This window comes from Actinoplanes sp. NPDC000266, from assembly GCF_042899005.1.
In the GTDB taxonomy this organism is placed as follows: Bacteria; Actinomycetota; Actinomycetes; order Mycobacteriales; family Micromonosporaceae; genus Actinoplanes.
Map to the genome: position 1 here is coordinate 618,181 of NZ_JBIAZI010000004.1, position 113,748 is coordinate 731,928.

Sequence of the window (113,748 nt, forward strand, 5' to 3'; positions counted from 1 at the left end):
GACCGTATTGGGTGACTTGCCATCGCGGTGGACGCTGATCTCGTTGAGCCGGCCGGTGGTCTGGTCGGTCTCCATCGAGAGGTACGCCTTGTCACCCACCCCGCTGTAGAGCCCGGTATAGAGCTTGTATTGCAGGGCGTGGGCAAGCGCGTCGTACTGGGTGTCGGCGACGAGGCTGGACTGGGCTTCGGTGCCGTAGTTGTTCGTCAGACTGTACGGCTGGTCGTTGTTGGTGTAGTCGTAGCGCACCGTCTCGCGGAACAGGTCGGCGGTGGCCGGGTACGTCATCGCCTGGACACTGCCGTCGATGTTGTAGGCGGTGTCGTAGTCGTAGGTGCCGCCGATGCCGGTCTCGCTGGTCGAGATCGTGATCCGGTTCTTGGTCGGCTTGTAGTTCTGGTCGAACACCCGGGTGGCGCTGATGTACTGCTTCGTGCCATCGATCCGGCTGGACTGGAACAGCTGGCCCTTGACCTTCGTCGTGCCGTCGGCGAAGGTCGCGCCGTCATAGTCCCACTGGGCCAGTTGCCCGGAGGAGGTCGGCGTCTTGCCCTTCCATAGCGCGGTTTTGCGGCCCAGGTCGTCGTAGGTGTAGTTCAGCCACTGATCGTTGCCGTCCTTGGTGGCGGTGACTTTGCCGGCGTCGTCGTATTCGGTGGCCGTGATGCCGGCGTCCGGGTCGACCGCACCGGTCTGGCGGCCGAGCAGGTCGTACGTATAGGTCCATTTGCTGCTGTCGGGCCCGGTGACCGACGTCAGCTGGCCCTTCATGTTGTACGCGTAGTCGGTGTGGTCGTAGCTCGTGCCGGTCGGCGATCGGGTCGGGTACTGGCGCAGCTGGGTGGTGCGGCCGCGGGCGTCGATCCAGGTGGAGGTACCGGTGGCGCCCTGCGGCGGTGTGACGTCGGTGTGGTCGCCGCCGTAATACGTGGTGGTGCGCCACTTCTCGACGCTCTTGGGCTGGAAGATGGACGCCGTGACCCGGCCCGCGCCGTCGTACACGAATGCGGTCTGGTTGGACACGTCCTGCTGGATCAGCGGCTTGACCAGGTTGGTGCCGGGCGTGCCGGTCTTGTCCCAGTAGGCGCCGTAGCTGAGCGCCTGCCGGCCGGCCGAGTCGTAGAACGTGTCGCTGAGGATGCGGCCGCCGGACGGGGACGCCGTCTGGGTCTGGCGGGTACGCAGCAGGCCGTCGTAGAGGGTGTACGACTTGGTGACGCCGCCCTTCGGGTTGAGGTGACTGGTCGTCACCGCGTTCACCCCGTCGGTGCGGATCAGGTAGTCGTACGAGACGTCGGGGGTGTCGGTGCGCTTGCGGCCGGGCTGCCAGACGCCGGTGAGGCGGCCCAGGCCGTCGTATCCGAGCTCGGTGCGCAGGTTGTTGACATCGACGGTGGCGGTGGCCAGACCCCACGCCGGCTCGAGGATGCTGGTGTTGGTCCAGCCCAGCGGGTTGGTGTCGACCGTCTGGGTCACCGGGCCGGTGGTGGCCGGGGTGTAGGCGGTCGCCGACCGCTTGCCCAGCACATCCCACGACTCGGTAGCGCGGCCGAGGGCGTCGTAGGCCGTGCGGCTGATCTGCTTGTAGGTGGGGCTTCCGCTGTTATAGGCGGTCATCTGCTCGACGCTGGTGATGTCGCCCTTGCCGGGCGCGACACCGTAGGTGTGGGCGTCGTAGTAGGTGCGGGCGTCACCGATGACCTGAGCCTCGGTGAGGCCGCCCTTGTCCACTGCGGCGCAGCCGACCGCGAACGTCTGCGCGCGGTGGGGCAGCGTCATGATCCAGTCGGTGGTGTTGCGGGGCTCGTAGGTGGTGCTGGTGCACTGCTCGTCGCCGGTGACGGCCTCGTCGCCGAAGTCGTCCTCCCTGGTGACCATGCCGTATTTGTCGAACGTGCTCTTGGTGTAGGTGGTCTGCACGTTCGGCGCGTGGTCGAGCGTGATCCGCGAGTGGGTGCCCTCGGTACGCACGTACCGCGAGTACACCGTGGTCCCGGCCACCGTGCGGCTGCCGGTCGCGTTCGACTTCCACATGTCGTTGATCGCGCCGGAGACCTCAGCTCCGGAAGGGCCGCCGAGCATGGTGCGCGTTTCGCGCACCATGCCGGAGTAGGCGTCCTCGTCGGGAACCGATCCGTTCTGGGAGTCCGGCACCGTGTCCGGACGGGTACCCGAGGGCAGACGGTCGCCGTACATGCCGCGGAAGTAGGTGGTCTCGGTGTAGGTCTGCTCGCCGGGGTCGCCGGTGGTGACGCCGATCTTCTGGTAGCCGCGCCAGGAGTTCCATGTCTTGGCGTCGTCGGAGATCAGGCCGTCGTCGTCGGCGTAGTGCCAGGCCGGTTTGCCGAGGTAGGTGTAGTGGTGCAGCACCCGCGGGGAGCCGCCGGTGCGGTCGGTCTCGGTGACCTCGTTGACGACGTACTTGTTGAAGTAGTCGGTCTTCTCCGGGTAGCCGGCGGGGGTCCAGCGCACGGGGTAGCAGCGCATGGTGTTCGCCTGCGGGCTGGCCGGCATGCTCTTGCCGGCGACGCAGTCGGTGTCGAGGTAGTCGATGTGGATGATCGAGCCGGTCTCGGTGTTGATGTCGCTGAGCCGCCGCCACTTCATGGCCGGCGCGTTGTCGACCGTGTCGACCCGGTTGTCCATGTCCTTGCCGCCGAACGTGACGTCCGGCAGCGCGGTGGTGCCGCCGACCAGGCCGGCGTGGCCGACCTTGGTCAGCCACAGTCCGGCCCGGGTCCCGTCACCGGGGTCGGGGAAGGAGTGGTTCAGCGTCCATTGCTCGACGTCGCGAAACTTGCCGCCCAGCGCGTCGTACGTGCTGGTTTTGATGGTGGTCAGTCGTTTGGTGGTCCAGAACGACGGCATCCGTGCGTCACACGACGTGGTCGACGTGCACGAGAGGTCCCACGGGGTGTCCGGCCAGTGCGCGGCGTCGTGGGTGCCGCAGTCGGACAGGCACCGGTCGGCGTAGGTGTAGTCAATGCGCGCGGCGCCATGGCCGGTGAAGACGGTGTCCTTGCCAGTGGTCAGGTTCGGCTCGACCCGGGTGCCGTAGACGACGTGATCCACCTGGCCGTCACGGACGTACGTCTCGACCTTGCCCGTGCCGATCGACTTGTAGTTGTTCGTGTAGGTGTCGTACCAGTACGACATGGTGTTGCCGTGCGGGTCGACGACGTAGTCGAGGTTCCACCGCCAGGCCCGCTTGCACATCGACGCGGCGAACGTGGTCGCACGGCAGGGCTCGTTGGCCTGGTTGCCGAAGACCGGCACGGTCCAGGCCGAGTTGGTCGTGTCGCCCGAGGTCCAGCCCGGAAGCTTGTTACGGCCGAACCAGTACTGCGTGCCGTTGGGAGTGGTGACCACCCACCACTCGCCGTCCTTGGCGCCGTTGTCGGCGCCGGTCTTGTGCTCGATCCGGGAACCATCGTCGGCGCGCAGGTGCCACAGGCTGTCGTTGCTGGAGTCCTTGACGAGCTCGCCGCCGCTGCCACCGAGGCTCATCGTGGCGTTGTCGGTGACCCAGCACTGGTCGTCGGCGTCCTTGTAGGCGGTGCCACTGTTGTTGCCGTTGGTGGTGTCGTCGCTGCACGGCTTGAACCGGCGCTCGATGTAACCCCCGCCGCCCATGTCGAAGCCCTCACCGATCTCCGAGGGCTGGTTATTCGACGAGACCATCCGACCGTCGACCGACTGCGACGAATACGCCAGCTCCACGGTCGGCTCCGGGCCGCCCATCGCGGGCGGCACCCGCATCGGGAACGACCAGGAGAAGTTGCCCGACGAACTGCCCGACGACCACGTGCCCGAGGGCTGCAGCGTGGTCGCGCCGAAGCTGCCGGTCGAGCCCGAGGGGGCGGCGGTCAGCGCCATGACTTGATCCGACGCGGCGACCTGCACGTCAGCGGAAGCGGTCTTAGTCTTGGTGTCGTTTCGGGTGGGCAGCTCGGTCGGCGCGCAGCCCGCCTTGTCCGGGGTGCTCAGCGCACAGTCGGGCAGGGTCACCAGCTTCAGCCGGTTCGACCAGTCCGCGCCGTACGCGGTGGCGAACTTGCTGTAGTCGACGGTCACCGCGGTCTTGGCCGCGGTCGTCGCGCCGTCGGCGCGGCGGGCCTTGAACACCACACCCTTGACCCCGGCCCGCGCCGAGGCGGCCTGGTCGAGGACCTGCACATGCAGCTTGCCGGGGGCGGCCACCGCCGCCCGCGCGTTCGCCGCTCCCGGTGCCGCGGCCGCGGCACCGAACGTCACCGGGATGCCGGTGGCTCCGGCGGTGACATCGGCACTGAAAGCCGCGGGCCATACCGGGGCGGGCCGGGCCGAGGCCTGGCGAGCGGTATCAGCCGGCAGCCCCTTGGCCGGCACGCCGGCGACCTTGATCGCGGGTTGCTCGGCCTGCTTGGGCGGGGTGTACGGGTCTGGTTTGGCGGCGATGGCCGGCTGCTGCGACATGGTTACGGCCAGCGCGGCCGTCATCGTCAGGGTCAACGCCGTTTTCCAACGGGATGGACGGTGTCTCACCGATGTCCTCCACGGGCTACGAGGTGAGGGCTGGGTCATGTCAGGCCGCCGTGGGCGGGGTGAAGGTGACGGACCTGCCGGCGCGCAGGCCGTTGCCGTCCTCGAAATAGCCGATCGAGTTGTAGTCGTTGCCCCAGAAGTAGATTTCGAAGTCCTTGCTGGTCAGGGACCGCTCGGGCAGGTTGTGGACGTTCGCGGTGATCGCTCCGCTCTCGTTAATCACCAGCTCGAGGTCGACGCGGGCGTCGGGCACATCGGTCAGGCCGACGTTGCGCCACTCGATGACGAACTGCCGGTTCGGTGCCGTGCCGACGAGCTTGGTGTAGACCTTCGTCTGCTCGTCGGTGTTCGGGTCGACACCCGGCCAGACCTGCACGCCACCACCGAGCGTGGAGTCGGCCGGGTCGGCGAACGCGACGGCGCCCCAGGACTGCACGGTGAGGTCGTTGAACGCGTGGCCGTAGAAGCTGACCGGGAACGGCAGCGCGACGCTGGTCTCGTAGCCGTTCTCGCCGAATGAGACCGCGGTGTCGCCTGGAGTCCAGGCGGCCGAGGTCAGCGAGCACTTGTTGCCGAACGTGTCGCTCGCGGGCCCCAGTTTCAGGTCGGTGTAGGTGCCGACGCCGTCTACCGTGCCCTCGGGCAGCTCAACCTCGTTGCAGCCCTGCGCCGCGTAGAGGTTGTAGGTGCCGTTCTCCATCCCCTCGAAGTGGTACATGCCGAACTCGTCGGTGGTGGTGGTCCAGTCGTCGAGCCACACCTGCACACCCGCCAGGGGCTCGTCGTCGGCGCTCCACACCGTGCCGGTCAAGGCACCGTTCAGGCTGGGGCCCGGCTGCTCCGGCGCGGCGAACGTGACGGCGGTGCCGGAGGCCAGGTCCGGCTGCTGGAAGGCGTACTGCCGTCCGTAGTTGCCGCCCGGGCTGGTGATACCCACCACGGTGTCCGCGCCCTTGGCGACGTCGTCGTTCAGGCCGGAGTAGTTAAACGTGACGTCGCCGCTGGGGGCCAGGACCGCGTCGAAGCTGACCCGGCGGTCGGTGCCGGCCAGTTGGGCGTTGCGCCATTCGACAACGTAGCGCTGGTCGGCACCGGTGCCGGTGGTCGCGGTCCACACGCTGGCGGAATCGTCGATGACCAGGTCGCTCCAGTACGGCGCCAGGGCCGCGGACGGGGCGGAGTGCCGGTCCGGCAGGCTCACCCCGCTGTAGTAGTTGTGCTCGGCGGGGTCAGTGAAGGACACAAAACCGTTGGTCGACACCCACAGCGAGTCATAGCTGTTGCCGTAGTACGGCATGGTGAACGGCAGCGCGGTGACCTGGGTGGCCTCGTCGTCGCCGGACAGGTTCAGCTTGGTGCTGCCTTGCAGGAACGCCGTCGACGACGCGGTCATACAGGTGTAGCCGTAGGTGTCGGAGTCGGGCGCGAGGATGATCTCTTGGGTGGTGGAGCCGTCGACGACGACTTCCCGCTCGTAGGTCGCCGACGCACAGCCGATGCTGCTGTTGTCGGCGGTCATCATGTAGGTGGTGTCATCGACGGCGAACGTGTAGGCGCCGGCGGCGTCGGTGACCTCGGTCAAGTCGCCGGGAGTCAGTTTGACGGCAATGCCGGCCATCGGCTTGTTCTTGATGTCCCTGACATGCCCGATGATCGTCGACGGCTGCACGACGAGGACTTCGTGGGTTTCGATCAGCGATGACAACCCGCTGCTGTCGATGCTGGCGACGTTCAGATCGGTCGGCCCGTCCATCGAGCCCGGCACCGCGATCGACACAGCCTTGCTGCCGCCGGCGGCGCTCAGCGCGACCTTGGTGATGACGCCGCCGGTGCCGAGCTGGTACTGCACGGTGGTGACGCTGGTGTCGCCGCCGGCGTCCAGCAGCACCGCCAGGGTGCGCCCGGGGTACGCCTGGTTGCCCTTGGTCCCGGTGAAGGAGACCACCGGCGGGTTCGCCCGCTGCATGTTGGTGAACTCGACGTCGCTGGTGCCGACGATGCGGTTGTAGATCCGCATGTCGTCGATCGAGCCGGAGAAGAATCCGGCGGCCGCGCCGGCCTGCAGGCTGCGGCCGATGGTCACCGGCTTGGCCGAGTCGAACGTCGTCCCCGTGGCGGTGGCCGTCTGCAGCACGCCGTTTACGTAGAGCCGCATTGCGTGACTGGTGCCGTCGTAGGAGGCATACAGCCGCGTCCAGGCGCCGGCCGTGGCGGTCGCGTTCGACAGGACCGCGGCCGTGGTGGGCGCATCGACGTCGGTGGCCGCGACCGCGAACCGCCACTTCTTGTCGGCGATGCTGTAGCTGAGAAGGAACGGCGAGGTCCGGGCGCCATCCTGGGCGACGATGACCCGCTGCCCGGTGCCGGTGGTGCTGTCCAGCTTGACGGTCGCGGCGACCGAGAAGCTCTGGTTCGGGTGCAGCGTGATGCTCTGGCCGGCGGAATTTCTGGTCGTGATCGGCCCGGCCGTCACCGCGTACGTCGACGTGCCGTTGGCCTTCAACGCCTGACCGTACTTGCCGCGGCCCGGCTCGAACGTGGCGTTGGCGAGCGTGGCGGTGTTGCCGTGCTCGGCGAGATCCTTGCCGTCACCGTCGTCGAAAGTCCACCGGGCGGCCGGCCCGGCACCCGCGGCGACAGTGAAGGAGTACACCTTTGCCGCAGAGAAGTTTCCGGCCTTGTCTCGCGACCACACCCGCAGGTTGTAGGCACGGTCGACAGTCGGGGTCAGGCAGACGGTGACCGATCGGTCTTTGGCCGCGGTCGGAGCTTGCGAGGCGCTGGCGCACGAGGTCACCGCCGCTGCGGTGCTGCTCTTGGGTGCCTCGACCTGTTTCGCGCTGGCTGGTGACACCGCCGGATCCAGCGAGTAGGCGTAGCCCCAGAAATCGCCGGGAATGGTGGTGGGCGGCTTGATTTGGAAGGCGCCGGTGACACCGACGCCGCCGTTGGCCTGCCCGTCATTGGGATAGATGGTCGATACCACGGCACTCGGTGGTAGAGGTGCCGTCACATCGACGGTGAACTCGCATGTGGTGGGCTGGCTGTTATCTACTTTGTCTTGAGCAAACGCCTGCAGCGTGTAAGTGGCGCCGTCCTGAAGCCGACCCGCTGGAATCTTGACGATGGCGTTCTGACCATTGGTGATCGAGGTTTGAGTGACCACGTCAGTGCTGTTGCGAACTCCTCCCGTCTTGAACCAGTAGAAGATGCCCTTCAGCGAGTCGCCGTCGGCGTCGTTCAGGTTGGCCACGATCGTCGGCGTCAGCGTGCGGACGTACGGCCGCGAAGCGCCGCTCTTACAGCCCGGCATCTCGCCGATGCTCTGCACTGTGGGCTGGTTCGGGTACGAGTTGTAGTCGACAGACAGGTAGCCCTTGCTGGCGTCGAACTTCTTCCACTGCACCAGGCTCGACTCGTTCGCCGCGCGCAGACCGATCGTGATCGTGCCCTGGTTCTCGGCGGCCGCCTTCTGCACCGGGCCCAGCACGCTCCACTCGGTGCGCCGGCGCACCCGGTCGTGCGCGTGACTCAGTGCCGAGGCCACACCGGGCCCCCACGTGGCGGCGTTGTTCGACCAGTTGGTGCTCGAGGTGATCGTGCCGGTCGGGTGAATCTGCGTCGGATAGTCGGTGTTGGTGTAGGAGTACACCGTGTCCATCGACAGGATCGCCTTGGTCACGTGCTTCTTGCGCAGCGTGCTGACGTTGAACAGGAACAACGAGCGGTAGATCATCGCCTGCGGCTCGTTGGTGTAGCCGACCTTCGCGCACAGGATCGAGCCGTACGGATCCGGGCAGTCCTGCTTGTCGTAGCTCCAGTACGACTGCGACGGGAACTTGCTGTTGATCATCGTCCAGGCCGTGTACTTGAAGCCGGGATCGATGTAGACCGGGAACTTCGTCGCCGGGTTGCTCAGCAGGGCCGCATCCGGGTGCACGACCAGCTGATTTCCGTCGAGTTCGACCGGCATCGCCTTGGACCGGGCGCCGGCCACGGCCAGCTTCGACGCCGTCTTCGGGGCAGCGCCGGGGGCGCCGGTTTCGCTCGAGTCCCACATCGTCGGCGTGCCGGAGCCGAACAACGTCTTCCCATTGCCGTCGACCGCGCTCACGCCACCGTCAGCGGCCTGCTTCAGCTTCAAGTTCTTGGTCGCCGTAGTGAACTTGACGGCCGACAGCGCCGGGTTGGCGGCGGCCTTGGCGTTCTTGACGACCAGGGTCTCGGAGAAACCCTCGACATGCGCGGTGAAGACCAGGTCGACGCCCGGCAGCACCTCGGGGTAGGTCACGTCGTCGCCGTCGGTCTTCGGAGTCGGCAGCGCCGTCGGCCAGGTCAGGCTCAGCTGCGAGCTGCCCTTGCCCAGGGTCACCGCCGGGCCGGTGCCGCCGCCGGAGAACGACAACGCCATCGACGTGGCCGCCGGAGTGATCCGGCCGCTGCCGTCGGCTTTCAACGTGACATCCGGGGCGACCCAGGCACCGGCCGCGTCGCGTACCCGCTGCACCTCGATGCCCGTCTGCGAAGTGAACGTGCCGGTCGAGTTGGCGAACACCTGGGTCCGCTCATCACGTTCCGAGAGCACCTCGACACGGCCGTGACACGCGAGAGCGGCCTGAACGGCGGCGGCCTCCGTAGCCACGCCAGCCGGGCATTTCTGCGCCGGCTGCGCCCGCGCGGCAACCGGCTGACCAGCCACAACAAGACTGGTTGCCGCTACTGACGTAGCTGCCACTAAAGCAAGAAAAGAACGCGCAGAGCGCAGCCTGAACACAGCTTCGTCTCCCCCGAAATTGATCCAACGAAGATCGACAACGTAGGAACGACCTCAGCGCGCAGTCAAGATCAACTATCCGAAGTGGAAACTCGAACTCGGGAAAAACGGGCGAGATCCTTCGCAAACCTTCAGACAGCTATTGAGCTGCGGAAAGAGAGCTTCGGGGCGGCAAGCGGAAATCGATCGAAGTGATCCCGTCGCCGCGTCGAGCAGCCAACTGCATAAGGCTGTGATCAGCGCGAACGCGATCAGCGCCGCCACCGAAGAGACACTCAGCTTGCACACAGGCTGCGCACAGTGACTACACATCCGGATGCGTAGCACAGATAGCCCATTGGCTCGGCAAGAGCCAAGTCAGTGATCATCAACACATCCGCAGCCTTGGCATAACGGGCCGCAAGAAGCACCCTCAGGTCCTGGCGGTCGCCCAAACGCCGGACGATGAAGGGGCGCGTGAAGCGGCCGTCTCCGCGGCGTTAATCCGCCGCGGCGCGAAGGCCGCGAACGCCAGCAGGCACGTAACGATTTGATGGACTTCGCGTGAGGCGATCCGACAAATCGACGCCTTGCACTACCGCGGAATCACCCTGTAGGAGTCGCTACCTCGGCCACTACCAGCGGGTGAAGCTGGCCGTCGCACCGCTACGCCGCGGCCTGCCGATCAACCAGCCGCGCCAGCGTCCCCCGTCACCCCGCGAGGTCGCTCGCTGGATCACCACCAGCCCGGCCCTCCGGACCCTCGACACCGCCGAACGCCTGCAGCGGCTGCTCACGCACTGCCCCGAACTCGACCGCGCCCACAACCTGGTCCGCGCCTTCGCCGCTATGTTCGACACTGGCGACCCCGGAGGACTCCCGGACTGGCTCAACCAGCTCGAGACCAGCCGCCTACCCGGACTGCCCAGCCTTGCCAAAGTCATCCGCGAGGACCTCCCGGCAGTCATGCAGGCCATCACCTCGCCCTACAGCTCCGGCGTCAACGAGGGGCCGCATCACAGACGTCGAACTCCAGAAACGGCTCATGGCCGACCGTGCGAAAGTGCCACTCCTGCGCCAACGAGTCGTGCTGATCGCCCGCCTACGCCGACACGCCAACCCTCGTCAGCGGACGGATTCGGCTACGTCAAGCCGCGATGACCGGCCCCTCTGCGACCTGACTGCCCTCAACAGTAATCACTGAACGTAGCCGCGAGTCCGCTTGGCGGTCCGCTGCGCAGCGGACCGCGCGTTATCTGCGGCCGATCAGTGCATTTGGGAAGGCCCCGTGCGTAGGTTCTGGCATCGTCGAACGGGTGGATGCTGACCCGCAGCGAGTGACGATTCTCAAGGCGCGTTACAACGGGCTTTATGAGCCTGGCGCGTGGGTCGCGTTCGCCTGCTGGCCGGAAGAGCTGTCACCCGACTGGAACGCCGATGATGCCACCTGCGCCGGCTTCTTCGCGGAGCGAGTCGAGGAAGTCGGCGGCGGAGATAGTCCCCAGCAGGCATATGAAGACCTCCGGCAACGACTTGCCAGGCGACGTAGGCGGCTTCGACCGACCTGACCAGCGAGCGACGTCCCCACGCGCCCGGACTGCGGCAAGAGAGTGCACCCGATCTTGATGGTCAACCCCACTGCAATGTGATCCACGTTCCGGCGACGCATGGCTATTACGGCGACTCGTAGCTTTTGCGACGAGTACCGTCTGGATCGAATTCTTCGAGCTGCGATGCCCTGTCGTTTATGGATGCGTTTGGTCATAGTATGTACGTGGACGTACGACCAACCAGACGCCATGTTAGTGCGACTGGGCGCGCTCGCCTGCCGTACCAGCGTTCGTTGCTTCAAGCTTCCGGCACGCAAGGCGACGGTGCAACCGCGCGGTCGTCAACCCGGCCGGAACGGTGTCCAACCTCCGCTGAAGACCGACCATGACCCGCCGAATCAAACTGCACGTGGCGCCCCGCCGGATTCTGGCGGCCTCTGCACTCGCGTTTATTGCGGGTGCGCTCGCCATCCAGCCCCAGGCCCGACCGGTCAACGGCCCAAGTAATGCCGTATCCACGTCACCGGCGGCGCCCTCCACACCTCCGCAGCCTCGCATTCCCGCTTTCGATGCGGCCGACGGCAAGCTTGGAGTCCTCACTCTCAACGTCGGTGGAATTGAGACCAAGCGGGGCGTCCCGTGGGAAACCCGCGCGCAGCGTATCGCGGCATGGTCCAACCGGAACGGCACTGCCCCTGACATCATCGCCCTTCAGGAAGTCCACGGGTGGCTTTGGCCAGCTGGATTTGCAAATTGTGGCCGTGGTTTTGGAGTCCAGGCGGGAGACTATGACCAGATCGACATCCTGCTCAGGGCGCTCCGGGATGGAACCGGCGTTACCTATCGCGTCGCCTACCTCACCGGCAACGAGACATCCTTTAGCTTCGCCGGCACTTGTATTACATACCGCTCTCAAGCAGTCCTGTACCACCCGGGGCGCCTCGTCAATCTCACCGCCCGGACCGGTGACGGGCGGCCACACAACGACATCGATGGCTTAGACGGCGTACCGCATTTGCGTCGTAGTCTGCCGCTTTGCAACCGACAAACGAACCTGATGCCTCTTAAGACGCTCCTTGATGGACCTAGCCAGACAGACAAATGCGGCCGTCCCACGCCTTCTGGGCCAGCCTGGGCGGTACTTCGCGCTGGCACGGTCAAAGCTACCTTCGTTCGCCTCGCACTGGCCACCAACCCAGCGAGGTCGATCGATGTGTTTAACGCGCATCCCGGTTTGGAACATGAAGACCTTGATGGGCTTGCTATCAACCGCCTGATCGAAAAGGTCGAGCGTCCGTACTCCAACTCGTCACTTTATTATCCTCCATTGCTGGTTGGCGACCTCAATAAACTCAGCATAGAGAAGGACTTCCCCGCTTTTGTCACGGCCCATCCACCACCACGAAATGATGTCGAGGTCATAGGAATCGGAAATGCAGAGAACTTCCCCGCGCAGTACCGAGCACGCGTGGTAAAGCTTGCCGTCCTTCCGGATCTACCGGCGGGCGTCATTTGCCGCCACGAGCCAGCTGACCTACTTGTAAGTGATCATTGCGGCGTATTTGCACGATTCGAGTGGGACGGTCCCGATGCCGGCGCCCTTCGCGGCGTCTTCGTCGATGGACCAACCAGGGTCCCCGCCAACAGCACATACCGTCTTGTCGCCGTTCCCTCCGGCGGCAATCCGCCAATGTCGGTCCAATGGCAACCAGGCGATGCCACATCAATACAGTTCGACGCGCGAGCGGGAGGCCCAAATACCATCCAAACCTGGACCGTGAGCGTTACCGATCCTTTCAACGCCCGAACTGTGTCCAAGTCCATAACCGTAATTGCCGAAAATACCTGCCAGAGTATCTGCAAAGCCGAGCGAGATTCCTGTATTTCCTGCATTGGCTCCGGTTGCCCCCTTGCTCGCAAATGTATAGTCGAGTACGGTAATTGCGTAGCGGGATGCCGGTCGTCCGCCCGTAGCCTAAAGCTCCTAACGCCAAATACCCATTCGATGGGCTCTTTATCCTGCGTAGCCGTTGGCTTCGGCGTGGTGCGGGGCGAGCATGGCCGGAATTGATACCGTCACACTCACATCGGCAAATGAGTGTGTCTCGCTGGCGCGAGCATCGGGACGTCCCGCCAGAAGGCGGGGCGTCCGTGCTTGGATCTCGACGCGTCGGTCCGTGTAGTCGGGGTCGCCACGCGGCGGCGAAATGTGGATCTATGGGAGCTGGTCGGTCCTGGTTGACCCGCTGATTTACGACGGCCCTCGTAGTCGCACGAACGAGTGATCTGACGTGCGCAGACCCGTCACAGTACCGGACATGGAGATCGACAACTGCGGACGCGTGATGAGCGCGCTAATGATCGGGCTGCACACCGCATGGGCGGTCATCTATCAGGGAAGCCCGAAGAATGTCGACGCTTCCGCCGTCGGCGCCCTCAACGCGAAGGCGGCTCGACGCGCTTAACGGAGCCGCCGTTAGCGTTGACATGAGCGTTGATCATCGCCACGGCCTCCTCCGGCTCGACGTACTCACCGCGCTGCAAGCGTTCCAGCAGCCCGGCCGGCAGGGACACCTCGTCCCCCTCCGGGCCGGGCCGCCCGTCGACCGGCGCGTTAACCGCCCTGCTTGCCCTCGGCATCGAGGACGCGATCATCCTGGGCCTGCGCCACCAATCGCCGCACCTCCTCCGCAGACCGCTGCCACGCCAAGGCCCGCCAGACCTTCCACGGAGCAGGGAGATCGAGTACCGCCGAGGCCGCGACCCCCAGTTCGACGAGCATCTGCGCCTTCCGGGTCTTCGGCCGCAGCGACAGCATGATTCCCAACGCGTTGTACCCGACCGCGATCAAGAGATCCCTCAGCGGCTGCCGGAATGTCCCCGCATACCGAGGCACCTCATCGGACAGCTTCAGCACCAGCTCCTCCAGCACGGTGTACTGCCGGTTGCGTTCCGTGGCCCACCTCGTGCGCAGTTGAGGAGCGACGCCGTCCGGCATGTCCTCCGCGTACCTCTGCGCCGCTACCGTCATCCGCAGCACCAGCGCCTGCACCTCACGGCGAGACCGCAGCGCATCCAGGATCGCTTCCTTGCGGGCCTCCAGCCGCGGCTTCGCTACGTACTCGATCGCCAAGGTCACGACCAGGGCCGTCGCGCCAGCAGTCGACACGGTGTCCCAATTGATCGACGGCACGTCAGCGCCACCAGGGCGTCCAGCCCAGGGCGAGAGCGAGAGCTGCGACTCCCACGACTGCGCCGACGATTTGGGCGACCGCGACGACCCATCCCCGCCGGCGAAGCCGAGCCCACCAGCCTAGTCTGGTCGAGGCGTCCGCAGCGGCGCCGTCGCGGCCGGCGAGAGTGTTGTGCCAGCCGCTCGCGGCCTGGCTGCCGAGGACGCTGGAGCCGTCGCCGCTCGCGGTTTGGCTGCCGATCGCGGTCCCCGGGCCGGAGGACATCGTCACCGGGCTGCCCTCGGCCGCAACGATGTTCGTCCCGCCGGGTGCGTGCTGGGAGGTGACATGGATCGTCGGCCGGTGCCCGGTGACCACCAAGTGCACGGCCTGGTCCGCCGCTGCCTTGTCCGGGACGTCCTGCGCTTCCGGCGTCAACGCGATCAGCTCCGCGACGAGCTCGGCCAAGGCAGTACGGACCTTCACTAGCAGCCCGCGAAGCGCCACGTCCGATAGCGGCCAGAAGACAGCCTCCACCCGAGTGGAACCTTGTTCCACGCTGTACCTACTTAAAACGCCCGCGATAGGGTCCGCCCAGGACGGCATGAGCAGATACTCGGATTTGTCCTGGCTGGCCATTGCCTCCAGCTCGCCGATGCCTCCGCCGAGGATCGCGATTTCCGGATCGATCTCCCTCTCCTGGAGGAACTCACGGACTTGCGCGGGGATGGCGGAAGGGCTGATGCGCTGAGTCACCCCGTTGTAGCCAGCGAGGTTGGTGAGTCTCGCGGACAGGCCGGTGTATACGCGTCGGTATGACGGGACGGGCTCCGCCTCGTATCCGTTGAGCTCCTGCCGGGCCCAGTCGCGCATCTTCTCGGAATCTGCCTGTCCACCAAGGATGATGCACTTCTGCAGGAGGGAGGCCAGCGGCACACCATCGTCGAGCACACCAGCCTGGATCTGCGCCAGAAGGCTTTCCCGCGTACGCGACATGGTGGGCATCCTGCCACCACCGCCGCTGCGAGCCCAGCGCCGGGCCTAACGGCGGCTGCGGCGTGGATGCCGGCCACCCGAGGAGTAGATGACGGCCTTCATCCCCGGTCCTCACCTCGGGGGAGTTCCGCCGCCACGCCAACCCGCGCCTGGGATAATCGGATGCGATGATCAGCAACAGCTCCGGCGTACAGGTCGGCGACGGCAATACTCAGCACAACCACTACTACGGGCTCCCGACGCCCGGCGTGCCGTTGACGGAGTGGTGGGACGACACGTGGTTGCCGTTCACCGACCCTCCCCTCAGTGCGGAAATCGTGCTGGCCGGGCGCCAGGAGCAGGCCGCCGCTCTGCGCGCCGCGCTCGATGCCGGCCCGGCCGTCGTCGAGGTCGGGGGCGAGCTGGGGACGCTGGAGCTGAAGGCCTTCATCGCGGCGGCCCTGAACGGCACGCCCCTGGGCGACCGCACGCTGCTGATCGGTGATCAGGCGGCCCTCCGCGCCCACCTGGCGGCGCAGGAGCCGCGGATCCTGGCCGTGCCGACCAGCCTGCCCCTGAACGAGATCCCGCTCCGGCGCCCGCACACCATCCTGGTCTACGGCAAGCTAGTGCCGAACCCGGCCGTGAAGGTGCCCGCGCTCGACGAGCAGGAGGTCGAGAGGCACCTGTCCGCCTCGATCGAGCCGGACCGGGCCCGGTCCCTCGGCGTCCTGGCCCGGCGTGGGCTGGGCCAGCTGTGGCGGGCCCTCGCCAAACACCGCTCCCTCGAGCTTCCGCCCTGGGGCCGGTCGGCCGATGTCCGCCTCCGGCGGCTGGCGCTGCTGGGCGGTTGGCACGGCAATCACGACGGCGATCGGGCGATCGTCAGTGAGTTCACCGGGTTGGATAACGCCGAGATGGCCGAATTCTTTGCTCAGGCGGCCGCGGACCCGGACACGGCGATGCTCGGGCATCTGGGTCAGCGGTGGTACGTGCAGGCGCCCGAGGACACCATCGTCCTGCTTGCGCCCAGCCTCACCGAGAAGGACCGGGCGGCATTCGCCGGTCTCGCGGTCCGCGTCCTCACCACGCACGGTGGATCGGTGGCGATTCGGCGCGGCATCGCGGAGTCGCTGGTCGTCCTCGCAGTCCGCAGTGGTCCGTCCGGCCTCGTGCAGCGGGTGGTGCGCGAAGTTATGAGCCAGGCGAACGTCTCCCTCGCGGACGTGCTGACGTATCTGGCCGAGGCATCCCCCACCGCGTTCCTCGACGCCGTGCGGGCCGGCCGCCCCTCCTCCCGGGCGGCCCTGGAGCTCCTCGCGTGGCCGACCGAGCATTTCGGCGGTGCGGTCGAGGCTCTTGCCCGGATGGCCGCGGCCGATCCGGGCAGCGATCAGCCGGACCGTCCTGGTGCTTCGCTCGCCGAGATCTTCGAGGTCACGTGGCCACAGACCAACGCACCCCGGCCGGTCCGGCTGCGCGCCCTGAAGCGGTTGCTCCGCGACGAGCCCGAGGTCGCCCGGACGCTGCTGCTCGACCTGCTCCGGTCGGCCCGGCACGGAACCGTCGGCACGGTCCACCCGACGCCGCTCCTGCGGGACTGGCCGATACCGGGGGCACCGCCGCCGGCCGAGACGTACGCCGCCTTCCGAGACGTCACCAGCCTGGCCCTGGACGACCTTGACAACGACCCCGAGCGCTTCCTCGCCCTCATCCCACTGTCCGACAACCTGCCCGACGACCACCGCTCCGGCTTCGTGGAACGGCTGACGTCCCTGGACGGGTCGATCGACGACCAGGACATGCGGCGGCGTCTGTCCGAGGCGCTCCGCGAACTGATCGCGCTGCACACCGACGTCGGCGACGCGCCGTGGGCTCTGGCGGCCGACCAGCTCGCGCCGTTCCGGCAGGCCGCCGACGCGCTCGCGCCGTCGGAACCGGCCGACCAGACGTTCTGGCTGTTCGGCGACCGGTGGCCGCAGCCGGAGGGCGTCACGAGGAGAGGGTCCAGCGCGGAGTACTTCACCGAGCTGTCCCGGCTGCGGGCCGAGGCGGTGGCGCGGATCCTGGCCTCCGGCGGTCTCGACGTGCTGGTGGCCCTGGCCGACCGGACCGGGAACGGCGACCTGATCGGGACAGCCCTGGCCCTAACGGCGTCCATCGAGCACGACGACGTGCTGCTGACCTGGCTGTCCGAGGACCGCCCAGCGAGCCGGCCGGACATCGCGTTCGAGTACTTCGCGCTGCGGATCCGTGGCGGCGCGGACTACCTCGACCGCACCTCGGATCCGACTGCGCGGGCGAGGCTGCTGCTGGCGCGGCGCGATCCGGAGAACACCGATCCCGGCCCCGAGGCGGCCGCCGTCTACTGGCGCGAGTTCGGGGTCAACGGCCTCGGCCGGGAGTTCGCCGGTGTCGCGAAGGCGGCGGCCGGCTTGATCAGCGTGGGCCGGTTCTCGGCGGCCCTGGATCTGATCGCGATGTACGCCGAACAGGTTGACACGCCTGAGGTCGCCGTCGAGGCGGCCACCGCCTGCGAGGGATTCGTCCGGTCGGCCGAGGAGGACCGCCGGTTTTCCGGATATACCCTGCAGATCGTTGTCGACCTGCTCGAACGTCACCGGGACGCGCTTGGGGCGCATCGGGTAACCGAGATTGAGCTGAAACTCGTCCCGCTCCTGCGCTACGACGCCCGTACGCCGACGATCCACGCTCGCCTCGCCGAGGACCCGGCCTTCTTCGCCGAACTCGTCGAGACGGCTTTCCGCGCCGAGGGCTCCGACGAGACCGTCGACGACCCGGATCAGGTCGCCCGGATCCGCGCCGTCTCCCAGGTCCTGCGCTCCTGGCGCCGCTGCCCGGGCACTGGCGACGACGGGACCATCAACGCCGAGGCCCTCGCGGTCTGGGTCGAGGAGGCGAGACGACGGTTGTCCGCCTCCGGCCGACTACGCCTCGCCGACGGGAAGATCGGCGCCGTCTTCGCCTTCGCCGAGCCGGACAAGGACGGCTCGGTGCCACCGCTGGCCGTGCGCGAGGTGTTGGAAGACGCGGACAGCGACACGATGGAGAGTGCTCTCTGGGGCAGCCTCTACAACCGGCGCGGGGTGACGATGCGTGGCCTCCGGGACGGCGGCGCTCAGGAACGGACGCTGGTCGAGCGTTATCAGGAGTTCGAGCGTCAGGCCGAGGGGTGGCCTCGATCGCAGCGGATCCTCCGGCAGCTGGCCGACAGATACGAGCGGGAGAGCCGGGAGCAGGACCACGATGCCGAGGTCTGGCGGCGTGGAGTCGAGTGGTGACGATGGAGATGACATGGACCCGATCGACGTTCTGATCGTCGCGGCGATCCCGCTGGAGCACGATGCTGCCAAGGTCGGCATCGAGGACTGGACGCTCTGCGACGAGAACGACCCGCATCCCTATCTCCGGGGCGAGTTCCGATGTTCCAACGGCCGGCGGTTGTCGGTGGCGCTCGCCCGGCCGGTCCGGATGAGCGGTCGCCCGACCGGTGTGGCAGCTACGGCGTTAGTCGACCGGCTGCGTCCGGGCTGCCTGGCCATGCCCGGCGTGTGCGCGGGCAATCCGGGCCAGGTCGCGCTGGGCGATGTGGTGGTGGCTGAAATGACGTACGAGTACGACGAGGGCAAGCAGACCGGGGACGGCTTCGTCGGCGACCACCGGCAGTACCAACTCGACCAGAAATGGATCCGCGCCGCGCAGGAGCTAAATCCTCCGAGCGAGCTGCCCAGCTACGGCCCCGCAACCGAGGAGGAATCCGCCCTCTGGCTGCTGGAGCGGCTGCTGCTCGATCAGGACCCGGTGAAGCACCCGGCGTTCGAACGCTACTTCCCACCGGGCACCTGGCCACAACGGCCAGAGGCGATCGAGGCCCGGGGCCACATCGTCCGGCCCGGGGTGCAGTGGGTGCTGACCGAGGAGGGCCGCACGTTCATCGAGCGAGCCCGCTACGACGATGTGTACGGGCCCTCGAAGCTGCCGTTCGCGGTGGCGGTGGCGCCGATGGCCAGTGGGAGCTACGTAGCTAAGGATGGCGAAGCCTGGGCGCGGCTGTCGGCGATGGGCGTACGCACCGTCACCGGCCTGGACATGGAGGCCGCGACCATTGCCACCGTGGCCGAGACCCAGGGTGTACTGGACTGGCTGGTGGTCAAGGGCGTCATGGACCACGCCGACCCGGCCAAGGATGACCGCTACAAGCGGTTCGCGGCCCGCGCCTCGGCCGAAGTCCTCTACGCCCTGCTGGACCGGCGAGCCGGCCGATCATCGAAGCCGGCCGCACGCGACGTCCGGCCGGAAAATGTCCGGGGCCTGCAGATCGGCAACCACAACATCCAGCACAACACCTTCAACGGCTGAGTGGCGCGGGCGGAGCATTCGAAGACTCTAGTACGGCAGCCGCCATTTGTGATCATGGTTGAATTTCAAGGGGAGGCGGCGGGCGTAGTGGGCTCTTCTGGCTCGTGCCTGGTGGCGTCGTCGCCAACGTGACCAGCGCAAACGATAGGCGATGGTGCGCATCGGGCGGATCAGCAGGACGTCGATCAGCCGGCGGATCTCATTGACGGTCAGATCGATCAGGTCGGGTTGAGCGGGGCGTCTACTGATCGGGCGTCGGCGGCGCAGATCGCGAGGGCGGCCAGGGCGGCCAGGGCGGCCAGGGCGGCCAGGGCGGCCAGGGCGGCCAGGGCGGCCAGGGCGGCCAGGGCGGCCAGGGCGGCCAGGGCGAGGGTGGTGAATCGGTGCCAGGACGTCCAGCGGCGGACTTGGTGCTGGTCAAGCCCGACCTGGCCCTTCCCGGCCTGAAAGCTTTCTTCCACGATCCAACGGACTCCGGCGACGCGGACGAGTTGGGCGAGGGTCGCCAGGCCGAGTGCCCAGCATCGGTAGAAGGCCAGTGCACCGGTGGTGCTGTTGCGGCGGATCAGCAGGCTGTGCCGGCCGTTGTCGTCGGTCGCCGTCCGCGCCGACGTCGGCGAGCTAGGTCGGGGAGTTCTTGATCCATAGCCAGACTCGGCGCCACCGCGTGAGCTCTGGAACCGGCCGAGCTTCGACGCGCGACCAGATGGCTTGACGCACGTCGTGAGCCAGGCGCTCGCCGAATCGCCTGGACAGCCTCTGCGTGAACTCGGCCAACTCACGAGTGGCGGCTGAATACCTGGCTTGAGCTTCACCCAGTTGGGCATCCAGGTCGATCAACTCTGGCGTCTCCTCAACGCGCAGCTTGTAAACCCCGGCCTCGACGGTGCCGGAGTAGCTCAGGTGTACAGCAACGGCGTCCCTGCATTTACGCAACTTGTCCACATCAGAACCCGCCGCTTCGACTGCTTCGGCCAGCGCCCGAAAATCCTCGCCAACCCCGAGCGCCACCGCTATCGCCTCATTGCCGACGAGTTCAGGAACCAAGCCTCAGAACTCCAGTGGCGTCGAGAGCAGTTCAAGACGCAGTCGATACCGCTTCAGCTTTCTGGGCTCCCGAAACGCGTCAGGGGCAATGCTGGTCTCGTCAAGATCCTTCATCAACTCACGCAGGATCTCGAGTTCGAATGCCCGCCGGCGTTCCTCAGTCACGGCGTAGTCCGCGGTCTTCTGCGCTCTCCGCGCAAGCACGATCGCCACGAAGGCGGCGACGGTGCCTCCGGCACCGAATATCGCGTTCCACCAATCGAACCCGTCAGTGACCACATCGACTTCAGGCGCTGCCCAAAACATCCGCCCAGGTTAGCGGCCACCCTTATTAAGTCAGACGGCGCAAGGTGAATACACCCGCGCCAGCCAGCCGGAGGCAACACGATCGAGCGGGCCAGAATCCGTCAGTCGGCGAGACGACATCCGCGGCGGGCTTGTCGAACGTCGCCCGTAGTCTTCGGTCGTCACGATGCCGCTGGAGGACCACATGTCCACTGCCAGTACCGCCGTAGGCACCACGACCGCGACCTGGGCGCCAACGCCACATCGATTACGCACGTCCGACGGCATTGGCAGCGGTCAAGACGCCGACTGGAAAGTGGTAGTCCCGCCAGGCGAATCCGGCACGATCCGGCGCGAGATTTCGATGAACGGTTCGCCGTGGGTACCGAACCAGCGCGACTGGTGCCCGGAACTCACGATCTGGCCAACTTGGTCACCGGAGATGGTGCGAGACGCAGCATCCGATACGCCACTGCAGGGTGTTCACGACTATTGGAGTGCCGCCGACGACCGGCTGCGTGACTCTGCCAAGTGGATGGCCGCTGTCATCGGGGCCGGCCTCGCCGCAGTGGTAGGAGCATCGCCTCTCGCCGGCATGCGCGAGAATCCACCCACGTGGATGGCGGTGATGATGGGCGTCTTCGGCGTCGTCGTGCTGATGGGCACGCTGCTGTTGGTGCTGTTGGTGCTGCGGGTGATGCGGCCGCAGTCTGTCTCCTACAACGACGTGCAAACCTCAGATCAAGCCAGCGGCCGGTGGAACTCGCATCAGTCGCTGCCGCTGCGCCGTTGGAAGGACACTGTCGAGAGCCAACAGGACCTCTACCTGCCATGCGGCGTCAAATGTCTGGTCAGCCTCCGCCAGTCAATGATCATTGAGGAGATCACTCTGATCGCGCTCGCCCACGCCGTCGTCAAGACGACCGAGGAAGCCGAGATCAACAAGATCCGCTCCACACAGGAAGCCCGTGCGGCTCGACTCAAGGAGCTGCGCGACGCGGCGGCCCGCGTCGCCACGATCGGCGAGTTCTACCGCGTTCGTTACAACAGCACCTTCGCCACGTACGCCGGAGTGACTCTCGCCGTTCTCGGCACCCTCGCCATCGTAGGGTTCTTCACCTGGCCGACCGTCTAACCGAACTGCTCACCCAGCGGCCGGCGTGAAGTCATAGGCACGAGGTGTCAGTGATCCCTCGCCGGGACTGAAGTCGAGTACATGGAAGGTCGCGCCGGTCGTGTCGACCTCGCCGTTCGGCAGGAAGGTGACGTCAGAGAGAATCCCGAGCTTGCAGTCACCTGGGTGCGTCCGCGCCCATTCCACTTCGTTGCGGGTGACGATGACGGAGGCGCCGGTGGTCTCAGTGCCCTTGGCCTCCAGCCAGATCGTTCGACCATCCTTGATGGCAACAGCGTCGTAAGGATTGCCGTAGCGGACGTCCTCCACCGTCCAGCCGGCTTTGCGGAAGTGTTCCTCGAGCATCTTCTGTGCGGCGTCTTCGACCTTCTTGCGGCGTACCGGATCCATCTGCCAGCCTTGCCGCGGCGTAGTGCGCGATGGCGGCGCGGTCCGGCCGAGATGCTCGGCCCAAAGGACCTCGAGCTTCGCGGCAACATCTGGCGGCAGGATCCAGCCGCTGGCCTGCGGCCGCCAACGGCCTCCTTCGGGAATGTGTTCGGCCAGCACCTCGTGGGGTAGGCCGTCCTCGGGCAGCAGGAGCGTGTCCCAGTCGATCAGCACATAGTTAGCGTTCTGATCGGCCCGGTCGTCGTCCCAGTGCTCGTCGCTAAAGATTCGGCTCGCCGTGGTGCCGCTGCCGATCACTCCGCGCGGTTCCTTACCCTGTCGTAGGAAGAAGACCCGGTCGCCCGGCTCAATCCCACTCGTCCTGCCGCCAGTGGCCCACTGACCGCGCAACAGGCCACCGGCGGCGACAGCCTGAACGTCCTGCGGGTACGTCTGGTCAGCCCACGTGCCGCCGGGATTCCACTTCTCCGGATTCCAGGTCACCACCATCGTCGCCGGCACCCGCCGCTCGAATCCCGCCCGCTCAGCCGCGGGCATCGCATCAAGATCCGAGGTGTCGAAGTAGCCGACCGGGTTCCGATGCCGCGGAACAGGTCTTCCCTTGAGCGCGTCATACACCGGGTCGCCGGGACGCAGCACGGTTCCCGACAACCTCCACCTGATCTTGTCGCCATCATCGCAGCGATTCCGGCCGCTGATCTCCGCTACGACTTGGACCCGACCGTCGAACGACAGGGTCGCGAACCGCTCCCGGTCGACCCTGTCGGCAAGAGCCCACCGGCCCCGGTTGAGTTCCCACAACTCGTCGTCGGTCGACGTCTCCCGCCAGCCCACCCAGGAACGCCCCAGCGGGTCACCGGCAGGAAGCTCACGGGCACGAGACAGCTGAAAGTTCACGGCCATCCGCGCATCCTGCCGCCCCACACCGACTACCGCTACAACCGATCGGCCAGCCCGTTCTGGAGCCGTAATTTCGCTGGCCGCGAAAGCAAGCACGCCCTGCATCAAGGCCGCGCACACTCACCTGCGACCACCCCCGGTGATGAGGCACGAACTCGTTGACCGGAGGGCGTCATGGCGTGGGTAGAAGATCGCGCAGGCCACTACCGGGTCCGCTACCGCCGGGCCGGTCACATCATCACCGACAGCACCCACATCGGCCCGATGGGGCTCTTGCACGGGCCGCCCAGCTGAACCACACCACCCGGGAAATACGGCAGCTCTACCCAGGTGCGCCGGCGCCCCAGCTCGACGAGTGGGTTTCGGTATGGCTGCCCGCGCACCTGGCCGCCGAGTCGACGATGGCCCGCTACCAGAGCCTGCTGCGCACTCACATCCTGCCCGCCTTCGGCCAGCGGCGCATCGACACCATCACCCGCCAAGACGTCAAAGCCTTCGCCCGCGACCTGTCGACCCATCTGTCCGACAGCAGCGTGCGCCACACCGTCACCTTGCTCGGCCAACTACTCCGCGAAGCCGTTGCCGACCACCTCATCTACTTCGACCCCACCGCCCGGCTGCGCCTCCGCAAACTTCCCCGCGAGCCGCGCCCCTTTCGCCACCGCGACCCAGGTCTGGCAGATCGCCGCCCGCATGCCCAACCCCACCACCCACACGCTGGTGATCACCGCCGCCTACACCGGCATGCGCATCAGCAAGCTCTTCGCCCTCACTCGAGACAACCTGCACCTCGACATCGGGGCCATCCACGTCTCCGCAACCGTGGGCGCGCTGCACGAAGTAGCCGGCCACCAACTACTCGGCCCACCCAAAACCCCCGCCGCGGTCCGCGACATCGCCCGGCCACCGTTCCTCATCGACGGCCTCGAGCAACTCCTGCGCACCCACCCGTACGACACCGCCTTCTGCACAGGCAGTTGCCCTATTTGCGGCGCCAGCAACCTTCACCGATTCCATTTCCTCGATAGTGAGGCCGTAGTCGTCAGGCGCGCGAGGCATACCTTGCCCTCCGACGTAGCCGTCACCATCCCTGCTCATCGACAGATTGTCGCTGAGGACCGCGTGAGGTCAGTAGCCGAACAGATCTTGAAAGGTGTCAGACGTCCAGTGTGCGCTATTCGAACATTGCTGCACCTGCTTGGCACGAAACGCCGTCGGCTCGTCTATCGCTGACCAGCGATGTCATGCGCCATCGCAGCAGCCTTTTCGTCGGCTTCATCTGCGCATGCGCAGCGAAGCAAGACGCCGTCGAATCCTCGGAGCCACCACGTTCCAAAAATATCACGAAACGACACGGCAGACCGGAATTTGCCTGTGTCCAGAATCCTAGTCCATGGAACAGTGGAATTATCGGCGCTTCCAACTGTCCGCACTTTCTCCTCAACCCTGCGCAGATTGCGCTCCTCATGACGGGGTGGCCCGATACTGTAGCGGACCGTAACGGTCTCGAAGGGCGGCATTACAACCCAGAAGGTCAAGTCATAGACAGGTAGTCCACTATGGTTGATCCAACACACTGTTGGCATATTCGAGTCGCGATCGATGGTGGCCCAACAAGCAATCTGGTCAGCTTGTGATCGCTGCTCCCTTTCCTCGGAACGCACGCCTTCATGGCGAATTAACTCGATCTCTGAACTATGTTGACGATTTGTCTTCAGCGCGGCGCGCGCTGCGAAACTGGCGGCGATTACAGCTGCTATCGCACCAACCGCCGATATAATCTCGGCCAGAGATCCCAACGTCATCGCGTGTGAGTCCGTTCGCTAGCACGGTGGTAGACCTAGGCCACGCAGCCTACTGAGATGATCTCAGCAACGCGAATGTGTTGCTTGGTGCGACTCGGGCGAAAGCGGCGAGGTCGAACGGCACTGGGAGCGGGCGCGGAGCCCTCGGAGGCGGGTCTCGCGCCAAGATCAATTGCACTTTGAGCGAACCTTGCCCCTAGGTCTTGGACACTTGAACGCGAGATCATGAAATCCCGGCAGGTCAGGAGTCGTGCAAGATCATGGTGAACGAGCACGTTATCCGGCGGAGTCGCAGATGATCAATGCGGGGAGTTCGCACGACGGTTAAGCACCTTCGGAGCTCTCATGCCTTTCACCAGCGACGACGTCGTGGACCTGGCGACCGCCGCAGAGGTACGCATCAACGCTGACTTCGAGATCGACGCCACACTGACGCGACGCTTGCTCGACCAGATCTCGCCCTTGGCGCCAAGCACCGGTGCGCAAATCACAGCATCGGCAATGGCCGCCGCCCTTCCCGGTCTCCCGGTGCCTCTACCCTTGCCGACGAAGGCGTCAGGACCACGGCCGTTTCCCCGACCGGCTCTGCTTGCAGGGCATCCGGTTCGTATTGCACACCGGGATCGGCTGGGAAGGCCTGCCGCAAGAACTTGGCTTCGGCTCCGAGATGACCTATCGGCGCAGGTCACTGCACTGGACCGAGGCCGGCGTTGTTCGATCAAGCGCACCAGATAGTGCTTCCAGCCTGAACGCGGCGAACCGGATCGACTGGTGATGGACGGTGGACTCATAGACGCGAAAAGGGTTCCAGGGCAGATCCGTCGCCCGGCAACCTTGGCAAACTCGGCTCCAAGCATGACCTGATCTGCGACGGCAACGACACTCCCGATTTACAGCCTTACCAGCAGCAGGAACGCGCCCGACATCAAACGGGTTCTCCACCTGCTCGACTGCTACCCGCCGATCGCTGGTCGACCCGGCCGGCCACGCCGCCAATTCGCCGCGCTGCTGGCCGATCGATCAGCCAACCCGTTATGCGCTTCGCAGTTCGCTGACAGTGAAACTCCACATGGCCGAAGTCAGTGTCGCCCACACTCACCTGCGACCACCCCGGTGACGAGACACTGACCTGAGGGCGTCATGGCATGGGTGGAAGATCGCGGAGGCCGCTACCGGGTCCGGTACCGCCGGTCCGGTCACATCATCACCGACAGCACCCACGCCGGCCGGGACGACGCTGTCACACGGGCCGCCCAACTGGATCACGCCAGCCGAGCGATGCGGCAGCTCTACCCGCCGGCGCCGGCGCCCCGGCTCGACGACTGGGTCACCACGTGACTGCCCGCGCATCTGGCCGCCGAGTCGACCACGGCCCGCTACCAAAGCCTGCTCCGCAACCACATCCTGCCCGCCTTCGGCGACCAGAGAATCGACACCATCACCCGCCAAGACGTCAAAGCCTTCGCCCGCGACCTGTCCACCCATCTGTCCGACAGCAGCGTGCGCCACACCATCACCCTGCTCGGCCAACTACTACGCGAAGCCATCGCCGACCATCTGATCTACTTCGACCCCACCGCCCGGCTCCGCCTGCGCAACCGACCCCGCGAGCCGCGGCCCTTTCGCCACCGCCACCCAGCTCTGGCAGATCGCCGCCCGCATGCCCAACCCGACCACCCGCACCTTGGTGATCACCGCGGCCTGCACCGGCATGCGCATCAGCGAACTGTTCGCCCTCGCCCGACCCAATCTGCACCTCGATAACGCGACAATCCACGTTTCCGCGACTGTCGGAGCGCTGCACGAAGCAGCCGGCCACCAGCTACTCGGCCCACCCAAAACACCCGCTGCAGGTTCGCGACATCGCTCTACCACCGTTCCTGATCGACGGTCTCGAACGACTCCTGCGCACTCATCCGTACGACATCGTCTTCTGCTCGCCCGCAGGCCGGTGGCTGTGGCGCACTGACTTCAACAACCGCCACTGGCGTCCCGCCTGCGACGGCGCACCGCGACGAGGCTGGCCGCCCATCCTTCCCGGGATGCATTTCCACGATCTGCGGCATACCCACCGCACCTGGCTGGACGAAGACAACACTCCCGAAGTAGGCCAGGTCCAACGCCTCGGCCACGCCATCCTCGGCATCCGCGGCGTCTACGCCCACGTCACAGCCACCATGACCACCCGCCTACTCCAAGGCCTGCAAACACGGTGGCTCGACAACGGCGGCTACTGGTGACCTCTCCGGGCCACAAGCGCACGAGGCCACCGCCAGGGTCGCTCCGCCGGCCGACCGGCGAATGGGAGTGGCGACCCTCCCGCCGCAGCTCAGCGACCCTAGGGGCGGCGAGGAAGTACCAAGCAAACACGATCAGGGGACCAGCTCCGGACGCTCGGTGTAACGCAGAGCGGGAGCAATGCTCCTTACCCTAGGAGCAGAAAAGCTCCCGAACTTCGGGAGCCATCTACGTTTTGGCCGACGGGCACCCGCCTGACCTGCGGAAATATGTGGGCGATACTGGGATCGAACCAGTGACCTCTCCGGTGTGAACGGAGCGCTCTCCCGCTGAGCTAATCGCCCTCAACGAGATGTGACTGTACTAGACGGGGTTGGCTTCCCGCGAGCCAGGGTCAGGTCAGCAGGTCCTGGGCTTCCTTGATGAGGTCGATACCCAGGCTCAGGCGGACCGAGATGTAGACGATCGCGCACACGAAGACGCAGCTGATCAGGCCGACCACGATTTTCACGGGCCAGGACTGGCGGGCTATCCAGTGGGTCCAGCTCTGTACGTGTCTCTTGGTGAACTCGAGCAGCTTCTTGGCCCATGCGAACTCGATGGCCCAGATGGCCAGGCCGAGGATCACGATCGCCCAGCCAGGGCCGGGGAACGGGATCAGCACGATGCCCACGGCGACGACGATGGCGCCGAGTGTGGCTACCGAGATCTTGAGGGCCAGTCTGCCCGTCGGGTTCGCGCGGATCTTGTCCAGCACACCGAGTGGGGACTGATCTTCGTCAGGTTTCGCAGTCATTTCATCCCCCAGTGTTCCGGGTCCCCGTCACTACCCGGGAGGAATGGACGTTACCGGAGTAAGTCAACTGCTGGACCACCCGACGCCGGGCGGAACCGAGTACTTGGGCAGAACAGGACAAGATATCGCTTTTCGTCTTGTACCAAAGGGTTTTCGGAACCGTCTTCCCACTACTGGGTGAGATCAGCGTATGGCGGAGCGTAACGACAGGGATCACCTGAGTATGGGAAACGCGGGGTTCACCAGCCTCGCAGCGGTGCCGGGGGGAGTTCGTCCATGAGTACCATTCGTCCAACGACCGTCGAGGTCGAGACCTCGCTGCGGCTCGTAGCGCCTGACGCCACGGCACTGCCCGTGCGCGCCAGTCTGCGTTACGACCCAGCCGACCCGTATGCGGTCCACGTGTTGTTCCACGCAGAATCAGCCGGTGGGGAAGCCGTGAGCTGGTCCTTTGCGCGGGAACTGCTCGTGACCGGGCTCGATGAGCCCGCGGGCATCGGCGACGTCCGGGTGTGGCCGTGGGCCACGCCCCGGGGGGATTTCGTCGCCCTGGCGCTGTCGTCGCCTGACGGCAATGCGCTGTTCGAAGTGCCTCGCAGCGTCCTTGTCCGATTCCTCCGGCGCACCTATGTGGTGGTGCCGCGCGGCCGGGAATCGGAACACCTGGACGTCGACGCGGCGGTCAACCGGCTGCTGGCCGGTCGATAGAAATACAAAGAAGCGACCCGCGCGGACTCTGCCGGTCCGCGCGGGTCGCTCTTTTACGGCGCAAAATCAACAACCGGACAAATAGCGGAATCCGGGTCAAGAAACGGACATTTCCGTGCCTGCGGGCGAATAACTCCCCGACCACGGAAAACACCGGCCGGACCAGGGATGCGTTGCTGGTCATCGCCGGTTACCGTCGGCGCGATGTCCCTTGCAGCCTCGCGCGACGCCGCGACCAGTTTCCGCCCGCCCGGATGGGCGGGCGTCGGCACCTGCGCGCTCGACGCCATCGGCTCGCGGGCGCCCGACCAGCCTGGGTTCCAGGTGCTGCCCTTCCACGTGCTGCTGCTGGCGACCGCCGGCCACGGAGCGGTGGAGGTCGACTTCTTCGCACATTCCTGCCGTCCGGGCACGCTGCTCTGGATCCGGCCGGGCCAGGCCTTGCGGGTGGGACGCAACGGCCTGACCGCCTCGGCCGTCACCTTCGAGCCGCATCTGGCCGGCGAACAGGAGCCGCCGATCGGGCGGTGGCAGCTGCGCGGCGAGGACGAGGACGCCGTGATCAGCGAGTTCGCGCAACTCGCGGTCGACTGCGACCGGCATCGTGAGGGACCGCTGGCCGGCGAGTTGCTGCGCCAGCAGCTCCGGGTGCTGCTGCTGCGGATCGCCCTGCTCGGCGGGGCCGACACGGCCGGGCCGGAGAGCCGCACGTACACGCACTTCCGGTCGATGCTCGAGGCCGGCCACCCGCACAGCCGGCGGGTCGAGGACTACGCCGAGGAACTGAACTGCTCCGTGCGTACGCTGACCCGGGCCTGCCTCTCCATGACGGGCCGGACCGCCAAGCAGGTCGTCGACGACCGGGTGTCCCTGGAGGCCCGCCGGCTGCTCGCGTGCACCTCGCTCTCCGTGGCCGAGGTGGGGCGTCACCTGGGGTTCGCCGAGCCGACGAACTTCGGCCGCTTCTTCCATCGAGAGGTCGGAATGAGCCCGGGACAGTTCCGCGCGGACGCCGCGCACGGACCCCGGCAGGCCATACCCGCACAGCGACGGCCACCTGACCGAGGGTAATCCCCATATATCCGTGGGGTATGTGTGAGTCGCTGGCGCCGACGAGGCATTATGGGTACGTGCAGATCTCCGCGCGCGGCGACTACGCGGTCCGGGCCGCCCTCAGTTTGGCGCGGGCCTACCCGGCGCTGATGTCCGCCCAGGCCATCGCTCAAGACCAGGAAATGCCCCGCAAGTTCCTCGAGGCGGTGCTGGCCGACCTGCGCCGGGCCGGCGTCGTCCGGGCCCAGCGTGGCGCCGAGGGCGGCTACACACTGTCACAGCCCCCACGCGATGTGATGATCGGCCAGATCATCAGGGCGGTCGATGGGCCGCTGGCGGGTGTGCGCGGTCTCCGTCCTGAGGAGACTCAATACACGGGCGCGGCCGAAAACCTGCCCAATCTGTGGATCGCCGTGCGCGCCGCCATCCGTGAGGTGCTCGACGAGGTGAGCCTGGCCGAGGTGCTCAGCGGCCGGATGCCGGCCCACGTCCGCAAGCTCACGACACGCCCGGACGCGTGGCAGCCACGCTGACCTGAGCGACGTTTGCCGATTCCGTGGGGCGGGAATCTTCGGATCATCCCCGAACACCCCACGGAGGGACATAGCGATGGGCATCGTCTTCCGGAGCCGCAAGAAGTTCGGCCCGCTGATCCTGAACTTCACCGAGAACGGCTATTCCTCCTGGAGCTTCAAGATCGGCCGCTGGTCGTGGAACTCGCGCACCCGCGCGCACCGCGTCGACCTGCCCGGCCCGCTCTCCTGGAAGCAGGACAAGAGCCGGTCCCGGTCCTAAAGAGAGATCACGACGTCTCCGCCGAGGCGGCCGTGCGCCGGTGAACGGGTGACCGTTCCCGCGTCCAGCAGCCCATGCAGCACCCGGGTGGCGTCGGCCGCGCGGTAGACCGTCTCGGTGAGGGCGAAAGTCCGCAACTCGGTCACGGTGGCCGGGCCTCTCTCCAAAGCAGCGAGCAGCTCGCGGCGCAGAGGTCCCGGGTGCGGCGAGAGCGAGATGTCGATCAGGTGCCGGTCCGGGTCGCCGGGGTCGCGATAGCGCACCCCGGCGAACTCGTCGACCGCCCACAGCGTCTCCTTGAACCCTTCGAGGCTCTTGCCCAGGGTGGTGCCGTAGATCAGCAGTTCGCCCGGCTCGTCCGAGACCGCGAGTTCCACCCGCGTGAACAGCGGCCATCCGGCCCGATAGGGGTCGGGGTCGGCGCCCGGCGGCAGGACCAGCAGGAACTCGGCCGGCTTGCCGGCCGTCAGCGCCGCGACCGTGGCCGGCGAGGGGCTCACCCCGGCCGAGGCACCGTCGAGAAAACCCAGCAGGGGTACGCGCTGAGCCCCGATCGCCTTCAGGGCCACCGGCAGCATCTTGTCCGTAGGACCAGAGACCGCGTGCACGGGAAAGGCGTCAAGCGCCGGCACCTCGGTGCCCGTGGCCACCATGGACAGCTCGCGACCTCGTACATAGTCCGCCTGATCGGCCAGCACGCGAGCCGCCGCCGAAGCGGCGAGCCCGCCGTCCGCGTCGGCGTAGCCGTGCGCGTAGACCACCCGCCGGGCTCGATGCAGCGCCGCGGGCGCCCACGCCTCCAGATGGCGGACGAGCAGCTCGCGCTTGACGATGGCGATCTCTTCGACGGACATATCAGATTTCTATCCTGCCTGGTCGGCGCAGATCGGACTGGGTGTTCGCGCCTGCTGACTTGTACCTACGGTATTCACGCGAGCACTATGAGACATATGGCCCCTCCTCCGCTAGCCGAGCTCACCCACCGCGCCCAGACTCTGACGTCGGCCGGCGATCTCGTGGGCGCCCAGCGGGTCCTGGCCAATGTGCTCGATCCGGCCGCCGGCTCCGACCCCGGCCAGGCCAGCCCCGACCTGGCCCTCGCGGCCGCGCTGCACGCCCGCATCCTGATCGCGCTCGGCGACGTCCGGAGCGCCCGCGTCTGGGCCGAGTTCGCCCACGTGGCCGAGGAGCGGCTGCACGGGCCGCACCACGAGCGTACGGTCGCCGCCGCGGCCACCCACGCCGCCGTCCTCCAGCGCATCGGCCACTACGGTCACGCGGCCCAGGTCTACCGCCGGCTGGTCGGCGACCTCACCGAGATCGACGGCACCGACACGGCCCGCGTGCTGGCCGCCGAGGCCGACCTGGCCACGGCCGAGCACGCCGCCGGGCACTGCGGCGCCGCCCGGGGCCGGCTCTCCGCGGCCTGGCGCCGGCACACCCGCCTGTTCGGCGACGCCGCCCCGTCCGGCATCAAGATGCTGGCCCGGCTGGGCGCGATGGAGCGCGACTGCGGCCGCGACGCCGAGTCCCGCGACCACCTGGCCAAAGCGCAGGAGCTCTGCGCCCGCTATCTGCCGGCCGACCATCCGCTGGTCCGCCAGGTGGCGGCGCTGGCCGCGGCGCCGGCCTCGCCGAAACACGTGTGCAAGGCCCAGGAGCCGGGCGTCACCACGGTGGACACTCCGGGCGTACGAAATCTGCCGTTCCCCCGGCGTCCCACGGTGCCCGACCCGAGCGACGGTTTCCCGCCCGAGGATCCGCCGGACAACCGGGCCACCGACCCGAACGGAACGGTCTATCAGCAGCCGCTCTACCTGTCCGACGTGCACCAGGCGCCGGGCGACCTGACCGGCCGGCACGCGCGGGCCGACACGCCGCCGCCGATGCCGGGCCGCCGCGCGCCCGACTACGGCCCCGACGGCCGCCCGCAGCCGGTCGGCTCGGCCCCCGCCAGCACCTTCACCCTGCCGCCGAACACCGAGCGCCACCTGCCGGTCCGCACCGAGCAGCCCGCTCCCCCGCGCCGCCGCCAGCCCTTCATCCTGGCCGCGGTGCTGGTCGCGGGCATCGCCGCCGCCGTCGCCGTGGTCGCGCTGACCCTGCCCGACGCCGACGGGGCGACCGGCCCGCCACCGCCGCCGGCCACCACCACCGCGGCGGCGCCGCCGTCCGCGCGGGCCAGCAGCAAGCCGCCGGCCACGTCGAAGCCGCCGGCGGCCGATCCGGGCGCCCCGCAGAACGTGCGCCTGCGCGACAACCGCGACAGCGTGGTGCTCCAGTGGACGTACCCGCAAAATGCCGAAGGCCCGATCCTGGTCTCCGGCGGGCGGGTCGGACAGGACCCGAAGCCGTTCCAGCAGCTGCCGGCCGGCAGTGGCGACTACGTGGTCTACGGCCTGAACGAGAACCTGAACTACTGCTTCACGGTCGCCGTGGCCTATTCGAGCAGCCGCATCGCCAAGTCAGCGCCCGCCTGCACCAAGCGTTAGCGCGGCCAGCCGGTCCAGGGCGTCTGCCGAGCGCGTGCCGGGCTCGGCGTGCAGCAGCAGCGCCTCGAGGCCGTCGCCGCCGAGCACGGCGAACTTGTCGATCAGCAGGGTCAGATCGCCGACCCGCGGATGGCGGATCAGGAACTCGCCGCCGGTCAGGGTGCGCACGTCGTGCCGGGCCCAGAGCTCCCGGAAGCGGTCGCTCCCGGCGGACAGCTCGTCGACCAGGGCGTGCAGGCGCTGATCGGTGGTGTCGGCGCCGATCTGGGCCCGCAGGTGGGCCACCGCGGCCGCCGTGTACCGCTCCCAGTCGGGGTGATAGGCGCGCGCCATCGTGCCGGTGAACAGCGCCCGCAGCCGGTTGACGCCCGGGACCATGTCGGGTGACAGCTCGCGGGCCAGCGGGTTGGCGGCCAGCACGTCGCTGTAGCGGTTGAAGACCAGGGCGGGCACGTTGAGGGTGCCCAGCAGCAGCTGGAGGCTGTGCGGAACGGTCTCGGCGGGCCGGTCCGGGCGGTGCCGCGACTTCGGCCGGGACAGGTCCATGAGATAGGCCCTGCCCTCCGCGCCGAGCTGGAGCACGCGGGCCAGCGCGTCGACGACCTGGGCCGACGGACTGCGGTCACGGCCGCGCTCCAGGCGCAGGTAGTACTCGGCGCTGATACCGGCCAGGGTGGCGACCTCCTCGCGGCGCAGGCCCGGCACCCGGCGCGGGCCGGCGCCGGGCGACAGGCCCGCCTCGGCCGGCGTGACCAGCTCGCGCCGGGCCCGGAGGAAGTCACCGAGGGCATTGTCCATGATCTCCACGGTAGAGGGGGTCCCTGGCGCTACCCCTAACAGCGGGGAACTGCCGGTACGCCGGGTACGGGCCGACGCTGTACGGCATGACAACGTGGCTCATCACCGGCATCAACAGCGGCTTCGGCCGGGAAATGGCGACCCAGCTCCTCGACCGGGGCGACCGGGTGGCCGGGACGATCCGGCGGCTGGGGTCGGCCGAGGATCTCGTCGAGGCGTACCGGGAAAGGCTCCGGATCTTTGATCTTGATGTCACCGACCGGGTGGCGGTCCGCGCGGTCGTGGACGCGGCGTTCGCCGAGCTGGGGCGGATCGACGTCGTGGTCAGCAACGCGGGGTACGGGCTGTTCGGCGCGGCCGAGGAGGTGACCGACGAGCAGGTCGAGCACCAGATCGCCACCAACCTGCTCGGCTCGATCCAGGTCATCCGGGCCGCCCTGCCCCACCTGCGGCGGCAGGGTGGCGGGCGGATCGTGCAGATGTCGTCGGTGGCCGGGCTGGCCGCCCATCCCGGCGCGTCGCTGTACCACGCGAGCAAGTGGGGCGTCGAAGGCTTCGTGGAGGCTCTCGCGGGCGAGGTGGCGCCGTTCGGCATCGGGGTCACGCTGGTCGAGCCCGGTGGCGCCCGGACGGCCTTCGCCGGGAGCAGCCTGCGGCTCGGTGCGGCGATGAGCGCGTACGACGGCACCCCGGCCGCTTTCGTGCGAGCCATCGCGGCCGGGAACGTGGACCTGCCGGGCGACCCGGCGGAGATCGCGGCGCGGGTGCTGGCGAGCGTGGAGCGGAGTCCGGCGCCGTTGCGGCTGGTCCTGGGCCAGGACTCGTACGATGGGGTGACCGCCGCCCTTCGCGGCCGCCTGGCCCAGATCACCGCGGATAATTGATCGAAAACCATGAATCAAGCCATCCCGGTTCGGTAATACGATCGGCGGTATGTGAGCTCATTTCCGCAGGTCGCAGGGGATCTGCCGGGGGTTGGGGAGAAATGACCGCATCTTGAAGGATGCATCGAGGTCTGCCAATACTGACCCCGGTACGCCGCATCAGGCGTAATCCCCATCCCCCGGGAGGAACCGTGCTCAACCGGAAGCTGCGCCGACCGATCGTCGGCCTGGCGGCATCTGTGCTCGTCGGCTCCACGCTCATGGCCTTCTCGCCCGCGTCATCCGCGGCGGCCGCGCCCGGCGCCGACCCCTCGTTCGCGCCGTCGGCGCTCGCCAACACGCTCGACGCGCGGTTCGGCACCACCACGGCCGGGTCGTACATCGACTCCGCCGGCAAGGTGGTCGTGAACGTCACCGACGCGGCCACCGCCCGTTCGGTCACCGCGGCCGGGGCCACGCCCCGCTTCGTCGCCCGCAGCGGCGCCAGCCTGGCCGCCGCCGACGACGCCCTCAAGGCCTCACTGAAGACGCCCGGCACCGCGTTCGCCGTCGACCCGGTCAGCAACCAGGTCGTCGTCTCCGTCGACAGCACGGTCACCGGCGCCGAGCGCGCCGCCGTCGAGGCCACCGTGGCCAAGCTCGGCGACCGCGCCCGCATCGAGAACACCCCCGGCGAGATCTCCATCAAGATCTCCGGTGGCGACGCCATCTACACCGGCGGCAGCCGCTGCTCGCTCGGCTTCAACGTGCGCAACAGCGCCGGCACCAACTACTTCCTGACCGCCGGCCACTGCACCAACGCCGGCACGACCTGGACCAACGGCTCGGCCACCCTGGGCACCCGGTCGGGCACCAGCTTCCCGGGCAACGACTACGGCATCGTCCGCTACACCAACACGACCATCACCAAGACCGGCGGCGTCGGCTCGCAGGACATCACGTCGGCCGGCACGCCGGCCGTCGGCGCGACCGTCACCCGCCGCGGCTCCACCACGGGCATCCGCTCCGGCCGCGTGACCGCGCTGAACAGCACGGTCAACTACGCCGAGGGCTCGGTCTCCGGCCTCATCCGCACCACCGTCTGCGCCCAGCCGGGCGACAGCGGCGGCCCGCTGTACTCGGGCACGACCGCGCTCGGCCTGACCTCGGGCGGCAGCGGCAACTGCACCTCCGGCGGCACCACGTACTTCCAGCCGGTCACGGAGGCCCTGAGCGTCTACGGCGTCTCGGTCTTCTGATTCATCCACGGGAACAGCCTCGCCGCTTGCGGCGGGGCTGTTTCGTGCTTCTTCAAGCGCTACGTTGCCGTGGTGAGCGACTTTCCGCATCTGCACCCGAGCGAACGGGACACGCTCGCCCAGTTCCTCGACCAGCATCGGGAGTGGACACTGGCGGCGCTCGACGGGCTGGACGAGGCCGACGCGGCGGCCCGGCTGCTGCCGGCGACCGACATGACGATCGGCGGGATCGTGAAGCATCTCGCCCATATGGAAGATCTCTGGTTCACCCACAAGCTGCTGGGCTCACCGCTGCCCGCGCCGTGGGCCTCCGCCCCCGCGGGCGAGGAATGGGCCTGGCGGTCGGCCGCGGACGATTCGGTGGCCGAGCTCCGCACGCTCTACACCGAAGCCTGCGCTCGCAGCCGGGCCGCCGTCGCCCGCTTCGACGACCTGGGAGCCCGCGCCGCGCTGCCGTCGTTCGGGAAGGCGCCGGTCAGCCTGCGGTGGCTGTGGAACCAGATGATCCGCGAGACCGCCCAGCACCGGGGTCATCTCGACCTGATGCTGGACGTGGTCCGGGCCCGCTAGGACTTGCGCTCGTCGACACGCTCCTCGCCCCGGCGGCGCAGGAGCTTGAGGCCGGGCAGGCCGGCGATGGCCAGGTGGAGGTCCTCGGTGACCTCGAGGAGCTTGTGAAGGTCGGGCCCGACCTGGTCGAGCTTGTTGAGCAGGGGCATCACGTCGTCGACCAGGTGGGCGCGCAGGGCCGGGAGGGTGTCGATCATGCGGATGGCGGCGGTGACCTCCTCCTGCGACAGCTCGTCGACGAAGCGGCGGGCCAGCGGGGCGCCCTTGCGCAGGGTGCCGGCATAGTCGTCGAGAAGCTCGGTGGCCTCCCTGGCGGCCGACTCGGCCTGGTCGACCACCCCTTCGGCGCGGGAACTGATGGCGGTCGCCTTCTCCACGACGCCGGACGCGGCGCCGGTGAGGGCCGAGGCCTCGGTGACGATGCCGGCGGCGTCGCGGGTGAGGCCCCCGGCCTGCCCGACCACGTCGCCGGCGGCGTCGGCGGTCAGGGCCGCCCGCTTCACCAGCGCGTCCGCGTCGCCGGCGGTGGAGGCGGCGCTCTCGACCAGGGTGCCGGCCGCGGCCGCGATCAGGGCGGCGCCGTCGATCGTGCGGGCGGCCGAGCCGGCGATCGTCCGGGCCTCGGCGACCGTCTCCTCGGCCGCGTCGACGATCGACGTCACGCGCTGGATGAGGCCCTCGGCCTGGTCGGCGATCACCGTCACGCGGCTGACCAGGAGCTCGGCCTGGCCCAGAAGGCCGGCCACCCGCACCGGGACGGTCGCGGCGGCGGCCGCCGTCTCCACCACCTGGCCGACGGCGGCGCGGGTCAGGTCGGCGACGGTGGCGGGCGACAAGAACGGGAAGCGCATTCACCCATCATGCGTCAACGGGACACGTCACGTTTCGTGACCGTCGGCGCGCCATGGGTGGAAACTGCCTGTCAACTTCTTATGTGCCGGGGGTGGGGTCGCCCATGATGCGTTCGGACACGGCACTATGGCAGGCGTGCGACGTACGCGAAACTGGATCTTGGCCGTGGCGGCAGTGGGGGTCCTGGGGGGTGCGGGGTTGGTCGGCGCGGGAATGATGGACGACGGCGGCGACACCAGGGCCGTGGCCGGCACCTTCGAGGGCACCGCGGCGCCCGCGGCCCGGACGGTCGCCCCGGCGCCCACCACCGCCGCGCCCACCACCACGGCGCCTCCGGGGCCGTCCGCGGCCGAGCTGGCCGCCGCCGAGCGGGCCAAGCGGGTCAAGGCGCTCGACGCCGCGCTGAAGAAGTACGCGGCGACGGCGCCCGAGTTCTCCGTGGCCGTGCTCGACCGCAGGACCGGGCAGCGGTACTCGTACCGGGGCACCGAGAAGTACGAGACGGCCAGCGTGGTCAAGGTGCAGGTGCTGGCCTGTCTGCTGCTCACCGCGCAGGACGACGGCCGCGATCTCACCTCGACCGAGCTGGCCCTGGCCAAGCGCATGATCCGGCTGAGCGACAACGACGCCACCACGTCGCTGTTCAGCAAGCTCGGGCGGGCGCCGGCGGTGAGCGCCTGCAACAAGCGGCTCGGCCTCACCCAGACCAAGGTCAGCAGCTCCTGGGGCCTGACCCGGACGACCGTCGATGACCAGGTACGGCTGCTCGGCGAACTGGTCGACACCAAGGGCCCGCTGGACGCCGATTCCCGCAAGCTGGCCTACACGCTGATGAGCACGGTCGACGCCGCCCAGGACTGGGGTGTGCCGGCCGCCGCGAAGACGGGCGAGAAGTTCACCGTCAAGAACGGCTGGCTGGCCCGCTCGACCGAGAACTACCGCTGGATCATCAACACGGTCGGCCGGGTCACCGGCAGCGGCACGGACGTCTCCATCGCCGTCCTGTCACACGACAACGGCACCATGTCGGGCGGCATCACGGTGGTCGAAAAGGTCGCCAAGCTGACCCGCCAGTACCTGAAGTACTAAGCCTCCGAGGGCGTTTCCGAGGCACGGGCCTCGCGCTTCTTGTTCACCCAGGACACGGTCTGGTTGATGACCAGGATGAGGACCACGGCCGCGATCACGCCCTGCCAGGGCTCCGGGAAGATCGATCCGCCGGCCACCCCGATGCCGGCGTAGACCGTCGCCCACAGGGCGCACGCCGGGGCGTTGGCCACCACGAACGTCCGCCACGGCATGCCCAGGAACGCCGCCGCCAGCAGCACCGGCACCCGGCCGCCCGGGATGAGCCGGGACACCAGCAGCACCGGGACCTGGCTGCGGTGCAGGCGCTCCTTCACGCTGACCAGGTGTTCCTCGTCGCGCAGCCACCGCATGCGGCGGGCCAGTTTCTCGCCGCCGACCCGGCAGAACGCGTACATGACCAGGTCGCCGACGTACGCCGCGGCGGCGCCGGCCGCGATCACCAGCACGATGGTGAGCGGCCGGTGCTCGTGGAAGGCCAGGGCGGCCGCCCCGCTCACCGCGGCCCCGGTCGGGACCACCGGAATGATCGCGCCGAACGCCACCACCAGGAAGAGCCAGCCGAGCGCCCCGAGGAGCGCCATCACGCCGTACGGCCGATCGTCAGGGTCTCGCCGTGCGCCAGCACCCGCACCCGCGTGTCGGGGGCGATCAGCTCGGCGTGCCGGACGAACTGGACGCCGGGGTCGTGGAACATGTGCGACCGGACCCGGCTCAGGCCGATCGGCCAGAACGTGCCGTAGTGCACCGGCACGGCCCAGCTCGCCTTGGCCCGGTGCACCGCCTCGGCCGCGGCCGCCGGGTCGAGGTGGTGGGTGGCGCTGAGCGAGGGACCCCAGCCGCCGACCGGGATGAGCGCCAGGTCGAGCGGGGCGAGCTCGCTCATCTCGTCGAACAGGCCGGTGTCGCCGGCGTGCCACGTGCGGGCCTGACCCTCGATGACGAAGCCGATCGCGATCGCCTTGTCGCGCGACCACGGGCCGCGGCCACCGTCGTGGGCGGCCGGGACGGCGCGCACCTTCAGAGCGCCCACCGTGGTCTCGTCGCCCGGGGCGAGCTCGACCGTGCGGTCCGCGTACGCCGAGCCGAGCGTCTTGGCGATGAACGCGCGGGCGCCGCGCGGCACGACGAGCGGCGGCTCCCCGGCCACCGCGCGCAGCGAGGCCAGGTGGAAGTGGTCGACGTGCAGGTGAGAGAGGAGCACGCCGTCGGGGGCGCCGGGCAGCTTCGGCGTCGGGCCGGCCATCCGCTTGAGGTGGGCGAAGCGATCGCTGAGCACCGGGTCGGTCAAAATGGTCGTGCCGGAGTCGGAAAGCCACATGGTGCTGTGGCCCCACCAGGTGACCGAGGTCGTGCTCACGGCTTCACGGTACAGAGCCGTTTCAGCGCGCGGCCGCACACACGGGCGTACACGTGCTGAAAGAAGACCGCGACCGGACCACCCAGCCGCATCAAACGCCTGGCCGGGCGGCTGTAGGCCGTCACCGTGAACCAGACGCGGTCCCGCTCGTCCCGCTCCACCAGGAACGCCTCCTCGCCGGAGGCCTGGTGGCCGGGGAGCGTGCCGTATCCGAACCCGATCCGGTCGCCGTCGAGCGACGACCAGACCACCTCGCACGGCACGCTCACCGGCCCGGCGCCGACGCGGAGCCGGACGCCCGGCTCCGCAGTCGCAGCGGACGCCGACACGCGCGCCCCAGTGGCCCGATGCATACGGAAGGTCACCACGGCCTCGCCGGCGCGCCGCTGCAGATCGGCCCCCGTACCCAGCGGCGTCCGATAGTAGAGATGGCGGAATCCGGGCGTCGGCGCCCCGGTCCGCGTCGCACCGACGGGCGAATACGTCAAGTCACTCACCCCTCAAGTGTTTCCCATCCCGGTGACGAATGATTCTCGAGTGTCTCGGGCAAACTGTTGCCCGTGACCGGACCCCGCAGCGCAGTCGTCTACAACCCCGCCAAGGTGCCCGATATAGATCACCTGCGCCGGATCATCGGCGAAGGACTGTCGAGCGTCGGCTGGCCCGAGCCCTCCTGGTACGAGACCACCCCCTCCGATCCGGGGAAGGGACAGGCCGAGCAGGCCGTGAAGGAGGGGGCCGAACTGGTCTTCGCCTGCGGCGGCGACGGCACGGTGATGGCGGTGGTGACCGCGCTCGCCGGCTCCGATGTGACGATGGCGGTGCTGCCGGCCGGCACCGGAAACCTGCTGGCGGCCAACCTGGGCCTGGGCGCCGACCCGGCGACCGGCGTGGAGGTGGCGATCGAGGGCGGACGGCGCCGCATCGACGTCGGCGTGGTCGAGGGCGGCCGCTGCTTCGCGGTGATGGCCGGCATGGGCTTCGACGCGCAGATGCTCGAGGGCACGTCCGAGACGGCCAAGAAGCACATCGGCTGGCTGGCGTACGTCGGTGGGGCCCTGCGCCATCTGCGGGACCGCCCGATGCGGACGCGGATCGTGCTCGACGGGGGGCCGCCCATGCCCCGGCACGCGCGGACCGTGATCGTCGGCAACGTCGGCCGGCTCCAGGGAGGCGTACGCCTGCTCCAGGAGGCCGACCCGGCTGACGGCAAGCTCGACGTGGCCATCCTGAGCCCGAACAACCTCGGTCACTGGGCGCGGCTGTCGTGGGCCGTCGTGCGCCGCCGCAAGCGGGTGCCGCTGATGGAGACGTACTCGGCCGAGCGGGTCGAGATCCACACGCGGTCGGCCCAGCCGCGGCAGCTCGACGGCGATCTCATCGACCCCGGCCGCCATCTCAAGATCCACGTCAAGCCCTCGGCGCTTCTGCTCTGCGTGCCGCGCCCGGCCGGAGACCCCGATCTGGCGTACGACGTCAGCACCGCGGCCGACGCCGCCGAGGACATCCGCGAGGCCGCGCGTGAGTAGTACCTCGCCGGTCCCCGAGACACGCGACATGAGCGGGGACGAGCTCTCCGCCGACGACGCGTTCCTGGCCCTCAAGAAGTACGGGCGATGGCCGCTGATCCGCGACGCCTTCATCCGCTTCCGCTACGGCGACGGCTTCAGCCACGCCCGCGCCTTCGCGTTCCAGCTCTGCCTGGCCATCGTCCCGTTCCTCATCGCGCTGGCCGGTCTCGCCGCCGACCTGGGCGTCGAGTCCGGCGGCCAGGTGGTGGCCGACACCGTGCTGGCGCTGACCCCGGGCGCGAGCGATCCCCTCGTACGGGACCTGCTGGAAAACGACGAACGGACCCGGGACGCCGGCGAGGTGGCGCTGACCCTCGGTCTGATCACCGGGCTGGTCGCGCTGACCACCGCGATGGCCCAGATCGAGCGCGGCGCCAACCGCATCTACGGCGTGGAGCGGGACCGGCCGGCCCTGTTCAAATATCTCCGGGCGACGCTGCTCATGGCCTTCGCCGGCGTGCCCGCGCTGATCGGCTTCCTGCTGCTGGTCGCCGGCCGCCCGTTCGGCGAGGCGGCGGAGTCGCATTGGGAGTGGGGAGGCACGCTGCGGGTGGCCTGGGACGTGGTCCGCTGGCCGCTGAGCCTGGCCCTGATCGTGGTCGCGGTGGGGCTGCTGTTCAAGTACAGCCCGCGCCGCCACCAGCCCGGACTCACCTGGCTGATCTTCGGCGCGGTGGTGTCGACCGTGCTGTGGTGGATGGCCAGCCTGATGCTCGCCGGATATGTGCGCTTCGGTGGGTCGTTCGGCGCCACGTACGGGCCGCTCGCTGCGATCATGGCGTTGTTGCTGTGGGCCAACCTGACCGGGATCGCGCTCTTCCTCGGCATCGCCTTCGCGGCCCAGTTGGAGGCCGCCCGGGTGGGCGTACCCCAACCGGCCGTTCCTGACAAATGGGATCCGGGGCCGGAAGTGCCACACCAAAGGCATCACGGTGTACGAAAGGAGCCCGCCGGGTAAATCGGGGCCACCCCGATCGATTCCCCTGGAGGAACCCGCCGTGACCGACGAACACCGCGTGGTCGAACGCGCCGGCTGGGCACCCGTGCGGCACTTCGCCGAGCGCAGCGTCGCCGGCCTGGCCGCGGTGGTCCTGGCCGGCCTGGCGTTCGGCACGCTGCTGCTGCTCGTGCGCTTCCACTGGACGCCGCTGCGCGAGCTCGACCAGTCGATCGCCTCCGGTCTGAACGACCTGGTGGCGCCGCACCCGGCCGTGGTCAAGGTGCTCACCACGATCACCCAGCTGGGCGGGCGTACCACCCTGTTCGCCCTGACCATCATGATGATCCTGCTGCTGCTGATCCGCCGCCTCCCCCGGCTGGCGATCTACCTGGCGGTCACCGGGCTCGGGGCGCTGCTGCTCGACCCGTCGCTCAAGGCCCTGGTCGGCCGGGTGCGGCCGGTCGTCGCCGACCCCATCGCCTACGGGCAGGGCAACAGCTTCCCGAGCGGGCACACCCTCGGGGCGACCATCGTGTACGGGATGCTGGCGCTGGTCGTCCTGTCGGCCACCCGCCGCTTCCGGGCGCTGGTGATCACGCTGGCGGCAGTGCTGATCGTGGCCGTCGGCCTGACCCGCATCGCGCTCGGCGTGCACTTCCTCTCCGACGTACTGGCCGGTTGGTTCCTCGGTCTGGCCTGGATCAGCGTCACGGCGTACGCCTTCAAGGTCTGGCGCCGCGAGGCCGGCCACCCCGACCACGCGCTGAGCGAGGGCCTCGAACCGGAGGCGAAGACCGACCTGGCCCCGGCGCCGGCCGAAGGCCGCGTGCTGCCGCACCCGTGGGCCAAGGGCGCCGAGATCCTGGTCGGCTGGGTCTTCACGTTCGGCCTGCTCTACGTGGTCGGCTATGCGCTGACCCGGTGGACGCCGTTCGCGGGCTTCGACGACGGCGTGCCGCGCTGGCTGCAGACGTTCCGCACCGAACGCCTCGACGACCTGAGCTGGGCGGCGAGCAAGGCCGGCGACACACACGCGATCCTGTTCATCTCGCTGATCTTCTGCCCGATCGCGCTGGCCCTGTGGCGGCAGTGGCGCCCGGTGCTCTTCCTGGTCCTCACGATGGCCGGCGAGCTCACGCTGTTCCTCTGCTCGGCGGCGGCGGTCGGCCGCCCGCGTCCCCCGGTCGAGCAGCTCGACGGCCAGATGCCGACCTCGTCGTTCCCGTCCGGGCACATCGCCGCCACCATGTGCGTCTGGGTGGCGATCGCGGTGATCTGCACGGCCCGCGTCCACCAGTGGTGGCGCTGGGTCTTCGTGGGCATGGCCGTGCTGATGCCGGCCATCGTGGCGCTGTCCCGCATGTACCGCGGCATGCACCACCCGTCCGACATGCTCGGCGCGGCCCTGCTGACGGCCTGCTGGATCGGCGTCCTCTACTGGGTGATCCGCCCGAACGCCCACGCCGTCTCGGTCGCCGAGGCAGCATCGGAGGTCTCTCACCCGCGAACGGAGCCGGTGGCCGCATGAGATTCATGACCTGGAACATCAAGACCGGCGGAGGAAAGCGCCTCCCCGCCATCGCCGCGGCGATCAACCGCGTTCAGCCCGACATCCTGGCGTTGCAGGAATTGCGCGGATTCAAGCCGGCCGCGTTCGCCGAGTCGGTCGGCATGGTGGCGCACATGTCGCCGTCCCTGTTCGGCCAGCCGGTCGCCGTGCTGGTCCGGCCGCCGTTGGCCATCGACTCGACGGCGGTCGTCACCTGGCAACTGCACCACGCGGCGGCCGTCGTGCGGGTGCCGACGTCGGCCGGGCTGCTGACCGTGGTGAGCGCCCACCTGAACCCGTTCGCCCCGTACCGCCGCATGCGCGAGGCGATCTGGCTGGCGCACCGCTACCGGGCCCACCCCGGGCCGACCATCGTCGCGGGCGACCTGAACGGCCTCGACCCGGGCACCGACCACACGGCGACGCTGGCCCCGCAGCCCGGCTTCCTGCGCCGCCGCCATCTGGCGGCCGACGGCACGGCCGATACGAGGGCGGTCGGCGCCTTCCTGGAAGCGGGCTTCACCGACCTGTGGGACGTGGCCGGCTCGGGCAACCCGCTGACCGTGCCCACTACGAACGGCGGCGGCCGCGAGTTCTCCCGCATGCGCCTGGACTACGTGCTGGCCAGCCCGTCCCTGGCCGGCTTCGCCCACGACATGACGGTCGTCAGGGGCGACGAGACGGAGTACGCCTCGGACCACTACCCGGTCGCCGTCACCCTCGACCTATGATCACGTCGTCCAGGAGCGTGGTGGGAACCCGCGCCTGGTCGGGCCGGTCGTAGTTGCCGGTGACGATGGCCGCGACGAGTTCGAGGCCGGGCGCGACGACGAGCCGCTGGCCGCCGTTGCCCATGGCCGCCACGAACCGGTCTCCGACGTACCACTGATAGCCGTAATCCAGCCCCCAGCCCGTCGTGAAGCGGGGGCGGAGCATCGTCTCGATCCAGCTTTGGGGAACGATCCCTCGTCCCCCGGTGAGGATCAGCCCGCCGATCCGGGCCAGGTCGCGTGGGGAGAGCCGAAGTCCCGACGCCGCCGACGGCACACCGTCGGCGCCGGTCAGCCACCCGAAGTTCTTGATGCCGAGCGGCGCGAAAAGCTTCTCGGCGCCGTACTCCGGAAGCGTCAGCCCGGTCCCGTCGGCGATCAGCTTGCCGAGCAGGGCCGTGGCCCCGCCGCAGTACGACCACCGCTCCCCTGGTGACGCCACGATGGGCCGTTCGAGGATGAACCGGTAGCGGTCGGCGGCCATCTCCATAGCGATCTCGGCGTTGGCCGGACTGTCGTACGGAGGATCCTCCCGCCACTCGAGCCCCAGCGACATGGTGAGCGCATGCTCGACGGTGAGCTCAGCCCCGGGACAGTACGGGAAATACCGCAGAAGCGGCTCCTCGGGCGCCGGAACCAGCCCCTCGCCGAGCGCGACGCCGTACAGCAGCGAGGTCACGCTCTTCGTCACCGACCGCAGATCGTGCAGCACGTCCGGTCCGAACTGGACGACGCCGAGATCGGTGGCCCAGCTGAAGTCCCGCCCGGCGCCGTAATGCTCCAGCACCGTCCGGCCGCCCTGAATCACCACGACCCCGTGCAACCCGTCCAGCAGGCCGCCGCTCAGCGCCTCGTCCAGCCGTTCACGCATCGCCATGCCCCACCCTCTCAGACGTCGGCCACGACAAAGCCGACGGTCATGAGCGGAACCTGGGCCACCAGCCCGCCGTCGGGATCGAGGACGCTGGTCGGCCCCCAGCCGACCCGGTCGGGTCCACGTTCGCCGGTGACGTCGGCCGAGACGACCCACATGCCGGTCTCCCGGGCACGGTCGGCGCGGATGGCGTTGTGCAGCTCTTTCCAGTGCGCGGCCCGGCGGCGGGGCATCATGTTCTGCGACGCCACAAGAAGCACCCGCGCACCCTGGGCGGCCACCGAGGCGGCGGCGAACGGAAAGCGGGTGTCGTAGCAGATGTTGATCCCGAACCGGACCCCCGCCACCTCGAAGACCGGATAGTCCTCACCGGGAGTGAAGACCGCCTCGCCGGGCACAAGCTGCGTTTTGCGGTACGCCCCTACGAGCCGCCCGCCGCGAATCACCGCCGCGGTGTTGAAGAAGCGCTCCCCTTCGCGTTCGATCACACCGAGAACCAGAACCGGCCGCAGCGGCGCGAGCCGCCGGAGGATCGCCTCGAACCCCGGCGAGTCGAACGCGAGCGCATGAGTGCGGACATGCTCGTCGGTGACCAGATAGCCCTGAACGAACCCTTCCGGAAAGAGCAGCAGGTCAGCGCCATCGGCCTCAGCGGCGAACCGCTCGACACAGGCGAGGGCCGCCTCGACATCACCAAGGATCTCCGGGGTCTGACACGCCGCGATCCGCATCGGACCAGCGTAGGCCGAACCATGTTCCCGGCCGCCGGCCCAGGCGTCGCCGAACACCACCCGTCCCACATCGCAAGCCGTCGGCAGGAGACTCCCCGCCGGAACGTAACTCGGACAGACACTCTCCAGGCAGCATAGTAATGCGTACATCGCCATCCCGGATACGAATTTCCCACTCACTTTGCTTTATTTCCGATTGCCATGATCAATACCTTGCTGTCGATCTCCGGGGCGCGAGATAATGGCTCATGACACAGCTAGGGTTCTTTTCCAGGTCGGCAATTGCGGCGATGCGGGATTGGTCCGGGGTTCCGAGCCATTCGCCGGACATGCTGGATTTCCGGAGTGATCATGCGGCTCGGCGGCGGTGGGGGCTTAAACGGCGTCACGCGCTGAAGTTATGCCAGTTGCATGGTTGTTCGCGGTTGTGCGGCGAGGTGGGCCTGCATGATCCGACCGAGCGAATACCACCGCTGATCTGGGATGACAAGGTCAGCTGGGTGCGGCGCCCGGACCCGAGCGGGGCCGTCGGCCAGGCGCTCCCCGCTCGTCACCCGAACGGCATGTCGGAGGCTGCGGCGGCCACACGAGCGGAAAGGCCAGTCGAACCCGAGCCCGTGCCCGCCGTGCAGGCCGAACTAACCGCGCCGGCCGAGCCCGCCACGCAGGCTGGGCTTGCCGCCCCCGCCGGGATGGCATTTCCACCCGAGCCGATCATTCAAACTGAGGCCGCAATCAAGCCTTCACCCGCCGCTCAAGCTCAGGAAGCAATTCGACCCAATCGACCGATCGAGCCGAGGCAGCAATTGCACCCCAACCGACCACTCAAGCTCAGGTGGCAATTCGACCCCAACCGGCCACTCAAGCCCAGACGGCGATTGATTCCCCGGCCGATCACTCAAACCGAAATGGCAGCGCGGACATCCAGTGGGCTGGCGGCACGGGCGAAAGGCACCACGCGGGCCGACTCCCACTCGGGAGGGCAAGGCTCCCCACCCCTCCCGAATCTCAGCCGCCCGGGCGGTCGCGCTCTTGAAGAATCGAACATCCGCGTCTGGCCGAGCGGAGGGTGCGCTATCGCGACGCCACCCACGCCGGGGGGCGGTCAGGCCGGGACCGGGGACATGCTTCGGGCCAGGACTCGGGCCTGGGCCCGGATCTCCGGCACCGCTGTTGTCTCCCAGCGGGCTCCCCGGCGCAGGGGGCCGATCAGCCACAAGTTGTCCCGGGTCTGGCCGTCGGCGCCGATCAAGTGGCCGGCGTCGTCGATGTCCAGGCCCAGGCCGTGTGGGCCTACGCGGGCCTGGCCGGCGTCTAGCAAGCTGCCCACGAAACCGCCGGCCGCGGCCGGGAGGCGGCCCGGACCCGCGCAGTTGATGACGGCGCCGAACCACTGGACGCCGGCCTCCAGCTCTACCAGCAAGCCGCCGGCCGGTGGGGCCGTCATCGAGCGGATGCCGCCCGCCCGGACCTCCAAGCGGCCCTCGGCCCGCAATCCGGCCACGCGGGCGCCCACGGACGGGGCCATGCGGTGGCGGTGACACTCCCACGGGCGGGCCAGGTGGCGCAGGAACGCCTCCTGCTCGTCGGGGGTCAGGGCGGTCCAGAGCTGGTCGAGGTACGGGCGAAGGCCGTCGACCACGGCACGCCAGTCGCCGGCGCGGGCCGCCTCGGCACGGACCGCGCGGACCACGTCGCGCAGGGTCGTGCAGTCGTCGAGGGCCAGGCCGACCGGTGGGGCCGCGACCGCCGTGTGGGTCAGCGGCAACTGGCCCCGGCGGCTGACCGCCGTGATCGGTGCGTCGCGGTCGCGGTCGGCGGTGAGGGTCAGGGCCACGTCGATGGCCGTGAGGCCGGCGCCGACCAGCATGACCGGCACGTCGGACGGGATGGCGTCGAGCACGCCGGGCGCCCACGGGTCGGCGATGTAGTCGGGGTGGTCGGGGCGGGCCGCCGGCTGGGCCGGGGCCGGGTTGCCGGTGGCCACCACGATGTCGTCGGCGCGCACGGTCGAGCCGTCGTCGAGGGCGAGACCGCCGACGACGAGGCGCTGAGCCCGGGCCCGGCGAACAGAAAGACGATCATCGGAGGTGAGGGAGGAGAAAACCGACCGCAGGTACTGGCCGTACTCCGTGCGCGGGCGGAAGTCGTCCGGAGAACCCCCGGACCAGCGGGTGAAGTGCCCGAGGTCGTCGGGGTCGGCGGACATGGCGCCGGCCCGGGAGTTGAGCAGATGCCACGGCCGGGCCGAGCCGTAGGCCAGGCCGCCGCCCGGCTCGTCCGGCTCGATCAGCACCACCCGGTCGTCGCCGCCGCGCAGCAGCTCCCGGGTGGCCAGCACGCCGGCGCAACCGCCACCGACGACCGCAACGGTCCGCTTGGACATGTGGAACCCCGATCAGGAAGACACGACGACAACGGCGTCGTCGGCAAGACGGTAACCGAGCCCGTAGACCGTGGTGACGACCTCGGGGTCGGACAGCTTGGTGCGCAGACGGCTGACGTGCACGTCGACCGTCCGGTTGGTGGTGTGGGTGTGCCCCCACACCTGGGCCAGCAGCTGGCTGCGGCTGAACACCTGCCGCGGGTGCCGGGCCAGGAACAGCAGCAGGTCGTACTCGAGGCGGCTCAGGTCGAGCGGCTGCCCCTCGCGGGTGGCGGTGCGGGCCTTCGGGTCGAGCCGCAGCGCGGTGCCGCTGGAGGGCTCGACGGCCAGCTCGACCGCCGTGCCGGCCGCGTGGACCAGGTCGCGCAGCGCGGCCAGCACCCGGTCACGGCCGGCGCCCTCGCCCCCGGCGATGCTGATGGTCACCGTGACCGGCGGCTCGGTGATGTCGGGCACCGGTCGCAGGCGGGCGATGCGGGAGCGCGGCACGGGCGGGTGGGCGACGGCGAGCGCGGACATGTGGGTCCTCCTCGGGGGGTGCGGCCGGCAGGCCGCTCGAATAATACATTTCCTATCTGTTCGATAGGCTAAAACACGCGCAGATCACAGCGGCGGATCGTAGGCCCGGACCGGCGGCAACGGCCCGTCGAAACGGGAGATCAGGACCGAGGTCACCTGGCCGGTGCAGGCCTGGGCCAGCCGGGAGGTGCCGGCGTCCTCGGTGAGCGCGTTCGGGTTGCCGTGCACGCAGGTCGCGACCTCGGGCGCGGACGGGTCGAACCACGCGCCGGTCGACAGCTGGGCCACGCCGGGCAGACAGTCGTCACTGAGCGTCACGCCGGCCAGCACACTCCCGCGCTCGTTGTGGATCCGCACGACGTCACCGTCGGCGACGCCCCGGGCTTCGGCGTCGGCCGGGTGCATCCGCACCGGCTCGCGACCGGACCGCTTCGCGGCCTGCGAGAACCCGCCCATGTCCAGCTGGGAGTGCAGGCGCGTGGCGGGCTGATTGCAGATCAAGACCATTTCCCCGTACGCCCGTGAGCGCGGCCCGGGCTCGAAGATGGGATAGCCCGGACATTCCGGATATCCGAACCCGGCCACGGTCGCCGAGTAGAGCTCGATCCGCCCGCTCGGCGTGTCCAGCGGCTCACCCGCGCGGAAGCCGGCGAAGAGAACCGTGTCGTCGCGCCGCCCGGGCAGCTCCATCTCGCCCGCCGCCCAGAATTCGCCGAACGGCTTTTTCGGCTCGGCGCGCCACCGCCCGTACAGGTGAATCAGCCACTCCCGGCTGGAACGCCCCTGGGTGAAGGCCTCGGCGTAGCCGAGCCGCGCGGCCAGATCGGCGAAGATGTCGTATTCGTCGCGGGACTCGGCGAACGGCTCGGCGGCCGCCCGCATGGCGATCAGGTGGGTGTCGCCATGGCTGACGCCGAAGTCGTCGCGCTCGAGCGTGGTGGTCACCGGCAGCACGATGTCGGCGTGCCGCGCGGTCGCCGTCCAGAACGGCTCCTGCACGATCACCGTCTCGGGCCGCTGGAACGCCCGCCGCAGCCGGGTGAGGTCCTGATGGTGGTGGAACGGGTTGCCACCGGCCCAGTAGACGAGCTTGACGTCCGGATAGGTGTGGTGGCCCCCGTCGTACTCGAACTCCTCACCCGGCCGCAGCAACAGGTCGGAGATCTTGGCGACCGGGATGAAGTCGGTGACCGGGTTCACCACCTGCGGGAAGCCGGGCAGGCCGTACGGCAGCTTGCCGCCACCGGTGTTGCCGGTCGAGCCGTACCCGTGACCGAAGCCTCCGCCCGGCAGGCCGATCTGGCCGAGCACCGCGGCCAGCGCGAGACCGGCCCAGATCGGCTGCTCGCCCGACGGCGCCCGCTGCAGCGACCAGCTCACGGTGATGAAGGTGCGCCCGGCCGTCATCCGCCGGGCGAGCCCGGTGATGGCCTCCTCGGGCACGCCGCAGACGGCCGAGGCCCAGGCCGGCGTCCGCTCCCGCACCGACTCGAGGAACCGCCGGCCACCGACCGTGAACCGGTCGAGGAAGGCGAGATCGGCCTTGCCGTCGGCCGCGATCTGGTGGGCCAGGGCGAACATCAGCGCCACGTCGGTGCCGGGCTGGATCGCGAGCCACTCACCCTGGGGAGAGGGCAGGTCGTCGCGCAGCGGCGAGATCGAGACGATCCGCCCGCGCGCCGACGCCACGTGGCTCGCGAAATCATGGGTGGCGCGCCCGCCCGGTGTCACGGCCATGGTGGCCGCCCGCAGCCCGCCGAAGGCGACGATCAGGTCGGCCCGCTCGGCCACGACCGGCCAGTCGGTGCCCTGATGGAGCACGGCGGCCGCGCCGCGCCGGCCGACGAGGTGCGGCAGCACGACCTCGGAGGCGCCGAAGCTGTAGGTGTTGCGCGACCTCGTGTATCCGCCGCCGAGCGCCAGGAACCGGTGGAGCTGGGACTGCGCGTGGTGGAACCGGCCGGCGCTGGCCCAGCCGTAGGACCCCGCGAAGATCGCGTTGTCGCCCCACCGCTCGCGGGTCTCCCGCAGGGCCTCGGCGACCAGGTCGAGGGCCAGGTCCCAGGAGATTTCCTCGTACGAGTCGTAGCCGCGCCCGGCCGAGCGGCGGCGCACCGAGGGGCGCGCCACCCGGGACCGGTGACGCTGGGCACCCTGGATGTTGCCGAGCAGGGGCGACGGATCGGGGTCACCGGGGCGAGGCGTGATCGAGCCGTCCGGCGCGACCCGGAAGGCGCCCCAGTGGGAGCTGCTGGCCGCCATCACGGCACCACGATGCCACTGCCGTACGACAGGAATCGTGGGAGCGGACATGGACCAACTTTGCGGGCCGCAATGCCGCCATGTCAACCATACCCTCTAGGTTTACTAGGATATGGGAAGAGCATTGACATCTACGGGAGCGGGAACGCACGGTGGGGTCATGCGTGTCCCCTATCTCAATCTGTGGACGCGACGTTCTTAGGAGACCCCCGTGACCGTCAGTTCGCTCGTGGACGCCGATCTCTTCCGGGCCCTGCTGCGCCGCCACGCCGCCGCCGTCGTGGTCATCACCGCTCCCGGCGCACCCGGTCAGGCCCCCGCCGGATTCACCGCCACCTCGTTCACCTCCGTCTCCCTCGATCCACCGCTGGTCTCGTTCTGCCTCGCCCACACCGCCTCGGCCTGGCCGGCCGTGGCCGCGTCCGGGGTGATCGCCGTGCACGTGCTGACCCAGGAGCAGGAGCACGTGGCCCGCACCTTCTCGACCAGGAACATCGACCGCTTCGCCACCCACGGCTCCTGGGAGCCCGGACCGGACGGGGTGCCGCTGCTGGACGGCGTGCTGGCCCGCATCGTCTGCCGGGTGGAACAGCGCGTCGAGGCCGGCGACCACACGATCGTGCTGGCCACCCCCGAGCACGGCTGGCATCACGAGGACCACACCGCGGCCCCGCTCGTCTACCACGACGGCCGCTACACCCAGCTCGGCCGCGCCCCTCACCACCTACTCCAAGGAGAATCATGAGCCGCATCGTCGTCGTGTCCGGAAACCCCCGCGCGGGCTCGCGCACGTCAGTCCTCGCGAGCGCCGTCGGCAACGCCCTGGCCGGCGATCAGGAACCAGTTGTCATCGAGGTCGGCGCGCTCGGCGCGGGCCTGCTCACGCCCGGGGACGAGGCGACCGCGGCCGCGCTCGACGCCATCAAGGGCGCCGAGGTGCTGGTCGTCGCCACCCCGACCTACAAGGGCAGCTACACCGGCGTGCTCAAGGTGCTGCTGGACAACCTGCCGGCGCAGGCCCTGGCCGGCAAGCGGGCGGTGCCGGTGGTCACGGCCGGCGTCGCCCCGCAGGCCGCGGCGGCCGAGGCGCTGCTTCGCCAGCTGCTCACCGAGCTGGGCGCGGACGTCGCGGCCGGCCTGCCGGTGGTCGAGTCCGACCTGCCGGAGACGGCCGCGATCGCCGAGAAATACGCGGCCGGATTCGCCGCCTGAGCGAGCCGCGTGAGCAAGCACCGCGTGAACGAGGCCGCGTGGACGAGGGCTGGGTGAGCGGAGGGCGCGTGAAAGATTTTCAGCTTTTACCCAGCGTGGTCCTAGCTCCTTGAGAGGCAGGATACGTAACCTCATTATCGGTTCGGCCGAAGGCATCCGCCCCGCCCACGCCGAGCCGGGCAACACACCGCACCTGGTCCCCCGTCCCGCTCGTCGATGCCGTGCCCCCGGTCGTCGAGCGGGACGGGCCGGCCTGACTCCTTACTCCGCGACCTCGATCGTGTAGGTGCGGATCACCCGGTTGCCCCAGCCGTCGGCGAAAGCAGCCGTGAAGGTCCCGGCGCCCGCGGCCGCCGGCACTCCCTGGATGACACCGTTCGACGACAGCGTCAGGCCCTCGGGCAGCGCGCCCGCGGTCAGCGACCATGAGCCGGCGCGCTTGTCGGCGACGCTCAGCGCGGCCTCGAAGTCGGCGCCCACCACGGCTTGCGGCATCTCGACCGGGCTGATCACCGGCACGGTGTTGCGGATCGTCACGGCCAGGGTGCGCGTGACGGCGTACGGCACGAAGTCGGTGAATTTGACCGTGACCTTGGCCGTGCCCCGGCCCGTCGGCGTGCCGGTGATGACGCCGGACGCGGAAAGCTTGAGGCCGGTCGGCAGGCGGCCCGCGGTGATGCTCCACGAGCCCTTGCGGCTCGCCGACAGCGCGATCTTCGCGGGCCGGTTCGCCGCCACGACGATCGAGGCCGGCTTGATGGCCGGCTTGGCCGGCGGCTTCGGCACGAAGAGCAGGCGGTTGGGCGAGCCGTGGGTGTCCTTGACCTTGTTCTTCGTCGAGTACGTGACCAGGTAGTTGCGGACCTGGGCCGGGCTCATCCCGGGGTTGGCGTCCAGCGCCAGCGCGGCCGCGCCCGCCACGTGCGGCGAGGCCATCGAGGTGCCGTCCATGACCGCCGAGGCGGTGTTGCTCCAGGCGTACGACGAACGGATGCCCACGCCCGGCGCGAACAGGTCGAGCGACGCGCCGAAGTTGGAGAAGGCCGCCCGGCGGTCCTTGCTGTCGGTGGCGCCCACGGTGATCGCGGCCGGCAGCCCGGCCGGGCTGGTGTTGGTGGCGTTGGCGTCCTCGTTGCCGGCCGCGACCACGTACGTCACACCCGCGTCGATGGACTTCTGGATGCTGGCCTCCAGCGCCGGGCTGAAGGCACCGCCCATGCTCATGTTGGCCACGGCCGGCCTGACCGCGTTGGCCGTGACCCAGTTGACGCCGGCGATGACCTGCGACAGCGAGCCCTCGCCCTCGCAGTCGAGCACCCGGACGGCGACCAGGCGCACCTTCTTGGCCACGCCGAAGCGGGTGCCGCCGATGGTGCCGGCCACGTGGGTGCCGTGCCCGTTGCAGTCGGCGGCGAAGGTGTCGCCGTCGACCGCGTCGTAGCCGTAGGTGGCCCGGCCGCCCGCGAACTCGGAGTGGGTGATCCGGATGCCGGTGTCGATGACGTACGCGTGCACGGCGCTGCCGTCGTCGGTCGGCGTGAACGACTTGGAGAGCTTGGCCGGCCGCTGGTCGATGCGGTCGAGCCCCCAGCCGGGATCGCGCTGTGTGCCCTCGAGGTGCAGCAGGCGGTCCTGCTCGATGGTGCGGACCTCGGGGTCGGCGGCGAGGCGGCGGGCCTGCTTCGCGCTCATCTCGGCCACGAAGACGCCGTCGCCGCCGGCCGCCATCGCCGCGACGTCACCCTTGGGGGCGTTCTCGTCGAGCGTGACGATGTAGCGGCCGGGGATGGCGCCGGGCGCGCCGGCGCCGATGACCGGCCCTTCGGGGGCGGCGGCCAGGGCGGGTACGGCCGTGCCGGACACGGCGACGACGGCGGCGGTGACCAGGGTCCCGAAGGTTCGCTTGCGCATGCCGGTGCCATCGGCGCCCGGAACGCGCCACTTGAAGACCGCCGGAGGTTCACTCCGGTACCGCAACCAGAGCGGCGGACCGGTCGGTCCGCAATCGGAAATAGGCGGACCCGCACCGGCGTTACTCTCATCGCGTCAGGTGAACCCCCGGCGCGGAAAGAGGGAGCTCCCATGAAGGTCCGCAACTCGCTGCGTTCGCTCAAGAGCAAGCCGGGCAGCGTCGTCACCCGTCGCCGCGGCCGCCAGGTCGTGATCAACAAGAAGAACCCGCGCTGGAACGGCCGCCAGGGCTGAGCGGCGCGCTGCGCGACAGGGTTGCGATGATCGTATAGCTTGACAGCGGCCGCGAGGCCGAGCAGAGCAGGGCCGGAGAACCGCCGCCACGGATCTCCGGCCTTTCTGTGTCCGCGGGCCTTCAGGCCTGGTGGGCGGTCAGGGCCAGCCGTACGCGGTTGGGGCTGTTCGTCTTCGTCATCAGCGCCGTGATGTGGGTCTTCACGGTGGTCACGCCGATGTGCAGCCGCTCGGCGATCTCCGCGTTGGACAGGCCCTCGCCGACCAGCCGCAGCACGTCGCGCTCGCGCCCGGTCAGGCCCTCGACCGGGCGGCGGCGCTCGGAGCTCGCGCCGACCGCCCGCCGCACCAGCCGTTGCAGCACGTCCTGGCTGAACGGGCTGTCCCCGGCCGCGACCCGCCTGATCCCGTCCAGCAACTCGGCCGGGGGCGCGTCCTTGAGCAGGAAGCCGGCCGCGCCCGCGGTGAGCGCCGGATAGAGGTGGTCGTCGTCGCCGAAGGTGGTTAGCACCAGCACCCGGGTGGCGGGCCGGCCGGCCAGGATGCGGCTCGTGGCACTGATCCCGTCGACCCCGGGCATGCGCAGATCCATCACCACGACGTCGGGCGCGAGCCGCTCGGCCAGGGTGATCGCCTCCCGCCCGTCGCCGGCCTCCCCCACGACATCGAGATCGCCCTCGGCCTCACAGAGCATCCGCAGCCCGGCCCGGATGAGCTGCTGGTCATCCACGAGAAGCACCCGGATCACGCGCTCGCCCCTTCAGCCGCGTTGTCACTTTCCGGCGCGTGGGCCGGCAGGACAGCCGACACCCGCCAACCGGGGCCCGAGCGGCCGGCGGTGAGGCGGCCGCCCAGGACCTCGACGCGCTCGCGCATGCCGGTCAGGCCGTGGCCGCCGCCGGGCGGGACGGGCGTGGGCGGCGCGCCGCCCTCGTCGATGACCTGCCAGGACACGTTCTCCTCCTCGACGCTCACCGTCAGCCGGGCCACGGCGCTCGGTCCGGCGTGCTTGGCCACATTGGTCAGTGCCTCCTGGGTCAGCCGGAGGACGGCCATCGCCCGTACGGCGTCCAGGCCGCTCACCGCCTCGTCGATGTCGGCCTCCACGGTCAGGCCGGTCATGCGGGCCCGCTCCACGGCCGCACCGAGCGCCGCCGGCAGCGAGCCGGGCTCGATGGCCGTGAACGCCGCGTCACCCCGTACGGCCGAAGGGTCCCGAAGGACCGCGACCAGACGACGGAGATCGGCCAGCGCGGTCGTGCCCGTGCCGTGGACGTCGTCGAGGACGGCCGAGATGCGGGGATCGAGGTCGGGCACGACGTGGCGCGCGACGCCGGCCCGCAACACCATCGAGGCGACATGATGCGCCACGACGTCGTGCAGCTCGCGGGCGATGGCGCTGCGCTCGTCGGCCCGGTCGGCCCGCGCCTCCGATTCCCGGAGCCGCACCTTCTCGGCCTCACCGCGGCGGCGCTGCTCGCCCAGCTCGTGGCTGGTGCGCACGACCAGCCCGAGCAGCAACGGCAGGCCGACCGGGAGCAGCAGGTCGACCAGCCGCTCGGCCCGCAGCACGAGGTGGACCGCCAGGAGCAGCACCGTGGCCGCCCAGTAGACGACCGGGCGGCCGGCCCAGGCCACCACCTCGGCCAGCATCCAGCTCGAGCCGACCACGTTGATCGTCGGGTCGTCGACCAGCAGCAGCGCCGCCACGAGCAGCCCGGTCTGCACGAGCAGGCTGGCCAACGGCCACCGGATCAGGGCGAGGATCGTGACGAAGGCGGCGAGCGCGAGGACCAGCTGCGGCGGGGACGGCCTGGTGGGCTCGTTCAGATAGAGGTAGCCGAGCCCGCTCAGGTCGAGCAGCACGAGGCGCAGCCAGGCGTCCCGCCGGTCGAAGAGGCGTTCCACCCAGCCCATGCCGGCCAGCCTAGGCGCTGCGCCGGACGACAGCGGTGACGGCCGCCGCCGTTCCCACCGCCACGATCCCCACGGCGGCGAGCGTCAGGCCGTCCGGCTCCAGCAGCGGCTGGCCGCGGAGCGCCTGCCAGGTCACGATCAGGACCGTCAGGCCGTACGCCGTGGCCGCCACCACCAGCAGCCGGGTGCGCACGGGAGTCGCGAGCCGGGTGCGGCCGAGCAGGAAGGCCAGCAGGGGCAGGGCCTGGAGGCCGTGCATGCCGATGAAGTGGCCGATGCGCAGGTCGCCGCCGGTGGTGCTCCAGCCGGTCAGCGGCAGGCCGGGGCCGCCGTCGGGGACGCCCACCGCGTGGGCGCCGCTGATCCCGGCGATGCCGGTGTCCATGGGCATCACCATCGGGACGGCGGCCAGGAAGCCCAGCAGGGCCAGGGCCAGGCCGAGGCGGATGCCGTAGGCGGCGGCCCGGTCCGGGACGCGCTGCCGCAGGGCCACGGCCGCGACCACGAGGTGGGCCACGAACAGCACCATGATCGAGGCGCCCATGATCGACCAGAGGAGGCTGTCGAAGGAGTTCGTGTCGTTGTAGTGGCTGCGATGGCCGCGGGCGGCCTGGAAGGTGATGATCGCGACCTCGATCACCGAGACGGCGACGATCAGGGTGGACGACCACTCGGCGAGGCGGCTGCGGCGCGGGAGCACCGAGAGGATCCAGGCCAGCGTGAAGCCGTACACCGCGAAGCTGACGGCGAACTTGAACGGCTTGAGCCAGACGTTCGCGCCGAGCAGGGCCCGGTCGTCGACGGCGAGGCCGGCCACGGTGATCAGGGTCAGCACGGCCATCGCGGCGGTGAGCGCCAGCAGCGGCCGGTGCCGGCGCACCGGGCCGGCGCGGAGCGTGGTGGTAGTCATGCTTCGCAGCGTTCCGTCGTTCGACGGGCGTCTCTTCCTGCCGCGGGCCCGGATGGTGGCCCCGGGTCGGAGGCGGCCTCCTACCGGGGTAGGAGAGGATGTCGCCCGTGATCATGTTTCCCGCCGACGCGTCCGGCCGTCCCAGCAGCTCGGCCTTCGGGCGATCGGTGGTCGCGGACGCCTTGCGCTCCGTCTCCCCGGAAGCGGCCGCCGCGGCCGCCGCCGAGTCCGATTGGCGACGCGGCTACCTGCGGCATTTCCGGCAGTTGATCACGACTGGGGTCCGGAGCGACGGATACGCGATCGCCGCGGCCGGGCTGGCCTCGGTGCACGAGCGGATGCCGGTGCCGATCGAGGCGCCGGAACGGCCGGTGGAGACGGTGACGGTCGAGGGCGGCGAGAAGCCGTCGCGCGAGATCAGCCTCCCCTACCGAGGAGAGCTCCTGCGGGGTGACGCCCTGGAGCGCCGGCTCGACAAGTGGGTCGCCGACGGCGTCGTCGAGGAGTCCTGCGCCACCGCGGTGCGGGCCGTGGCCGCCAACCCGGACTGGCTCGACCTGAGCGACCAGCAGCTGGTCGTGCTGGGCGCCGGCGCCGAGATGGGGCCGCTGCCGGCGGTGCTCGAATGGGGCGCCACGGTCATCGGGGTCGACCTGCCCCGCGTCGAGGAGCGGATCTCCGCGCTGGCCGCCCGGTCGGCCGGGCGGCTCATCGTGCCGCGGGGAGTCGACCTGCTCGAGGACGTCGGCGCGCTCGCGCACTGGCTGGCCGAGCGGCCGGAGGGACGGCTGACGCTGGGCAATTACGTCTATGCGCCCGGCGCGGCGTACACGAAATTGTCTGTGGTCGTGGACGCTCTCGCGGCGTACCTCAAGAAGGTCCGCGACGATGTCGCCCTGGCCTTCCTGGCCACGCCGACCGATGTCTTCGCGGTGCCGGCGGCGGCGGTCGAGCAGTCGGCCCGGCGCTTCCGGGAGCGCTCACGGCTGGCCCGGATGACCGGCGCCCTCTCCGGCGGGAAGCTCCTGCAGCCCAACTACGCCGACGGCGCCGACCCGGGCATCAACGACAGCCTCGTCCCGCAGCAAGGCCCCAACTACGCGCTGGCCAAGCGCATCCAGCGCTGGCGGGCCACCCTGGCCCGCCGTGACGGCGCGGTCAGCTTCTCGGTGGCGCCCCCGGCCCGGACCAAATCGGTCGTCTCCAACCGGGTGCTGGCCGCCGCCTACGCCGGCGCGCACCGCTTCGACGTCGAGGTCTTCGAGCCGGAGACCGCGAACCGGCTGATGGCCATGCTGATGGTCCACCAGCTGCGCAACCCCCGCCCGGCCGCCGCCGAGGCCTGGCGCGACGAGGCGGCCGAGGCGGCGCACGGCGGGCTGTGGCGCACCGCCTATCACCCGCGGACGGCGCTGGGGCTGGCCGCGATCAGGGGTTTTCTGGGCTGAGACCGTGGATGCGCCCGGCCGTCATGGTGAGCCGGGCGCCCGAACCGCCCCAGCGCAGGGCCACGATCTCGGCCGCGATGCTCACCGCCGTCTCCTCCGGCGTGCGCGCGCCCAGGTCGAGCCCGACCGGCGACGCCAGGCGGGCCACCTCGTCCGCGGTCAGCTCGGTCTCCTCCAGGCGTTTGAGCCGGTCGTCGTGGGTGCGCCGGGAGCCCATGGCGCCCACGTACGCCACCGGGAGCCGCAGCGCGACCTCCAGCACCGGCACGTCGAACTTGGGGTCGTGGGTCAGGACACAGAGGACGGTGCGCTCGTCGACGCGACCGGCCGAGGCCTCGGCGGCCAGGTAGCGGTGGGGCCAGTCGACGACGACCTCGTCGGCCGACGGAAAGCGCTTCCTGGTGGCGAAGACCGGGCGCGCGTCGCACACCGTCACGTGATAGCCGAGGAACGACCCGATGCGGGCGGTCGCGGCCGCGTGGTCGGTCGCCCCGAAGACCAGCATGCGGGCCGGCGGCGCGAACGAGCCGACCAGCACCGAGAGGCCCTCGCCGCGGCGTTCGCCGCTGGGGCCGTAGTGCAGCATGCCGGTGCGGCCGGCGGCCAGCAGGCCGCGCCCGTCGTCGGTGGCGGCGTCGTCGATCCGGTCGCCGCCGAGCGTCCCGTCGCGGCCGTCCGGGGTGATCAGCAGATGCCGGGCCCGGCCCTCGTCGAGGCGGGTGAGCAGGGCCACCGGCTCGTTCGCGGCGACCTTCCCGGCCAGCGGCGGCAGCCACCCCGAGTCGCGGTCGACCCGCTCGATGAGCAGCTCGATGGTGCCGCCACAGGTCAGGCCGACCTCGAACGCGTCGTCGTCGCTCACCCCGTACCGGACCGTGCGGGCCTCGCCCGTCTCGGCCACCTCACGGCAGATCTCGTAGACCGCGCCCTCGACGCAGCCGCCGGACACGCTGCCGGCGACCGTGCCGTCCGGTCCGACGGCCATGGCCGCGCCCGGCTGGCGGGGCGCGCTCGACCAGGTGGCGGTCACCGTGGCCAGGCCGACCGGCTCGCCCGCCTCCCACCAGCGGAGCAGGGGGTCCAGTACGTCACGCATGGGGATTCAACTCCGGAACGTCGAGGTCGAGATCATCGGCTACGTCTCCCACGGCGACCACCCGGACGAGTTCGGCGTGGGCCCGCAGGTAGTCGCGTGCCCCCGAGTCGCCGGTGGCGGTCGCCGCCACACCGGCCCAGTGCTTCCGGCCGAGCAGCACCGGATGTCCACGCCGTTCTCCATACCCACCCATGACCAGCCCATCCGCGTCGGCGGACGCGCTGACCCGGCGTACCGCTTCCGCCGTGACACCCGGCATATCGACCAGAAGCACGACGGCGCTATCGGCATTTGTCGTTTTCAGGGCGGCTAATCCGGCTTGGAGCGACGAGGCCAGCCCGCTCTCCCATTTCGGGTTGATCACCACGCCGGGCAGGTCGGGCGCGGTCGACCGGACAAGCTCGGCCTGCGCCCCGAGGACGACCACGATGGGTGACAGTGCCGCCTCGCGCAGGGTGTCGACCGCGTGCTCCACGAGGAGCCTCTCGGGATAGGGCACCAGCGCCTTGGGCATGCCGTAGCGCCGTCCCGCACCCGCCGCGAGCACCAACCCGGCCGTCATCCCTGAAGCCTAATAAATCAGTTGGCAGAAGGCTCCTCCCACGGGACAGTTATCGCCATGACGTACTGACAAAGCATCGACGCCTTCCACTTCACCCCTTTCTCTCGAAAGAGCGTCTGTTTTGTCAGCGAGCGTTTCTGTCTTCGCGTCTCCGTCCAGCTGGATCGAGTCCGCCGCCGTCGACCAGTGCCACCAGGTGGCCGCCCTCGACGGCATGCTCCACGTGGCCGGCATGCCCGATCTGCACCCCGGCAAGGGCGCCCCGATCGGCGCCGCCATGCTCTCCACGGTTCTCTACCCGTTCCTGGTCGGCTCCGACATCGGCTGCGGCATCGCCGTCTTCCCGATCCGGCTCAAGCGCCCCGTTCCCGAGCGGCTGGCACGCCGGTTCCCCGACCTCGACCGCTCTCCCGAGATCGATGACCCCGCTTGGTCGTACGTCGCATCGAGCGTCCCGGCCGGCCACACCGGCCATCTCGGCACGGTCGGCCGCGGCAACCACTTCGCCGAGCTGGCCCGCGTCGACACCGTGCACGCGGAACGGCCCGGCCTGGAGCGCGGCGACCTGGTCCTGATCGTCCACAGTGGCTCGCGGGGCCTCGGCGAGCGGATCCTGCGCGCCCACACCGAGGTGCACGGCGCCGGCCCGGCGGCCGACCCGGCGGCCTATCTGGCGGCGCACGACGACGCCGTCCGGTGGGGCTCGCTCAACCGGCGCCTGATGGCCGCCCGCGTCGCCCTGGCTTTGGGCGCCACCCCCGAGGACCCGATCGTCGACGAGTGCCACAACTCGGTCGAGGTCCGCGACGGGGCCTACCTGCACCGCAAGGGCGCGGCCCGGGGCGACGGCCGCGACGTGCTGGTCGCCGGTACCCGGGGCACGCCGTCCTATCTGGTGGCCGGCCACGCCGGTCCCGAGGCCAACTATTCGGTGGCGCACGGCGCGGGCCGCAAGATGTCCCGTTCGGACGCCCTGCGGCGGGGCAAGGCCAAACACACGGTCGAGGAGCTTCGCCGTACGCCGGTGGGCTCGATCGTCGTCTGCGGCGACCGGCAGCTCCTGTTCGAGGAGGCCCCGACGGCGTACAAGCGCATCGAGCAGGTCGTCGGCGACCTGACCGCCCACCACCTGGCCACCCCGGCCGCGGTCACCGTCCCGCTGGTCACCTACAAGACGGCGGCCCGCTCATGACCGCGCGTCCCGGCGCTGGCGGCGGCCGGGCCGCGGCCCTCCATCTGATGCTTTCCGCGGGCCGGGGGCCGGTCGAATGCTCCTGGGCCGTGGCCCGCCTCCTGCCGCGCCTGGAGGCCGACGCCGCGCGCCACCAGGTGCGGGCCGAGCGCCTCTCCACGGTTCCCGGCGACCGGCCGGGCACGCTGCGCTCGGCGGTGGTCGCCCTCTCCGGGGCCGGCGCCCCGGAGTTCGCCGCCTCCTGGACCGGGACGCTGTGCTGGCAGGGGCCCAGTCCGTACCGGTCGACGGGCCGCAAGAACTGGTACGTGATCGCCCAGCCCTGCTCGCCCGGCACCCGGGAGACGCCGTTCTTCCAGGACGACGTCGACATCGTCGCCGTCCGCACCGGCGGACCGGGCGGCCAGCACCGCAACAAGGCGAGCACGGCCGTCCGGGCCACCCACCGCCCCTCGGGCCTGGTGGTCGTCGCCGACACCGAGCGCCGGTTCTCCCTCAACCGGGCCATCGCCCTGCGCCGCCTCCGCGCCCGTCTCCAGGAGGGCGACGAGTCCGCCGCCCGCGCCGCCGGGACGGCCCGCTGGCAGATCCACGACGATCTGGTCCGGGGGAACCCCGTGCGCACCGAACGCTGACCCGGCGCCCGGCATCACTCGGCGAGGCTCGGCGCGCCGCGGGAGAAACGGCGCGCGTCCAGCTCCTCGACGATGAACCTCGCGAGATCGCCTCGGGTGATCTTCCAGCCGCCGGGCGGGGTGATGCCGTCGGTCACGCGGTAGGTGCCGGTGGGCTCGCGGTCCTGGAGATAGGTGGGGCGCACGAACGTCCAGTCCAGGCCGGCGGCGCGGACGATGTCCTCCATGCGCTTCATGTCGGCGTACAGGTCCTGGCCCAGCGGCCGGACCAGGCCCCGGTACCACCACGAGAAGTGGGGGTCGTCGTGCCGTACGCCGACCGAGGTGATGCCCAGGTAGCGGTCGGCGCCCGTGTCCCGCATCGCGGCCACGGTGGCGCGGGCCCCGTCGGAGTAGAGGCCGAGGGCCTTGCGCCCGGCCGGCCCGACGGCGCTGACGACCGCGTCCTGGCCCTCGACGGCCTCGCGCAGGCTGCTCGCGTCGCGGACGTCGGCCCGGACGATCCGGGCGGCGGCCGGGAAGTCGCGCGGGGTCCGGGCGGCCGCCGTGACCTGGTGTCCGGCACGCAGGGCCTCGTCGACAATCAGGCGGCCGGTGCGGCCGGCGGCGCCGAGTACGACAACGTTCATGACAGTTCCTTCTCGGGGAGCAGGAGCACCAGGGCGGCGCAGAGCAGGCAGGACGCGGCGACGGCGAGCGTCGTGGCGGCCAGGCCGGAGGCGAAGTAGACGGTGCCCAGCACGGCCACGCCGAGGGCGGTCGCGATCTGCTGGGCGGCGTTGAGGGCGCCGGAGGCGCTGCCGGCCTCGTCCGGGGCGGCGACGGCGAGGACGCGCTGGATCAGCGGCCCGAACAGCAGCCCGAGCCCGAGGCCGGCTCCGAGCCCGGCCGCGACCAGGGCCGGCAGTGGGGCGCCGGTCGCGACGACCACGGCCACGGCGACGACGCCGAGGAACTCGACGCCGAGTCCCAGGTGCAGCAGCCGCCGATCCAGCCGCTGGGACAACGTGGGCGCGAGCAGTGAGCTGACGGCGATGCCGGCCGCCACGGGCGCCAGCGCGAGCCCGGCCCGCAAGGGCGTGTAGTGCAGGCTCAGCTGGAGATGCAGCGACAGGCCGAGCATCAGGCCGCCGAGGCCGGCGAAGAAGACCACCGCGACGGCCAGCCCGGCCACGAAGGGCCGCTTGCGCAGCAGGCCCGGGGCCAGCAGGGGTGAGGCGCCGGTCCGCTGCCGCAGGCCGGCCGCGGCGAACGCCACCAGCCCGGCCGTGAGCGTGGCGAACGACCACCACGGCCAGCCCGCCTCGCGGCCCTGGATCAGGGGCAGGACGACCCCGGCCGAACCGGCCGCGACCAGCACGGCGCCGATCGGGTCGAGCCGGGCCGCGCGGTCGCCGGTGTCGGCCGGCATCCAGGCCAGCGCCCCGAGGACGGCGAACAGGCCCAGCGGCACGTTGATCAGGAAGATGAGCCGCCAGCCGAGGTCGTGCGCGTCCCAGGCGATCAGCAGGCCGGCCAGGATCGGGCCGCCGATCCCGGCCAGGCCGCCGACCGGGCCGAACAGCGAGAAGGCCCGCCCGCGTTCCCGGGCCTCGCGGAAGACGGCGCTCAGGATGCCGAAGCCCTGCGGGATCATCAGCGCCCCCAGGGCGCCCTGGGCGACCCGCGCCGCCACGAGCATGGCCGGCGACATCGCGGCCGCGCAGGCCACCGAGGCCAGGGTGAAGCCGAGCGCCCCGATCAGGAAGAGGCGCCGCCGGCCCCACCGGTCACCGAGGCGGCCGCCGATGATCAGCAGCACGCCGAACGCGAGGGTGTAGCCCGCGGTCAGCCATTGCAGGGTCGCCTCGCCCCCGCCCAGGCTCGCTCGCACGGCCGGGGCGGCCACGTTCATCACCGTCGAGTCGAGCAGATCCATCACCGTCCCGACCAGGACGACGCTCAACACCAGCCATTGCATGATCCACTCCTCACGAACCGCGTTCGTCGCGAACAACGTTCGTCAGGAATAATGTTCGCCACGAACGCTGTTCGTCAAGTAGGGTGTGGCGGTGAGCACTACCCGGGACAACCCCCGCACCCGTCCCGCCAAGGCGCCCCTGGGCCGGGCCGCCGTCGTGGCGGCCGCCCTGGCGCTCGTCGACGAGATCGGCTTCGCCGCGGTGACCATGCGCCGCGTCGCGCAGGCCCTCGACACCGGGCCGGCCTCGCTCTACGTCTACGTGGCCGACCGCGACGAGCTGATGGCGCTGGCCTACGACCTGGCCCTGGGCGAGGTCGAGCTGCCCGGCCCGGCCGACGGCGACTGGCGGTCCCGGCTCGAGTCGCTCGTCGGCCGGATCGTCGGCGCGCTGGCCGGGCACGACGACCTCGCGCTGGTCGCCCTCACCGGCGTACAGACGGGCCCGAACGCTCTTCGTCTCACCGAGGAGACGCTGCGGCTGCTGCGCGAGGGCGGCGTCGACGACGCGCACTGTGCGTGGGCGGCCGACCTGCTCGACCAGCACGTCATCTCGTCGGCCCTGGAACGGGCGGGCTGGCTGCGCGACCAGCGCCGTCAGGAGGCCACCGAGCGGGTCATGATTCAGGAGGCCGAGCGCGAGCTCGACACGGTCATCGCCGCCCTGCCGCCGGGTGACTTCCCCACCCTGCACGCGCTGCGGGGCTCGCTGACCACCACCGGCGACAGCGCCGCCCGGGCCGAGTGGAAACTGCGGGTCATCATCGACGGGCTGCTAAGCGGCGCGGGCGCGTAGGCGGCGCAGCATGCGGGCGTCGCCGAAACCGACGGCGCGGGCGGCGGCCTCGACCGTCGTGCCGTGCCCGATCAGATATTCGGCCCGCTCGACACGCAGCTGCTGCTGATAGCGCAGCGGCGTCCGGCCGGTCGCGGCCTCGAAGAGGCGGGTCAGCGTGCGCTCGCTCACCCCGGCGCCGGCGGCCAGGGCGGCCAGGGGCAGAGGCGCGGTGAACGACGCGTCGATGCGGTCCTGCACCCGGTGCACGACGTCGCTGAGGTGGCCACGATGACGCAGCATGGCCGACGCCTGCCGCTCGTCGCCGTTGCGCCGGGCGTAGACGACCATCTCGCGGGCGACCCGGGCCGCCACCGCCGGGCCGTGCCGCTGGGCCACCAGGTGCAGGGCCAGGTCGATGCCGCTGGCGATGCCGGCCGAGGTGACCACGCGGCCGTCGCTGACGTACAGCACGTCACGGACCACCGTGGCCCGGGGATGGCGGCGGGCCAGGCTCTCCTGGAGGTCGTGGTGGGTGGTGCAGCGCCGGCCGTCGAGCAGGCCGGCCAGGCCGAGCGCGGAGGCCCCGGAGCAGACGCTGGCGACTGTGCCGCCGGCCTCGTGGTGGGCCGCCACCCGCGCCAGCAGGGCCGGATCGGGCGGGCCGAAGCCGTCCCGCCAGCCCGGCACCAGCACCAGGTCGTCCGCGGACAGCGCCGGCCACTCGACGGCGGCCTCCAGGGAGACGCCCTGCCAGGTCGGGACCGAGGCGGCCGCGGCGACGTAGTGCAGCGAGTAGCCCGGCGCCGTCCGGAAGACCTGCGCCGGGCCCGCGAGATCGAGCAGATGCAACTGCGGCGTCAGGACGAAGACGACGCGCTGCACGATCCGGTCACTCCCCCAGATAGTCGGCGACCGTACGGACGGCGGCGAACCGCCCGGCGAGCGCGTACTCGGTGCGGGCCACGACGTCCGCCGCCGCCAGCGTACGCGGGTCGGCCAGCAGCTCCTCGACGCTCTGATCGGCCGGGGCCGTCCAGTGCGGGATCGGGAAGGTGCCGGTGGCGTCGGTGAGATAGGTGACCTCGTACCCGAAGTCGGAGGCGAGGCGGGCCGTCGTCTCCACGCACTGCTCGGTGCGCAGCCCGGTCACCGCCACCGAGGTCACCCCGGCCGCCGTCAGCAGCTGCTGCAGGTTGGTCGTGGTGAAGGCGTTGTGCGAGGTCTTCGTCACGACGGCCTCGTCCTTGGCCGGCTCGAGCTCCGCCACCACCCGTACGTGGCCGTTCTCCGGGTCGAAGAGCCCGCCGGAGCCCGGCTCGGCGTGCAGCACCCACACGACCTTGTCGCCGGCGGCCCGCGCCGCCTCGACCAGCCGCCGCACGTTGCCGATCAGTTCCGGGTTGTTCAAGGTCGCCCACAGCGGCCGCTGCCGGAACGATTCCTGCACGTCGATAACCAGAAGCGCGTTCGTCATACGTCGATGATTCGTCCCGGCCGGCCCTCGCCGTAAGGCACGTTCACGCCCCACCCCGGACCGATCCGGTCACCGTGGCCGGCCCGCCGCACCCGAACGGGCGCACGACGCGACCATGTACTGGCCGGCGGCGCGATAATGCCCTCGTGGCGCTTGCATACAACGAGGTCGATGTGGTCCGGCCGCCCCGGCTGCGCGCCGGGGACGAGGTGCGCCTGGTCGCGCCCGGCGGGGCGGGCGTCCGCGACGACGCCGAGGCGGTGCGGGCCCGGCTCGAAGGGCTGGGACTGCGGGTCAGCGCCGGCGCGTACACGTTCCAGGAGAACGAGACGAGCCGCGTCGAGGACATCAACCGGGCGCTGCGAGACCCGGGGATCCGGGCGCTCGTGGCCGTGCGCGGCGGGCGGCGGGAGCACCGGATCGTGGCGCGGCTCGACTTCAACACCGCGGCCGCCCATCCGAAGCTGTTCATCGCCGGGGGCGACGCCGCGATCGTGCACCTGGCCCTGTGGGAGCGGGCCGGCCAGGCCGGGCTGCGCGGCGATCCGGCGGGCGCGTTCAGCGTCGAGCCGATCACCCTCGTGGCCGATCCCAAGGCGCCGACCGGCGAGCTGACCACCGGCGGGCGGGCCCGGGGCGTGCTCCTCGGCGGCGACCAGGACCAGGTGGCGGCGGCCGCCGGGTGGATGCTGCCGAGCATGAGCGGGGCCGTCCTGCTGCTCGAAGGGGACGGCCTGCGGGCCGGGCACATCGACCGGCAGCTGACCATGCTGCGTAACGCGGGCCGGCTCGACGGGCTGCGCGGGGTGGCGGTCGGGCGGTACACCGACTGCGGGCCGGGCGTGCTGGACGTCCTTCACGAGCGGTGCGGTGCTCTGGGCGTACCCGTGCTCGGGGGTCTGAATCTCGAAGATCTGCCCCTCGGGACCATGGCCGAGCTGGACGCGGAGGCCGGAACCCTGACCGTGGACGCGGCGGTTTCGTGAGGTTGTCGATTTCGCGGGAACCCCGTTCGTCGGGGCGGTGAGGACAAGCGAAAGGAAGCGACATGGCGAAGTACACGCTGCTCATCTACGGCGACCCGGCTCAGTGGGAGGCGATGACCCCGGAGCAGTGGAAGGAGCACGACCGGGCCCACGAGGAGTTCCGGGCCGCGGCCGGGCGCCGGGTCGTCGGCGGGGAGCAACTGGAGTTCGGGGGCTCGGCGACCACACTGCGGGAGCCGGGCGTGACCACCGACGGACCGTACGCGGAGACCAAGGAGATCCTCGGCGGCTTCTACCTGCTCGAGGCCGGGGACCTCGACGAGGTCCTCAAGCTGGCGGCGATGCTGCCCGAGGTGCGTGACGCGCACAGCGCGGTGGAGATCCGCCCGGTGGTCGAACACGGATGACGGACATCGGTGCCGCCCTCGCCGAGGCGCACCGCCGCGACTGGGCCCAGGTCCTGGCCACCACCGTGCGGGTGACCCGGGACCTGGACCTGGCCGAGGAGTGCACCCAGGAGGCGTACGCCCAGGCCCTGCGGACCTGGCCCTCCTCCGGGATCCCCGATCGGCCCGGCGCGTGGCTCACCCAGGTCGCCCGCCACCGCGCCCTCGACGTGATGCGCCGCGACGCCGCCCTCCGGCGCCGGCTTCCCCTGCTGGTCGTCGACTCCCCCGCCTCCTCCTCGGGCTTTTCGGGCGGCCCACTTCAGCTGATCTTCACGTGCTGCCATCCGGCGCTCTCCCGCGACGCGCAGGTCGCGCTGACCGCCCGCCTGGTCTGCGGCCTGTCCACGGCCGAGATCGCCCGGGCCTTCCTGGTGCCCGAGCCGACCATGGCGGCCCGCCTCACCCGGGCCAAGAAGAAGATCGCCACAGCCCGCATCCCGTACCGGATCCCGGCCGGCGACCAGCTGGCCGGGCGCCTGGGCCCGGTCCTCGACGTCATCCACCTGCTCTTCACGACCGGGCACACCGCGCCCGCCGGCCCGTCGCTGATCCGCCACGACCTGGTGACCGGCGCCATCGACCTGGCGCGCACCCTGCGCCTGCTCATGCCCCGCACGGCCGAGGTCAGCGCCCTGCTGGCCCTGCTGCTGATCACGGACGCCCGGACCCCGGCCCGCGTCGGCGCCGACGGCCAGCTGATGCTGCTGGCCGAGCAGGACCGCACGCTCTGGGACCGGGGCCGGATCGCCGAGGGCACGGCCCTGCTCACCGACGCCCTGCGCCGCCGACCGCCGACCCGGTACGCGGTCGAGGCGGCCATCGCGGCCGTCCACGCCGAGGCGCCGGCCTGGGCCGACACCGACTGGACGGAGATCGTGGGCCTGTACGACGTGCTGCTGCGCCTCTGCCCCGGCTCCCCGGTGATCGCGCTCAACCGGGCCGTGGCGCTCGGCTTCCGCGACGGCCCGGAGGCGGGCCTGGCCGCGACCGAGCCGCTGCTGTCCGTGCCGGCGTTGGCGGCGTATCCGTATCTGAGCGCTACGCGGGCCGACTTCTTCCGCCGTCTGGGCCGCCGGGCCGAGGCCGAGGCGGCGTATCAGGAGGCGCTCGCGCTCACCAGCAATGAGGTCGAGAGGGGCTTTTTGTCTCAACAAGCTGGCACCTGAGCCGATAGTTGGGGTACAAATAGTTGGCGTGGCAACGATCGGAGGGTGTGAGGGGCATGGCGAGCAACGCTGAAGGCCGCGGCCGGGTGAAGCAGTGGTTCCACGAGACGTTCGACGACTGGTGGTTCCGCTCGATGATCGGCCCCGCACAGACCCGCAACGCCGTGCAGGGTTGCGACGAGGGCGCGCGCGAGCAGTGGAAGCGCGACCTGGAGAACCGCAAGCGTTACACGCGCGAGCAGCGCGAACGAAAGCGCCTCGAACGCTCCTGACGCTCAGCGGCAGGCCGCGAACGCATAGTCCTTCAGCGTGATGGCGTCGGCCTTCCCGAACTGTTTGGCCAGCATCTGGCGCATCGGCCAGCGGGACATCGAGCGCATCGAGGCCGCGCGGGCGCGGATCATCAGGCGGCTTCTCGGGGCGAAACCGTGCATGCCGCCGGGCGGCAGTCGCATGCCGTCGGCCACGTACGACGCCATCTCTCTCTGGTACGCGCCGAAAGCGGCGGCCGGATCGCCGTGCGCGGCCAGTTCGCCGGCCAGCACGTAGGCGCCGACGATGCTCATGCTGGTGCCGAGGCCGGCCAGTGGGGAGCCGCAATATCCGGCGTCGCCGAGCAGGACCACCCGGCCCCGGTGCCAGCGGCCGACGTGCACCTGGTCGACCGAGTCGAAGAAGAAGTCGCCGGCCCCGGGCATGGCGGCCAGCAGCGACGGCACCTTCCAGCCGGCGCCGGCCAGGTTCCGGGCGATCAGGTCGCGCTGCTCGTCGCGGCTCAGCCGGCCGTACCGGGTCTTCGACAGGAAGTTCAGGGAGGCCATGGCCGGGCCCTCCCTGGTCGGGCGGACCAGGGCCACCCGGCCCCCGGGCGCGTTGTACATGTGGGCCCAATGGCCGAGGTCGTCCGGCGCGGGGACGGTGAACAGGGCGCCGTAGCCGCCGAGCGGGCGGACGAAATCCGTCTCGGGGCCGAACGCCAGGGCCCGCACCCCCGAGTGGACGCCGTCCGCGCCGACGACCACGTCGTACCGGCCGCTGCCGCCGCTGCGGAACGTCGCCCGGCCGTCGGGGGTGAGCTCGGTGATCCGGTCGCCGAACCGGTAGTCGGCCGTGGCCGCCGTCGCCTCGACCAGGATCCGCGACAGGTCGCCCCGGGAGATCTCGATCTCGGCCACGATGCCCTCGCCGCCGAACATGTCGGCCGGCATCTCGGCGAGCCGGCGCCCGTGGGTGTCGACCAGGGCGATGCCGCGCTCGTCGACCCGGCTCGCGCGGATCGCCGGCATGAGGCCCATGTCCGAGACCACCCCGCGGGCGACGCCCCGGATGTCGACCGCCTGGCCTCCGGGCCTGCGTCCGGGCGCCTTCTCGACGATCGTGACGTCGGCCCCGGCCCGGTGCAGCCAGAACGCCAGGGCCGGCCCGGCGATGCCGGCGCCGGAGATGAGTACGCGCATGTCCCCGCTCCTCTGCGTACGATGTACGTTGTGTACTAGGCAGAGCGTAGGAACCCGCTCGTGGCGATGGCAACGTGTACTAGTACGGCGGCGGGGCGAATCGGGAGGTGTACTAGTGCATCCGTACCGCAGGATCGTCGAGGACGTACGCCGGCGGATCGAGTCGGGCGAGCTGCAGCCGGGCGACCGCGTGCCGTCGGCCCGCGCCATCACCCAGGAGTGGGGCGTCGCGATCGCCACCGCGACCAGGGCCCACGCGGCCCTGCGCGAGGAGGGCCTGACCGTGGCCCGGCCCGGCGTGGGCACGGTGGTCGCGGGCCCGGCGCCGCGCCAGGAGCACGAGCTGACCCGGGAACGGATCGTCGCCACCGCCGTCGACGTCGCCGACCGGCTCGGCCTGGCCGAGCTGACCATGCGCCGGCTCGCGGCCGAGCTCGGCGCGGCCACCATGTCGCTGTATCGCTACGTGCCCAGCCGCGACGAGCTGATCGTCGCGATGATCGACAAGGCGCTGGGCGAGATCCGCCTGCCCCGGCGGCACCCCGGCGGCTGGCGCCCGGCGATCGAACTGGCCGCCCGCCAGGAATGGGCGGTCTTCCAGCGCCACCCCTGGCTCGGCTCATCGATGTCGATCACCCGGCCCCAGCTCGCCCCGAACGGGATCCGGCTCAGCGAATGGGTGCTCGCCTCCTTCGACGACACCCGCCTCACCCTCGAGGAGCGCATGTACGCGCAGATCGTGCTCTTCACCTTCGTCCGCGGCGTGGCCAGCGCGCTGGAGCCGGAGGCCGAGGCGATCCGCGAGACCGGACTGACCAACGAACAGTGGATGCGGACCCAGGAGTCCACCCTGACCGACCTGATGGACACCAACCGGATGAGCCACTTCCAGCAGCTCACCGAGGACGGCTTCGACTTCGGCCTCGACCTGGTCTTCGAGTTCGGCCTGGCCCGCCTGCTCGACGGCCTGACCCTCTTCGTCGAAGCCCGTGGCTAGGGGCTGTCCTGCCGATCGAGCGAGTGCGAGGCGAGGTTCAGGTGGTGGCTGGCGTCGGGCGCGGCGCGCCGGCATCCCGGTGTTGGATGTCGGTGTGTCGCGGCTGCCGTCAGGCGCCGCCTGAACCACGCCGCAGCCCCGCTTGATCGGCAGGACAGCCCCTAGAGGATCAGGACCACCTTTCCGCCGCTGTGCCGGGACTCGACGGCGGCGTGCGCCTCGGCGATGTCGGCCAGCGGGAACGGGCGTACCTCGATGAGAATTTTGCCCTGGGCCGCCAGGCCGATCACCTCGGCCAGGCGCTTCGGGTCGCGGCCGGCCCGGACCACGCGGGCGCCCACCTCGGCCGCGGCCTTGTCGTCGGCGATCGTCCCGATGCGGTCGAGCGGGACGCCCAGCTCGGCCGACTGCGCGAGCGTCTCACCGCCGGCGGTGTCGAGAGCGACGGTCGGTTGCGGGCCGAGGGCGCGGACGGCTTCGACCAGGCCCGGCCCGTACGCCACGGGAAGCGCACCCATCCGCCGCAGCCGGTCGTGGTTGGCCGGGCCGGCGGTGCCGATGACCGTGGCGCCGGCCAGACGGGCGAGCTGGGTGGCCACCGTGCCGACGCTGCCCGAGGCGCCGTGCACGAGCAGCACGTCGTCGGGGCCGACGCCCAGCTCCAGCAGCGCGCCGCTGGCCGTCTGCGAGGCCGCGACCAGGGCGGCCGCGGTGGCGAAGTCGATGTTCGGCGGCTTCGGCACGACATCGGCGGCGGGAACGACCACGTAGTCGGCCGCGCCGTTCATCATCGTGGAACCGAGCACGGCGTCGCCCACCGAGAAGCCCTCTCCCGCTTGGTCGATCTCACCGGCGTACTCCTGCCCGATGGTCTGTGGAAAAGAGACCTTGGCCCAGGGCATCTGCCCCCGGCGGACCGCGACGTCGAACGGCTGCACCCCGGCCGCGCGCACCCGCACCCGGACCTGCCCCGGGCCCGGCACCGGATCGGGCCGCTCGGTGATGCGGAGAACCGACGGCGGACCGAACTGATCAAAGACGGCTGCTCTCATGAGACGACTCTGCAAGCTCAACGCACGTTGAAGTCAAGCGCTCCGCACGTCACATCCATGACGGTGTGACGCATGAACTTCAGCGAGAGATTCCTCAACGCCCTGATCGGCGCGGCCGAGCTGTTCACCGTCGAACTGGGCCGGGAGCTGGGCCTGTACGCGGCGATCCGGGAACGGCCGCTGACGGCCGGCGAACTGGCCAAGTACACCGGCATCGACGAACGGTACGCCCGCGAATGGCTCGAACAGCAGGCCGCGGCCGGTCTGCTGACCGTCGAGGGCGACGCGTTCGCGCTGGCCCCCGGCCTCGACGCGGTGCTGCTCGACGAGGGCGGCCCCGACTATCTGGGCACGGCCGGCGAGTTCGCGCTCGGCCTGGCCCTGCTCACCCCGAGAGTCACCGAGGCGTTCAGGACCGGGCAGGGCATTCCGTACGCCGACTACGGCCGGCACATCCGGCACGGCATCGCCGCCTTCAACCGCCCCATGTTCGACCACCTCCTGACGACGTCGTGGCTGCCGGCGGTCCCGTCGATCGAGCAACGCCTGCGCTCGGCCCCCGGCGCGCACGTGCTGGACCTGGGCTGCGGGGCCGGGCACTCGTCGATAGCGCTGGCCCTCGCCTATCCCACGGTCACGGTGCGGGGTGTCGACCTGGACGAGGCGTCGATCGCCGAGGCCCGCGCCGCGGCGGCCCGGGCCGGGGTGGCCGACCGCGTCAGCTTCACCCTGGGCGACGCGGCCGGGGCGTCCGGCGCGTACGACCTGGTGACCATCTTCGAGGCCCTGCACGACATGGGCGACCCGGTCGGCGTCCTGCGCCGGGCCCGCGAGCTGCTGACCCAGGACGGCAGCGTCCTCATCGGCGACGAAAGGGTGGCCGACGAGTTCACCGCCCCGGCCGGCGAGATAGAGCGGTTGCAGTACGCCTTCAGCGTCCTGCACTGCCTGCCGGCCACCCGGGCCGAACAGCCGGTGCTGGCCAACGGAACGATCCTGCGCGCGCCGACGCTGATCGCGTGGGCGCGCGAGGCCGGCTACGAGAACCCGAGCGTGCTGGACATCGACAACGATTTCTGGCGCTTCTACGAGCTGCGCTGACCAGCGATGTGACGGGATTCCGTCAAGCGGGCCGGACGATCGGGGGAACCGATCAAGATGGCGGCGGTCGTAGGGTCGTCGGGTGTTCGTCCGGATGCTGGGTCCGTTCGAGGTGAGCGGCCCGGACGGCCCGGTCGCCGTGACCGCCGCCAGTCAGCGCACGGTGCTGGCCCTGCTCGCCCTGCACGCGGGGCGGCCGGTCGGGGTGTCCACGTTGATCGACGCGCTCTGGCCGGACGGGCCGCCGCCGTCGGCTCGCAACAGCCTTCAGTCCCATGTGACGCGGTTGCGGTCGGTTCTGGGCGGGGCCGACCTGATCTGCCTGGAGCCCGCCGGATATCGGCTGGCGGCGCCTCGGCAGGCGGTGGACGTGCTGGTCTTCGAAGACCTGCTCCGCGATGACGAGTCACTCGCGGCTGCCCTGGAGCTCTGGCAGGGGGCGCCTCTGCCCGAGTTCGACGGTGAGCCGTTCCGGGGCGCGGCCGAGCGGCTGGTGTCACTGCGACGGGAAGCGCTGGCACGGCTGGTCGCGCGGCAGTCGCACGGGCTGCGGGCCGGCGCCCCGGGCGGCACGGTCCAGCGGCCGCCTCACGATTCGGGGGCAGATGGGCCTGGCGGGGCCGTCGATCGGCTGGCGGAAGAGGCCGCCGCGGAGCCGTGCTGGGAGCGGGGTGCGCTCGTGCTGGCCGAGGCGCTCGCCCGGAGTGGGCGGCGTGGGGAGGCGATCGAGGCGCTGCGGCGGCACGCGGACGCTGTGGTGGATCGGCTCGGGCTCGATCCGTCCGAGGCGGTGCGGCTGGCGCAGGTCGCGATTCTGCGGGGTGAGCTCGACCCCGATGCTGCCCGGCGGCCGCGGCCGGGCGACCGGGCCGCCCGGCCGGCCGGGGGCCGGGCACAGCGCGTACCCCTGCGGTTCTCGTCCTTTCTCGGGCGTGACTCGGAGCAGCGGGAGCTCGCCGAGATGGTGCGGGCGCCGGGTCTCGTGACCGTCGCCGGGCCCGGGGGTGTGGGCAAGACGCGGCTGGTCGCGGAGACCGTACGGGCGGGGGCGCGGGTGGCCTGGATCGACGCCGCCGACGTGTCCGAAGGGGACTTCCTCGAGGCCGTGGCGGTCGGTGTGGGGGCGCGGATCGGGGCGGCGGACGATCCGGTCGCGGTGATCGGGAGGGCGGCCCGGGAACATTCCGTGGTGGTTCTGGACAACTGCGAGCACGTCGTGGACTCGGCGGCGGTGGTGGCCGAGGCCATGCGGGGCACGCGGGTCGTGGTCACCAGTCAGGAACGGCTCCGGGTGGACGGGGAGCGGGTTCTGGAATTGGCGCCGCTGGACGAGACGGCGGCGGCACGGCTCTTCGTCGAACGGTCCGGTGGTGGAGCGGCCGACGGGGACGTGGCGGAGATCGTGCGACGGCTGGATCGGCTGCCGCTGGCGATCGAGCTGGCGGCGGTTCAGGCGGCGGCGCTCGGGGTGCCGGAGCTGCGGGCGCGGCTCGACGACCGGCTCGACCTGCTGGTGCGGGGGCGGCGGACGGCGGACGCGCGGCACCGCACCCTCCGCGCGGTGGTGGAGTGGTCGTTCGGGCTGCTCGACGAGGACGGCCGGGTCGTGATGCGAAGGTTGTCGGTCTTCGCGGGCGCCTTCACCGTGGCGCAGGCCGAGGCGGTCGTCGACGTGCCGCGGGCGGCAGCCGTGATCGCGGCGCTGGTGGACCGGTCGCTTGTGGTGCGGCATGGGGCCGGCCGGTTCCGGCTCCTGGAGACTGTTCGGACATTTGCGACAGAAGGACTGGACGCCGCGGAAAAGCTGGACGCCGAGCGGCGCCACGCGGCCGAGATGGTGGCGGCGGCGCGCAGGCTCGACCGGCGGTTGCGCGGGCCCGATCAAGCGGCGGCCGTACGGGAGATCGACGAACTCCTGCCGGATCTGCGGCTGGCCTGCGCACGTGGCGACGCCGGGGTGAAGACCGCGCTGGCCTCGGCCATGTACCGGTACGGCTACCGCTGTCAGCAGTACGAGGTGCTGGCCTGGGGCCGGGGCACCGCGGGCGATTCCACCGCGCTGGCCGCGGCCGCCACCCACGCCTGGGGCCGGGGCGATCTGCCCGAGGCGCGCCGATTGGCGCTCCAGGTGGAACCGCTCGGAGCACCCGCACACGAGGTTCTCGGCGACGTGGCCCTGGTCCTGTGCGACCCCGGCACGGCCCGGGAGCACTACCAGGCCATGGACGGTGAACCCGTCCACCGGGTGTCCGGCCTGGTCGGCGAGGCCCTCGTGGCCGCCTGGTCCGGGGACACGGCGAAGGCCGCCGGCCTCGCGAGCGAGGCGGTCGCCCTGGCCACCGCCACCGGCAATCCGGGCGCGCGGGCCGAGGCCCTCTACGGTCTCGGCGAGGCGCTGGGTGACACCGACCCCGCCCGCGCCCTGACGCTGCTCGACGAGGCGGCGGCGCTGGCGGCCACCGTGGACGATCGGCTCTTCCGGGGTGCGGCCGAGACCGCCGCCGTGGCCATCCGCAGCCGGCACGGCGACCCGGTGGAGGCCCTCACCGCCTTCCGTGAGGTGATCGCCCTGTGGCGGACCGTCGGCAACGACACCCTCCAGGCGGCCGCCCTGCGCAACCTGGTCGTGCTGCTCGTACGGGTCGGTGAGGACGAGACCGCGCTGCTGGTCGACGCCGCGCTGCCGGCCACCGGCGTCTACCCGGCCGAGGCGGCCCGGCTCGACCGGGCCCGGGCCGCCGCCGTCGAGCGGCTCGGTGCCAGGGCCGGGAAACTCGAAAGGCGGAACACGACCGTGTACGACGAAGCGTCACGGGCCATCGACGCAGCGCTGTCCCGGATGGCCGGATAGGTGGTAATTGGCCGCCGGGCGGTCACGATCCCCGGCCGCGCCGAGCCCGCCGAGCGCGGCGTCGATACCGTTATCGCGTGTCTGAGATCCCGTGGTGGGGGCTACCCCTCATCGCCGCCGTGTTCGCCCTGGCCGGAGCCGCGACCGTCCAGCTCGTGACCGCCCGTAACGACTACCTGCGCAGTCGCCGGCGGCGCACCCGGCGGTGGTACGAGGAACGCAAGGCGGCGTACGTCGCCCTGCTCGCCGTCTTCGAGCGCGACACCTACAGCCTGCGCACCGCCTACGACGCCGGGACCAAGCCCGCCTCCCCGCTGGCCTACGTCGACGAGGTCGGCCCGGCGCTCATGCAGGTGCGGCTGCTCGCCTCCGGGCCGGTGCGCAGCGCCGCCCTGGCCGTCCATGTGCTCCTGCAGCAGCTGCACGGCGAGATGAACCCGGCCGCGGTCCCCGGCGTACAACCGCAGATTCATTTTCGCGAATTGCTGACCCAGGTGCCTCTCGTGATGCAGCAGTTCGAGGCGGCGATCCGCGAGGAGCTGCGGATAGAGGCCACTCCGCCCTCCGGCGCGGCGCCGCTCAACGGGCGCGGGCGATCACTGCTGCGACGGCAACCACAGGCCCGGCCTCTAGAGGGTTCCGCCGATGTCCGGCAGGATCTACAGGCGTGACCGATAGGAGCGAAACCACCGCCGCCGTCATCCGCAGCGGGATCGTCGCGATCCTGCGTGCACCCTCCGCCGACTACTTCTCCGCCATCGCCGAGGTCCTCGTCGATTCCGGCATCACCGCCATGGAGGTCACGCTGACCTCGCGCGGCGCCATCGAGGCCATCGCCGGGCTCCGGCGCCAGTTGCCGTCCTCGGTCGCCATCGGCGCCGGCACGGTCCTGACCGCCGACGACGCCAAGGCCGCCGTCGGCGCCGGCGCCGAGTTCCTGGTCTCGCCGGTGGTCGACGCCGAGCTCGTGGCCGCCTCCGAGGTGCCCTTCTATCCGGGCACAAGCACACCCACCGAGATGTACGCCGCCTGGCGCGCCGGCGCGGAGCTGGTGAAACTCTTCCCGGCGGCCGGTCTCGGCCCCTCCTTCCTGCGGGACGTCCGCGGGCCGCTGCCGCAGATCCCGGTCATGCCCACCGGCGGCATCAAGATCGAGGACATCGCCGACTGGCTGTTCGCCGGGGCCAAGGCCGTCGGCATCGGCTCCCCGCTGATCGGCGACGCCGCGACCGGCGGCAACATGCACGCCCTGGCCGCCCGCGCGCGGCACGCGGTCAGCGCGGTCGCGTTCGCCCGCTCATGACAGGGCCGGGTCTGTTCACCTTTGGTGAGACCATGGGTCTGGTCGCCGCGGACGGCATCGGCCCGTTGACGTACGCCAAAGGCTTCTCCTTCGGCATCGGCGGCGCCGAGAGCAACGTCGCGGTGGGCGTCGCCCGGCTCGGCGGCCGGGCCACCTGGCTGGGACGGGTCGGGCCCGACGCGACGGGCGCGCTGATCGCCGAGCGTCTGACGGCGGCGGGTGTACGCACCCTCGCGATCACCGACGAGTCCTTCACCGGCCTGATGGTGCGCCACAAGCGGTCGGCCCAGTTCGCCCAGGTCGACTACCACCGGGCCGGCAGCGCGGGCTCGCGTCTCTCCCCGGCCGACGTGCCACCGGCCGAGCTGACCGCGGCCGGCGTCGTGCACGTCACCGGCATCACGCCGGCGCTGAGCGAGACAGCCCGGGCCGCCGTCTTCCAGTCGATCGAGACCGCCCGCGCGGCCGGCGTGCCGGTGTCGGTCGACGTCAACTACCGCTCGAAGCTGTGGAACCGCTTCGACGCGGCCCCGGTCCTGCGCGACCTGGTCTCCCGGGCCGACGTGGTCTTCGCCTCGCCCGAGGAGGCCGAGCTGTTCGTCGACACCGACGACCTGCTGGGCTCGCTGGCCAAGCTGGGACCGTCCGAGGTGATCGTCAAGGACGGCGCCCGCGGCTGCCGCGCCCTGATCGACGGCGAACGGCACGAGCTGCCGGTCCTGCCGGTGACGGTCGTCGACCCGGTCGGCGCCGGCGACGCCTTCGTGGCCGGCTATCTGGCCGACCGCCTGACCGGCGCGACTCCGGCGGCCCGCCTGGCCACGGCGATCGCGGCCGGCGCCTTCGCCGTCACGGTCCCGGGTGACTGCGAGGGCGCGCCCACGCGAGCCGAGCTGACCGCGCTGACGGGCGACGACGTGCACCGATGAGAACCGGCCCTCCGGTGAGTCTGACGACCACACCGACCGGGAGGTTTTCGCGATGCGCAAGGTGGTCCTCTACTCGCTGCTGTCCCTCGACGGCGTGGCCGAGCACCCCGACCAGTGGCTGTTCGACTTCGACCAGGTCATGGACGACAATCTGGCCGCCGTCATCGGCACGCAGGACGCCGTCCTGCTGGGCCGGCGGACGTACGACGACTGGGCGCCCTACTGGCCGGTCTCGGACATCCAGCCCTTCGCCGATTTCATCAACAGCGTTCCCAAGTACGTCTTCACGGCCAAGGAACCGGACGTCGAATGGGCCGGGACCACAGTCGTACGGGAAACCGCCGTTGACGTCGTCCGTGATCTGAAATCCCGCGAAGGCGGCGACATCGGCCTGCACGGAAGCATCGAGCTGTCCCGCTCCCTGCTCGCCGCCGGCCTGGTCGACGAGCTCCGCCTGGTCGTCGCGCCCACCGTTCCCGCCGGCGGCCGCCACCTGCTCGACGGCCTGGCGAGCAAATGGGCCCTGCGCGACGTCCGTCCCACGCCCTCCGGAGGCGTTCTGACCCACTACGCGCTGACGGCCTCCTGAGGCTGCGGGCGGATCCAGTGGGTCAGGTTCTCCGGGCGGTCGGCCTTGCCGTAGAACCAGCCCTGGATCAGGTCGCAGCCCTGGCCGTGCAGCCAGTCGCGCTGTGACTGGGTCTCGACGCCCTCGGCGACCACCCGGTGGCCCATGGCGTGGGTCATGGCCAGGACGGCCCGCACGATGGGCTCGTCGCCGCCGGCGTCGCCGATGCGGGAGATGAAGGCACGGTCGATCTTCACGATGCCGACCGGGAGGCGGTGCAGGTAGCTCAGCGACGAGTAGCCCGTACCGAAATCGTCGATGCACAGCACCACGCCCAGCGAGTGCAGGGCGTTCAGCGTGAGCAGCGCGGTCTCGATGTCCTCCATGACGCCGGACTCGGTGATCTCCAGCCAGAGGCTCGAGGGGGCCAGGCCGGTCTCGCGCAGCACCTCGTCGACGATGTTGACGAGGGAGCCGTCGCGCAGCTGGCGGACCGCCACGTTCACCGACACGTGCAGCTGGCGGTCGCCGGGGCGGCGCATGCTCTGCCATTCCTGGAGCTGGCGCACCGACTCGCGGAGCAGCCACTCGCCCATCTCGACGATCATGCCGGTCTCCTCGGCGATCGGGATGAACTCGTCCGGGCGTACGAAACCGTGCTCGGCCGAATTCCAGCGCATCAGCGCCTCGAAGCCGTCCAGGTCACCGGTGCGCACGTCGACGATGGGCTGGAAGTGCACGGCCAGCTCGCCGCGCTCGCCGGCGCCGCGCAGCGACTGCTCGAGCTTGACCCGGTCGCGCACCTGGTCGCGCAGGGACGTGTCGAAGAGCGCGACGGCGTTGCGGCCGGAGCCCTTGGCCTTGTACATGGCGGTGTCGGCGTCCCGGATCAGTTCCAGGGCGTGCGCGCCGCCGTACGACTTGGCCACGCCGATCGAGGCCGAGATGACCACCTCGCCCACCGACAGCTTGAACGGGCGGGCCAGCTCGACCAGCAGGCGCTCGGCCAGCGAGTCGGCCAGCCGCAGGTGGGACGGGCTGGCCAGGGCGACCACGAACTCGTCGCCGCCGATGCGGGCCACGATGTCCTGCGTACGGACCTGGGCGCTGAGCCGGCCCGCGACCTCGCAGAGCAGCTCGTCGCCGACGCCGTGGCCCCAGTGATCGTTGATCATCTTGAAGCGGTCGAGGTCGATGAAGAGCAGGCTGATCTCCTGCCCCTCGTCGGTCACGCGGTCGGCCCACGAGGCCACGGTGTCCGAGAGCAGTTCACGGTTGGGCAGGTCGGTGAGGGCGTCGTGGGTGGCGCGGCGGCGGCTGGCCCGCTCGGCCCGGACCCGGGAGTTGTTGGAGCGCACCACCCGCACGAGCACGGCCAGGACGACCAGCGCGCACAGCAGGGCCCGGATCAGGTTGTTGGCGAGGCTGCCGAGCGGCATCAGGGTGGCGACCACGGTCGGCACGATCATGACGGTCGCGATCACGGTCAGCCGCAGGCGGCTCAGATCACGGACGACGATCTTCTGGGGCTGGGTGAGCGTACGCATCGACGGGTGCAACGCGGCGGCCGGAATGGCCACGAACATCGCGGCGAAGAGCACGTCCACGACATGCTGCGGCACCGCGATCATCTCGGCGTCGCGCAGCGTGAAGAGCAGATCGGCCACGAACATGTCGGCCGAGGCGACCACGAGCAGCCACAGCGCGGGCTGGCGGGCGCCGCCGGCCAGCATGAGCTGGGCGACCAGCACGAGAAGCACGACGTCGATGATCGGGAAGAACGCGTCGACCACCCGGATGACCGTCATGCCGGAGTCGTCGACGGCCGGGGCGATGACGAAGGTCCAGGTCAGAAAGGCGCCGGCCAGCCCGACGAGCAGGGCGTCGATGCGGGCCGGGTCGTCGTCGGCCGCGCGCCGCCGGCGCAGCATGCCACTGAAGGCGGAGCCGAGGAAGAGGTACGCCGGCACGACGAAAGCGTTCGGGATGAGCGCCATCATGGTCGGCGGGGTGGTCATCGTGCTCGGAACGGCGGCCCGGATGACGCTGGCGATGACGAAGAGGTAGGCGGCGTAGAGGATGTGCCGCCACGGCGTCCGCTGGTCGGCCGGCAGAAGCCGGCCGGGGCCGACATGCAGGGCGACGACACCCAGCACCATGATCAGAACGAAGGCCGGAGTCTGCGCCCAGACCGGGCCGAACGCCAGGACCGCGAGCAGCACGGCGCCGAGCGCCAGGTGCAGGCGCACAGCGGACGGTCCGAGGCCGCGGGCGTTGGTCATGCCCTTGCTCATCGGCAGGGGAACCCCGGTTGTAAAGCGGGTGTGATGCACCAACCGTTCGGACATTTGGCCCCAGACCCCAGGGGATTTCCCGACTTTCCCGGACGAGCGCGGCGTAGCCCGGCAAGGTGTCACATGGCCGATGAACCAGCACCACAGGGGGACATGTGCACCGGAATCGGACGAAGATGAGGGCGGCAACGGCGCTGCTCACGATAGCCGCGGGCACGCTGATCCCGCGAGGCACGGCCACGGCCGACCCAGCGGCGCCGCCGCAGTTGCAGACAGTGACTCTGAGCGGCTCCGCCGTCTCGCGCCCGCAGACCGCCCCGTTCAGTCTGCTCGGCGTGACGTGGTCGGACCCGGCGATCAGGATGAGCGGCGCGGTGCGGGTCCGGACCCGGGCCATCGACACCGGCCACTGGTCGAACTGGCAGACCCTGGAGGCCGACAGCGTCTCCCCCGCCGATCGCCGAGGCTCGACGGACCCGCTGTGGGTAGGCCCGTCGAACGGCCTGGAGGCCCAGGTGGTCGGCGCCGACGCCCCACTTCCGGCCGACCTGCGAGTAGACCTGCTCAACCCGGGCACAGCGCCGTCGCCGCCCGCGACGGAGAGCGCTCCTCGGGTGGCGGCTCGGAGGGGGGCGGCGGTGGTGATTCCCGTTCGGCCTGTGCCTCGTATGGTCACTCGGGCTCAATGGGGGGCCAACGAAGGGATCGTGCGCGGGAAGCCCGAGTACACGGGGGCCATTCAGGAGTTCTTCGTGCACCACACCGCGACCGGGAACAGTTACTCCTGTTCGCAGTCCGCGTCCATCATCCGGGGGATCCAGGGCTATCACATTCGTAGCCGGGGCTGGGATGACATCGGGTACAACTTTCTCGTCGACAAGTGCGGGACGATCTACGAAGGGCGTGGGGGCGGCATTCAGATGCCGGTGCTCGGCGCTCACACCATGGGCTTCAACACTGACGCCAGTGCCATCGCCGCTATCGGTACCTATGGAGGGTCCGGTGTTTCGGCGACCGTGCGCCGGGCCATCGCTACCGTCGCCGCCTACAAGCTCGGGGCCGCCGGGAATCTGCCCAGCGGGCGGGTCGTGCTCACCTCCGGCGGCAGCAACCGCTACCCCAAGGGGGCGCGGGTCGAGATGTGGCGGATCTCCGGGCATCGCGACGCCGGGCGCACCGACTGTCCCGGTGATGCCCTCTACCGGCAGCTTCCCGCCATTCGGGCCGTCGCCGGTGGTGCGCCGGCCGGGTTCCGGCTGCTGAGCATGGGCGGGACCTGGCCGTACGGGGGAATGTGGTTCACCAAGGGCACCATCACCCCCCGCTGGGACACGCGCACCGCCAGCGCGCTCATCAATCGCTTCGAGATCTACGTCGACGGAGTGCTGGCCGCGGCCGTGCCGGGCACGCACCGCACCACCTCGCTCACCGTCGCGCCCGGCAAGCACACCGTCTCGATCCGGGCGCTGCACCTGTCGGGCCGCATCGCCGGGATCACCACCAGCGTGTACGCCGACTCGGTGGCGCCCGTCTTCGACAAGGAGCCGGATCTCGTGCTGCGGCCGGGGGCCGTCGGCGCCACCGTTCCCGTACGCCTCGACTGGAAGGCCACCGACCCGGGCGGCCTGATCTACGTCGGGCTCACCAGGCCCACGCGGACGAACCTGCTCACCACCACGACCAGCCGGAACTTCACCATTCGGGCGGGCGCACCGGCCACCTACGCGATCGTGGCCGGTGACCGCGCTCGTAACACCGTGAACGCGTCGGTCACCCGTACGCCTGTGGTCCTCTCCGAGGCCGCGTCGCAGCGGACCGGAACCTGGCGTCTCCTGAACAACCCGGCCTATCTGGGCGGCACCGCGCTCGGCGCGTCCACCGCCGGGAGCAGCGCCAGCTGGACCTTCAGCGGCAGCTCGGCCGCGGTCGTGTTCAGCCGGGGGCCGAAGGCCGGGAAGGTGCGGATCTTCGTGGACGACCAGGCGCAGGGCACCGTCGACCTCAAGGCGACGGGCCCGCTCAACCGCCAGGCCGTCTGGTCGCGCTGGTGGGCCGGCAGCGGCGAGCACACCGTACGGGTCGAGGTCGAAGGCACCGCCGGACGTCCCGGTGTCGCCGTCGACGGTCTGGCCTATCTGAAGTGACACAGCCCGAAGAGACACAGCCTGAAGTGATAACTGACAGAAGGTGTCAGGCACGGCGGGAAGGATCCTTGCCATGAGTGGATTCGCGACGTTGGCAATGATCAACCTGGACGCGGCCGACCCGGCCGCGCAGGCCAGGTTCTACTCCGAGGTGCTGGGCTGGAAGGTGCTGCACAGCGCGGACGAGTACGCGATGATCGGCGACGGCTCGGCCAGCCTCGGCTTCGGCCGGGTGCCCGGCTATTCCGGGCCGGGCTGGCCCCAGGAGAGCGCGCCCAAGCGCTACCACCTCGACCTCTACGTCGAGGACCTGGACAAGGCCGAGGAGCAGGCGCTCGCGCTGGGCGCCACCAAGCCGGCCGAGCAGCCGCAGCCGGACCGCTGGCGGGTGCTGCTCGACCCGTCCGGTCAGCCGTTCGACATCTGTATCAAGAGCTAGTTCCGTGATCACGGGCCTGGGTGACCAGGCCCGTGATCATCCAGGCCGCCAGGCGCTCGAAGCTCGGCTCCCGCGCCGGCGCGCCCTCGGCGAACGCGGCCACGAGGTGGGGGAATTCCGCCGCCGTCACGGGTTCGGTCACCTGCGGGACCCCGGCCGACAGTTCGGACGTCACGAACGACGCCACGAAGCCTGTCACCAGGGCGATCAGCTCCAGCCGGGTCGCTCCGTCGAGCCCGGTCGGCGCGAGCGCGGCCAGCCCCCGCTCCAGATAGGCGAGGGTGTTGCGACCGGTGAGGCTGCGGTTCGGCAGGGCCGACGGCAGCCACGGATGTGCCAACATCAGCGCCCGCTGCGATCCGGCGATGGCCAGCAGATCGGCTCGCCACTCTCCCGTCAGCTCGGCCCGCGCGGCCGTGCCGCCGACCCGGTCCACCATCAGGTCGATCAGGAAATCCCTGGTGGGGACGTACGTGTAGAGCGACATCGCCCCCGCCCCGATCTCCGTGGCGACCCGGCGCATGGTGACCGCGGACAGCCCTTCCGCGTCGGCGATGGCGACCGCCGCGTCCACCACCTGGTCACGCGTGTGCGACGGCGGTCTTCCGCGAGCCATCGATGCCTCCTATTATTTCTAGTACGACGTACGGAAATGAGGGTCGCCCGATGGAAAGATTGCCACTGTTCCTCCGCCTGCTGCGACGGCGGACCCGCAACGGACCACCCGCCCTCTACGACGTCCGCCGCGAGACCGGCCTGGCCGTGCCCGCCGCCGACGGGAGCCCGATGCTGACCGACCACTACGCGCCGGTCACCGGCGAGCCCTGCCCGACCGTGATGGTTCGCGCCCCGTACGTGCGCAGCGGTTTTCCCTGGAACTACTTCTACGGTGCGCTCTTCGCCGAGCAGGGCTTCCACGTGCTGTTGCAGAGCACCCGCGGCGCCGGCGGCTCGGGCGGCACGTTCCGCGCCTGGGGCCACGAGACCGCCGACGGCCGCGCCACGGTCGAGTGGCTCCGCAAGCAGGACTGGTTCACCGGGGAGCTCTACACGGTCGGGGCGAGCTACATGGCGTACACCCAATCGGCCCTGGCCCTTGATCCTCCGCCCGAGTGGCGCGGCGCCGTGCAGCAGGTCGGCCACAACGACCCGTACGACTTCTTCTGGAAGGGCGGCGCGTTCGGGCTGGAACGGGCCCTCGTGGGCGGCCTCGCGCTGTTCCAGTCGTCCGCGCTGACCAGCGGCGATCTGCTGCGGGCGGCGCTGCGCCTGAAGTTCCGGCTCCGCCGGGCCACACACGACCTGCCACTCCTCGACGCCTATCCGCGGGTGCTCGGGGGCCGCCGGCCGGCGTTCGAGGAGTGGCTGGCCCATCCCGAGCCCGAGTTCTGGCGCGACACCGACATGACCGAGGTGGCCGGCGCCATGGAGGTCCCGGTCAGCCTCTGCACCGGCTGGTGGGACCTCAGCATCGGCCAGACCCTCGACCAGCACGCCCGCCTGCGCGCGGCCGGCCGCGACACCGACCTGCTGATCGGCCCCTGGACCCACACCTCCAGCCTGGAGAAGGGCTGGCCGGAGATCTTCTCGCAGGCTCTCCGCCGGCTGCGCGGCGAGCCTTCCCCCTATGCCGTACGGGTCCACGTAGGAGGCGCCGGCGAATGGCGCGACCTCCCGTCGTGGCCGCCACCGGGGGTGTCCACCTCCGCCATCGAGATGGTCACCGAGCCGGCGACGTTCAGGTACGACCCGGCCGACCCGACGCCGTCCATCGGCGGCCCGCTCCAGTCACCGACACAGGGCCAGGTCGACAACGCCGACCTGGAGAAGCGCACCGACGTGCTGCTGTTCACCGGGGAGCCGCTCGAGGGCGCGTTGACAATCATGGGCCCGGTGACGGCTTCCGTCGACGCGACCACGACGTCCGCGAGCGGCGACCTGTTCGTCCGCCTCTGCGACGTCGACCCCACCGGCCGCTCGATCAACATCTGCGACGGCCTGACCCGCATCCCACCCGGCGACGGCCCGGCACCGGTCGACATGGGCCCGGCCGCGCACGTGTTCCGCCCCGGCCACCGCCTGCGCCTGCTGGTGGCGGGCGGCGCCCACCCCCGGTTCCTGCGCAACTACGGCACGGGCGAACCACCCGGCCCGGCCACCCGCATGGTGCCGACCGAGACGACGATCCGCGCGGCGACCCTGAACGTGACCATGGTTTAGCGCTCACGGCCCGTGGGGTATCTCGCCGCCGCCATCCCCACGGATCGAGGAGCATTCATGTCCATCCAGGGCGTCTTCTATCTCATCGCGGTCATCCTGCTCGTGCTGGCGGCCTTGCCGATCAGCTCCCGCGGGGTGAGTCTCGCCCTGTTGGGCGCGGCTTTCGCCCTGCTCGGCTACTCGTGGGACACGATCACCAGCTGACATCGCAGGGCTCACCATTGCCGACCGCCCATGGTCGACGGCCGTCAGTGCCGTCGGCCCGCTGACGGTCACCGGGCCGAGCTGTCCACAACGACCGCCGCGGCCGGGAGAAAGCCGAAGAGCGGCCCACGGGCCGGGAGGACGCACGCGAGCCAGTGCGCCGTGGTCCACCGGTCAGGACGATCGTCGAGTCCAGTCCGTCCGGCGCGCCGGCGATCAGCTCGGAACTGAACGCTGCTGCGCCGGGACTCCCCACGACAGACCCCGCCCTCCCTTGGGGCCCCCGTCCTGCGACAGTCTGACGGAAAAGCGCGAGATCGCGCGGGCCCCCTGTGGACAGCAGACCGCCTGTGGACAACCGCAGGCGATCGCCGAAACCGTGCTGTGCGGCTCCGGCGAAGCACCTCGACGGGGCAGTCGGCGCCGGTGCTCGCTAGACAGTCCGGCGATAGACCACGGCCTGCCACGGCGCCAGGGTCAAACTCCCCGGCGCGGGAGCCGGCAAGTTTGTCAGGATCAGCTCGGCGCCGGACCAACCGTCGATCTCCGCTGTCACCTCGGCGCCCGAGAAGTTGCCGATCACCAGGAGCTCGGTGGAGCCCCAGCGCCGTGTGAACGCGTACAGCTGCTCGTCGTTCGCCAGCAGCATCGTGAAGTCGCCGTCCACCACGGCCGGCTCGTTGTGGCGCAGCTCGATCAGCTGGCGGTAGTAGTGGTAGACCGAGTCCGGGTCGTCGTGCTGGGCCTCGGCGTTGATCTCCGGGTAGTTCGGGTTCGCCGCCAGCCATGGCGTGCCCGTCGTGAAGCCCGCGTTCGGCGAATTGTCCCACTGCATCGGGGTCCGGGCGTTGTCCCGGCCCCTCGCTCTCAGGACCGTCAGCACCTCCTCCGGTGTCCGGCCCTCGCGGTCCACCGCCTGCGCGTAGTGGCCCAGCGCCTCGATGTCGCGGAAGTCGGCGATCGTACGGAACGGGAAGTTCGTCATTCCCAGCTCTTCGCCCTGATAGATGTAGGGCGTTCCGCGGTGCAGGTGCAGCACCGTGCCGATCATCTTGGCCGACGCCACGCGGTGGGCGGGGCTGTCGTCGCCGTAGCGGGAGACCGCCCGGGGTTGATCGTGGTTGTTCCAGTAGAGGCTGTTCCAGCCGACCTCGGCCAGGCCCGCCTGCCAGCGGTTGAAGATCGCCTTCAGCTTGGTGAGCTGGAGCGGGACCAGCAGCCACGGGTCGTCGCCGCGGTCGGCCCACACGTGGTCGAACTGGAAGACCATGTCGACCTCGCCGCGGGCCGGGTCGGTGAACAGTTTCGCCTCGTCGACCGTCACCCCGGGCATCTCGCCGACGGTCAGCATGGCGTCGCGGCCGGCGAAGACCTTCGCGTGCATCTCCTGGAGGAACTCATGAATGCGAGGACCATTGATGTACGCCGGTGAGCCGTCCCCGTACGACGAACCGGCCGTGAGGCGGCCGTCCGGAAGGGACGTGTCTTTGGAGATCATGTTGATGACGTCCATCCGGAAGCCGTCGACGCCCCGGTCGAGCCACCAGTTCATCATCTCGTAGACGGCCGACCTGACCTCGTCGTTCTCCCAGTTCAGGTCGGGCTGCTTCTTCGAGAACAGGTGCAGGTAGTACTCGCCGCTCTTCTCGTCGTACTCCCAGGCCGAGCCGCCGAACGCCGATCCCCAGTTGGTCGGCTCGGCGCCGGGGGTGCCGGGCTCCAGGCCCTCGCGGGCGGGACGCCACCAGTACCAGTCGCGTTTCGCGCTGTCTTTACTGGAACGACTGTTGACGAACCACTGGTGCTCGTCGGAGCTGTGGTTCACCACCAGGTCCATGATCAGCTTCATGCCGCGGGCGTGCGCGCCGGCCAGCAGCTCGTCGAAGATCTCCAGGGTGCCGAAGATCGGCTCGATGTCCTGGTAGTCGCTGATGTCGTAGCCGTTGTCGTCCTGCGGGGACGGATAGATCGGCGAGAGCCAGAGCACGTCGACGCCGAGACCGGCCAGGTGGTCCAGGTGTTCGATGATGCCGCGCAGGTCGCCCATGCCGTCGCCGTCGGCGTCGGCGAAGCTGCGCGGGTAGATCTGGTAAACGACCGCGCTCTTCCACCAGAGATCCGTCATGCGTGTTGTCTAACACGAGAACGCCGGCTCCGACCGCTGGGCATACTAAGCACGTGTTAACTACCAAAAAGTGGCCTTTGTCGTGAAGGTCGCCATGCTGGGGCCGATCGCCTGGCGTACGCCGCCGCTGCACTACGGGCCCTGGGAGCTGATCACCAGTCTGATCACCGAGGGGCTGGTGGCCCGCGGGGTCGACGTCACGCTGTTCGCCAGCCTCGACTCGATCACCAAGGCCACCCTCGACGGTGTCGCGCCGAGCGGGTACGAGGAGAACGACGAGATCGACGGCCGCGTCTGGGAGGCCCTGCACGTGGGGCACGCGCTGGCCCGCTCGGGCGAGTTCGACCTGGTCCACAACCACCTGGACTGGCTGCCGCTGGCCTTCTCGCAGCACTGCGCGGCCCCGATGGTCACCACCATCCACGGCTTCTCCGGCGCGAACATCCTCCCGGCGTACCGCCGGGCCCGGTCGCACTTCGTCGCGATCTCGGACAGCGACCGCTCCCCCGACCTCGACTATCTGGCCACCGTGCACCACGGCATCGACCTGGACGGGCTCCCGGTCCAGCTCGAGCCACGGACCGACCTGATCCTGTTCGGGCGCATCCACCCGGACAAGGGCACCGATCTGGCCATCGACATCGCCGAGCGGGCGGGCCGGCGGCTGATCATCTGCGGGATCGTGCAGGACCGGCGCTTTTTCACCGAGCGCGTGGAGCCGCGGATCGACGGGGACCGGGTCGTCTATCTCGGCTCGGTCGGCCCGGACGAGCGCGGCGCGATCCTCGGCTCCGGACTGGCGCTTCTCCATCCGATTCGCTTCGCCGAGCCGTTCGGCCTCTCGGTCGTCGAGTCGATGGCGTGCGGGACGCCCGTCATCGCGTACCGCAAAGGATCCATGCCCGAGGTCATTGACGAGGGCGTGACCGGACAGCTGGTCGCAAACATCGACGAAGCGGTCGCAGCAGTCGGACAGATCGGAAGTTTCGACCGCGTGGCGTGCGCGAAACGGGCGCGTGAGCGCTTCTCGGCCGACCGGATGGTCGAGGACTATCTGACCATTTACCGCAAAATCGTCAGCTGAATGTTAACGTCAAATTGCGAATTGAGCGCAATCGGGGGTTATTTCCGGAAAGGCCGACCATGCCCGCGAAGTTTGGCTTCTTGAGCACCTACCCGCCCACCCAATGCGGTTTGGCGACCTTCAATGCCGCACTGGCCACGCATCTGAACTCCGGCGGCGCCGCAGGCGTCGTCCGGCTGCTGGCCGGCGACAGCGTGAGCGGCGGCATCGAACTCGACCGGGCGGCGCCCCGCGTCGTGCACACCTGGCACACGGACACCCCGGGCGGCTGGCAGGCCGCCGCCAACGCGCTCAACCGCTTCGACGTGGCGATCCTCCAGCACGAGTACGGGATCTATCCCGGCGACGCCGGAGACGAGGTGCTGCCGCTTCTGCGCGCCCTGCGGATCCCGTCCATCGTCGTGCTGCACACCGTGCTCAGCAACCCCGACCCGCTGCAGCGCCGCGTGCTGGAGAGGATCGGCGCCTCGGCCGACGCCCTGGTCACCATGACCGACACCGCGCGGCAGCGGCTGACCGGCGGCTACGACGTCGACCCGCGCAAGATCTCGGTGATCCCGCACGGGGCCGGCAGCCGGTCCGGCACCCCGCGCGAGGGCCACGACCGGCCGCATCTGCTGACCTGGGGCCTGCTCGGCCCGGGCAAGGGCATCGAGTGGGCCATCCGCGCCCTGGCCCAGCTCGGCGACCTCGACCCGAAACCGCTCTACACGGTGGCCGGGCGCACGCATCCCAAGGTGCTGGAGCATTTCGGCGACGTCTACCGGGACTCGCTCAAGGAGCTCGCGGCCTCCCTCGGCGTCGCCGATCAGGTGGTCTGGGCCGACGCCTACCTGGAGGAGGCCGAGCTGACCCGGCTGATCCGCTCGGCCGACGTGGTGGTCCTGCCGTACGACTCGACCGAGCAGGTCACCTCGGGTGTGCTCATCGAGGCGGTCGGCGCCGAGATCCCGGTCGTGGCGACCGAGTTCCCGCACGCGGTGGAGCTGCTGGCCGACGGCCCCGGGCTGTTGGTGCCGCATCAGGATCCCGAGGCGATGGCGGTGGCGATCCGGCGCGCGCTGGCCGAGCCGGGCATGCCGGGCCGGCTCACCGGGCTGGCCGGCGGCCCGACGCTGCGGTGGCCCGCGGTCGCGGCCCGCTATCAGGCCCTGGCCGGCCGCCTCCTGCCGATCGCCACGCCGGTGCCGGCATGACGGTCGGACTCCGGCTGGTCCCGCCGCCCATTCAGCTCGCCGACGCACCACCGCCCGACTGGAGTCACGTCGTACGCCTCTCCGACGACACCGGCCTGCTCGAGCACGCCCGGAACGCGATCGTGCGGCGCGAGCACGGCTACTGCGTGGACGACGTCTCCCGCGGTCTCCTGCTGATCAGCCGGGAGCCCCGCCCGACCGCGCAGCTGGCCGGCCTGGCCGAGCGTTATCTGGCCTTTCTCACGCACGCGCAGGGCCCGGACGGCGCGTTCCGCAACCGCATGGCGTACGACCGCCGCTGGACCGACGAGCCGTCGACCGGCGACTGGTGGGGCCGGGCCATGTGGGGCCTGGGCACCGCGGCCGCCCGCTCGGCCGTGCCGTGGATCCGCCGGGAGGCGATGACCTCGTTCCGGCTCGGCCTGCGGCAGCGCTCGCCCTGGTCGCGGGCCATGGCGTACGCGGCCCTGGGCGCGGCCGAGGTGCTGCGCGCCGACCCGCGCGACACCGAGTCGGCCCAGCTGCTGGCCGACGCGGCCACGGTGATCGGCCTGCCCACGGCCGGCCCGGACTGGCTGTGGCCCGAGCCCGAGCTGACCTACGGCAACCCGGCCCTGCCCGAGGTGTTGATCGCGGCCGGCGACCTGCTCGGCGACGAGCCGCTGCTGCGGGCCGGCCTCAAGTCGCTGGCCTGGCTCTGCCGGCAGCAGGACAACGACGGGCACCTGTCCACGGTGCCGGTCGGCGGATGGCGGCCGGGCGTGCCCAAGCACCGCTTCGACCAGCAGCCGATCGAGGCCGCGGCCACCGCCGACGCCTGCGCCACGGCGGCGGCGGTCACCGGCGACGACCGCTGGGACGAGCAGCTCTTCCGGGCGGTGGCCTGGTTCCTCGGGGACAACGACTCACAAACCGTCATGTACGACCCCCTAACCGGCGGATGTTATGACGGATTGACGGTAGAAGGTCCTAATGTGAACCAAGGAGCCGAATCAACCCTCGCGCTGGTGTCCACGCTGCAGCATGCCCGCACGCTTGTGAGCCGGAGCGCGACCCGACCGTCAGGCGGCCTAGCATGACCGCAGTCATGAATGAGCAATCGCTGATCACGCGCCACGACATCGTCATGGAGCCGGACGGCCGGCGCGTCGTGATCAAGCTGTTCGTGCCCGGCGAGGACGCCCAGGGCGTGAAGAACCGCACCCAGAGCCTCATCGAGCGCATCCTTCAGCTCGACGAGGCCGAGATCGCCCGGCTGCTCGACGACGTGCTGACCCGCTTCGCCGGGCGCCACCACGATCTGCTCGGCGTCTTCCAGCACCACTACGAGCTGGTCCAGCACCGGGTGCCCAACGGGCTCGACCTCTCCCCCACGGCCCGCACGCTGATCGGCGCCTACTTCAGCCACGAGTTCGCGGTCGAGGCGGCGGCGCTGTGCAACCCGTCGATGGTGCCGCACCCCGACCAGACCGGGCTCGACGCGGGCGAGCTGCGGGTCGCCATCAGCCTGCGCCAGATCGGCGAGGGGCACATCTCGTCGATCGGCTTCTGCTCGGCCGTGCTCGGCCCCGGCGACCGCATCCGCATGGAGGACCGCGACGGTCCCCTGATGATCGGCCAGCGGGTCGGCGCGCAGCACTGGAAGAACCAGCTCGAGGCCGCGCTCCTCGACGCCGGCATCGACCACGAGGCAGCCGCGTACGTCGTCTGCTCGCTGCCCGAGCGCTACACCGACCAGGACTTCGAGGACGTCATCGGTCACATCCCGGGCGAGCTGCTGGCCCGGCCCACCTCGCAGGAGACGATCGACCGGATCCGGCACATCGTCACCGACGAGTACGCGGTGCAGTTCCCGCCGGCGGTTCCGCTGCACCAGCGGGTGCTGTGGCCGGCCACCCCGGCCGAGAGCAACGGCATGGAGGATGCCCGCTTCGTCCGCGTCCTCGACCCGGACGGCCGGCACGTCTACCAGGGCACCTACACGGCGTACGACGGACGGCAGATCTCGGGCCGGGTGATCTTCTCGCGCGACCTGCGGCACTTCGAGGTGACCCGGCTGCACGGACCGGCCGCCCGCAACAAGGGCATGGCCCTGTTCCCGCGCTACATCGGCGGCCGCAAGATGGCGCTGTGCCGCTCCGACGGCGAGACGCTGGGCCTGGCCGTGCGCGACGACCAGCACCGCTGGCAGGCGGCCGAGCCGCTGCTGGTGCCGCACCGCGGCTGGGACCTGATCCAGGTCGGCAACTGCGGCTCACCGATCGAGACCAGCGAGGGCTGGCTGGTGCTGACCCACGGCGTCGGCCCGATGCGCCGCTACGCGATCGGCGCCATGCTGCTCGACCTGGAAAACCCGGCCCGCGTCATCGCCGATCTGCCCGAGGGCCTGATCGACCCGGACGAGATCGAGCGCGAGGGCTACGTCCCGAACGTCGTCTACTCGTGCGGCGGCCTGGTCCACGACGGCAACTTCTGGCTGCCGTACGGCGCGAGCGACGTCCGCATCGGCTTCGCCAGCGTCCCGGTCGAGCAACTCCTGTCGCGGATGGTTCCGACCGGCTACTGATTCTGCCTTTAGTCCGATCAAGGGCGGTGGTGGGGTGGTTGGATTGGGGCATCGTGCACGATCAGGGCGATCTGCACCCGGTTCGTCACCGACAACTTCGTGAAGATGCGTGAGACGTACGCCTTGACGGTGGCCGTGCTCATCAGGAGCTCATTGGCGATCTCCTGGTTGGTGCGGCCCTCGGCGACCAGGCGCGCCACGTCGCCCTCGCCGGGGCTCAGCCGCTGAAGGGCGGCCCGGGCCCGCTGCCGCCGCGGGTCGGCCGGCGCGCCCGCGACCAGGCCGATCATCTTGCGCAGCACCTCGGGCGACATCATCGGCTCGCCGGCTGCGACCCGGCGTACGGCCTCGGCGATCTCTCTCGGCGGTGTGTGTTTGAGCAGGAAGCCCCCGGCGCCGGCGCGCAGGGCCCGGAGCACGTGGTCGTCGGTGTCGAAGGTGGTCAGCACGATCACCTCAGGGGCGTCGCGCCGCTGCCGCAGCGACTCGGTGGCGGTCAGGCCGTCCATGCCCGGCATGCGGATGTCCATCAGCACGACGTCCGGCTTGTGCGTGTTCACCGAGGCCGCCACCTCGGTGCCGTCGACCGCCACACCCACCACCTCGATGTCGTCGAAGGCGGCCAGCATCATGGTCAGCCCGGCCCGTACGAGGGCGTCGTCGTCGACCAGCAGCACCCGGATCACGTCGGCCACGGTAGCCAGGCCTTGAGATGGAACTCGCCGCCCGGGGTCGGCCCGTGCTCCAGCCGGCCGCCGACCAGCTGCACCCGCTCCCGCAGACCGGTGAGCCCGGCTCCGGCCCCGGGCAGACGGCCGCCGCCGGCGGCGAGGGGGTTGCCCACCTCGACGGTGAGGCCCGGTTCGGCGGTACGGCTGATCGTGACCTCGATGGGCGCGCCCGGCGCATGCTTGCGGGCGTTGGTCAGGGCCTCCTGCACGATCCGGTAGGCGCTGCGGCCCACCTGGTCGGGCACCCCGTCGGCGCCGTCGAAGGTGAGGCCGACCTCGGCGCCGGCCTCGCGGGACTGCTCGACCAGCGCCGGCACGTCGCCCAGGGTCGGCTGCGGCCGGTCCTCGCCCGGCGTCCGCAGCATGCCGATCACGGTGCGCAGGTCCTCCAGGGCGTCGTGGGCCGACTGGCGGATGGTCCCGGCCGCCTTCTGCTCCTCGGGTGAGGCGTCCCGGCGTACTTCCAAAGCCCCCGCATGCACCGCGAGCAGCGAGATGCGATGGGCCAGGACGTCGTGCATCTCCCGGGCGATGCGCTCGCGCTCGGCCAGGCGGGCCTGGTCGACCCGCAGCCGCTGGCCCTCCTCGGCCTGCCGGGCCCGCTCGGCCCACGAGGCCACCAGCTGCCGGTGCGACCGGATGAGCATGCCGACCGCGACCAGGCTGACGTTGAGCAGCACGATGAAGGTGACGCTCTCGTAGTAGACGCGGGTGAGGCCGAGCGCGAACCCGTAGACGACGGCGACCGTCACCGCGTGCAGGGTGGCCAGGGCCACCGCGAGCCGGCCCGGGCGGTGCAGCGCGACGCTGAACAGGGCGATCGGCAGGGCGCCCATCGGCATGGCGAAGAAGATGCCGAACGGGATCAGCACGAGGGTCAGGGCGGCCGGGCGGCGGCGGCGGAACAGGACGAGGCCGGCCACCGCGATCGCGCCGGCCACGGCTTCGGCCTCGGCCGGGAAACCATCGCCCTCGCCGATCGAGTTGACCGTGAAGAAGACGCCGAGCACGACCGCGACGGCGGCCAGTGTCAGCTCCACGAGCCAGCGGCGCATCACCTCTCCGACGCTACCGGTGACGCTTCTGGAGGGGCAGTCGACTTTGGTCTACGTCGCGTCGCCCTCGGTCGGTATTCGCCGGCGCTCCTTTTTTGAAAGATGAGGACGTGACGACGACTGTGCCCACCCCGTGGTGGCTTCGCACCCTGGTGTGGATCACGGCGCCCGCGCTCGGCTTCGGCGCGGCGCTCCTGCTGCGGCTGCTGGGCGGCGTCGAGTGGCTGCCAGGGCCGTTCGGGCTGATCGAGGAGCTGCCCTCGGTGGTGACGACGTACGTCACGCCGGGTCTGGGGGTGATCCTGGGGCTGGTGCTGGCGGCGATGGTCGACGCCGAGTCGCTGAAGGTGCGGGTGTCGACGGCCGAGGTGGAGCTGACCCGGCCCGGCCACCGGCGGGTGGTGCCGCGAGCCGACATCGCGGTGGCCTTCCCCGACCGCGACAAGCTCGTGTTACTCGGGCGCACCGGCCAGGAACTGGCCCGGGAGCCCACCCTTCTGATGTCTCGGCACGTGCGAGCCGCCTTCACCGAGCACGGCGTGCCGTGGGCGGACGAGGACCCCTATCTGGCCGCTTATCGCCGCTGGGTGCCCGATCTACCGGACATTTCGCCCGCCGCCAACGCGATCCTGGCCGAGCGGCAGAAGGCCCTGAAGTCGGGCGACGAGGACGAGCTGCGCGACCTGCGCGAGGAGCTGGGGCGGCTGGGCATCGTGGTCCGAGACGTCAAGAAGAAACAGTTCTGGCGCCACGCTTCCTAGACCGTGCCGGTGACGACCCAGATCGTCAGAACCGCGAGGAAGTCACCGCGGGCGCCCGCGGCCTCGACATGCGAAAACCACTTTTCCCGTACGCCCGGGGCCGTCATCCAGGAATCCTCGGGCACACCCGGGTTGAGCATGGGCAACACCACCGCGGCCGACTCCGGGTCGGGGAACAGGCACGTCACCGGGATCGCGCCGACCTCGCGCAGGCCCTTACCGACCAGGCGCCGGCGCAGCGTGCGGCCCATGTCGGCCCGCCGGGGCGTGAGCCGTCCGTGCATGTCGTCGATGACCGTGCGGGCCAGCGCCGGCGGCACCCCGTCGAAGGCCAGCGACGTCCAGTCGGTGTCGATCAGGCACAGCCGGCCGCCGGGCCGGGTCACCCGGATCAGCTCGGCGATGGCCAGGTCGGCGTCGTCGACGTGCTGGAGCACCCGCTCGCACCAGACCCCGTCGACGCTGCCGGCCGGCAGGTCGATCGAGGCGAGGTCGCCGACCGTGTAGCGCACCTCGCTGCCGTCGTGGCGCTCGACGGCGGCGGCGATGGTCGCGGCCGACACGTCCAGGGCGATGACCTCGCCCCCGGTCTCGCCGGCCAGCCGGCGGGCGACGTCACCGGCGCCGCAGCCGGCGTCCAGGATCCGCCAGCCCGCCTCGGGGCGCAGCGCCTCCCGGGCCGTACGACGGACCCGCCGGATCTCCGGGTGGCGGCCCATCGCCTCGAGCGCGGCCAGCAGCATCGCGGTCAGCTCGCGAGGCTGGCCGTCGAGGTCGGCCCAGGGGGTGCGCTCCATCTGCTTCATGCGGCAAATGTTGACGCATGAAACGCTTCGGAGCCGGGTCCCGGTCACTCATCCGACAGGAAGGATCACGCAACGTACTCATGTCGTCGCAGCGCCGGTCGATGGTGTCGCGGTGAGGATCCCCCGGGACACCCTGAAACGCACACGGCTCGCCGCGCTCGCCGTCGGATCGGCCGGGCTGCTGTCCCAGGCCACCCAGATCGGCAACGCCGGTCACTCCCCCGGCTACCTCGGCCTTTCGGCCGGCGCGATCGTCGCGCTTCTCGTCGTGCTGCTGGCGACGTACGCCCGTGAGCGCTCCAGCTGGTGGACGCTGCCCCTGGTCCCCGTGCTGATCACGCTGGGCGGCTCCGGCCTGAAGGATCCGATCGGCGGCCTGGCCCTGGCCCTCGCCTCCACCGTCGTGTTGTCGCTGTACGGCTCACGAACCCTGTGGGCGCTGCGCCTGCTGCTCGCCTCGCTGGCCTACCCCGCGGCGGTGGCGATCTCGCCACAGTCGCTGGGCCGGGAGCTGACCTGGCATTCGGGCAACGTCCTGGTCCTGATTCCGCAGCTGCTGCTCATGGCCTTCCTGACCCGCGGCATCTACGTGACCCTGCGCCGCCAGGAACGGGCGGTCGCCCGCGAGGCGCTGCTGGCCCGCGCCGGCTCGTCCATGCTCGGCGTCACCGACATCGCCCGCATCCGCGAGATCGGCCGCGCCGCCTCCGAGGAGCTGATCGCCCTCAACCCCGGCGTCGCCATGCTGGTGGTCCGCCGCGACACCGATGGCCTGCGAATCACCAACCTGGCCGGCGTCCCGGCCGGCCTGCGCGGCCACCGTCTCGGCCACGTGGACGACCTGAAGTCCCTGCTCCCGGGCTTCCGCGCGTGGCACGTCCACACCATCGACGCCGACCTGGCCGTGGCCGTGGCCGGCCGCCGCGCGGTCCCGCCCGAGGTGCTGGACGCCTTCCGGACCCTGTCCCACCAGGTGGTGCTGGCCGAGGGAGGCTGCCGCACCCACGCCGAGCTGGAGCACAGCGCCCACCACGACCACCTGACCCAGCTACCGAACCGCGCCAAGTTCCTGCGCGCGGTCGCCGCGGCCCTGGCCGGCCCGGGCCCGGTCGCCCTGCTCAACATCGACCTGGACGACTTCAAGAAGGTGAACGACTCCCACGGCCACGCCGCCGGCGACGAGCTCCTCCAGGAGATCGCCACCCGCCTGTCCACCGCCCCCGGCGTGGCCGGCCGCTTCGGCGGCGACGAGTTCGCCCTGCTCTTGACCGGCCCTTATGAAGCCACCGAGATCGCCGCCGACCTCTGCACCCTGCTCTCGGCCCCCATCACACTGAGCGCGGCCACGGTAACGGTCGGCGCCAGCATCGGCGTGGCTCACAGCGAGCCCGGCATAACAGTCAAGGAGTTGACCCGCCGAGCCGACATGGCCATGTACGCCGCGAAGACTCTGGGCAAGAACCGCATCGAGACGTACTCACCCCTGACCCACCCGGTCGCCGCGTGAGACTAATCTGATCGTCGGACAACGTCGATCCATGCGGACCATGACCGCCACCGAGGCGTCCCGGAATTTCTCGGACCTGCTCGACGCCATCGAGCGGGGCGAGACTGTGGTCATCACCCGGGGCAATCGTCCCGTGGCCGAGATCGCCCCCGCGCGCCGGCGCGCCGCCGGAGCGCCGCCTGATCTAGCCGCGGCGCCGCCGGTCCAGCAGGGAAGCTATCTCCAGCTCGAACGGAAACGGCTCCTCGGAGACGAGCGCCTGGCCGGGGCCCGCGATCACGGCCGGAACATAGTGAGCGCCGGCCAGCCGCTCCAGGTGCAACTCGACCGAGTCGCGCGGCTGCTCCACGCGCAGATACCAGCCGATGCCGGCCGCCGCGTAGAGCTGAGGCTTGAGCAGCCGGTCCGTCCCCGCGTTGCTGGGCGACACCACTTCGACGACCAGCTTGGCCTCGGCGGCCTCCACGGCATTTCCGGCGTCATCGGTGTCGGCCACGACGAGGTCCGGCTGAAGGATGCGCCCACTGGCAAGTCGCAGATTGACGTCCTGCAGAACCAGGAGACCGGCTCGCTCGGCGGCGCCATAGAGGCCCCTCGCGAGCAGAAAGGCGATGTGCTGATGGCGTTTGCTCGGCGCGGGGCTCACCCACAGGCTCCCATCGACCAGCTCCACCCGGTTCGCCGTCTCGCCGAGCGCGAAGTATTCGTCCTCGCTCCACGGCTCCGGGTGCTCCAGCATGGCCACGCTCATAGGATCGCCTCATCTTTCGGCAGATGCTGCCTTAAGCGTGCCATGCCAGGCCCTGCCGATGCGACGACGACGCGATCCCATTGTCACGAAGCACCCTGTCATACGACTAGGATGGCCGTCAAGCCGATGACCGAGCGGACCGAGGGCCGGGCGCGGAGGGGGATGTGGCAGGCTTTTCCGTATGAGTGACGCGGTGCGGTTCGGGCTTGTCGGGTACGGCTCGGGTGGGCGGATCTTCCACGCCCCGCTGATCGCGTCGGCGCCGAACATCGAGTTTCTCGGTGTGGTCACCACCAACGAGGAGCGCCGGGCCGAGCTGGGTAAGCAGCACCCGAAGGCGGCGGCGTTCGACTCGATCGCCGACATCGCGGCGGCCGGGGCCGAGGCGGTCACCATCTCGACGCCGGTGAGCACGCACGCGCCGCTCGCGCTCGAGGCGATCTCGCACGGGCTCAGCGTCGTGGTCGACAAGCCTTTCGCGCTCGACGCCGGGGCCGCCCGTGAGGTCGTCGCGGCCGCGAACGAGAAAGGCGTCAAGCTCAGCGTCTATCAGAACCGGCGCTGGGACTCCGATCTGCTGACGCTGCGGCGGCTCATCGCGGACGGGCAGCTCGGGCAGATCCGGCGGTTCGAGTCGCGCTTCGAGCGGTGGCAGCCGCAGCGCAAGGTCGGTGCGGCCGGCGGCGGCACGCTGATGGACTTCGGATCCCATCTGGTCGATCAGGCTCTGCTGCTGCATGGTCCGGCGGTTCGGGTGTACGCCGAGATGCGCGGCAACGGGGAACTCGACGACGACATGTTCATGGCGCTGCATCACGTCGGCGGCGTGGAGTCGCACCTGTGGGGCAGCTGGCGTCAGCCGGCCCCGGGACCCCGCTTCCGGGTCGTCGGCACCACGGGCGCCTTCATCACCGGCTTCGACGGCCGCATCGACATCCAGGAAGACCTGCTCAAGGGCGGCCAGTCGCCGGCCGAGCTGGGCGACCAGTGGGGCGCCGAGCCCCTCCAGGGCAAGATCTTCCGCGGCGACGAGGGCACCGAGGTGCCGACCGAGCGCGGCCGCTGGGACACGTACTACCCGGCTTTCGCCGCCGCCGTCCGCAACGAGTCCCCGGTCCCGGTCGACCCCGAGGACGCCGTACGGACGATGACCGTCCTGGACGCCGCCCGCCGCAGCGCCCGCTCCGGCGAAGCCGTCCGCCTCTAGCCCCGGATGCCGTGGAGGGCGAAGCCCAGCACCCGCTCGCGCTGGGCGTCGTCGACGAAAGCGCCTCCGGTCAAACCCGAGATCATGCGCAGGACGTCGTCGAAGCTGGCGTCGGGGCGGACCTGGCCCGCCTCCTGAGCGCGGGTGAAAAGGGGCTCGCCGGCCGTGTACATCGTCGCCCGGCAGGAGCGGAACATCTCCGACTCGCGGTTGAGCGCCTCGATGACCGCGCGCTTCGTCACGGCGTACCGGACGAATTGCTCCAACCAGGCGCTCAGCGCCTGCCATGGCGGCAGTGACGACACCTTCTCGGCCACCTGGCGCAGCTGGTCGATCTCCTCGACGTACACCGCCTCGAACAGGTCCTGCCTCGTCGGGAAGTTGCGGTAGAGCGTGCCGATGCCCACGCCGGCCCGACGGGCGATGTCCTCCAGCGACGCGTCGGTGCCGTGCTCGGCGAAGGCGTCGCGTGCGGCCGCGAGCAGCGCGTCGAAGTTGCGCCGCGCGTCGGCACGCTGCGGCCGGCGCACCGCGACAGGCACGTCAGTCATGGAGACCCTCCTCACACCCTCCGGCGGTTGCGAACCGGAGGCACCCCTCCGCTAATCTGGAGGCATGCCTCGACTTTATCAGAGCACACCGCGAACGACCTTCGCGGTGCTGGCCGCCGCCGCGGCGGCCTTCTCGCTCATGCAGTCGCTGGTGACGCCGGTTCTGCCGACGATCCAGCAGGACCTGCACACGTCCGCCGGCACGGTCACCTGGGTGCTCACCGCCTGGTTGCTGTCCGCGTCGGTCGCCACCCCGCTCATGGGCCGCATCGCCGACATGCTCGGCAAGGACCGCACGCTGCTGGTCGCGCTGGCCGCGATCGCCGTCGGCTGCCTGATCGCCGCGATCGCGCCCAACGTCACCGTGCTGATCATCGCCCGCGTCCTCCAAGGCCTCGGGGGCGCCGTCTTCCCCGTCTCGTTCGGCATCATCCGCGACGAGTTCCCGGCCGAGCGCGTCTCCTCGGCCGTCGGCGTCCTGGCCGCCGTCATCGCCACGGGCAGCGGCCTCGGCATCGTGCTGGCCGGCCCGATCGTCGGCGCCCTCGACTGGCGCTGGCTGTTCTGGATCCCGATGTTCGTGGTCACCGTGGTCGGCGTCGCCGCCTGGCGGTTCGTGCCGCCGTCGCCGGTGCGCACCCCCGGCAAGGTCAACTGGGTCGGCGCGGCCCTGCTCTCGGCCTGGCTCGTCGCCCTGCTGCTGCCGCTGAGCAAGGCCACCAGCTGGGGCTGGACCTCCGGGAAGACCCTGGGCCTGCTCGCGGCCGCGGTGGTGCTGTTCGCGGCCTGGCTGCTGGCCGAGGTCCGCTCGGCCAACCCGCTGATCGACATGCGGATGATGCGCCTGCCCGCGGTCTGGACCACCAACCTGGTCGCCCTGCTGTTCGGCGCGGCCATGTTCGGCGTCTTCGCCTTCCTGCCCCAGCTCGTCCAGGTCCCGAAGGCCTCCGGCTACGGCTTCGGCGCCTCGGTCACCGAGGCCGGCCTGATCATGCTGCCGATGCTGGTCATGATGGCCGTGTTCGGTTCGCTCAGCGGTCCCCTGACCCGCTGGCTCAGCGGCAAGGTGCAGCTTCTGATCGGCTCGGCGCTGGGCGCGCTGGCCGCCCTGTCCTTCGCCCTGGAGCACGGCGACCGCTGGTCCCTGTCGATCGCGGGCGCGGTCTTCGGCGTCGCCCTGGGCCTCGTCTACTCCTCGATGATCAACCTGATCGTCCAGGCCGTCCCCCGCCACCAGACCGGCGCCGCGAGCGGCATGAACACCAACATCCGCACGATCGGCGCCTCGATCGGCACCGCGGTGGTCAGCTCCATCGTCACCAGCCACCCCGGCCCGGCCGGCCTGCCCGCCGAGTCCGGTTACACGACGTCGTTCCTGATCCTGGCCGCCGTGGCCACGGCCGCGCTCCTGGTCGCGTTGCTGGTTCCGACGGGCCGGCGCGCCGTGGTCGAGGAGAAGCGCGAGCCCGAGGTTCTGCCGGAGTTGTCGCCCGTGGAGGTTTGAGGGCTGACGCCGGAGAGGGCAAGGGCGTCGCCCCGAGGTAACGGATGGCGCCCGAGAGGGCGACCACATGAAAGGGCGGCCGGATAGTCCGGCCGCCCTTTCGCATGCCTGCGCGGGGCGGTCCGGAAAGGGCGGCGTCGATAGGGTGTGGACAGTCGGCCGTCGATGAGGAGGCGCGTTGTCGTTGCTTGCGGAGCTGGACGGCTGGATCGGGGAAGCCGCGAAACGGCATGGCGTTCCCGGGGCGGCGGTGGCCGTCGGGCATCGGGGTGAGCTGGCCGAGGCGGCCACCGGCGTGGTCAATGTGGACACCGGGGTGGCCACCACGCCGGACACCCTCTTCCAGACCGGGTCGGTCGGCAAGATATGGACGGCCGTGCTGGTCATGCAGCTCGTCGCGGACGGGCTCGTCGAGCTCGACCAACCGGTTCGGCGCTATCTGCCCGAGTTCTCGGTCGTCGATCCGGAGGCCACCGAGACCGTGACCGTGCGGCATCTGCTGACGCACACCGGCGGCTTCGACGGCGACCTGTTCGAGGACACCGGGCGCGGGGACGACGCGCTGGACCGATACCTGGCTCACCTTGGCGGGCACGCGGAGCAGATCGCTCCGCCCGGCGCCCTCTTCTCGTACTGCAACTCCGGCTTCAGCGTGCTCGGGGCTCTGGTCGCCCGGCTGCGCGGCTCGACCTATGAGGCGGTCGTCCGCGAGCGGATCGTCGAGCCTCTGGGCGCGCGGCATGTTGCCCTGCTGGCCGAGGAGGCGATCCTCTTCCGGGCCGCGGCCGGTCACATCAACGGCAAGCTGACCCCGCAGTGGCAGCTGCCCCGCTCGATCGGGCCGGCCGGCGGCGCGCTCTTCGTGGCGCCGCGGGAACTGGTCCGCTTCGGGCGGCTGTTCCTCGACGATGGCCAGAGCGCGTTGGTGAAGGCGCAGCTCGACCTGCCGGGCGTTCCGGAACGAGGTGCGAAGCAGCGCGGGCTCGGTCCGATCCTGTACGACTGGGACGCCACCGCCGTCGTCGGCCACGACGGCGAAACGATGGGGCAAGCGACGCAGTGGCGGGTCGTGCCCGGTCACGATCTCGTCGTCGCGATGAGCGTCAACAGCTCCTCCTACCGGAGCTTCTTCGACGAGGTGCTCGACCGGATCGTCGGTGAGCTCACCGGTCTCACCGTCCCGGCCCGGCCGACGCCGCCGGTCCACCCACCGCAGCCCGGACCGGAACAGTTCGCGGGACGCTACCGGTACCCGCTGGCCACCTACGACGTGGTGGTCGCGGAGGACGGCTTCGACGTGACCTCCACCCCGCACGGGCTGGCCGCGCGGTTCGGCGACGTCGTGTCCACCGACCGGTACGTCGCCCTCGACGGGGACACCTTCATCACCGCGGAACCGGACGGCGGCTCCCACTCGACGCTCACGTTCCTCGAGGGTGGCCGCTATCTCTACGGCGGCCGGGTGGCCAAGCGGGTCAGTACCGGAACTGCCTGACCATCTGCTGGAGGTCGTCGCTGAGCCGGGTCAGGTCGGCCGCGGCCTCGTTCGTCGCGTGGGCGGCCCGGCGGTTCTCGTCGGCGACCTCCGTCACCTGGCTGATGCCGGAGCCGATCTGGAAGGCGCCGTCGGCGGCCGCCGTCAGGTCGGCCGCCATCCCGCTGGTGACCGCGCTCTGCTGTTCGACGGCCGAGGCGATCGTGGTCTGGAACTCGTTGATGCGGCCGATGATGCCGGCGATCGTCGTGATGGCGTCGACCGCCGTTCCGGTGTCGGCCTGGATGGCGGCCACCCGCTGGCCGATGTCCTCGGTGGCCTTCGTGGTCTCCTGGGCCAGGTCCTTCACCTCGCCCGCGACCACCGCGAAGCCCTTGCCGCTCTCCCCGGCCCGGGCCGCCTCGATCGTCGCGTTCAGGGCGAGCAGATTCGTCTGCTCGGCGATCGAGGTGATCACCCGGACCACGTCGCCGATCTCGGTCGAGGAGCGGCCCAGGCGGTTCATCAGCTCCTCGGCCGTGCTGGAGGCGCTGACCGCCTCGTGGGCGACGCTGGCCGCCTCGGCCGCGTTGACCGCGATCTCGCGGATCGCCGCCCCCATCTGTTCGGCTCCCGTGGCGACCGCTCCCACGCGGGCGTTGACCTCGTCGACCGCGCCACCGATCGAGTGGACCTCGCCCGACGTGCGGTCGGCGCCGTTGACCAGGGTGGACGACGCCTCCTGGAGGTGGCCGGCCCGGGTGGCCAGGGCGTCGCCGCCGCCGGCCAGGGCGCCCACCGCCGCGCGCATCTTCTCGGTGGCCCGGCCCAGCGCGCTGCCCATGTCGCCGAACTCGTTGCGGGTGTTGATGTCGGCCTTGCGGGTCAGGTCGCCCTCGGCCACCGCGTTCAGCACGTCGCGGAACTGCCGCAGCGGGCGGATGACGCCGTTGGCCATGAACAGGGCGAGCAGGACGGCCACGATCAGGCCGACGGTGAGCACGACCAGGACGACCACGCGGGCCGCGTTGTAGTTGTCCTCGGCGTGGGTCAGAGCCGAGTCGGCCGCGGCCACGTTGACCGAGCTGAGCGTCTCCAGATATTCGAGCGACTCGACGACCTTCGGCGCCAGCTGGTTCTTGCGCAGCTCGTACCATTCGGCGGTCTTGCCGGCCGCCTGGAGCGTGTCGGCCTGACTCCGCAGGCCGAGATATTCGCCCCAGGCCGTGGCGAAGGAGTTGAGCGCGGTCAGCTGCTGGTCGTCGACGTCGCGCGCCTTGTAGGCGGTGATCGTCTCGTCGATGACGTCCTGGGCCGCGGTCATCCGCTTCTGGGCCGCCGTCTTCAGCTCGGCGTCGGCCGAGGTGGCGGCGGTGAGCGCCTCGAAGCGTACGGTCCAGACCTTCTCCCGGATCGTCGCCACGTCCCGCGAGGGCAGCAGCGCCTCGTAGTAGATGTTGCGGCCGCTCTCGGCGACGGTCGACATGCGGCTGAGGCTGAGCAGGCCGACCGCGATCGCCAGGATGCCGGTGAGCACCACGAGCAGGGTGAGGCTGGCGCGCACGCTGAGGTTGCCGACCAGACCGGAGATCCGAGACATATTCGGATCTTTACTGAGCGCCAGGGAAAATAACGGAGAAATCAGGAGTTGCTGTGCGCGAGCAGGCTCTCCACCACAGCGTCGATGCCGGCCAGCAGCGACAGGTGTCCCTCGCCGGGCAGCAGGTGGGCCTCGGCCCCGGGCACGTGGGTGGCCAGCCACTGCCCGTGCGCGGGCGGCACCATGCGGTCCTCGCCGCCCTGCCAGACCGCCACCGGCACCTTGATGTCCTCGACGCGGAAGCCCCAGTCGGACAGGAAGGCCAGGTCGTCCTCGCGCCAGCCGGCGATGCCGGCCGACACCGAATAACGCGACGACTCGGCCAGATAGTCGGCGAACTCGCCGGTCAGCGCGCCCTTGTCCACACCCGACAGCAGGTCGCCGAACGCCTCGGCCACGTCGGACCCGGTCACCCGGGCCAGGCCTTCGGCCATCTGGGTCAAAAGCCGATCGAGTTCCGGTACGCCCTGAGCGGCCGCCCCGAACTCGGCGATGTTCTCCTCGCCCATGCCGGCCTGCCAGTCGAGCCCCGGCGCCTGGTACGGGGCCACGCCCGCGATCAGGGCCGCGCCCAGGCACCGGCCGGGCAGCCGGGCCGCGCAGGCCAGCGCGTGCGGCCCGCCCCCGGACCAGCCGATGGTCACGAAATGCGCCGCCTCGAGCCCGTCGAGCAGCGCGGCCACGTCGCCCGCGACGTCGGCCACCCGCCGGCCCGGATGGGGCGACGACCCGGCGTATCCGGCCCGGCTCGGCATGATGATCCGCAGGCCGTGCCGGACCGCCGAGGCGAAGACCGGTTCGTAGCGCACCGCCCCCGACGGCGTGCCGTGGTGGAAGACCAGCGGCAGCCCGCCGGTCGGCCCCTCGACGAGGTATTCCATCGTGCGCCCGTCCGGCAGGTCGATTCGCTCCACATCCAGAACATACGCATCAAACGGCCGGAATGGGGCCCGCGGGGGACGGATCGCGGGCCCCAAAGGGAGAGGGTCAGTTCCGGATGATGGTGAAGGTGCTGGTGGGGTTCTCGATGTCCCGGTAGTTGTTGCTGAACTGGAGGTTGGTGAAGGTGGCGGAGCCGACCGCCGGGCCCTGCCCGGACTCGGGCATCGGGTTGGCCCAGATGCCGTATCCGGACTTGGCGTCGTAGGCGTCACCGCTGCGCTGGGCGCCGCTGATGGTCACGTTCGTGAAGACCGTGTCCTGGACGATGTTCTGCGGCTGCCCGCCCACGTAGTTGGTCTGGAACATGATTCCCGAGTACGTGGGGTCGACGATGTCGACGTTCGAGACCCGGATGCCCTGGAACACCTTCGACGCGCTGAACACCCAGATGGCCGGGAAGACCTGCGCGCCCCAGAAGTGACCGCCGGCCCGGACGATCGAGATGTTGTCGAAGACCGTCGGCGGGTTGGCCCCGAACCCGTTCATCGGATAGCCGAAGTCGAGCGAGCTGATGGTGATGCCCGAGTAGACCAGGGTGTCCGCGATGTAGATGTTCTTGAACGTGTTGGCGTAGCCGCCGTAGACCGCGATGCCCGCCGCGCGCCACGTCAGGATCGACGTCAGGTTGCTGTAGACATTGTTGATCTCGTCGGCGCCGCCGGCGTCGATCGCCGAGAACAGCGCGAAGCTGTCGTCGCCGGTGGCCCGGGCCTCGTTGTTGTCGACCAGGTTGCCGGTGCTGCCGTTGGTCATGTTGACGCCGTCGGCGAACGTGTTCCGGATCCGGGCGTTCTTGATGACCATGTTGTCGGTGTTGGCGCCCCAGTAGAGGCACACCACATGCTCGGCCCAGATGTTGTCGATCGTGATGTTGGCCGTGTTGGCGAAGTCGAAGACCTTGCCCGGCCCGTCGATCCGGATCGTGTAGTTGCCGAAGAACGCGAAGTCGGCGAACGTCGACCCGTTGGCCGTGCTGTCGGCCCGGAAGCCGGCGTCGGTCTCGCTCTGGGTGGACGGGGTGTAGAAGCGCGTGTACCAGGGGCCGGCCCCGACCACGCGGACCGACTTGCCGTACACCTGGAACTTGTTGGAGGTCTGGTAGTCACCGGCCGGAAGGTAGACGCCCAGCTTGGTGGTGTCCTGCCGGGCGGTGTCGAGCGCGTTCTGCACCGACTGCTGGTCGAAGCCGGCCGGCACCACGTACTTCGAGGCGTCCGGGTTTGCCTTGGGCGCGACCTGCTCCAGGTTGATGAAGTCGATCGCGATGGCGCCGCTGTTCGACGAGTCCTTCTGCAGCTTGATGGTGCTGCCGGCCGGGAACGAGCCGGTGAGCAGGATGTTCGCCTCGTCGTAGATGTGCCGCGGCCCGGTGCCCGAGTTCTGCGGCGCGGTCTCGTTGCCGTAGAGCCAGGCGTACTTGGAGGTCAGCGGCAGGGTCTTGTTGAGCGACCCGTTGACGTACACGTTGATCGAGCTGGTGGTGCCGTCCGGGATGGAGAACCGGGCGACCAGGGTGTTGGTGGCCGCGCGGGTGGTCCACTGGACGTACGCCCCGGTCTGGTTGAGCGTCACGGCCTTGCGGCCCGACGCCTCGCCCGCGAGGTCGCCGACGGTCCGGTTCGGGCCGACCACGGCCGCGCCGCCACCGGTCTGACCGTCCTCGGCCTCGTAGTAGTCGTACGGCATGTTGGCCCCGCGGCCCACGAAGAACGACTTCTCGCTGGTGTTGTTGGCCTGCTTGACCGGCAGCTCGTTGCCATCGTTGGCGACGACCGTACGGACCGTGTAGCGCCCGTTGACCGCGGTCCACGTGCCGAGGTTGATCGCCGGCGAGGAGGCGCCGGCCGCGAGCGTGCCGCTGTACGAGCCCGTCAGCGTCTTCACGACGGACGAGCCGTTCAGGATCGTCACGGTCACGCCGTGCGCCCCGGAGGCCGACGCCGCCGAGCCCTGGTTCTTGAGGGTGACCGAGAAGGTGGCCGTCTGCCCGGCCGTCGGGTTGCCCGGCGACCACGAAACCACCGAGGCGACCAGGTCGGAGCTGCTGACCGGGGTCACGGTCAGCGAGCCGGTGGCCGAGTTGTTGGCCTCGTTGGTCTCGAAGACCGTGTTGGCCTCGTCGACCTTGGCCACGACCTGGTACGTGCCGGCGTCGCGAGCGCCGATGGACGCGGTGACGGTGGCCGACGCGCCGCCGGCCAGAGCACCGACGTTGGCGGTGCCGACCTTGGTCGTACCCAGGTAGAAGTTGACGTTGGTGGCCGCGCTGGACACCGTGCCCGCGTTGCGCACGGTCGCCGACAGCGTGACCGTGTCGGTCTCGACCGGCGAGGCCGGCGAGGACGAGACGCCCGTGACCGTGAGGTCCGGATTCGGCGCCGCGGTGCCGATGACCTGGAGCTCGGCCACCTGGCCGCTCGGCGCGCCGCTGTTGGCGGTGAAGGAGAGGCGCAGGTCGGCGGTGGTCGCGCTGACCGGGATGGTCACGCTGTTGCCACTGGCGGGATTGAAGGTGTACGCCGCCGCGCCGGCGATGGTCGTGTAGGACGACGAGCTCTGGTCGCGACCGAGGATCGCGAACGTCTGCTGCCGGGTGCCCCACGAGCTGTCCGGGTTGAGCTTGACCACGACCGACGACACGGCCGCGTTCGCGCCGAGCTTGACCGTCAGCGTGGCCGGATAGCCGCTGCCCTCCCAGTAGGTGGCGGTGTTGTCGTCGTTAGCGTTGGTGGCCACGAAGGTGTGCACCACCGACGACGCCTCGATCGGCTTGCCCACGGCCAGGTTGCTGCCCGGCGTGGACGTGCCGTTACGGGTCACCGTGTTGCTCGCGGCCGACACGTTGCCCGCGGCGTCCTTGGCCCGCACCTGGTACGAGACGGTCGCGCTCGCCGGCTGCGTGTCGGTGTAGGTCAGGACGCTGCCGGCGACGCTGGTGCGCAACACGCCGTTGGCGTACACGTCGTACCCCGTGACGCCGACGTTGTCGGACGACGCGCCCCAGGTGAGCCGGATCTGGCCGGTGGCCGGCTGCGTGTAGGCGAGGTTGCCCGGAGCGGACGGCGCCTGCGTGTCGGCGCCGGACACCGGCCCGTACACCTCGAGCTCGGAGATCTGACCGGCCGACCAGCCGGTGTTGCCGGTGATGCTCAGCCGGACGAAGCGGGCCGCGGCCGCGGTGAAGTCGATGGTCACGGTGTTGCCGGTGGCCGGGTTGAAGACGTAGCCGGCACTGGCCTTGAGCGTGCTGAACGAGGATCCGTCGGTGCTGCCCTGGACGGTCAGGGTCTGCGTGCGGGTCGCCCAGGCGCTGGCCGGGGGCAACTTGAGCACGGCCTGGTTGACCTGCGTGGCCGTGCCGAGGTCGACCTGGAGCCACTGCGGGAAGGCGTTGTTGTTGCTCTCCCAGTACGAGTTGGCGTTGCCGTCACCGGCGTTGCCGGCCGGGTAGACGTCGGTGTAGCTGCTGGCGCTGAACGTCTTGCCGGCGGCCAGGTTGGGGCCGGCGGCGCTGGCGGGGGAAGGTGCGATGAGGACGGTGGCGACGAGGCCGGTCGCCGCTAAGGCGGCCAGGAGCCGTTTCTTCATCTCGGGAGCGAACCTTTCATCCGTGAAAGGCCCCCTTCTTCTGCTCGCCGGTGGCTGCCGAGGGGGTGGATCCCCCGGCAGCCGACCGCCGGGGATTTAGCGCAGGCGCAGCCAGACGGCGGTATCCGGGGGGAGGCGGTCACCGTCGAGAGGGCCACTGGCGAGCAGAAGGGTCTCGTGGTCCGGCAGGGCGATCGGGGCGCCGGACATGTTGACGACGCAGGCGAACCTGTCGCCGCGGGTGTAGGCGAGCACGTTCTCGCCCGCGTCGATCCAGGCCATGGCCGGCTGGTGCAGCCCGGCCTCGGCGCGGCGCAGGGCGATGGCCGACCGGTAGAGCTCCAGCATCGAGCTCGGGTCGCCGGTCTGTGCCTGTGCGGTCCGGTCCTTCCACTCGGCCGGCTGGGGAAGCCAGGGGGTGCCGGTGGTGAAGCCGAACGGCTCGGTGTCGCCCGTCCAGGGCAGCGGCACCCGGCAGCCGTCACGGCTGTGCCCGCGCCGGCCCCACATCGGGTCCTGGTACTGCTCGGGCGGGATGTTCTCGTTCTCCCAGAGGCCGAGCTCCTCACCCTGATAGATGTAGGTGGCGCCGGGCAGCGAGAGCGACAGCAGGGCGGCGGCCCGGGCCCGGCGGGTGCCCAGCTCGAGGTCGACCGGGGTGCCGTCGAGGTTGTTGTCGAAGCTGAAGGTGGTGTCCTGGCGGCCGTAGCGGGTGACGTGCCGGGTGACGTCGTGGTTGGACAGCACCCAGGTGGCCGGGGCGCCGATCGCCTCGTGCGCGTGCAGGGTGCGGTCGACGCACTCGCGCATCAGCGCCGGGTCCCAGGCGCAGCCGAGGAAATCGAAGTTGAAGGCCGCGTGCAGCTCGTCCGGGCGCAGGTAGTTCGCGAACCGCTCCACCTCCGGCATCCAGACCTCGCCGATCAGGGCGCGGTCGCCGCCGTACTCGTCGGCGACGCGGCGCCAGGCCCGGTACACGTCGTGCACGCCGTCAAGGTCGTGGAAGGGATGGGGCTCGCCCTGGCGTACCTCGGGAAGGCTTGTGTCCTTGAGAAGCAGGGCCGCCGAGTCGATGCGGATGCCGTCGACGCCGCGGTCGAACCAGAAGCGCAGGATGCTCTCGAACTCGGCCCGCACGTCGGGGTGGTCCCAGTTGAGGTCGGGCTGCTCGGGGGTGAACAGGTGCAGGTACCACTGGCCGTCGGGGACCCGGGTCCAGGTGGTGCCGCCGAACTCGCCGACCCAGTCGGTGGGCATCTCGTCGCCGTTCGGCCCCCGCCCCGGACGGAACCAGAAGTAGTCGCGCTCCTTCGCGTCCGGCGAGGCCAGGGCCGCCTTGAACCACGGGTGCTCGCTGGAGATGTGGTTCGGGACGATGTCGACGATCATCCGGATGCCGGCCGCGTGCGCCTCGGAGACCAGCGCCTCGGCCTCGGCCAGCGTGCCGAAGGCGGGGTCGATGTCGCGGAAGTCGGCCACGTCGTAGCCGGCGTCGGCCATCGGGGACGGGTACCAGGGGCTCATCCAGATCGCGTCGACGCCCAGGTCGGCCAGGTGTCCCAGGTGGGCCCGGATGCCCGCGATGTCGCCCACGCCGTCGCCGTCCGCGTCGGCGTAGCTGCGCGGATAGACCTGGTAGATCACCGCGTCGCGCCACCACTGGGAGTCTTGGTGAGACACTTTTTGCCCGCTTTCTGTGCATGCAGGGTCCGACGGCCGTTGATCCCAGCCGCCCGTTGTCCGTTTTGTGAGGATTAGCCCTTGAGGCTGCCGGTCGTCAAGCCGGACATGATGTTCCGCTGGAAGATCAGGAAGATGATCACGGTCGGGATCGCGGCGATGACCGAGGCGGCGATCACCACGTTCTGCGGGGTGCCGCCGGCGAAGGCGTAGATGCCGACGCTGAGCGTGCGCGTCTCCGGTGACGGCATGACCAGCTTGGGCCAGAGGAAGTCCTTCCAGACCGCGGTCACCGCGAAGATCGACACCACGCCGAGGATGGGCCGCGACATCGGCAGGATGATCGACCACAGCGTGCGCAGCGGCGACGCGCCGTCCACCTGGGCCGCGGCGATCAGATCCTCGGGGATCGAGTCGAAGAACCGCTTGAGCAGGAAGATGTTGAACGCGTTGGCGACCAGCGGCAGCCAGATCGCCCACGGCGAGTCGAGCAGGTTGACGTGGATGATCGGCAGGTCGATCACCGTCACGTACTGCGGGACGATCAGCACCATGGCCGGGATCATCAGGGTGGCCAGCATCGCGGCCAGGATGACGTTGCCGAAGGCGGGCCGCAGCTTCGACAGGGCGTACGCCGCCGCGGTGTCGAAGACCAGTTGGAAGAAGACCGCGCCGGCCGCGTAGTAGAAGGTGTTGAACATGAGCTTGCCCAGCTCGAGGTTGTTCCACGCGTCGGCGTAGTTCTGCGACTCGGGATCGCGCGGCCACAACGTGGGCGGCGTCTGCGCGATCTCCTGGCCCGACTTGAAGGCGCCGGTGACCATCCAGTAGAGCGGCCCGAGGAACACCAGGGTGAACCCGAGGACCACGACGCCGAGGACCGCCCAGTAGAGGAACCGGCCGCGGCCCCGCCGGAGCTGCGCCTGCGAGATGAGGGTACGGGTCATCGTCTCAGTCCTGTTTCGTGGTCAGTCGCACGTAGACCGCGCTGAAGGCGGCCAGCACCAGCAGCATGATCACGCCGAGCGCGGCGGCGCCGTTGAGGTCGTTCTGGAAGAAGCCGTGCTGGTAGATCAGGTAGGCCACCGAGGTCGCCGAGTCCTGCGTGCCGGCGCCGTTGGCCAGGATCAGCGGCTCGATGAACAGCTGCATGGTGGCGACGATCTGGAGCATCGCCAGCAGGGCCAGGATGAGCCGGGTCTGCGGGATCGTCACGTTCCAGACGCGGCGCGCGATTCCCGCGCCGTCCAGCTCCGCGGCCTCGTACAACTCACCCGGAATATTCTGCAGTGAGGCGAGATAGATGAGGACCGCGCCGCCCATGTTCATCCAGGTCGACGCGATGACCATGGCCGGGATGGTCATGCTCGGCGACTGCATCCACTCCGAGGTGGGCAGGTGGAGGAACTTGAGGATGGCGTTGAACAGGCCGGCTTCGCTCGGGTCGTACGCGTAGTACTTGAACAGGAAGAGCGCGGAGGCCGGCGGCAGCATCACCGGCAGGTAGACCAGGACCCGCAGATAGCCCTTGAAGTGCCGGAACTCGTTGAGCAGGATCGCCACGAAGAACGGCAGCAGATAGCCCAGGACCAGGGCCAGCAGGGTGAAGACGAACGTGTTCTTCCAGGCGGTCCAGAAGCTCGGGTCGGCGATGATGCGGGTGTAGTTGTCCCAGCCGACCC

At 70.3% G+C, this 113,748-nt stretch carries 101 protein-coding genes, 1 tRNA gene and 4 pseudogenes (2 of these 106 cut by a window edge); 57 read left to right on the plus strand and 49 right to left on the minus strand.

The genetic code is table 11. From position 1 onward, the window contains the following. Positions 1 to 4,491, minus strand: partial view of a polymorphic toxin-type HINT domain-containing protein gene (locus tag ACFY36_RS19365; protein ID WP_499747350.1) — the 5' portion only. It extends 2,409 nt beyond the left edge of the window; 4,491 of the gene's 6,900 nt are visible here — the first part of the coding sequence; it begins with the start codon at positions 4,489 to 4,491; its stop codon lies off the left edge, out of view. Positions 4,492 to 4,564: 73 nt separating this feature from the next. After that, positions 4,565 to 9,166, minus strand: a complete 4,602-nt coding sequence (locus ACFY36_RS19370; protein WP_499747351.1) for an NIDO-like domain-containing protein — start codon at positions 9,164 to 9,166, stop codon at positions 4,565 to 4,567. A 756-nt stretch (positions 9,167 to 9,922) separates the two neighbouring features. Here ACFY36_RS19370 and ACFY36_RS19375 point away from each other — a divergent pair. The 3 genes from ACFY36_RS19375 to ACFY36_RS19385 all read left to right on the plus strand — a co-directional run bounded on the left by ACFY36_RS19375 (position 9,923) and on the right by ACFY36_RS19385 (position 13,292). Next, on the plus strand, positions 9,923 to 10,438 hold the full coding sequence (locus tag ACFY36_RS19375; RefSeq protein ID WP_499747352.1) for a transposase: 516 nt from the start codon (positions 9,923 to 9,925) through the stop codon (positions 10,436 to 10,438). Between the two features lie 774 nt (positions 10,439 to 11,212). Then, positions 11,213 to 12,898 (plus strand): hypothetical protein, encoded by a 1,686-nt coding sequence (locus tag ACFY36_RS19380; protein ID WP_499747353.1) that lies wholly within the window; start codon positions 11,213 to 11,215, stop codon positions 12,896 to 12,898. Between the two features lie 247 nt (positions 12,899 to 13,145). Further along, positions 13,146 to 13,292, plus strand: coding sequence for a hypothetical protein (locus tag ACFY36_RS19385; RefSeq protein ID WP_499747354.1), 147 nt, complete (start codon positions 13,146 to 13,148; stop codon positions 13,290 to 13,292). Between the two features lie 149 nt (positions 13,293 to 13,441). Here the strand turns inward: ACFY36_RS19385 and ACFY36_RS19390 are convergent, their stop codons facing one another. Then, positions 13,442 to 14,020 (minus strand): hypothetical protein, encoded by a 579-nt coding sequence (locus ACFY36_RS19390; RefSeq protein ID WP_499747355.1) that lies wholly within the window; start codon positions 14,018 to 14,020, stop codon positions 13,442 to 13,444. A gap of 1 nt (position 14,021) precedes the next feature. Further along, on the minus strand, positions 14,022 to 15,005 hold the full coding sequence (locus ACFY36_RS19395; protein WP_499747356.1) for an AbiTii domain-containing protein: 984 nt from the start codon (positions 15,003 to 15,005) through the stop codon (positions 14,022 to 14,024). 158 nt (positions 15,006 to 15,163) lie between these two features. Between ACFY36_RS19395 and ACFY36_RS19400 the strand changes: the two genes are divergently transcribed. Together ACFY36_RS19400 and ACFY36_RS19405 are read left to right on the plus strand one after the other, a co-directional pair. Next, positions 15,164 to 18,277 (plus strand): hypothetical protein, encoded by a 3,114-nt coding sequence (locus tag ACFY36_RS19400; RefSeq protein WP_499747357.1) that lies wholly within the window; start codon positions 15,164 to 15,166, stop codon positions 18,275 to 18,277. Between the two features lie 13 nt (positions 18,278 to 18,290). Next, entirely contained in the window at positions 18,291 to 19,355 is a 1,065-nt protein-coding gene (locus ACFY36_RS19405; protein ID WP_499747358.1) for a hypothetical protein, read from the plus strand. Between the two features lie 27 nt (positions 19,356 to 19,382). On the opposite strand, the pseudogene ACFY36_RS19410 reads toward ACFY36_RS19405, so the two are convergent. The 3 genes and pseudogenes from ACFY36_RS19410 to ACFY36_RS19420 all read right to left on the minus strand — a co-directional run. Further along, positions 19,383 to 19,976: pseudogene (locus ACFY36_RS19410) on the minus strand (hypothetical protein); the annotation flags it as partial. After that, positions 19,977 to 20,402, minus strand: a complete 426-nt coding sequence (locus ACFY36_RS19415; RefSeq protein ID WP_499747359.1) for a hypothetical protein — start codon at positions 20,400 to 20,402, stop codon at positions 19,977 to 19,979. A 3-nt stretch (positions 20,403 to 20,405) separates the two neighbouring features. Continuing rightward, positions 20,406 to 20,708 carry a hypothetical protein gene (locus ACFY36_RS19420; protein ID WP_499747360.1) on the minus strand — a complete coding sequence of 101 codons (303 nt, stop codon included), beginning with the start codon at positions 20,706 to 20,708 and terminating at the stop codon, positions 20,406 to 20,408. Between the two features lie 166 nt (positions 20,709 to 20,874). On the opposite strand from ACFY36_RS19420, the gene ACFY36_RS19425 reads away from it, so the two are divergent. Continuing rightward, entirely contained in the window at positions 20,875 to 21,822 is a 948-nt protein-coding gene (locus tag ACFY36_RS19425; protein ID WP_499747361.1) for a hypothetical protein, read from the plus strand. A 9-nt stretch (positions 21,823 to 21,831) separates the two neighbouring features. Here the strand turns inward: ACFY36_RS19425 and ACFY36_RS19430 are convergent, their stop codons facing one another. Then, positions 21,832 to 23,115, minus strand: a complete 1,284-nt coding sequence (locus ACFY36_RS19430; RefSeq protein WP_499747362.1) for a protein NO VEIN domain-containing protein — start codon at positions 23,113 to 23,115, stop codon at positions 21,832 to 21,834. Positions 23,116 to 23,513: 398 nt separating this feature from the next. Between ACFY36_RS19430 and ACFY36_RS19435 the strand changes: the two are divergent. Further along, a pseudogene (locus tag ACFY36_RS19435) lies at positions 23,514 to 23,675 on the plus strand (tyrosine-type recombinase/integrase); the annotation flags it as partial. 130 nt (positions 23,676 to 23,805) lie between these two features. Then, entirely contained in the window at positions 23,806 to 24,345 is a 540-nt protein-coding gene (locus ACFY36_RS19440) for a site-specific integrase (RefSeq protein ID WP_499747570.1), read from the plus strand. On the opposite strand, the gene ACFY36_RS19445 is transcribed toward ACFY36_RS19440, so the two are convergent. Then, complete coding sequence (locus ACFY36_RS19445; RefSeq protein ID WP_499747363.1) at positions 24,336 to 24,917, minus strand: hypothetical protein; 582 nt, start codon at positions 24,915 to 24,917, stop codon at positions 24,336 to 24,338. The genes ACFY36_RS19440 and ACFY36_RS19445 overlap by 10 nt on opposite strands. Positions 24,918 to 25,395: 478 nt before the next feature. Here ACFY36_RS19445 and ACFY36_RS19450 point away from each other — a divergent pair, with 478 nt between their 5' ends. The 3 genes and pseudogenes from ACFY36_RS19450 to ACFY36_RS19460 form a co-directional block, all read left to right on the plus strand. After that, positions 25,396 to 25,692: a transposase gene (locus tag ACFY36_RS19450; protein ID WP_499747364.1), complete on the plus strand. Its 297-nt coding sequence runs from the start codon at positions 25,396 to 25,398 to the stop codon at positions 25,690 to 25,692. A gap of 374 nt (positions 25,693 to 26,066) precedes the next feature. Then, the gene (locus ACFY36_RS19455; protein WP_499747365.1) at positions 26,067 to 26,255 is read left to right on the plus strand and encodes a hypothetical protein; all 189 of its coding nucleotides are present in this window, start codon (positions 26,067 to 26,069) and stop codon (positions 26,253 to 26,255) included. 12 nt (positions 26,256 to 26,267) lie between these two features. Further along, positions 26,268 to 26,447: pseudogene (locus tag ACFY36_RS19460) on the plus strand (N-terminal phage integrase SAM-like domain-containing protein); the annotation flags it as partial. Between the two features lie 3 nt (positions 26,448 to 26,450). Here the strand turns inward: ACFY36_RS19460 and ACFY36_RS19465 are convergent. Continuing rightward, entirely contained in the window at positions 26,451 to 26,636 is a 186-nt protein-coding gene (locus tag ACFY36_RS19465; protein ID WP_499747366.1) for a hypothetical protein, read from the minus strand. A 323-nt stretch (positions 26,637 to 26,959) separates the two neighbouring features. On the opposite strand from ACFY36_RS19465, the gene ACFY36_RS19470 reads away from it, so the two are divergent. Further along, positions 26,960 to 27,157: a hypothetical protein gene (locus ACFY36_RS19470; RefSeq protein WP_499747367.1), complete on the plus strand. Its 198-nt coding sequence runs from the start codon at positions 26,960 to 26,962 to the stop codon at positions 27,155 to 27,157. Positions 27,158 to 27,427: 270 nt separating this feature from the next. On the opposite strand, the gene ACFY36_RS19475 is transcribed toward ACFY36_RS19470, so the two are convergent. Further along, positions 27,428 to 27,499, minus strand: a tRNA-Val gene (locus ACFY36_RS19475). 50 nt (positions 27,500 to 27,549) lie between these two features. Beyond that, positions 27,550 to 27,951: a TIGR02611 family protein gene (locus tag ACFY36_RS19480; RefSeq protein WP_499747368.1), complete on the minus strand. Its 402-nt coding sequence runs from the start codon at positions 27,949 to 27,951 to the stop codon at positions 27,550 to 27,552. 276 nt (positions 27,952 to 28,227) lie between these two features. Between ACFY36_RS19480 and ACFY36_RS19485 the strand changes: the two genes are divergently transcribed. The 4 genes from ACFY36_RS19485 (at position 28,228) to ACFY36_RS19500 (ending at position 30,507) form a co-directional block, all read left to right on the plus strand. Continuing rightward, positions 28,228 to 28,659: an SsgA family sporulation/cell division regulator gene (locus ACFY36_RS19485; protein ID WP_020514863.1), complete on the plus strand. Its 432-nt coding sequence runs from the start codon at positions 28,228 to 28,230 to the stop codon at positions 28,657 to 28,659. Positions 28,660 to 28,863: 204 nt separating this feature from the next. Then, complete coding sequence (locus tag ACFY36_RS19490; protein WP_499747369.1) at positions 28,864 to 29,730, plus strand: helix-turn-helix transcriptional regulator; 867 nt, start codon at positions 28,864 to 28,866, stop codon at positions 29,728 to 29,730. A 59-nt stretch (positions 29,731 to 29,789) separates the two neighbouring features. Next, positions 29,790 to 30,245, plus strand: a complete 456-nt coding sequence (locus ACFY36_RS19495) for an RrF2 family transcriptional regulator (RefSeq protein WP_097325192.1) — start codon at positions 29,790 to 29,792, stop codon at positions 30,243 to 30,245. A 76-nt stretch (positions 30,246 to 30,321) separates the two neighbouring features. Beyond that, positions 30,322 to 30,507 (plus strand): DUF4236 domain-containing protein, encoded by a 186-nt coding sequence (locus ACFY36_RS19500; RefSeq protein ID WP_498654232.1) that lies wholly within the window; start codon positions 30,322 to 30,324, stop codon positions 30,505 to 30,507. On the opposite strand, the gene ACFY36_RS19505 is transcribed toward ACFY36_RS19500, so the two are convergent. Next, positions 30,504 to 31,361, minus strand: a complete 858-nt coding sequence (locus ACFY36_RS19505; RefSeq protein ID WP_499747370.1) for a hypothetical protein — start codon at positions 31,359 to 31,361, stop codon at positions 30,504 to 30,506. The genes ACFY36_RS19500 and ACFY36_RS19505 overlap by 4 nt on opposite strands. Before the next feature lie 96 nt (positions 31,362 to 31,457). Here ACFY36_RS19505 and ACFY36_RS19510 point away from each other — a divergent pair, with 96 nt between their 5' ends. Next, positions 31,458 to 32,999, plus strand: coding sequence for a fibronectin type III domain-containing protein (locus ACFY36_RS19510; protein ID WP_499747371.1), 1,542 nt, complete (start codon positions 31,458 to 31,460; stop codon positions 32,997 to 32,999). Here ACFY36_RS19510 and ACFY36_RS19515 read toward each other — a convergent pair. Continuing rightward, positions 32,973 to 33,797, minus strand: coding sequence for a helix-turn-helix domain-containing protein (locus tag ACFY36_RS19515; protein ID WP_499747372.1), 825 nt, complete (start codon positions 33,795 to 33,797; stop codon positions 32,973 to 32,975). The two genes, ACFY36_RS19510 and ACFY36_RS19515, sit on opposite strands and share 27 nt — an antisense overlap. 86 nt (positions 33,798 to 33,883) lie before the next feature. Here ACFY36_RS19515 and ACFY36_RS19520 point away from each other — a divergent pair, with 86 nt between their 5' ends. The 3 genes from ACFY36_RS19520 (at position 33,884) to ACFY36_RS19530 (ending at position 36,489) form a co-directional block, all read left to right on the plus strand. Continuing rightward, positions 33,884 to 34,681: an SDR family oxidoreductase gene (locus ACFY36_RS19520; RefSeq protein ID WP_499747373.1), complete on the plus strand. Its 798-nt coding sequence runs from the start codon at positions 33,884 to 33,886 to the stop codon at positions 34,679 to 34,681. A gap of 191 nt (positions 34,682 to 34,872) precedes the next feature. Next, entirely contained in the window at positions 34,873 to 35,919 is a 1,047-nt protein-coding gene (locus ACFY36_RS19525; protein WP_499747374.1) for a S1 family peptidase, read from the plus strand. Between the two features lie 72 nt (positions 35,920 to 35,991). Further along, positions 35,992 to 36,489, plus strand: coding sequence for a mycothiol transferase (locus ACFY36_RS19530; RefSeq protein ID WP_499747375.1), 498 nt, complete (start codon positions 35,992 to 35,994; stop codon positions 36,487 to 36,489). Here the strand turns inward: ACFY36_RS19530 and ACFY36_RS19535 are convergent. Then, entirely contained in the window at positions 36,486 to 37,340 is an 855-nt protein-coding gene (locus tag ACFY36_RS19535) for a hypothetical protein (RefSeq protein ID WP_499747376.1), read from the minus strand. The two genes, ACFY36_RS19530 and ACFY36_RS19535, sit on opposite strands and share 4 nt — an antisense overlap. Before the next feature lie 127 nt (positions 37,341 to 37,467). Between ACFY36_RS19535 and ACFY36_RS19540 the strand changes: the two genes are divergently transcribed. Next, entirely contained in the window at positions 37,468 to 38,430 is a 963-nt protein-coding gene (locus ACFY36_RS19540) for a serine hydrolase (protein WP_499747377.1), read from the plus strand. Here ACFY36_RS19540 and ACFY36_RS19545 read toward each other — a convergent pair. Genes ACFY36_RS19545 through ACFY36_RS19555 form a run of 3 tightly spaced genes read right to left on the minus strand, consistent with a single transcriptional unit; the run spans position 38,427 to position 40,284 of the window. Continuing rightward, complete coding sequence (locus ACFY36_RS19545; RefSeq protein WP_499747378.1) at positions 38,427 to 39,011, minus strand: DedA family protein; 585 nt, start codon at positions 39,009 to 39,011, stop codon at positions 38,427 to 38,429. The two genes, ACFY36_RS19540 and ACFY36_RS19545, sit on opposite strands and share 4 nt — an antisense overlap. Further along, a complete protein-coding gene (locus tag ACFY36_RS19550; RefSeq protein WP_499747379.1) occupies positions 39,011 to 39,787 on the minus strand; it encodes an MBL fold metallo-hydrolase in 777 nt (258 codons plus the stop codon). The genes ACFY36_RS19545 and ACFY36_RS19550 overlap by 1 nt, the downstream gene beginning before the upstream one ends. Then, complete coding sequence (locus tag ACFY36_RS19555) at positions 39,784 to 40,284, minus strand: DUF1990 domain-containing protein (protein WP_499747380.1); 501 nt, start codon at positions 40,282 to 40,284, stop codon at positions 39,784 to 39,786. The genes ACFY36_RS19550 and ACFY36_RS19555 overlap by 4 nt, the downstream gene beginning before the upstream one ends. 63 nt (positions 40,285 to 40,347) lie before the next feature. Between ACFY36_RS19555 and ACFY36_RS19560 the strand changes: the two genes are divergently transcribed. Genes ACFY36_RS19560 through ACFY36_RS19575 form a run of 4 tightly spaced genes read left to right on the plus strand, consistent with a single transcriptional unit; the run spans position 40,348 to position 44,578 of the window. Further along, positions 40,348 to 41,316, plus strand: a complete 969-nt coding sequence (locus tag ACFY36_RS19560) for a diacylglycerol/lipid kinase family protein (RefSeq protein WP_499747381.1) — start codon at positions 40,348 to 40,350, stop codon at positions 41,314 to 41,316. Positions 41,317 to 41,344: 28 nt separating this feature from the next. Then, positions 41,345 to 42,316, plus strand: a complete 972-nt coding sequence (locus ACFY36_RS19565) for a YihY/virulence factor BrkB family protein (protein WP_499747382.1) — start codon at positions 41,345 to 41,347, stop codon at positions 42,314 to 42,316. Between the two features lie 40 nt (positions 42,317 to 42,356). Continuing rightward, positions 42,357 to 43,826, plus strand: a complete 1,470-nt coding sequence (locus tag ACFY36_RS19570; protein ID WP_499747383.1) for a phosphatase PAP2 family protein — start codon at positions 42,357 to 42,359, stop codon at positions 43,824 to 43,826. After that, a complete protein-coding gene (locus tag ACFY36_RS19575) occupies positions 43,823 to 44,578 on the plus strand; it encodes an endonuclease/exonuclease/phosphatase family protein (protein WP_499747384.1) in 756 nt (251 codons plus the stop codon). Before ACFY36_RS19570 ends, ACFY36_RS19575 begins: the two co-directional genes overlap by 4 nt. On the opposite strand, the gene ACFY36_RS19580 is transcribed toward ACFY36_RS19575, so the two are convergent. From ACFY36_RS19580 to ACFY36_RS19600, 5 genes are all read right to left on the minus strand, one after another. Further along, a complete protein-coding gene (locus tag ACFY36_RS19580; protein ID WP_499747562.1) occupies positions 44,562 to 45,488 on the minus strand; it encodes a serine hydrolase domain-containing protein in 927 nt (308 codons plus the stop codon). The genes ACFY36_RS19575 and ACFY36_RS19580 overlap by 17 nt on opposite strands. Positions 45,489 to 45,505: 17 nt before the next feature. Next, a complete protein-coding gene (locus tag ACFY36_RS19585; protein ID WP_499747385.1) occupies positions 45,506 to 46,378 on the minus strand; it encodes a carbon-nitrogen hydrolase family protein in 873 nt (290 codons plus the stop codon). A gap of 949 nt (positions 46,379 to 47,327) precedes the next feature. Then, a complete protein-coding gene (locus tag ACFY36_RS19590) occupies positions 47,328 to 48,608 on the minus strand; it encodes an FAD/NAD(P)-binding protein (protein ID WP_499747386.1) in 1,281 nt (426 codons plus the stop codon). 12 nt (positions 48,609 to 48,620) lie between these two features. Beyond that, positions 48,621 to 49,127, minus strand: coding sequence for a winged helix-turn-helix domain-containing protein (locus ACFY36_RS19595; protein WP_499747387.1), 507 nt, complete (start codon positions 49,125 to 49,127; stop codon positions 48,621 to 48,623). 84 nt (positions 49,128 to 49,211) lie between these two features. Next, a complete protein-coding gene (locus ACFY36_RS19600; protein ID WP_499747388.1) occupies positions 49,212 to 51,440 on the minus strand; it encodes a molybdopterin-dependent oxidoreductase in 2,229 nt (742 codons plus the stop codon). Positions 51,441 to 51,600: 160 nt separating this feature from the next. Between ACFY36_RS19600 and ACFY36_RS19605 the strand changes: the two genes are divergently transcribed. Both ACFY36_RS19605 and ACFY36_RS19610 read left to right on the plus strand, forming a co-directional pair. Continuing rightward, complete coding sequence (locus ACFY36_RS19605) at positions 51,601 to 52,134, plus strand: flavin reductase family protein (protein ID WP_499747389.1); 534 nt, start codon at positions 51,601 to 51,603, stop codon at positions 52,132 to 52,134. Further along, a complete protein-coding gene (locus ACFY36_RS19610) occupies positions 52,131 to 52,601 on the plus strand; it encodes an NADPH-dependent FMN reductase (RefSeq protein WP_499747390.1) in 471 nt (156 codons plus the stop codon). The genes ACFY36_RS19605 and ACFY36_RS19610 overlap by 4 nt, the downstream gene beginning before the upstream one ends. Positions 52,602 to 52,862: 261 nt before the next feature. Here the strand turns inward: ACFY36_RS19610 and ACFY36_RS19615 are convergent, their stop codons facing one another. Beyond that, positions 52,863 to 54,512, minus strand: a complete 1,650-nt coding sequence (locus ACFY36_RS19615; protein ID WP_499747391.1) for a S8 family serine peptidase — start codon at positions 54,510 to 54,512, stop codon at positions 52,863 to 52,865. Between the two features lie 171 nt (positions 54,513 to 54,683). On the opposite strand from ACFY36_RS19615, the gene ACFY36_RS19620 reads away from it, so the two are divergent. Next, entirely contained in the window at positions 54,684 to 54,806 is a 123-nt protein-coding gene (locus tag ACFY36_RS19620) for a ribosomal protein bL36 (protein ID WP_127501833.1), read from the plus strand. 121 nt (positions 54,807 to 54,927) lie between these two features. On the opposite strand, the gene ACFY36_RS19625 is transcribed toward ACFY36_RS19620, so the two are convergent. From ACFY36_RS19625 to ACFY36_RS19635, 3 genes are read right to left on the minus strand one after another with little or no spacing between them, the layout of a single operon-like run. Continuing rightward, positions 54,928 to 55,554: a response regulator transcription factor gene (locus tag ACFY36_RS19625; RefSeq protein ID WP_499747392.1), complete on the minus strand. Its 627-nt coding sequence runs from the start codon at positions 55,552 to 55,554 to the stop codon at positions 54,928 to 54,930. Beyond that, complete coding sequence (locus ACFY36_RS19630) at positions 55,551 to 56,723, minus strand: sensor histidine kinase (RefSeq protein ID WP_499747393.1); 1,173 nt, start codon at positions 56,721 to 56,723, stop codon at positions 55,551 to 55,553. The genes ACFY36_RS19625 and ACFY36_RS19630 overlap by 4 nt, the downstream gene beginning before the upstream one ends. A gap of 10 nt (positions 56,724 to 56,733) precedes the next feature. Then, positions 56,734 to 57,633, minus strand: a complete 900-nt coding sequence (locus ACFY36_RS19635) for a hypothetical protein (protein WP_499747394.1) — start codon at positions 57,631 to 57,633, stop codon at positions 56,734 to 56,736. A 113-nt stretch (positions 57,634 to 57,746) separates the two neighbouring features. Here ACFY36_RS19635 and ACFY36_RS19640 point away from each other — a divergent pair, with 113 nt between their 5' ends. Then, positions 57,747 to 59,081 (plus strand): hypothetical protein, encoded by a 1,335-nt coding sequence (locus tag ACFY36_RS19640; RefSeq protein ID WP_499747563.1) that lies wholly within the window; start codon positions 57,747 to 57,749, stop codon positions 59,079 to 59,081. On the opposite strand, the gene ACFY36_RS19645 is transcribed toward ACFY36_RS19640, so the two are convergent. Together ACFY36_RS19645 and ACFY36_RS19650 are read right to left on the minus strand one after the other, a co-directional pair. After that, the gene (locus ACFY36_RS19645; protein ID WP_499747395.1) at positions 59,062 to 60,177 is read right to left on the minus strand and encodes an XdhC family protein; all 1,116 of its coding nucleotides are present in this window, start codon (positions 60,175 to 60,177) and stop codon (positions 59,062 to 59,064) included. The genes ACFY36_RS19640 and ACFY36_RS19645 overlap by 20 nt on opposite strands. Then, complete coding sequence (locus ACFY36_RS19650) at positions 60,170 to 60,739, minus strand: nucleotidyltransferase family protein (protein ID WP_499747396.1); 570 nt, start codon at positions 60,737 to 60,739, stop codon at positions 60,170 to 60,172. Before ACFY36_RS19650 ends, ACFY36_RS19645 begins: the two co-directional genes overlap by 8 nt. Before the next feature lie 121 nt (positions 60,740 to 60,860). Between ACFY36_RS19650 and ACFY36_RS19655 the strand changes: the two genes are divergently transcribed. Continuing rightward, positions 60,861 to 61,931: an RNA ligase RtcB family protein gene (locus ACFY36_RS19655; RefSeq protein WP_499747397.1), complete on the plus strand. Its 1,071-nt coding sequence runs from the start codon at positions 60,861 to 60,863 to the stop codon at positions 61,929 to 61,931. Further along, entirely contained in the window at positions 61,928 to 62,566 is a 639-nt protein-coding gene (prfH, locus tag ACFY36_RS19660; RefSeq protein WP_499747398.1) for a peptide chain release factor H, read from the plus strand. The genes ACFY36_RS19655 and prfH overlap by 4 nt, the downstream gene beginning before the upstream one ends. 14 nt (positions 62,567 to 62,580) lie before the next feature. Here prfH and ACFY36_RS19665 read toward each other — a convergent pair whose 3' ends face one another. After that, positions 62,581 to 63,195 carry an NAD(P)-dependent oxidoreductase gene (locus ACFY36_RS19665; protein ID WP_499747399.1) on the minus strand — a complete coding sequence of 205 codons (615 nt, stop codon included), beginning with the start codon at positions 63,193 to 63,195 and terminating at the stop codon, positions 62,581 to 62,583. Continuing rightward, on the minus strand, positions 63,192 to 64,526 hold the full coding sequence (locus ACFY36_RS19670) for an MFS transporter (RefSeq protein WP_499747400.1): 1,335 nt from the start codon (positions 64,524 to 64,526) through the stop codon (positions 63,192 to 63,194). Before ACFY36_RS19670 ends, ACFY36_RS19665 begins: the two co-directional genes overlap by 4 nt. 91 nt (positions 64,527 to 64,617) lie before the next feature. Here ACFY36_RS19670 and ACFY36_RS19675 point away from each other — a divergent pair, with 91 nt between their 5' ends. Next, on the plus strand, positions 64,618 to 65,322 hold the full coding sequence (locus tag ACFY36_RS19675; RefSeq protein WP_499747401.1) for a TetR/AcrR family transcriptional regulator C-terminal domain-containing protein: 705 nt from the start codon (positions 64,618 to 64,620) through the stop codon (positions 65,320 to 65,322). Here the strand turns inward: ACFY36_RS19675 and ACFY36_RS19680 are convergent. Next, positions 65,302 to 66,186: a GlxA family transcriptional regulator gene (locus ACFY36_RS19680; protein ID WP_499747402.1), complete on the minus strand. Its 885-nt coding sequence runs from the start codon at positions 66,184 to 66,186 to the stop codon at positions 65,302 to 65,304. The genes ACFY36_RS19675 and ACFY36_RS19680 overlap by 21 nt on opposite strands. 7 nt (positions 66,187 to 66,193) lie before the next feature. Next, entirely contained in the window at positions 66,194 to 66,778 is a 585-nt protein-coding gene (locus ACFY36_RS19685) for a cysteine hydrolase family protein (RefSeq protein ID WP_499747403.1), read from the minus strand. 146 nt (positions 66,779 to 66,924) lie between these two features. On the opposite strand from ACFY36_RS19685, the gene ACFY36_RS19690 reads away from it, so the two are divergent. From ACFY36_RS19690 to ACFY36_RS19705, 4 genes are all read left to right on the plus strand, one after another. Further along, positions 66,925 to 67,764 carry a S66 peptidase family protein gene (locus ACFY36_RS19690; RefSeq protein WP_499747404.1) on the plus strand — a complete coding sequence of 280 codons (840 nt, stop codon included), beginning with the start codon at positions 66,925 to 66,927 and terminating at the stop codon, positions 67,762 to 67,764. 62 nt (positions 67,765 to 67,826) lie between these two features. After that, complete coding sequence (locus ACFY36_RS19695) at positions 67,827 to 68,171, plus strand: YciI family protein (protein WP_499747405.1); 345 nt, start codon at positions 67,827 to 67,829, stop codon at positions 68,169 to 68,171. Further along, entirely contained in the window at positions 68,168 to 69,379 is a 1,212-nt protein-coding gene (locus tag ACFY36_RS19700) for an RNA polymerase sigma factor (RefSeq protein ID WP_499747406.1), read from the plus strand. The genes ACFY36_RS19695 and ACFY36_RS19700 overlap by 4 nt, the downstream gene beginning before the upstream one ends. 56 nt (positions 69,380 to 69,435) lie before the next feature. Further along, positions 69,436 to 69,651, plus strand: a complete 216-nt coding sequence (locus tag ACFY36_RS19705) for a hypothetical protein (protein WP_499747407.1) — start codon at positions 69,436 to 69,438, stop codon at positions 69,649 to 69,651. Positions 69,652 to 69,654: 3 nt separating this feature from the next. On the opposite strand, the gene ACFY36_RS19710 is transcribed toward ACFY36_RS19705, so the two are convergent. Beyond that, positions 69,655 to 70,836 carry an FAD-dependent monooxygenase gene (locus ACFY36_RS19710; protein ID WP_499747408.1) on the minus strand — a complete coding sequence of 394 codons (1,182 nt, stop codon included), beginning with the start codon at positions 70,834 to 70,836 and terminating at the stop codon, positions 69,655 to 69,657. Between the two features lie 115 nt (positions 70,837 to 70,951). Here ACFY36_RS19710 and ACFY36_RS19715 point away from each other — a divergent pair, with 115 nt between their 5' ends. Then, complete coding sequence (locus ACFY36_RS19715) at positions 70,952 to 71,833, plus strand: TetR/AcrR family transcriptional regulator C-terminal domain-containing protein (protein ID WP_499747409.1); 882 nt, start codon at positions 70,952 to 70,954, stop codon at positions 71,831 to 71,833. Between the two features lie 161 nt (positions 71,834 to 71,994). Here ACFY36_RS19715 and ACFY36_RS19720 read toward each other — a convergent pair whose 3' ends face one another. Then, positions 71,995 to 72,885 carry an NADP-dependent oxidoreductase gene (locus ACFY36_RS19720; protein WP_499747410.1) on the minus strand — a complete coding sequence of 297 codons (891 nt, stop codon included), beginning with the start codon at positions 72,883 to 72,885 and terminating at the stop codon, positions 71,995 to 71,997. A gap of 72 nt (positions 72,886 to 72,957) precedes the next feature. Here ACFY36_RS19720 and ACFY36_RS19725 point away from each other — a divergent pair, with 72 nt between their 5' ends. The 6 genes from ACFY36_RS19725 (at position 72,958) to ACFY36_RS19750 (ending at position 79,658) form a co-directional block, all read left to right on the plus strand. Next, entirely contained in the window at positions 72,958 to 73,986 is a 1,029-nt protein-coding gene (locus ACFY36_RS19725; RefSeq protein WP_499747411.1) for a class I SAM-dependent methyltransferase, read from the plus strand. An 82-nt stretch (positions 73,987 to 74,068) separates the two neighbouring features. Then, on the plus strand, positions 74,069 to 76,837 hold the full coding sequence (locus tag ACFY36_RS19730; RefSeq protein ID WP_499747412.1) for an AfsR/SARP family transcriptional regulator: 2,769 nt from the start codon (positions 74,069 to 74,071) through the stop codon (positions 76,835 to 76,837). 77 nt (positions 76,838 to 76,914) lie between these two features. Next, positions 76,915 to 77,508, plus strand: a complete 594-nt coding sequence (locus ACFY36_RS19735; protein ID WP_499747413.1) for a hypothetical protein — start codon at positions 76,915 to 76,917, stop codon at positions 77,506 to 77,508. Beyond that, complete coding sequence (locus ACFY36_RS19740) at positions 77,505 to 78,140, plus strand: bifunctional 4-hydroxy-2-oxoglutarate aldolase/2-dehydro-3-deoxy-phosphogluconate aldolase (RefSeq protein ID WP_499747414.1); 636 nt, start codon at positions 77,505 to 77,507, stop codon at positions 78,138 to 78,140. The genes ACFY36_RS19735 and ACFY36_RS19740 overlap by 4 nt, the downstream gene beginning before the upstream one ends. Further along, a complete protein-coding gene (locus ACFY36_RS19745; RefSeq protein WP_499747415.1) occupies positions 78,137 to 79,069 on the plus strand; it encodes a sugar kinase in 933 nt (310 codons plus the stop codon). The genes ACFY36_RS19740 and ACFY36_RS19745 overlap by 4 nt, the downstream gene beginning before the upstream one ends. Before the next feature lie 52 nt (positions 79,070 to 79,121). Continuing rightward, complete coding sequence (locus ACFY36_RS19750) at positions 79,122 to 79,658, plus strand: dihydrofolate reductase family protein (RefSeq protein WP_499747416.1); 537 nt, start codon at positions 79,122 to 79,124, stop codon at positions 79,656 to 79,658. Here ACFY36_RS19750 and ACFY36_RS19755 read toward each other — a convergent pair. Then, the gene (locus tag ACFY36_RS19755) at positions 79,637 to 81,919 is read right to left on the minus strand and encodes a putative bifunctional diguanylate cyclase/phosphodiesterase (RefSeq protein ID WP_499747417.1); all 2,283 of its coding nucleotides are present in this window, start codon (positions 81,917 to 81,919) and stop codon (positions 79,637 to 79,639) included. The genes ACFY36_RS19750 and ACFY36_RS19755 overlap by 22 nt on opposite strands. Before the next feature lie 188 nt (positions 81,920 to 82,107). Here ACFY36_RS19755 and ACFY36_RS19760 point away from each other — a divergent pair, with 188 nt between their 5' ends. Together ACFY36_RS19760 and ACFY36_RS19765 are read left to right on the plus strand one after the other, a co-directional pair. After that, positions 82,108 to 84,075, plus strand: a complete 1,968-nt coding sequence (locus tag ACFY36_RS19760) for a peptidoglycan recognition protein family protein (RefSeq protein WP_499747418.1) — start codon at positions 82,108 to 82,110, stop codon at positions 84,073 to 84,075. 73 nt (positions 84,076 to 84,148) lie between these two features. Next, positions 84,149 to 84,514: a VOC family protein gene (locus ACFY36_RS19765; RefSeq protein WP_499747419.1), complete on the plus strand. Its 366-nt coding sequence runs from the start codon at positions 84,149 to 84,151 to the stop codon at positions 84,512 to 84,514. Here ACFY36_RS19765 and ACFY36_RS19770 read toward each other — a convergent pair. Next, complete coding sequence (locus ACFY36_RS19770; RefSeq protein WP_499747420.1) at positions 84,504 to 85,130, minus strand: TetR/AcrR family transcriptional regulator C-terminal domain-containing protein; 627 nt, start codon at positions 85,128 to 85,130, stop codon at positions 84,504 to 84,506. The genes ACFY36_RS19765 and ACFY36_RS19770 overlap by 11 nt on opposite strands. A 50-nt stretch (positions 85,131 to 85,180) precedes the next feature. Here ACFY36_RS19770 and ACFY36_RS19775 point away from each other — a divergent pair, with 50 nt between their 5' ends. Continuing rightward, positions 85,181 to 86,734 (plus strand): CocE/NonD family hydrolase, encoded by a 1,554-nt coding sequence (locus tag ACFY36_RS19775; RefSeq protein WP_499747421.1) that lies wholly within the window; start codon positions 85,181 to 85,183, stop codon positions 86,732 to 86,734. 57 nt (positions 86,735 to 86,791) lie between these two features. Then, positions 86,792 to 86,938 carry a hypothetical protein gene (locus ACFY36_RS19780; protein ID WP_498690878.1) on the plus strand — a complete coding sequence of 49 codons (147 nt, stop codon included), beginning with the start codon at positions 86,792 to 86,794 and terminating at the stop codon, positions 86,936 to 86,938. A 433-nt stretch (positions 86,939 to 87,371) separates the two neighbouring features. Here ACFY36_RS19780 and ACFY36_RS19785 read toward each other — a convergent pair whose 3' ends face one another. Next, positions 87,372 to 89,063 carry a glycoside hydrolase family 13 protein gene (locus ACFY36_RS19785; protein ID WP_499747422.1) on the minus strand — a complete coding sequence of 564 codons (1,692 nt, stop codon included), beginning with the start codon at positions 89,061 to 89,063 and terminating at the stop codon, positions 87,372 to 87,374. Between the two features lie 82 nt (positions 89,064 to 89,145). Here ACFY36_RS19785 and ACFY36_RS19790 point away from each other — a divergent pair, with 82 nt between their 5' ends. Genes ACFY36_RS19790 through ACFY36_RS19805 form a run of 4 tightly spaced genes read left to right on the plus strand, consistent with a single transcriptional unit; the run spans position 89,146 to position 93,909 of the window. Next, complete coding sequence (locus ACFY36_RS19790; RefSeq protein ID WP_499747564.1) at positions 89,146 to 90,147, plus strand: glycosyltransferase family 4 protein; 1,002 nt, start codon at positions 89,146 to 89,148, stop codon at positions 90,145 to 90,147. A gap of 59 nt (positions 90,148 to 90,206) precedes the next feature. Continuing rightward, positions 90,207 to 91,343 carry a glycosyltransferase gene (locus ACFY36_RS19795; protein ID WP_499747423.1) on the plus strand — a complete coding sequence of 379 codons (1,137 nt, stop codon included), beginning with the start codon at positions 90,207 to 90,209 and terminating at the stop codon, positions 91,341 to 91,343. Next, positions 91,340 to 92,422, plus strand: a complete 1,083-nt coding sequence (locus ACFY36_RS19800) for a glycosyltransferase (RefSeq protein ID WP_499747424.1) — start codon at positions 91,340 to 91,342, stop codon at positions 92,420 to 92,422. The genes ACFY36_RS19795 and ACFY36_RS19800 overlap by 4 nt, the downstream gene beginning before the upstream one ends. Before the next feature lie 8 nt (positions 92,423 to 92,430). Continuing rightward, positions 92,431 to 93,909, plus strand: a complete 1,479-nt coding sequence (locus ACFY36_RS19805; RefSeq protein WP_499747425.1) for a glycoside hydrolase family 130 protein — start codon at positions 92,431 to 92,433, stop codon at positions 93,907 to 93,909. 17 nt (positions 93,910 to 93,926) lie between these two features. Here ACFY36_RS19805 and ACFY36_RS19810 read toward each other — a convergent pair whose 3' ends face one another. Both ACFY36_RS19810 and ACFY36_RS19815 read right to left on the minus strand, forming a co-directional pair. Beyond that, entirely contained in the window at positions 93,927 to 94,604 is a 678-nt protein-coding gene (locus tag ACFY36_RS19810) for a response regulator transcription factor (RefSeq protein ID WP_499747426.1), read from the minus strand. Beyond that, positions 94,592 to 95,695 (minus strand): sensor histidine kinase, encoded by a 1,104-nt coding sequence (locus tag ACFY36_RS19815; RefSeq protein ID WP_499747565.1) that lies wholly within the window; start codon positions 95,693 to 95,695, stop codon positions 94,592 to 94,594. The genes ACFY36_RS19810 and ACFY36_RS19815 overlap by 13 nt, the downstream gene beginning before the upstream one ends. Before the next feature lie 110 nt (positions 95,696 to 95,805). Here ACFY36_RS19815 and ACFY36_RS19820 point away from each other — a divergent pair, with 110 nt between their 5' ends. Further along, positions 95,806 to 96,456: a YqeB family protein gene (locus ACFY36_RS19820; protein WP_499747427.1), complete on the plus strand. Its 651-nt coding sequence runs from the start codon at positions 95,806 to 95,808 to the stop codon at positions 96,454 to 96,456. Here ACFY36_RS19820 and ACFY36_RS19825 read toward each other — a convergent pair. After that, positions 96,453 to 97,262 (minus strand): methyltransferase domain-containing protein, encoded by an 810-nt coding sequence (locus ACFY36_RS19825; protein ID WP_499747428.1) that lies wholly within the window; start codon positions 97,260 to 97,262, stop codon positions 96,453 to 96,455. The genes ACFY36_RS19820 and ACFY36_RS19825 overlap by 4 nt on opposite strands. Positions 97,263 to 97,374: 112 nt before the next feature. Here ACFY36_RS19825 and ACFY36_RS19830 point away from each other — a divergent pair, with 112 nt between their 5' ends. Then, entirely contained in the window at positions 97,375 to 98,769 is a 1,395-nt protein-coding gene (locus ACFY36_RS19830; RefSeq protein ID WP_499747429.1) for a diguanylate cyclase domain-containing protein, read from the plus strand. A 40-nt stretch (positions 98,770 to 98,809) separates the two neighbouring features. Next, positions 98,810 to 98,914: pseudogene (locus ACFY36_RS19835) on the plus strand (type II toxin-antitoxin system Phd/YefM family antitoxin); the annotation flags it as partial. Positions 98,915 to 98,953: 39 nt separating this feature from the next. On the opposite strand, the gene ACFY36_RS19840 reads toward ACFY36_RS19835, so the two are convergent. After that, positions 98,954 to 99,520, minus strand: coding sequence for a Uma2 family endonuclease (locus ACFY36_RS19840; protein ID WP_499747430.1), 567 nt, complete (start codon positions 99,518 to 99,520; stop codon positions 98,954 to 98,956). Positions 99,521 to 99,701: 181 nt separating this feature from the next. On the opposite strand from ACFY36_RS19840, the gene ACFY36_RS19845 reads away from it, so the two are divergent. Then, complete coding sequence (locus ACFY36_RS19845; RefSeq protein ID WP_499747431.1) at positions 99,702 to 100,727, plus strand: Gfo/Idh/MocA family protein; 1,026 nt, start codon at positions 99,702 to 99,704, stop codon at positions 100,725 to 100,727. Here ACFY36_RS19845 and ACFY36_RS19850 read toward each other — a convergent pair. Continuing rightward, entirely contained in the window at positions 100,724 to 101,278 is a 555-nt protein-coding gene (locus tag ACFY36_RS19850; RefSeq protein ID WP_499747432.1) for a TetR/AcrR family transcriptional regulator, read from the minus strand. The genes ACFY36_RS19845 and ACFY36_RS19850 overlap by 4 nt on opposite strands. Positions 101,279 to 101,342: 64 nt before the next feature. Between ACFY36_RS19850 and ACFY36_RS19855 the strand changes: the two genes are divergently transcribed. After that, positions 101,343 to 102,782 carry an MFS transporter gene (locus tag ACFY36_RS19855; protein WP_499747433.1) on the plus strand — a complete coding sequence of 480 codons (1,440 nt, stop codon included), beginning with the start codon at positions 101,343 to 101,345 and terminating at the stop codon, positions 102,780 to 102,782. Positions 102,783 to 102,960: 178 nt separating this feature from the next. Next, on the plus strand, positions 102,961 to 104,277 hold the full coding sequence (locus ACFY36_RS19860; protein ID WP_499747434.1) for a serine hydrolase domain-containing protein: 1,317 nt from the start codon (positions 102,961 to 102,963) through the stop codon (positions 104,275 to 104,277). Here the strand turns inward: ACFY36_RS19860 and ACFY36_RS19865 are convergent. The 6 genes from ACFY36_RS19865 to ACFY36_RS19890 form a co-directional block, all read right to left on the minus strand. Beyond that, positions 104,258 to 105,856 (minus strand): methyl-accepting chemotaxis protein, encoded by a 1,599-nt coding sequence (locus ACFY36_RS19865; protein WP_499747435.1) that lies wholly within the window; start codon positions 105,854 to 105,856, stop codon positions 104,258 to 104,260. The two genes, ACFY36_RS19860 and ACFY36_RS19865, sit on opposite strands and share 20 nt — an antisense overlap. Before the next feature lie 41 nt (positions 105,857 to 105,897). Beyond that, the gene (locus ACFY36_RS19870) at positions 105,898 to 106,770 is read right to left on the minus strand and encodes an alpha/beta fold hydrolase (RefSeq protein WP_499747436.1); all 873 of its coding nucleotides are present in this window, start codon (positions 106,768 to 106,770) and stop codon (positions 105,898 to 105,900) included. A gap of 73 nt (positions 106,771 to 106,843) precedes the next feature. Further along, positions 106,844 to 110,386: a discoidin domain-containing protein gene (locus ACFY36_RS19875; protein ID WP_499747437.1), complete on the minus strand. Its 3,543-nt coding sequence runs from the start codon at positions 110,384 to 110,386 to the stop codon at positions 106,844 to 106,846. A 96-nt stretch (positions 110,387 to 110,482) separates the two neighbouring features. Beyond that, complete coding sequence (locus ACFY36_RS19880) at positions 110,483 to 112,066, minus strand: glycoside hydrolase family 13 protein (RefSeq protein ID WP_499747438.1); 1,584 nt, start codon at positions 112,064 to 112,066, stop codon at positions 110,483 to 110,485. Between the two features lie 74 nt (positions 112,067 to 112,140). Continuing rightward, positions 112,141 to 113,013 carry a carbohydrate ABC transporter permease gene (locus ACFY36_RS19885; RefSeq protein WP_499747439.1) on the minus strand — a complete coding sequence of 291 codons (873 nt, stop codon included), beginning with the start codon at positions 113,011 to 113,013 and terminating at the stop codon, positions 112,141 to 112,143. Between the two features lie 4 nt (positions 113,014 to 113,017). Further along, positions 113,018 to 113,748, minus strand: the 3' portion of a protein-coding gene (locus ACFY36_RS19890; RefSeq protein ID WP_499747440.1) for a carbohydrate ABC transporter permease. 211 nt of this gene lie beyond the right edge of the window; only the last 731 of its 942 coding nucleotides appear in the window; its start codon lies beyond the right edge, outside the window; it ends in the stop codon at positions 113,018 to 113,020.

Coding starts and splice junctions, on each gene's coding strand:
- ACFY36_RS19380 (WP_499747353.1), top strand. CDS start 11,213: ATGACCCGCCGAATCAAACTGCACGTGGCGCCCCGCCGGATTCTGGCG.
- ACFY36_RS19385 (WP_499747354.1), top strand. CDS start 13,146: ATGGAGATCGACAACTGCGGACGCGTGATGAGCGCGCTAATGATCGGG.
- ACFY36_RS19395 (WP_499747356.1), bottom strand. CDS start 15,005: ATGCCCACCATGTCGCGTACGCGGGAAAGCCTTCTGGCGCAGATCCAG.
- ACFY36_RS19400 (WP_499747357.1), top strand. CDS start 15,164: ATGATCAGCAACAGCTCCGGCGTACAGGTCGGCGACGGCAATACTCAG.
- ACFY36_RS19405 (WP_499747358.1), top strand. CDS start 18,291: ATGGACCCGATCGACGTTCTGATCGTCGCGGCGATCCCGCTGGAGCAC.
- ACFY36_RS19420 (WP_499747360.1), bottom strand. CDS start 20,708: ATGTTTTGGGCAGCGCCTGAAGTCGATGTGGTCACTGACGGGTTCGAT.
- ACFY36_RS19425 (WP_499747361.1), top strand. CDS start 20,875: ATGCCGCTGGAGGACCACATGTCCACTGCCAGTACCGCCGTAGGCACC.
- ACFY36_RS19430 (WP_499747362.1), bottom strand. CDS start 23,115: ATGGCCGTGAACTTTCAGCTGTCTCGTGCCCGTGAGCTTCCTGCCGGT.
- ACFY36_RS19440 (WP_499747570.1), top strand. CDS start 23,806: ATGCCCAACCCCACCACCCACACGCTGGTGATCACCGCCGCCTACACC.
- ACFY36_RS19445 (WP_499747363.1), bottom strand. CDS start 24,917: ATGACGTTGGGATCTCTGGCCGAGATTATATCGGCGGTTGGTGCGATA.
- ACFY36_RS19465 (WP_499747366.1), bottom strand. CDS start 26,636: ATGCGCATGCCGGTGCAGGCCGCGGTGATCACCAAGGTGCGGGTGGTC.
- ACFY36_RS19470 (WP_499747367.1), top strand. CDS start 26,960: ATGCATTTCCACGATCTGCGGCATACCCACCGCACCTGGCTGGACGAA.
- ACFY36_RS19480 (WP_499747368.1), bottom strand. CDS start 27,951: ATGACTGCGAAACCTGACGAAGATCAGTCCCCACTCGGTGTGCTGGAC.
- ACFY36_RS19485 (WP_020514863.1), top strand. CDS start 28,228: ATGAGTACCATTCGTCCAACGACCGTCGAGGTCGAGACCTCGCTGCGG.
- ACFY36_RS19490 (WP_499747369.1), top strand. CDS start 28,864: ATGTCCCTTGCAGCCTCGCGCGACGCCGCGACCAGTTTCCGCCCGCCC.
- ACFY36_RS19500 (WP_498654232.1), top strand. CDS start 30,322: ATGGGCATCGTCTTCCGGAGCCGCAAGAAGTTCGGCCCGCTGATCCTG.
- ACFY36_RS19505 (WP_499747370.1), bottom strand. CDS start 31,361: ATGTCCGTCGAAGAGATCGCCATCGTCAAGCGCGAGCTGCTCGTCCGC.
- ACFY36_RS19510 (WP_499747371.1), top strand. CDS start 31,458: ATGGCCCCTCCTCCGCTAGCCGAGCTCACCCACCGCGCCCAGACTCTG.
- ACFY36_RS19515 (WP_499747372.1), bottom strand. CDS start 33,797: ATGGACAATGCCCTCGGTGACTTCCTCCGGGCCCGGCGCGAGCTGGTC.
- ACFY36_RS19520 (WP_499747373.1), top strand. CDS start 33,884: ATGACAACGTGGCTCATCACCGGCATCAACAGCGGCTTCGGCCGGGAA.
- ACFY36_RS19535 (WP_499747376.1), bottom strand. CDS start 37,340: ATGCGCTTCCCGTTCTTGTCGCCCGCCACCGTCGCCGACCTGACCCGC.
- ACFY36_RS19540 (WP_499747377.1), top strand. CDS start 37,468: ATGGCAGGCGTGCGACGTACGCGAAACTGGATCTTGGCCGTGGCGGCA.
- ACFY36_RS19545 (WP_499747378.1), bottom strand. CDS start 39,011: ATGGCGCTCCTCGGGGCGCTCGGCTGGCTCTTCCTGGTGGTGGCGTTC.
- ACFY36_RS19565 (WP_499747382.1), top strand. CDS start 41,345: ATGAGCGGGGACGAGCTCTCCGCCGACGACGCGTTCCTGGCCCTCAAG.
- ACFY36_RS19575 (WP_499747384.1), top strand. CDS start 43,823: ATGAGATTCATGACCTGGAACATCAAGACCGGCGGAGGAAAGCGCCTC.
- ACFY36_RS19580 (WP_499747562.1), bottom strand. CDS start 45,488: ATGCGTGAACGGCTGGACGAGGCGCTGAGCGGCGGCCTGCTGGACGGG.
- ACFY36_RS19585 (WP_499747385.1), bottom strand. CDS start 46,378: ATGGCGATGTACGCATTACTATGCTGCCTGGAGAGTGTCTGTCCGAGT.
- ACFY36_RS19590 (WP_499747386.1), bottom strand. CDS start 48,608: ATGTCCAAGCGGACCGTTGCGGTCGTCGGTGGCGGTTGCGCCGGCGTG.
- ACFY36_RS19595 (WP_499747387.1), bottom strand. CDS start 49,127: ATGTCCGCGCTCGCCGTCGCCCACCCGCCCGTGCCGCGCTCCCGCATC.
- ACFY36_RS19600 (WP_499747388.1), bottom strand. CDS start 51,440: ATGTCCGCTCCCACGATTCCTGTCGTACGGCAGTGGCATCGTGGTGCC.
- ACFY36_RS19610 (WP_499747390.1), top strand. CDS start 52,131: ATGAGCCGCATCGTCGTCGTGTCCGGAAACCCCCGCGCGGGCTCGCGC.
- ACFY36_RS19615 (WP_499747391.1), bottom strand. CDS start 54,512: ATGCGCAAGCGAACCTTCGGGACCCTGGTCACCGCCGCCGTCGTCGCC.
- ACFY36_RS19620 (WP_127501833.1), top strand. CDS start 54,684: ATGAAGGTCCGCAACTCGCTGCGTTCGCTCAAGAGCAAGCCGGGCAGC.
- ACFY36_RS19630 (WP_499747393.1), bottom strand. CDS start 56,723: ATGGGCTGGGTGGAACGCCTCTTCGACCGGCGGGACGCCTGGCTGCGC.
- ACFY36_RS19635 (WP_499747394.1), bottom strand. CDS start 57,633: ATGACTACCACCACGCTCCGCGCCGGCCCGGTGCGCCGGCACCGGCCG.
- ACFY36_RS19640 (WP_499747563.1), top strand. CDS start 57,747: ATGTTTCCCGCCGACGCGTCCGGCCGTCCCAGCAGCTCGGCCTTCGGG.
- ACFY36_RS19645 (WP_499747395.1), bottom strand. CDS start 60,177: ATGCGTGACGTACTGGACCCCCTGCTCCGCTGGTGGGAGGCGGGCGAG.
- ACFY36_RS19650 (WP_499747396.1), bottom strand. CDS start 60,739: ATGACGGCCGGGTTGGTGCTCGCGGCGGGTGCGGGACGGCGCTACGGC.
- prfH (WP_499747398.1), top strand. CDS start 61,928: ATGACCGCGCGTCCCGGCGCTGGCGGCGGCCGGGCCGCGGCCCTCCAT.
- ACFY36_RS19665 (WP_499747399.1), bottom strand. CDS start 63,195: ATGAACGTTGTCGTACTCGGCGCCGCCGGCCGCACCGGCCGCCTGATT.
- ACFY36_RS19670 (WP_499747400.1), bottom strand. CDS start 64,526: ATGCAATGGCTGGTGTTGAGCGTCGTCCTGGTCGGGACGGTGATGGAT.
- ACFY36_RS19685 (WP_499747403.1), bottom strand. CDS start 66,778: ATGACGAACGCGCTTCTGGTTATCGACGTGCAGGAATCGTTCCGGCAG.
- ACFY36_RS19695 (WP_499747405.1), top strand. CDS start 67,827: ATGGCGAAGTACACGCTGCTCATCTACGGCGACCCGGCTCAGTGGGAG.
- ACFY36_RS19700 (WP_499747406.1), top strand. CDS start 68,168: ATGACGGACATCGGTGCCGCCCTCGCCGAGGCGCACCGCCGCGACTGG.
- ACFY36_RS19705 (WP_499747407.1), top strand. CDS start 69,436: ATGGCGAGCAACGCTGAAGGCCGCGGCCGGGTGAAGCAGTGGTTCCAC.
- ACFY36_RS19710 (WP_499747408.1), bottom strand. CDS start 70,836: ATGCGCGTACTCATCTCCGGCGCCGGCATCGCCGGGCCGGCCCTGGCG.
- ACFY36_RS19720 (WP_499747410.1), bottom strand. CDS start 72,885: ATGAGAGCAGCCGTCTTTGATCAGTTCGGTCCGCCGTCGGTTCTCCGC.
- ACFY36_RS19725 (WP_499747411.1), top strand. CDS start 72,958: ATGAACTTCAGCGAGAGATTCCTCAACGCCCTGATCGGCGCGGCCGAG.
- ACFY36_RS19745 (WP_499747415.1), top strand. CDS start 78,137: ATGACAGGGCCGGGTCTGTTCACCTTTGGTGAGACCATGGGTCTGGTC.
- ACFY36_RS19750 (WP_499747416.1), top strand. CDS start 79,122: ATGCGCAAGGTGGTCCTCTACTCGCTGCTGTCCCTCGACGGCGTGGCC.
- ACFY36_RS19755 (WP_499747417.1), bottom strand. CDS start 81,919: ATGACCAACGCCCGCGGCCTCGGACCGTCCGCTGTGCGCCTGCACCTG.
- ACFY36_RS19760 (WP_499747418.1), top strand. CDS start 82,108: ATGAGGGCGGCAACGGCGCTGCTCACGATAGCCGCGGGCACGCTGATC.
- ACFY36_RS19765 (WP_499747419.1), top strand. CDS start 84,149: ATGAGTGGATTCGCGACGTTGGCAATGATCAACCTGGACGCGGCCGAC.
- ACFY36_RS19770 (WP_499747420.1), bottom strand. CDS start 85,130: ATGGCTCGCGGAAGACCGCCGTCGCACACGCGTGACCAGGTGGTGGAC.
- ACFY36_RS19775 (WP_499747421.1), top strand. CDS start 85,181: ATGGAAAGATTGCCACTGTTCCTCCGCCTGCTGCGACGGCGGACCCGC.
- ACFY36_RS19780 (WP_498690878.1), top strand. CDS start 86,792: ATGTCCATCCAGGGCGTCTTCTATCTCATCGCGGTCATCCTGCTCGTG.
- ACFY36_RS19785 (WP_499747422.1), bottom strand. CDS start 89,063: ATGACGGATCTCTGGTGGAAGAGCGCGGTCGTTTACCAGATCTACCCG.
- ACFY36_RS19795 (WP_499747423.1), top strand. CDS start 90,207: ATGCCCGCGAAGTTTGGCTTCTTGAGCACCTACCCGCCCACCCAATGC.
- ACFY36_RS19800 (WP_499747424.1), top strand. CDS start 91,340: ATGACGGTCGGACTCCGGCTGGTCCCGCCGCCCATTCAGCTCGCCGAC.
- ACFY36_RS19805 (WP_499747425.1), top strand. CDS start 92,431: ATGAATGAGCAATCGCTGATCACGCGCCACGACATCGTCATGGAGCCG.
- ACFY36_RS19815 (WP_499747565.1), bottom strand. CDS start 95,695: ATGCGCCGCTGGCTCGTGGAGCTGACACTGGCCGCCGTCGCGGTCGTG.
- ACFY36_RS19825 (WP_499747428.1), bottom strand. CDS start 97,262: ATGAAGCAGATGGAGCGCACCCCCTGGGCCGACCTCGACGGCCAGCCT.
- ACFY36_RS19840 (WP_499747430.1), bottom strand. CDS start 99,520: ATGAGCGTGGCCATGCTGGAGCACCCGGAGCCGTGGAGCGAGGACGAA.
- ACFY36_RS19845 (WP_499747431.1), top strand. CDS start 99,702: ATGAGTGACGCGGTGCGGTTCGGGCTTGTCGGGTACGGCTCGGGTGGG.
- ACFY36_RS19850 (WP_499747432.1), bottom strand. CDS start 101,278: ATGACTGACGTGCCTGTCGCGGTGCGCCGGCCGCAGCGTGCCGACGCG.
- ACFY36_RS19855 (WP_499747433.1), top strand. CDS start 101,343: ATGCCTCGACTTTATCAGAGCACACCGCGAACGACCTTCGCGGTGCTG.
- ACFY36_RS19865 (WP_499747435.1), bottom strand. CDS start 105,856: ATGTCTCGGATCTCCGGTCTGGTCGGCAACCTCAGCGTGCGCGCCAGC.
- ACFY36_RS19875 (WP_499747437.1), bottom strand. CDS start 110,386: ATGAAGAAACGGCTCCTGGCCGCCTTAGCGGCGACCGGCCTCGTCGCC.
- ACFY36_RS19885 (WP_499747439.1), bottom strand. CDS start 113,013: ATGACCCGTACCCTCATCTCGCAGGCGCAGCTCCGGCGGGGCCGCGGC.